Genomic DNA, 114,677 nt, shown 5'->3' with positions numbered 1-114,677 from the left:
CGTCACCACCGCCGGCACCGTCTCCAACACCGTCGTCGATGACAGCGACCCGACCACCGTCACGCTGAGCTCGGCCACCAACGGCGAGGCCATCACCGAGGGCGGCAGCATCGTCTACACCGTCACCGCCAGCAATCCGGTCACCGTCGCCCCGCTCGTGGTCACGCTCTCCAACGGCGTCGTCATCACCATCCCGGTCGGCGAGACCTCCGCCAGCTCCGATCCGGTCGCCGTACGTGCCGACGAAGCCTATGTGCAAGGCAGCGAGTCTCTGGCCGACGTCACCATCAGCGGCACCCCCACCGGCGGCAACTTCGAGGCCGTCACCACCGCCGGCACCGTCTCCAACACCGTCGTCGATGACAGCGACCCGACCACCGTCACGCTGAGCTCGGCCACCAACGGCGAGGCCATCACCGAGGGCGGCAGCATCATCTACACCGTCACCGCCAGCAATCCGGTCACCGTCGCCCCGCTCGTGGTCACGCTCTCCAACGGCGTCGTCATCACCATCCCGGTCGGCGAGACCTCCGCCAGCTCCGATCCGGTCGCCGTGCGCGCCGACGAGGCCTATGTGCAAGGCAGCGAGTCTCTGGCCGACGTCACCATCAGCGGCACCCCCACCGGCGGCAACTTCGAGGCCGTCACCACCGCCGGCACCGTCTCCAACACCGTCGTCGATGACAGCGACCCGACCACCGTCACGCTGAGCTCGGCCACCAACGGCGAGGCCATCACCGAGGGCGGCAGCATCGTCTACACCGTCACCGCCAGCAATCCGGTCACCGTCGCCCCGCTCGTGGTCACGCTCTCCAACGGCGTCGTCATCACCATCCCGGTCGGCGAGACCTCCGCCAGCTCCGATCCGGTCGCCGTACGTGCCGACGAAGCCTATGTGCAAGGCAGCGAGTCTCTGGCCGACGTCACCATCAGCGGCACCCCCACCGGCGGCAACTTCGAGGCCGTCACCACCGCCGGCACCGTCTCCAACACCGTCGTCGATGACAGCGACCCGACCACCGTCACGCTGAGCTCGGCCACCAACGGCGAGGCCATCACCGAGGGCGGCAGCATCATCTACACCGTCACCGCCAGCAATCCGGTCACCGTCGCCCCGCTCGTGGTCACGCTCTCCAACGGCGTCGTCATCACCATCCCGGTCGGCGAGACCTCCGCCAGCTCCGATCCGGTCGCCGTACGCGCCGACGAGGCCTATGTCCAGGGCACCCAGACCCTCGCCCCGGTCACCATCGACGGCACCCCCACCGGCGGCAACTTCGAGGCCGTCACCACCGCCGGCACCGTCTCCAACACCGTCGTCGATGACAGCGACCCGACCACCGTCACGCTGAGCTCGGCCACCAACGGCGAGGCCATCACCGAGGGCGGCAGCATCATCTACACCGTCACCGCCAGCAATCCGGTCACCGTCGCCCCGCTCGTGGTCACGCTCTCCAACGGCGTCGTCATCACCATCCCGGTCGGCGAGACCTCCGCGAATTCCGAGCCGGTCGCCGTACGCGCCGACGAGGCCTATGTCCAGGGCACCCAGACCCTCGCCCCGGTCACCATCGACGGCACCCCCACCGGCGGCAACTTCGAGGCCGTCACCACCGCCGGCACCGTCTCCAACACCGTCGTCGATGACAGCGACCCGACCACCGTCACGCTGAGCTCGGCCACCAACGGCGAGGCCATCACCGAGGGCGGCAGCATCATCTACACCGTCACCGCCAGCAATCCGGTCACCGTCGCCCCGCTCGTGGTCACGCTCTCCAACGGCGTCGTCATCACCATCCCGGTCGGCGAGACCTCCGCGAATTCCGAGCCGGTCGCCGTACGCGCCGACGAGGCCTATGTCCAGGGCACCCAGACCCTCGCCCCGGTCACCATCGACGGCACCCCCACCGGCGGCAACTTCGAGGCCGTCACCACCGCCGGCACCGTCTCCAACACCGTCGTCGATGACAGCGACCCGACAACGCTAACCCTGACCGGTAGCGCAACCGTTACGCCTGGGGGGACGATTACCTATGAGGCAACGCTGAACCACGAAGTGCGCCCCGGCGACGCTCCGGTCCTCGTCACGCTGTCCAACGGTCTGTCATTCCAGATCACCTCGGGCACAACCGGGTCCATCACAACGACAGCTCCGAATGATGGAACGACGCCATCCGTCGGCCCGGTTACCGCGACGGCAACCCAGACCGTCAGCGGATCTCAGGGCTCGTTCGAAGCAATTACTGCGGCCGGGTCCGTAACGACCGACATCAACTACACACCTTCGCTCACGACATCGAACCAGACGGTCGATGAAACCGGCGGACTGGACAGCGTTATCGGAACACTCACCGTCAACTACAGCGGAGACGGTGCTGGCACGCTGGAACTGGCCGCCACGGGCGCATCCTGGTCCTCAGCCGAGAAAACTCTGACCGCCAATGACGGCAGCTGGACGGTTGCAGTGAATGGCGACGGCACCTACACCTTCACCCAACTGAAGGCGATGGCGCACCCGGACGCGTCGAACCCGAACGACGCGATCCAGCTGACGATCACGGCGAATGTCGTGGATGGAGACGGGACGCCTGCGTCGAAGACCTTCACGGTTACCGTTCTGGATGACGGTCCGATTGCCTTCGTCCCCTCGACGACCGTGATGCTGAACACCGCAGCATCCACTTTCGCAGGCGCACTCGACCTCGACACCAATATCCTCAACAACTACGGAACAGACGGCGGCACGATTCAATTCGCGTCGAGCCTCGCCGGTAGCACCACGCTGACGTCCGGCGGCCTGCCGATCACCTATGCGATCTCGGCAAACGGCCAAGTCCTGACTGCATCAACCGCAGCCGGGACGGTATTCACCGTAACCCTCGACCCGACGAACGGCCAGTACCAAGTGCAGATGTACGGGACTGTTGATGGTGGGGCGACGTCGATCGACTTCAACACCGCTGGATACAAGTTTACAGGCGGGAACTCGGGATGGGCCGGGTTCAATACCGACGCCAACGACAACAGCCTCGATCTGCTCATCACGCCGATGGTGAAGAACGCCAGCGGGACCTACGTGAGCACCGGAACGGTCAACACAAGTGCGATTGCGGGTGGGGTCGGTGATGGGAACAGTGTCGGCGCCGGCGAAGCAATTCGAATCGACTTCGTCACCGACCTCTCGGGCGATCCGAAGAACCTCAAACCCTACACGTCGATCAACACGAGTCACGCGTTCGACGGCCACTACACGGCAAATGGTACGTCTGCACTCTTCACCGAGATTTCTGGAGGCGCCAAGAAGAGCGAAGTGTTGATCAAGGCCTTTGACGACTTCGATACCGATAACGTGGTCGGAGACGGAGCACAAGACTCGGTGATTGCGATCGGCATCACCTACAACGGAAAAACCCAAATCATTTCGGCTCAGGCGATCGGTACGACAGCAACTCTGTTCATGATCGGCGGAAACCAATTCACAGTGACGTTCGTCGATCTCGACCCGGGTGTCGGAACCAAGTACGAAGTGAAGGTTGCCGGTGTAGTGTCTGACACGCAGATCGCGACCTACACGGCCGACGGCTACAGCAGCATCGAGTACCAGCACTTCAGCGGCGAGGATTTCAAGATCGGCGACTTCGGCACCACCCACCTTACTCAGGGGCTACCGATCAACTTCGGCCTGCCGCTCGAGGTGATCGACGCGGATGGTGACAAGGTGACGGCCACCCTCGATGTCAATCTGGTTCCGAACCATCTGACAACGCAGAACTACACTGCCGCGGCGACGGGTGTCACTGCAAGTGCATCAACCGACGCGCCGCACATTCTCGGTTCGGATTACGACGACACTCTTACCGGCAATGCGGCCGACAACATCCTCTATGGTGGCAAGGGCGGCGATCAGTTGTCCGGGCTTGGCGGCAATGACCGGATAATCGGCGGGGACGGGAACGACACCATCTCTGGCGGCGCAGGTAACGACATCCTTACCGGCGGAATTGGCGCCGACACCTTCAAGTGGGCCCTTGCCGACGCCAACTCCGCGAGCGTGCCGACGGACACGATCAAGGACTTCAACACCGCGGACGTCATTGTCGGTGGCGACCGCCTTGATCTGAAGGATCTGCTGGAAGGAGGGGCGAACGCCACCGATCCGCTGACCGACTACCTGCACTTCAGTTACAACGCCGGCACCAAGGCAACCACGATCGAGGTGCACTCCGGCGGCACCGGAGCACCAGTTGATCAGGTCATCGTGCTCGAAAACGTCGATCTGACCAACGGCGGCACGCTGACCACGGACCAGGCGATCATCATCGACCTCATGAACAAGGGCAAACTCATCACCGACTGACGCCCTGACGATTCGCCCGGCGGCCTCACGGCCGCCGGGCTTTTTTTCGTCCGTACTCCTCGCTCACACCATCCCGCGCAGCTCCCTCAGCAGCACCGACAGCATCGACATCTCGATCGCCTGCGCCATTTTCACGTCGGCAAGCAGGTGGCGGTAGCGCTCGATCTGCGGCATGCGGCGCTCTTCCCACGCGGCAATGAGGTCGTCGGGTTGGCCCAGGTCGGGGGAGGCCTTCAGAATCTCCGCCGCCAGGCTGCGGGCGAGGGTCGACAGGTCCACGCGCAATGCGCCGCGTGCGAGATTCTGCCAGCGCGTGTCTGCCGGCAGCGCGGCGATTTGCGCGCCGAGCCAGTACAAGTCGAGGTGCCCGCCGAGGGTGAAATACACGGCGGCCACCGTTCCCTCGGGGCGGCCGGTATCGGCGACGATCTCGACGAGGTCGAGCGCCGAGTACAGCTCGTCGAGCAGGGCGATGCGCAGCGCGAGCTCTCCGGGCGCCCCCCGCTCGACATAGCGCGCGGTCACGACGTCGAGCTGCGCGCGGTAGTCGTCCGACACGAGGCGGTACAGGTGCTCGGACAGCGCTTTCACGCCGGGGCCGAAGCGGGCCAGCGTGGCCTGGAGGTCGGCGAGCCATTCGCGGTGGCGCAGGAACCAGGTCGTGCCGCGCTGCACGAGGCGGCCACAGTCGGTGATCATCGCCGTCTGGACGGCGTCGTCGACGCGATTGTCGAGTTCCTCGATCGCGCGCCAGATCGGCACCAGGCCGAAGATCTCGCGCGTGGCCATGTAGGCGCGCACGATCTCCGCGGGCGTCGCGCCCACTTCGCCCTGCAGGCGACTCACGAAGGTGGGGCCGACACGGTTGATCATGCTGTTGATGACATGCGTCGAGATGATCTCGCGGCGCAGCGGATGCTTAGCGATGTGCGCGGCGAAGCGTTCGCGCAGCGGTGCCGGGAAGTAGCGCGACAGCGCGCTGCCGATGTAGGGGTCTTCCGGCACGTCGGACGCGAGCACCTCGTCGTAGAGCTCGATCTTGCTGTACGCGAGCAGCACCGCGAGTTCGGGCGTGACGAGGCCGGTGCGTGCGGCAGCGCGTTCGGCGATCTCGTCGTCGAGCGGCAGGAACTCGAGCTTGCGGTTGAGTCGCCCGGCAAAACTCAGGCGGCGGATGAACTCGGCCTGCTCGTCCAGCAGCGCCACGCCGCGCGCGCGCGTCACCGACAGCACCTGCGTCTGCGCGTAGTTGTCCCGCAGCACCAGCGCCGCGACCTCGTCGGTCATCTCGGCGAGCAGGGCGTCGCGCTGCTTGCCCGTGAGTTCGCCCTCGGCGATCACGCTGTTGAGCAGGATCTTGATGTTGACCTCGTGGTCGGAGCAGTCCACGCCACCGGAGTTGTCGATCGCGTCGGTGTACAGCTTGCCCCCCTTCAGCGCGTACTCGATGCGCCCGAGCTGGGTCATGCCGAGGTTGCCGCCCTCGCCAATCACGCGGCAGCGCAGCTCGGCACCGTTCACGCGCACCGCGTCGTTGGCGCGGTCGCCGACCGAGGCGTCGGTCTCGTTCGTCGCCTTGACGTAGGTGCCGATACCGCCGTTGTAGAGCAGATCGACCGGCGCGCGCAGGATCGCGCGGATCAGTTCGGACGGCGTCAGCGACTCGGCCTCGACGCCCAGCACCGCCTGCATCTGCGGCGACAGCGCGATCGACTTGGCGCTGCGCGGCCACACGCCGCCGCCGGCTGAGATCTTCGTGCGGTCGTAGTCGTTCCAGGAGGAGCGCGGCAGCGCGAAGAGGCGTTCGCGCTCGACGAAGGAGGCTTCCGGGTCGGGATCGGGGTCGATGAAAACGTGCCGGTGATCGAAGGCCGCGACCAGGCGCGTCTTGCGCGAGCGCAGCATGCCGTTGCCGAACACGTCGCCCGACATGTCGCCGACACCGACTGCGGTGAAGGGCTGCTCCTGCGTGTCGATGCCGAGCTCGCGGAAGTGGCGCTTCACCGATTCCCAAGCGCCGCGCGCGGTGATCGCCATCTTCTTGTGGTCGTAGCCGGCCGAACCGCCGGACGCGAAGGCGTCGCCGAGCCAGAAACCGTACTCGGCCGCGACAGCGTTCGCGTAGTCGGAGAAGCTTGCCGTGCCCTTGTCGGCGGCGACGACGAGATAGGGATCGTCGCCGTCGTGGCGCACCACGTGGGGCGGCGGCACGACGCGCCCCTGAACGAGGTTGTCGGTCAGATCGAGCAGGCCGTGCAGGTACAGGCGGTAACACGCGATGCCTTCGGCGAGGACGGCTTCACGATCCCCCGCGGGGGGCGGATTCTTGACCACGAAGCCGCCCTTGGAGCCGACCGGCACGATCACGGCGTTCTTGACGATCTGCGCCTTCACCAGGCCCAGCACCTCGGTGCGGTAATCCTCCATGCGGTCCGACCAGCGCAGCCCGCCGCGCGCGACCTTGCCGCCGCGCAAATGCACACCCTCGAAGCGCGGCGCGTAGACGAAGATCTCGTACATCGGCATCGGCTGCGGCAGGTTGGGGATGCGCTTCGGGTCGAACTTGAACGAAAGGTAGGGCTTGAACGTGCCGTCCGCGCCCCGCTGGTAGTAATTCGTGCGCAACGTCGCGCGCACCATTGCGAGGAACTGGCGCAGGATGCGATCCTCGTCGAGGTTGGCAACGTCGTTGAGGGCGTCGTCGATGCCGGCCAGCACCGTCGCCTCGTGGCGGACACGCTCCTCGCTGCGGGCCGGGTCCAGGCGCAGCGCAAAGAGCTCGATCAGCTGACGCGCGAGCCGCGGATGGGCGGCGAGCGTCTGCTGCATGTAGGCCTGACTGAACGTGAAAGCAGCCTGCTTCATGTGTTTCGCATAGGCGCGCAGCACGCTGATCTCGCGCCAGGTGAGCCCCGCGAGCAGGGTCAGGCGGCTGAAGTCGTCGCTTTCGGTCTCGCCGCGCCAGGCACGCAGGAAGGCATCGTGGAAGAGCGGGCGCAGCGTGTCGATGTCCAGCTCCTCGGCCCCCGCATACGCGAGGCCGAAGTCGTGGATCCAGACCCATTCGCCATCCTGGCGCGCAATCTCCGAAGGCCGCTCGTCGATGACCTTCACGCCCATGCGCTCGAGCATCGGCAGGCTCTGCGACAACGGCACCGGCGCGCCCGCGCGGTAGATCTTGAAATTGAGCCGTCCCGCAGGCGCCTCCAGCGGAATGTAGAGGCTCATCGCCAGCCCGTCTGCGGCCACCGACTCCATCTGCTCGATGTCGAACACCGCCATGCGCGGCGAATACTCCTCGCGATAGCCGGCCGGGAAGGCGCTGCCGTAACGACGCAGCAGGGCCATGCCGCGCTCCTCGCCGCAGTGCTCGAGCAGCACGCGCTGCAACTCGTCCTCCCAGCGCCGCGTGGCGCGCACGATGCGCTGCTCGAGCTCGTGCACCTCGAAGGGCGGGATCACCGAATCGCGCGTGCGCACGATGATCAGCACGCGCGCGAGCGCCGACTCGAAGAACTGCACGTCGAAGTCCGAGCTCGCGCCGTTGAAGGCTTCCATCAGCACCGCCTGCATGCGCAGGCGCTGGTCGGTGTTGTAGTGCTCGCGCGGCACGTAGATGAGACACGCGACGAAGCGCGCGAAGGGGTCGCAGCGCACGAAGAGGCGCGTGCGCTGGCGCTCGCCCAGGTGCAGGATGCCCATCGCCTGGTGGTAGAGCTCTTCGGGGTCGATCTGGAACAACTCGTCGCGCGGGTAACGCTCGAGGATCGTGAGCAGCGCCTTCGCCGCGTGGCTCTTGGGCATCAGGCCGGCGCGCGCGATCACCGCATCGACCTTGCGGCGCAGGAAGGGGATGAGCTTGGGGCTGGCGCTGTAGGCGGTGGACGCCAGAAGGCCGATCACGCGGCGCTCTCCGCACACATGGCCGTCCGCGTCGAAGCGCTTGATGCTGAAGCGGTCGATGTAACCGACGCGATGCACGGTCGAGCGCGTGTTCGACTTGGTGACGGTGAGCAGCACCGGCAGATTGGGCAGCGTCGTCTTTAGCTCCGCAGGCAGCGCGCCGAACGACCGCGAGCGCTTATCGCCCTCCATCTCGCGCAGCAGGCCGAGCCCCGACCCGGCGACGATCGACAGTTCCGGTGTGCCGCCGTCGGCCGCAGCCAGCTCGTAGTCGCGGCAGCCCAGCAGCACGAGGTTGTCGTCCATCAGCCACCGCAGGAAGGCGACGCTCTCCTCGATTTCCTCCGCCGGAACCGGCGGCGGATTGTGCTCGATCTCGGCGCTGATGTCGGCGACGCGCTGCTGCATCGCGGGCCAGTCGGCCACCGCCACGCGGACGTCGGCGAGCACGCGCTCGAGGCCCGCACGCAGCGCTTCGAGGTCGCCCGCATCGGTGCGCCGGTCGACCTCGACGTGGATGATGGATTCGTAGCGCCCCGCACCCGCGTCGTCGGCGACGCCCTGATAGACACCCTCGACGTCGCGCACGATGCGCATCACGGGGTGGACGATCAGGTGCAGCGTGAGCCCCTGGCGATTGACCTCCATTGCGATCGAGTCGACGAGGAAGGGCATGTCGTCGTTGACGATCTCGATCACCGAGTGGGTCGATTCCCAGCCGTGCTCCTCGAGCTTCGGGTTATACACCCGCAGACGAGTGCCGCCGCGGTGCTTGCGCGCGAAGTGCCAGTGGCTGAGCACCGCACCGTAGAGGTCATCGACGGTGTAGTCGGCGATGTCCTCGGGGGCGACCTGGCCGAACCAGCAGCGCGCGAAGTCGCCGACAAGTGTCGCCTGGTCCGAGGGGAGCTTGAGTTGGATCTGCTCGAGGATCGCTTCGAAACTTGCGGCACCGCTTTCTGCGTGGCGTGTCTGCATCGCTGTCTCCCGCGTGACGGGGGCTGCGCCGCGACAGGCCGATCAGTCGGGCAGCTGCCCACCTTATCCGCATCACCATACCCGCATCGCGTGCGGCGGGGAAGGGGCGCAGTGCCGCCGCCTCAGCGGAGACCTACAGCGGCAACCCCCGCGGCTTGCGGCCGGCGCGGGCGAACAGGGCGTCGAACACCGGGTTCGGCAGCGCCCGCAGCACGCGCGCGACGACGCCCATCTGCCAGGGCACGACGGCATAGCCGCGGCCGGCGTCGATCAGCTTCGCCATGCGCCGCGCGGCCTCGTCGGCCTGCAGCATGAAGGGCATCGGATATTTATTCACGGCGGTCATCGGCGTCGCGATGTAGCCGGGCGCGAGCGTCACCACGCGCACGCCGCTGCCGCGCAGCTCGACGCGCAGGCTCTCCAGATAGGCGATCGCGGCGGCCTTCGACGCGCTGTACGCGCCCGCGCCCGGCAGGCCGCGGATGCCCGCAACGGACGCGATGCCGACGAGCCGCCCGGAGCCGCGCCGGCGCATCGCCTCGACGAAGGGCTGGAAGCTCGCGACCATGCCGTTCACGTTGGTGCGCATGACGCGCTCGAAGGCCGGGAGGTCCTCGGAGCATTCGGTGAGCGTGCCGACCGACACCCCCGCATTGGCGATGACGATGTCGGGCACGCCGAAACGCGTCAGGTAGGCTTCGGCCGCCCGCGCGAGGGCGTCGGTGTCGCCGACATCGGCCGGCAGGGGGAGATGTTCGCCCGGCAGCTCGGCTGCGAACGCCGCCAGCGCGTCGCCGCGTCGCGCAACGAGGCCGATGTTGGCGCCGCGACCGGCATAATGACGAGCGAAGGCCTGACCGAGGCCGCTGGAGGCGCCGGTCAGGAAAACGCGAAGTCCGGCCGGAGCCGGACTTGCATGGAAAACAGGGCGGGGATCGTGTTTCACGAAAACAGGAATCGAACGGCGCGCCAAAGTGCCGTGGCGGGAGCGCGGCGGCGCCCCGCTACGCGATCGATCAGCCCTTGCCCTTCTCCGAGCGCACGCGCGCAACCAGCTCATTGACGGTCTTGAGCATGCCCTCGTGGCTGCCGGCGGTCGAGGCCGACACCATGAAGCGGCCATCGACGGCCATCATCGGCACGCCACTGACACGGTAGGCCGCGGCGATCTGGTTCGAGCGCTGCACGCGCGACTGCACGCCGAAGGACTTCCACGTGTCGCTGAAACGCTTGGAATCCGTGACGCTGCCGGCCCATTCGAGCAGTACGTCTTCCCTCTGCAGCTGGCGCTTCTGCTCGTGGATCGCGGCGAACACGGCCGGCCCCAGCTTCGACGCTTCGCCCATCGCTTCGAGCGTGTAGTAGATGCGCGCGAGGTTGGTCCATTCGGCGCGGTTGAAGGTAATGGGCACCTTCACGAAATTCACGTCGGCCGGCAGCGTCTTCGTCCAGTTGTTGAGCAGGGGCTCGAAGTCGTGGCAGTGCGGACAGCCGTAGGAGAAGAACTCGATCACCTCGATCTTGCCCGGGACTTCGGTCGCCACCTTGGTCGCCAGGGTCTGGAACGGCTGGCCGGACTTCTGGGCCCATGCAGCGCCGCCAAGAACGGAAAGGGCGGACAGCGCGGACAGTTGCTTGAGGACGGCACGACGATTCATTCAATACTCCCGAGTGGATGACAGGGTCTCAGACGGCAGACCCTGCGAGTTGTTCCCGAAATTTTATAGGCATATCCGCCAGCAGCGGCTGGAGCGTCGCTCAGGGATTGCCCTTGACGACCGTCGCGGTGAAGCCGGCATCCGACAGGCGCGCGCGCACCGGATTCATATCCTCGGGCTTGGCGAAGGGGCCGATGCGCACCCGGTGCATCGTGCGGCCGTCGGCCAGCTGCGCGCGCTGCGCGCTCGCCTCGATGCCGCTCAGCGCAAGCTTGGCCTTCAGGTTGTCGGCTTCGGCGGGGTTCTCGAACGCGCCGATCTGCAGGTAGAGCTTCTCGGGCGCGGCCGGTGCTGCAGCGGCGGGCGCGGCGGGCTTCGCCTCGGTGGGCGCACCCTCGCCCTGCGGCAGGATCTTGTAGAACTCGAAGTCCGGCTTCGCGACCGGCCGGTCGCCCGGCTTGCCCGGCAGCGAGACCGGCGGCTGGTCTCCCGCGGGCGCACGCGCCGCCGCCGGGGCGGGCGCCGTCGGCGTCTGGAAGGGCGAATTGCGCGTGAAGTACCACGCGGCACCGGCCGCGAACAACGCGCCGAGCACCAGTCCGATAAAGATGCCGACGATCACGCCGCCGCGGCTCTTCGCCGGCCGGCTGGCTTTCCTGCTGGGCTTGCGGTCACGACTCACGAAACTCTCCGGCGGTTACATCGACTGCGGCGCCGACACGCCCAGCAGCGCAAGGCCGTTGGCGAGCACCTGGCGCACGGCGGCGGCGAGCGCGAGACGCGCGAGCTTGAGGCCCTCGTCCTCGACCAGCATGCGCTCGGCGTTGTACCAGCTGTGGAACTCGCCGGCGAGGTCCTTGAGGTAGAAGGCGATCTGGTGCGGCGCGTAGTCGGCGGCGGCGCTCTGGATCAGTTCGGCGAAGGCGCCCAGGCGCGCGCACAGCGCGAGCTCGCGTTCGTTCTCGAGGCGCGCGAGGTCGGCCGAGGCCAGTTCGCCGACTTCGCCGCCCCACTGCTGCAGCACCGAGCACACGCGCGCATGGGCGTACTGCACGTAGTAGACCGGGTTCTCGTTGCTCTGACTCTTCGCCAGGTCGAGGTCGAAGTCGAGGTGCTGGTCGCTCTTCCTCAGCACGTAGAAGAAGCGGCAGGCGTCGTTGCCGACCTCACGGCGCAGCTCGCGCAGCGTCACGAACTCGCCCGAGCGGGTCGACATCGCGGCCTTCTGGCCGTTGCGATACAGCACCGCGAACTGCACCAGCGCAACTTCGAGCTTCTCCGGCGGCAGGCCGAGCGCGGCGATTGCGCCCTTCACGCGCGGGATGTAGCCGTGGTGGTCGGCACCCCAGATGTCGATGACACGGTCGAAGCCGCGCTCGTACTTGTTCAGGTGGTAGGCGATGTCCGACGCGAAGTATGTATATAGGCCGTTGTCGCGCTGCACGACGCGGTCCTTCTCGTCGCCGAAGGCGGTGGAGCGGAACCACTTGGCGCCGTCCTGTACGTAAATGTGGCCGCGCTTCTCCAGCTCGGTCACCACGCGTTCGACCAGCCCGGTGTCGAACAGGCTTTTCTCCGAGAACCACTTGTCGAAATGCACGCCGAACTCGTGCAGGTCGTCGCGGCCGTCGCCGAGCTGCTCATTGAGCGCGAAGCCATGGACGAAGGGGTAGTCCTCGCCGAGCAGGCGCTTGGCGTTGGCGATCAGCACGTCGAGGTGCTCCTCGCGCTGGTTCTTGGCCTCGTCGTCCTTGCGCTCGGGCGCGGGCAGCCCCGGCGCGCCGTCAAGGATCTGCGCGGCGGTGAACTTGGCGAAGCGGTCCTTGTGGCCCTCGCGCAGCTCGCGCGCCATCTCGATGACGTAGTCGCCCTGGTAGGCGTTGGGCGGGAAGTCGATCTCGATGCCTTGGAAGGCGAGGTAGCGCAGCCAGGTCGACAGCGCCAGGATGTCCATCTGCCGGCCGGCGTCGTTGATGTAGTACTCGCGCGTGACGTCGTAGCCGGCGAAATCGAGCACCGCCGACAGCGACGCCCCGTAGGCAGCGCCGCGGCCGTGGCCGACGTGCAGCGGGCCGGTGGGATTGGCCGAGACGAACTCGACCTGCACCTTGGACCCGAGCCGCGCGCCGCGGCCGAACTCCGCACCGCGCGCGAGCACCTCGGCGACAACCGAGGTCTTCGCGCCGGAATTGAGCGTGAAGTTGATGAAGCCCGCGCCAGCCACCTCGGTTTTCAAGACTAGCGGCGATGGCGGCAGCTCGGCCAGCAGCATGTTCGCGAGGTCGCGCGGATTGCGGCGCAAGGGCTTGGCGAGCTGCAGCGCGAGGTTGGTGGCGAAGTCGCCATGACCGGCCTGCTTGGGGCGTTCCAGCTGGATCGCGGTGTCGGTGAGGTCGGGGGCGACGCTCTTCAGCGCGGCACGCAGCAGGTCGGCAAGTTGTACTTTCGGATCGGCGCTCATGGCACTCGGAAAAAGAAACTAAACGCGCGATTATAGCGGATCGGCCGGCGAGGCCCGACGCGCACGTGCGGGATAGCGCGCCGCCGCCCTTTCCTCGCGCGGCCCTTCCGGCTAAAGTCCCGCCTTTCTCCCGCCCGGCAATCCAAAGTGCGTCTCTTCCGTCTTGCCAAGATCATCACCGTCGGCCTGCGCTTCGGCCTCGACCAGATGGTGCTCGAAGCCGACCCGAGCGGACGCCTGAACAAGCTGTGGCACGTGGTGTTCTTCTGGCGCCACCCCAAGGCGCCACGCGGCGAACGCCTGCGCCGCGCGCTGGAGTCGCTGGGGCCGATCTTCGTCAAGTTCGGCCAGATGCTATCGACGCGCCGCGACCTGCTTCCGCCCGACCTCGCCGACGAGCTCGCGTTGCTGCAGGACCGCGTCCCGCCCTTCCCGACCGAACAGGCGCTGAAGGTGCTGGAGGACTTCTACGGCAAACCCGTCGACGAGGTGTTCGTCGACTTCGAGCGCACGCCGGTCGCTTCCGCGTCGGTCGCGCAGGTGCATTTCGCGCGCCTGCCCGCCGGCACCGAGGTCGCGGTGAAGATCCTGCGCCCGGGCATCGAGCCGGTGATCGAGCACGACCTCGCGCTGCTCGACACCGCCGCGGCCCTGCTGGAGAAGCTGTGGCCCGAAGCGCGGCGCCTCAAGCCGCGCGAAGTGGTCGCCGAGTTCAGCAAGTACCTGCACGACGAGCTCGACCTGATGCGCGAAGCGTCGAACTGCTCGCAGTTGCGGCGCAACTTCACCAACTCCAGGCTGCTGCAGGTCCCCGAGGTGTACTGGGACTGGTGCGGCAAGTCGGTGATGGTCATGGAGCGCATGCGTGGCGTGCCGATCTCGCAGCTCGATGCGCTGCGCGCGCAGGGTACGGACCTGAAGGCACTGTCTCGCGCAGGCGTCGAGATCTTCTTCACGCAGGTGTTCCGCGACGGCTTCTTCCACGCCGACATGCACCCCGGCAACATCTTCGTGCATGCCGACGGGCGCTACATCGCGCTCGATTTCGGCATCGTCGGCACGCTCAACGCCGAGGACAAGAGCTACCTCGCGCAGAACTTCCTCGGCTTCTTCAAGCGCGACTACAACCGCGTCGCGCGTGCCCACATCGAGGCCGGCTGGGTGCCGGCACACACGCGCGTCGACGAATTCGAGAGCGCGATCCGCGCCGTGTGCGAGCCGATTTTCGACCGCCCGCTGAAGGACATCTCCTTCGGCAAGACGCTGCTGCGCCTGTTCCAGACCGCGCGCCGCTTCGAGATGGAAGTTCAGCCCCAACTCGTGCTGCTGCAGAAAACGCTGCTCAACATCGAGGGCCTCGGCCGCCAGCTCGACCCCGACCTCGACCTGTGGAAAACCGCCAAGCCTTTCCTCGAGCGCTGGATGGACGAGCAGATGGGCTGGCGCGGGATGCTGCGCAACCTCAAGGACGAGGCGCCGTCCTGGGCCGGCACGCTGCCGCAGATCCCCCGCCTCGTCCATCGCGTGCTCGACTCGACTGCCCACCGCCACGAGGTGCAGAGCGGAGAGCTGGAGCGCATCGCGCGCGCGCAGCGCGTCCAGGGGCGCGTGCTGTGGCTCGTCGGCGCGCTGCTCGCGACGCTCGTCGGACTCGAGCTCTACCGCGTCTTCGGCTGAGTGCCACCCGCGGGCGCGCAATCCGTCACACGCCGGATCACGCGCCCCGACATCACCCTGAACGAATCCCCCCGGCCTGCGTCGAACGCATAAGCGCATCGACTATTCGCCCGCCCCCGCCGCGGGCAGGGAGGATGGCCATGACTCACTCCGCGCCGCTTCACGTCCCGCCGCATGCCGACCTGCGCGCCGTCGTGCAGGTCATCGGCGTCGCGTCCGCGCTGGGCGCCCCCGGACACGGACCGGCCGCAGGGCCGGCCGCCCTCGAACGCCACGGCCTGCTGCAGCGGCTGAAGGGCACCGGCATCGCCGCGAGCTGGCAGGAAACCCTCGTGCCGGCCGCGACGCCTGCGCCCGGCGCGTCGATGCGCGAGCGCCTGGACGCGGTGGGCACCCTCGCGCAGCGCGTCGCGGACCACCTCACGGCCCTCGCGCCCGAGGTATTCCCGCTCGTGATCGGCGGCGACCACGCGGTGGGCATCGGCACCTGGCGTGGGGTCGCCAGCCGCATCGCGCCACGCGGCGCGCTGGGTCTGATCTGGATCGACGCCCACCTCGACAGCCACACCGAGCGCAGCACCCATTCGGGCAACATCCACGGCATGCCGCTCGCCGCGCTGCTCGGCGAAGGCGACGCCGCGCTTACGGGCGTCGGCGGCCCGCAACTCGATCCGGCCAACGTCGTGATCATCGGCGCGCGCGCATGGGAGCACGAGGAACACGAACGCCTGACGCGCCTCGGCGTGCAGGTCTTCGACATGGCGGAAGTGCGCGAACGCGGCATCGCCGCCGTGTTTTGCGACGCGCTCAGCGTCGTGCGCGAGCGCACCGCGGGCTTCGGCGTCAGCATCGACCTCGACGCGCTCGACGCCGCCGCCTTCCCCGCGGTGACCTGCCCCGAGAACGGCGGCATCGCGCCCGACGAACTGTGCGCGGCGCTGCTCGCGCTGCGCGGCTGCGGCGATTTCGTCGCGATGGAGATCGTCGAGTACCTGCCCGAGCGCGACCCCGGCGGGATGTGCGCGGACTGGGTCGCGAACCTCGCCGGCGCGGCGCTGGGGCCCTCGACCTACCTACTGCGCGCGAAGGAACGCGAGTTCGGCGCGCACAACTATGCGCCGTTGCCGGTCGTGTTCCATCACGGCAAGGGCATCTGGCTGTGGGACGTGGAGGGGCGGCGCTACCTCGACATGATGAGCGCCTACTCGGCGGTGAGCTTCGGCCACGCCAATCCGCGCCTGCTGCGCGCGCTCAACGACCAAGCGCAGCGCCTCGCGCTGACCTCGCGCGCTTATTCCAACGACCGCCTGCCGCTGCTCATGGAGCGCCTGTGCGGCCTGCTCGGCTACGAGCGCGTGCTGCCAGTGAACACGGGACTGGAGGCGGTCGAGACCGCGCTCAAGACCGCACGCAAGTGGGGCTACAAGGTCAAGGGCATCGCCCCCGACCGCGCGGAGATCATCGCCTGCGAGGGCAACTTCCACGGCCGCTCGATCACCATCGTCGGCATGTCCTCGGAGGAGCAGTACCGCGACGGCTTCGGCCCCTTCCCGGCAGGCTTCAAACGTATCCCCTACGCCGACGCGGACGCGCTCGAGGCGGCGATCACGCCCGAGACCGCGGCCTTCCTCGTCGAGCCGGTGCAGGGCGAGGGCGGCATCATCGTGCCGCCGACGGGCTACCTCACGCGCTGCGCCGAGATCTGCCGGCGCCACAACGTGCTGCTGATCGCCGACGAAGTGCAGACCGGCCTCGGCCGCACCGGGCGCCTGCTCGGCTGCGACCACGAAGGCGTGCATCCGGACGGACTGATCCTCGGCAAGGCGCTGGGCGGCGGCCTGCTGCCGGTGTCGGCCTTCCTCGCCGACGCCGCGGTGATGGACGTGCTCCGGCCGGGCGACCACGGCTCGACCTTCGGCGGCAACCCGCTGGGCGCGGCGGTCGCGCTGGAGGTGCTCGCCATCCTCGAGGAAACACGCCCCTGGGAACATGCCGCTCGACTGGGCGAACGCCTCATGGCCCGCTTCCGCGACGCGCACCTGCCCTGCGTGCGCGAGGTGCGCGGGCGCGGCCTGCTGGTCGGCATCGAGCTCGACCCGGCCCGGCTGCGCGCGCCGCTCGCCGCGGAACTGTTGCTCGCGCGCGGCATCGCGACCAAGGACACCCACAACACGGTGATCCGCTTCGCGCCGCCGCTGGGAATCACCGAAGCGGAACTCGACCACGCTGCGAGCGTCGTCATCGACACGCTCGCGGCTGCCAGCGAGCATCGAGGGCAGGAGCCACTCAAGCCCTGAAGGAGGCCCCGCCCGCCGCACCAGAAAGGTGCATCAATGCCAAGCCGCACAAGGGATCGCGGTCCCCGCGCGGCCGCATTCGTTGCTAAACTTTGCGCCCGCTGTTTTTGTTCCACCTCCACCCATTCGCGCGCAAAGGTCCACGCATGCTGGTCGGCTTCGTCATCGCATATCTCCTGCTTTCGATCGGCGTCGGCCTGTACGCCGCCACGCACGTCAAGAACACGTCTGACTACGTCGCCGCCGGACGTCACCTGCCGCTGTACATCGTCACGGCCACGGTGTTCGCGACCTGGTTCGGCTCGGAAACCGTGCTCGGTATTTCGGCGACCTTCCTCGACGAAGGCCTGCGCGGCCTGTGGTCCGACCCCTTCGGCGCATCGCTGTGCCTGATCCTCGTCGGGCTGTTCTTCGCGCGGCCGCTGTACCGCCTGAACCTGCTCACGCTGGGCGACTACTACCGCATGCGCTACGGCCGCACGGTCGAGGTGCTGTGCTCGAGCGCCATCGTGATCTCCTACCTCGGCTGGGTCGCCGCGCAGATCACGGCCCTCGGACTGGTGTTCAACATCCTGTCTGACGGCTCGATCCCCAACGAGCTCGGCATGTTGATCGGCGCGGGTATCGTGCTCGTGTATACGCTGTTCGGCGGCATGTGGTCGGTCGCGCTCACCGACTTCATGCAGATGACCATCATCATCATCGGTCTGCTCTACATCGCGTGGCTGGTGGGCGACATGGCGGGCGGCGTGGGCACCATCATTTCCCACGCCAACGACGCGGGCAAGCTCAATTTCCTGCCCACGCTCGATGCCAGGGACATGATCGCGTTCCTCGCCGGCATCCTCACCATGGGCTTCGGCTCCATCCCGCAGCAGGACGTGTTCCAGCGAGTTAACTCGGCGCGCGACGAGAAGACCGCCGTGCGCGGCACGCTGCTCGGCGGGTCGGGCTACTTCGTGTTCGCCTTCGTGCCCCTCTTCATCGCCTACTCGGCGACGCTGATCGACCCCGCGCTGGTGGCGCACTACCAGGAAAGCGACAGCCAGCAGGTGCTGCCGCAGCTGATCCTGCAGCACACGCCGATCTTCGCGCAGGTGATGTTCTTCGGCGCGCTGCTGTCCGCAATCATGAGTACCGCCTCGGGCACCCTGCTCGCCCCCTCGGTGACCTTCTCCGAGAACATCCTGCGCGGCACCTTCCCGCGGATGAGCGACCACAAATTCCTGTGGCTCACCCGCGGCGTCGTCGTGGTGTTCGCGCTGCTGATCACCTGGTATGCGACCCATACCGACGAGAGCATCCACGGCATGGTCGAGAACGCCTACAAGGTCACGCTCGCGACCGCCTTCGTGCCGCTCGCCTTCGGCCTGTACTGGAAGCGCGCGACGACGCAGGGCGCGCTGGCGTCGATCTTCGTCGGCCTCGTGACCTGGGTGCTGCTCGAGATCGTCGCCCCGGAAGCGGACGTGCCGCCGCACTTCGCGGGCATGCTCGCGGGCATCGTCGCGATGATCGCCGGCTCGCTGCTGCCGCAGACGCTCGTCAAGCCGACCCACGGTCACGTCGCCGAGCACCTGCACACCGCGCATTCGACCACGCACACAGGACGCTGACGCGCTTCGGCGCTCAGAAACGGTTCGCACCTCGCCCCGCCAATGCCTATGCTTCGATCAGGGGCATTGGCGTTGCGGCGGCATCGTGGCATCGCTGCAACGCCTCCGACGTAGGTACCGGCGTATTACCCATGCGCCGCACCGCGATGGAATACTGCTCCGCACTCAGGGCACGCAGACCCCGATGCTACGAGGAGACGAACCATGCAAGCGATCCGGATCGCCACGGCGAGCGGCGGTGCAGCGTCGGCCGCAAGCCCCCTGCAGCAAGCGCCGCTGACACGGCGGGAATTCCTGAAAGGCACGGGCATGCTGCTCGGCACCCTGGCGATCGGCACGCCGATCGCCGCGCTGGCGCCCTCGCGGGCCTGGGCGCTCGAGCTCAAGGCGCTCGACACCGCCACCGGCGACACCCTGCTCAAGTTCGGCCGCGTGCTGTATCCGCACCCGCAGCTCCCCGATGCCGTCTACGCCCTGCTCGTCAAGGACCTCGACGCGATGGCCGCAGGCGACCCCAAGGTGGCGCAGCAGCTGCGCGACGGTGTCGCGGGCCTCGATCGCGCGACCGGTGGCGCGTTCGCCAAGGCCAAGCCCGCCGCACAACTGGCCGCCGTGAAGGCGATCGAAGGCAAGCCCTTCTTCGCAACCGTGCGCGGCAAGTGCGTGACCGCCCTGTACGACAACGAGATGGCGTGGACGGCCTTCGGCTACCCGGGCGAGTCGTTCAGCAAGGGCGGCTACATCCGGCGCGGCTTCCAGGACCTGAAGTGGCTGCCCGACCCGCCCGCGGACGCGAGCCCGCCGCCCCTCCTGGGCTGATCGACACCCCGCAACCCACGACATCCGGAGGCAGGACATGGCGAAGATCGCATTCGACGACGACTCCGCGGTCGTCATCATTGGTTCAGGCGCGGGCGGCGGCACATTGGCGAACGAGTTGTGCCAGAAAGGCATCAAGGTGGTCGTGCTCGAGGCGGGCGCGACGCAGTCCATCGCGAGCTTCATCAACGACGAGTGGAAATCTTTCTCGCAGCTGGCGTGGCTCGACGCGCGCACGACCTCTGGCAGCTGGCGTATCGCGAAGGACTTTCCGGGGCTGCCGGCATGGATCTGCAAGACCGTCGGCGGCACGACGACGCACTGGGCGGGCGCGTCGCTGCGCTTCCAGGAGCACGAATTCAAGGTCCGCACCCATTACGGCGCGATCAAGGGTGCGAACCTGATGGACTGGCCGCTGACGCTGAAGGACATGGAGCCCTGGTACGACAAGGCCGAGGACAAGATGGGCGTGACGCGCACCCACGGCATTCCGGGCCTGCCGGGCAACAACAACTTCAAGGTGATGCACGCCGGGGCGACCAAGCTCGGCTACAAGGAGGTGCACACCGGACGGATGGCGATCAACAGCCGGCCGCGCGACGGCCGCGGCAGCTGCCAGCAGATCGGCTTCTGCTTCCAGGGCTGCAAGAGCGGCGCGAAGTGGTCCACGCTGTACACCGAACTGCCAAAGGCCGAGGCGACCGGCAACCTCGATCTGCGCCCCGAGTCCCATGTCACGCGCATCGAGCATAACGCGGCGGGCAAGGTCAGCGGCGTCGTGTACATCGACAAGGCCGGACAGGAACAGCGGCAGAAGGCGCGCATCGTGTGCGTCGCCGGCAACTCGATCGAGACGCCGCGCCTGCTGCTGATGTCGGCGAGCGACAAGTTCCGCGACGGCCTCGCGAACTCCTCGGGCCAGGTCGGGCGCAACTACATGCGCCACATGACGGGCTCGGTGTACGCGGCCTTCAAGGAGCCGGTGCACATGTTCCGCGGCACGACGATGGCCGGCATCGTGCGCGACGAGGCCGGCAACAATCCCAAGCGCGGCTTCGTCGGCGGCTACGAGATGGAGACGCTGTCGCTGGGCGTGCCCTTCATGGCGGCCTTCCTCAACCCCGGCGGCTGGGGCGAGGAGTTCGCGTGGTGGATGGAGCACTACAGCCAGCTCGCCGGCATGTGGCTAGTCGGCGAGGACATGCCGCGCGAGACCAACCGCGTCACGCTCAATGCGAACATGAAAGACAAGTACGGCAACCCGGTGCCCAACGTGCACTTCGACGACCACCCGAACGACGTCGCGATGCGCAACCATGCCTACACGCAGGGCGAACGCGTCTACAAGGCCGCGGGCGCGATCCGCACCTTCCGCACGCCGCCCTACCCCTCGACGCACAACCTCGGCACCTGCCGCATGGGGGCGTCGGCGGCCGACAGCGTGTGCAACGCCTACGGGCAGACGCACGACATTCCGAACCTGTTCATCTCGGACGGCAGCCAGTTCACCACCGGTGGCGCCGAGAACCCGACGCTGACGATCGTCGCCCTCGCGATCCGCCAGGCCGATCACATCGCCACCCTGATGAGCCAGCGGGCACTCTGAGCCGGGCGAGGAGAGATCCATGTGCGAATACTTCATCAAGGCCGATCCGATCCAGTACGAGCAGCGCACGCGCACGATCCGCATCCACGGCGTGCTCACGAGCATCCGGCTGGAGAACATGGTGTGGGACATCCTCGCCGAGATGGCGGAGGAAGAGCACTGCACCACCAACCATCTCGTCGTGAGCTTCCATGACGAGATCCTCGCGCACCGGGGCGAAGTGCCGAACTTCGCCTCCTTCCTGCGCATCACCTGCATGCGCTACCTGCGGCGCAAGCTCACCGCGGCGGAGCGTGCCCTCCCAAACGAGCCGGCGCCGGCAGCGCAGGCCGCAGCCCCGCGGATCGTCGCGGTAGCTGGCAGGTCCTGAGCCTGGTCCGCCCCGCGGCAGCCGGCGCCGGAACCCACGCGCCCCCCCGATACACCGGAATTTCCATGGCAAAAATCATCCACAGCATGATCCGCGTGCTCGATCTCGACAAGGCGATGCGCTTCTACGCCGACGTCCTCGATCTGCGCGAAGCGCATCGCCTCGACTTCCCCGACTTCACGCTGGTCTATCTGCGCAACCCCGAGAACGACTTCGAGCTCGAGCTGACGCTCAACAAGGGGCGCGAGGAGCCCTACACCCACGGCACCGGCTACGGGCACATCGCCGTGGTCGTGCCGGACGTGAGCGCGCGCCACGCCGAGCTGCTCGCCAAGGGCTACGAGCCGGCACCGGTGAAGGAGTTCAAGCGCGGCGACGAACTGCTCGCGCGTTTCTTCTTCATCCAGGATCCGGACGGCTACAAGATCGAGGTGCTCGAGCGCTACGGCCATTACCGCTAAGCGCGCACGCCGCCAACGCCCCCCTTTCCGCCACAGGCCCGCGCCGACGCCATCGCGTGGACGCGGGCCTGTGCCGACACCGGCGCCTCTCCTGCACGGCCACCGCGACTGCACGCTTCACCCCCATACATTGCACTTCTTCTTCACGCGCCGCGACGACGGCAAACCCGGCGCCATGACCGGCGCCGGAGAATTGCACGCCACCCCACCGTCTCAACGCGCGCAAATCCGCAAAATCAATGCGTTATGATCCTTTTCGTGCATCGCGCGTATGCAGCGTCGTGCATATTTTCCTGCGCGCAAATCGGTGTTAGCATCGCTTCACGTTAAATTGTTTGATCTCAAACAATACATGCCAGCCGGTAACGAACGGCCGCGGCGAAGGAGGCGACATGAAGAAATTGCTGACACTGACGGTGAACGGCCGCCCGCACGAGGACGCGGTCGCTGAGAATGCACTGCTGATCGACTATCTGCGCGACGCGCTGAGCCTCACGGGCACCAAGCAGGGCTGCGACGGCGGCGAATGCGGCGCCTGCACGGTGCTGGTCGACGGCGAACCGCGGCTGGCGTGCAGCACGCTGGCGCATAGCGTCGCCGGGCGCAACATCGAGACCATCGAGGGCCTGAGCACCGCCGGCAACCTGTCGCGCCTGCAGCGCGCCTTCCACGAACACCTGGGCGCCCAGTGCGGTTTCTGCACGCCGGGCATGATCATGGCCGCCGAGGCGCTGCTGCGGCGCAATCCGCAGCCTTCGCGCGACGAAATCCGCGCGGCGCTCGCCGGCAACCTGTGTCGCTGCACCGGCTACGTGAAGATCCTCGATTCCGTCGAGGCAGCGGCGCGCTGCGGAGAAACCGCGGGGGTGGCGGCATGAACGCGCCTGAACGCACCCTGCCGCGCATCGGGCAGACCAGCGGCAAGCCGCAGGGCGTCGGCGCGCGGATGCCGCTGATCGACGGCGTCGACAAGGTCACCGGCAATGCCCGCTACACCGCCGACATCCCCGCGCAGGGGGCGCTCGTCGGGCGCCTCCTGCGCAGCCCGTGGGCGCACGCCGAGATCGTCTCCGTCGATATCGCCGCGGCACTCAAACTGCCGGGCGTGCGCGCGGTGATCACCGGCGAGGAATGCGACAAGCCCTACGGCGTGATCCCCATCGCGCAGAACGAATTTCCGCTCGCGCGCGGCCGCATCCGCTACATCGGCGAGCCCATCGCCGCGGTCGCGGCGGTCGACGAGGCGACCGCCGACGCGGCAATCGCGCTGATCCGCTTCGAGGTGTGCGAACTGCCCGCGTACTTCGAGGCCGCGGACGCGCGCAAGCCCGACGCCGTGCTGCTGCACGACAACAAGAAGGGCAACATCGAGCGCGAGGTGCATAACGAGTTCGGCGACACCGCCGCCGGCTTCGCCGCGGCCGACCTCATCCGCGAGGACGTCTTCGAGTGCGCCGAGATCCATCACGCGATGATGGAGCCCAACGCCTCAGTGGCGATGTGGGAACCGGAGCGCGGCCACTTGACCCTGTGGTCGGTAACCCAGGTGCCCTATTACGTGCATGAATCGCTCTCGCGCTGCATGAACCTCGACGCGGCCTACATCCGCGTGATCAAGCCCTTCGTCGGCGGCGGCTTCGGCCACCGCGTCGAGACGCTGAACTTCGAGATCATCTGTGCATTGCTCGCCCGCGCCGCGCGCGGCACCGTGCGCCTGCTGCAGACTCGCGAGGAGGCCTTCCTGACCCACCGCGGCCGGCCGCAGACCCATATCCGCATGAAGCTCGGCCTCACCCGAGACGGTCGCATGACCGCGTGCGAGGCCGAGGTCGTGCAGCGCGGCGGCGCCTACGGCGGCTACGGTCTGGTGACGATCCTGTATTCGGGTGCGCTGCTCAACGGCCTGTACGACCTGCCCGCGGTGAAGTACGACGGCTACCGCGTGTATACCAACACCCCGCCCTGCGGCGCGATGCGCGGCCACGGCACCGTCAATGTGCGCTTCGCGTTCGAGTCTCTGCTCGACACGATGGCCGCCGAGCTCGGCCTCGACGCCTTCGCGGTGCGCCGCCGCAACCTGCTCGTCGCACCCACCGAGACGATCAACGGTCTGAAGGTGATGAGCTACGGCCTGCCGGAATGCCTCGACTGGGTCGAAGAGGCGAGCGGCTGGCGCGAGCGCGTCGCGCAGCCGCGCGACGACGGCCCGATCCGCCGCGGCATCGGCATCGCCTGCTCGCACTTCGTCAGCGGCTCGGCCAAGCCCGTGCATTTCACCGGCCAGCCGCACGCGACGATCGCGCTGCGCGTGGACTTCGACGCCGCGATCACGATCCTGACCGGTGCGTCCGACATCGGCCAGGGCTCGTCGACGATCATCAGTCAGGTCGTCGCCGAAGTTCTGGGCGTCCACCAGCGCCGCCTGCGCCTCATCGCCACCGATTCCGCGCTCACGCCCAAGGACAACGGCTCGTATTCGTCGCGCGTGACCTTCATGGTCGGCAACGCCGCGGCCGATGCCGCGCGCAATCTAAAGCGCGTGCTCGTCGCAGCGGCGGCCAAGCGGCTCGGCGTGAGCGAGGGGGAAGTCGACTGGCTCGGCGAAGCGGCCGCGGTGGTCGGCGATCCCGCGCGCCAGATCGGCTTCCACGAGATCGTCGAGGAAGCGCTGGTCGACACCGGCATGCTCACCGTCAAGGGCACCTTCACCTGCCCGATCGAATTCCAGGGCGGCAAGCAGCGCGGCGGCGCAGTCGGCTCGACGATGGGCTTCTCCTATGCCGCGCAGGCGGTGCAGGTCGCGGTCGATACCGAACTCGGCACCGTCACCGTCGAGAAGGTCTGGGCGGCCATCGACTGCGGCTTCGCGATCAACCCGATGTCGGTCGAAGGCCAGGTGCAGGGCGCGGTGTGGATGGGCATGGGCCAGGCGCTGTCGGAGGAGACGGCGTACGAGAACGGCCGCCACAAGGCCGTCAGCCTGCTCGACTACCGCGTGCCGACGATGGCCGAATCGCCCGAGATCGACGTGCATATCGTCGAGAGCATGGATCCCAACGGCCCCTTCGGCGCCAAGGAAGCCAGCGAAGGCCCGCTCGCCGGGGTCATGCCGGCGATCGCCGCGGCGATCGAGGACGCCACCGGCCGCCGTATCCGCGAGCTCCCCTTCACCCCGGACCGCGTCTTCGACGCACTGAACCGCAAACCCCGCCCCGGCGCCGCAGTGCCGGCGGCCACCCAGCAAGGAGAGGCATGATGGGCGCCCTGTCCGAATTCCGTCTGATGCGTGCAGCGAGCACCGCCGACGCGGTGCGCCTGCGCGGCGAGTTTCCCGCGAGCCGCTTCATCGCCGGCGGCACCGACTTGCTGCCGAACATGCGCCGCGGGCTGGTCGGCGCCGAGGTCCTGATCGACCTCGGGGGCGTCGATGAGATCCGCGAACTGCGCAGCGACGGCGACCGGCTGCGCATCGGCGCCGGCGTCACGCTCGCGACGCTCGCGGCCGACCCGACCGTCGTTTCAGGCCTGCCCGCGCTCGCCCAGGCCGCGCTGGCCGTGGCCGGGCCGACGCACCGCAGCGCTGCAACGCTGGGCGGCAACCTGTGTCTCGACACGCGCTGCCAGTACTACAACCAGAGCCAGGACTGGCGTCGCGGCAACGACTTCTGCATGAAGCGCTCCGGCGACGTGTGCCGCGTCGCACCCAAATCCAGCCGCTGCTACGCGGCCTTCAGCGGCGACGTCGCACCCGCGCTGCTGGCGCTCGGCGCCGAAGTCGAACTCCTCGGCGCGCAGGGGCTGCGCCGCCTGCCGCTCGCGGAGTTCTACATCGATGACGGCATGAACTGGCTCGCGCTGGGCCCGGACGAGCTGCTCGTCGCGGTGACGGTGCCGCTCGTCGCGGGCCGTGCGAGTGCCTACGAAAAGATCCGCGTGCGCGGCGCGATCGACTTCCCCCTCGCGGGCGTCGCCGTGGCACTGCGCCGCGACGGCGAGCTGATCGGCGAACTGCGCGTCGCCTGCACCGGCGTATCCTCGCGCCCGGAGTTCATCGCCGGGCTCGACGAACTCGTCGGCAAGCCGCTCGACGACGCCGCACTGGCTACAATGGAACGTCACCTCAAGCGCGGCATCCAGCCGATGGAGACGACGCTCGTGAGCGTCCCGTACCGTCGCCGCGCCACGCCGCTGCTGGCGAAGCGGCTCGTGCGCCGGCTGTGGGACGAAGCCCGACAAGGAGCCTGACATGGACAGTGTCAACCTCGAAGTGCTGCGCCAGGCCGTCGCATGGAGCGAGGCCGGCGTGCCGGTCACGCTCGCCACCGTCGTGCGCACCTGGGGCTCGTCGCCGCGCCCCGAGGGCGCGCTGCTCGCGATCGCCGGCGACGGGCGGCTGGTCGGTTCCGTGTCCGGCGGCTGCATCGAGGACGACCTCCTCGACCGCCTGCGCACCGAACGCCCCGCGCGGCCCGAGCACGTCACCTACGGCATCACCGCCGAGCAGACGCGCCGCTTCGGCCTGCCCTGCGGCGGCAAGCTGGAGCTGGTGCTGGAGCCGGTCGCCGCCGGCAACCGCCTCGCCGACACGCTCGCCGCAATCGAACACGGCGAGATGGTCGCGCGCCGCCTCGACCTCGCGAGCGGCGCCGTCGACCTCCTCGGCGACGTGCCCGACAGCGCCGTCGTGTTCGACGGCCAGACCCTCGTGTCCGCCTTCGGCCCCCGCTGGCGCATGCTGATCATCGGCGCCGGCCAGCTCTCGCGCTATCTCGCCGAATTCGCGCTGGCACTCGACTACCAGGTGACGATCTGCGAGCCGCGCGAGGAATACCGCGACAGCTGGCACGTCGCCGGCGCTGCGCTCACGACCGAAATGCCCGACGACGCGGTGATGGCAATGCGCCCCGACCGCCGCACCGTGATCATCGGCGCCACCCACGACCCCAAGCTCGACGACCTCGCGCTGATCGACGCGCTCAATACCAACGCCTTCTACGTCGGCGCGATCGGCTCGCGCGCCAACAGCGAACGGCGACGCGAGCGGCTCAAGCTCTTCGACCTCACGGACGCCGACGTCGACCGCCTGCACGGCCCGGTCGGCCTGCCACTGGGCAGCCGCACCCCGCCCGAGATCGCGCTGGCGATCCTCGCCGACATCACCGCACGGCGCAACGGCGTCACCCTGGTCGCCGCCGACACGCGCCCCGCGTCGGTCGGCGACGCCTGCCCGGCGCTCTGAGCGCGCACTCGCGGACCCCGGACGCAGCCATGCGGCGCGGGCTCCCCCTTGCACGCGTCCTGCCGTATTGCCCAAAAAGCGTAACTCTCATCCGCGGGACGGTGACGTCTTGCGCGGATGAGATCAAAGTAGGCATTCGCCGGCGGCAGCGCGACCAAGGGGAGGGGCACATGGGCACGGAAATCGACGGGCGCGACGCGGCGCCATCCTTCCCCTACCTGCTTTACCGCTACCTGTGGCCCTTCCAGTACTTCCGCGACGTCACGCGCGGCGGCCGCATGGAGCGCCAGCAGAACTACCGCCACAACCGCGCGATGCGCCGCTACCTCCCCGGCTTCATCGCCAAATGGAGCTTCCTGACGGTGTTCGCGATGGCCGTCGGCGGTGCGCTGGAGCAGTTCGACCTCGCCGTGCCCGCGGCCGGCTGCTTCATCTTCGCCACCTGGACGCTGCTCGTCGCACTCGTGCTCGCCGTCGACTGGCTGTGGCTGGAGCGCTTTCCGGAACTCTACTGACTGCTACTTGTACCAGGGCAACGTGCGCCGCAGCGACACGATCTCGCCCGCGCCGGTCGCGTCGTAGCCCGGCTGCGCCTCCGCCAGACGGCGGAACGCGTCGCTGCGCAGGGCGTCGAGCACCGCACGCATGCCCGGCGACTCCAGCCCGTCCTTGAGGCACACGAGAAAATACTGTTCGTGCACCAGCGGCACGAAATCCAGGCCGAAGCGCTGCGCCGCGGCGCGCAGGCCGAAGCCGCAGTCCGCACTCCCGGCTGCAACATGCGCGGCGACCGACAGGTGCGTGTGCTCCTCGGTCGCATAGCCCGCGATCGCTGCCGGCGACATGCGCGCCCGCGCCAGCAACTCGTCGAACACCAGGCGCGTGCCCGAACCCTTCAGTCGGTTCACGAAAACGATGTCCGTCCGGGCGAGATCCGCGAGCACCGCCAGTCCGCGCGGGTTACCGGACGCGACGATCAGGCCCTGCTCGCGCCGCGCAAAACGGACGAGCTTGTGCACGCCCAGGCGCAGCTCGCGTCCGATCGCGGCATGGATCAGCGATCCGCGCCGGCACAGCCTTTCGTCATCGAGCGGCAGGTGGATGCCGGCGAGCGTGCATCCGCCCGCGTTGAGCCGCTGCAACGCCTGCGTGCTGCCGACGTACTCCACGTCCAGCAGGACCCGTGCATCGCGCAGCAAGGCGTCGCGCAGCCCGCCGAACAGCAGGTCATGGCTCGCGGCGGTCCGCAGCACATCGAGCCCGGGGTCCACCGCCAGCAGCAGCTCGCGGTCGAGCACCCCCGCGAGGCTTTCGGCCTGCGGCAGCAGGCGCGCCAGAGCGCGCTTCTCGGCCCACAGCAGCCTTTCCCCAAATTCCGACAGCCGCGCCGCGCGCCCCTGCCCGCCGGCGATCAGCGCCTGACCGAAGACCGCCTCGTGCCGCCGCAACTCGCCCCACAGGTGGCGATAGGACACCCCGAGCTGCTCCGCCGCCTTGGCGATCGAGCCCTGCAAGCGGATCGCGTCGAGCATCGCCGTCAGCGGATTGCCCAGCTGCAGGGGGCCGCCCGGCTGCGCATTCTCGCTGCCGGCGACGAAACGGTAATCGAGTGTCACGCCCATGCATCGAGCTTAACCGAAAATCGCGGCCCCCTCGCCTGCGGCCCTGCGCGCGCCCTTCCGGGCCGGCGCGCATGGACAAAAAGCAACACATGTTTCTGCCGCCGCGCTCGGCGCGCACAGCCCGATCCGCTGCGACTCCCGCGTCATGGAGATCGCCGCGCCGCGCAGCCGCGCTGCGTCACTTATGCACATCTATGCATATGTTGCCATGACATACCCGACACAGTCCGGGCGGCTCCACGCAGGTTTTGATACAACGAGCACGAACCAACACACCACGGAGACCCTTCATGGCCAGTCTGTTCCGCCCCCTGCTGCTCGCCTGCGCCTGTCTTCTGGGCATCGCCGGCGCCCACGCCGAGGACAAGTTCATCACCGTCGCGTCGACGACCTCCACCGAACAGTCCGGCCTCTTCGGCCACCTGCTGCCGCGCTTCGAGCAGCAGTCCGGCGTCCAGGTGCGCGTCGTCGCGCTGGGCACCGGCCAGGCACTCGACACCGCGCGCCGCGGCGACGCCGACGTGGTATTCGTGCATGACCGCGTCGCCGAGGAGAAATTCGTCGCCGACGGCTTCGGCGTCGAGCGCAAGGAAGTGATGTACAACGACTTCATCCTCGTCGGCCCCAAGGCCGATCCGGCCAAGGTCGCCGGCGGGCGCGACATCGTCGAGGCGCTGAAGAAGGTCGAGGCGACGAAGGCGCCCTTCGTGTCGCGCGGCGACAAGAGCGGCACCCACGCGGCCGAGCTGCGCCTGTGGAAGCTCGCGGGCATCGACCTCGAGCAGGCGAAGGGCCCGTGGTACCGCGACTCGGGCTCCGGCATGGGCCCCGCGCTCAACATGGCCGCCTCGCTCGGCGCCTACATCCTCGCCGACCGCGGCACGTGGCTGTCGTTCAAGAACCGCCAGGACCTGACGATCGCCGTCGAGGGCGACAAGCGCCTGTTCAACCAGTACGGCGTGATCCTCGTGAACCCGGCCAAGCATCCGCACGTGAAGCGCGAAATGGGCCAGCAGTTCATCGACTGGATCGTCTCGCCGGCCGGCCAGACGGCCATCGCCGACTACAAGATCGGCGGCGAACAGCTCTTCTTCCCCAACGCCGCGAAGTAAGCCCTTCGCGCGCTCGCCTAGTACCGTTCGGGCCGAGCCTGTCGAAGCCCTCCGAATTGCCCTTCGACAGGTTCAGCCCGAACGGCTGCAGGCAAACGGCAGCCGCGGCCATTTGTCGCGCCGACCGCACACCCCTTGATTCCCGTCAACGCGGGCCGCACGCTGCCGCACTATGGTTGCGGAGCTTTTTTCCCCAGCCCCCGCCATGACCTCCAATACGAAAATCGAACTCGTCTGCCCGGCAGGTAGCCTGCCGGCGCTGAAGACGGCCGTCGACCATGGAGCCGACTGCGTCTACCTCGGCTTCAAGGACGCGACCAACGCCCGCAACTTCACCGGCCTGAACTTCGACGCCAAGGCGATGACCGAGGGCGTGCGCTACGCCCACGACCGCAAGCGCAAGGTCCTCGTCGCCCTCAATACCTATCCGCAGGCCGGCAACTGGTCCGGCTGGACCGCCGCGGTGGACCGCGCCGCCGACCTCGGCATCGACGCGATCATCGTCGCCGACCCCGGCCTGATGGCCTACGCGCAGAAGAAGCATCCGCAGCTGCGCCTGCACCTGTCCGTGCAGGGCTCCGCCACCACCTACGAGGCGATCAACTTCTACGCCGAACGCTTCGGCATCCAGCGCGCGGTACTGCCGCGCGTGCTGTCGCTGCCGCAGGTCCAGCACGTCATCGCCAACACCCAGGTAGAGATCGAAGTATTCGGCTTCGGCGGCCTGTGCGTGATGGTGGAAGGCCGCTGCGCGCTGTCGGCCTACGCCACCGGCGAATCGCCCAACTGCAACGGCGCCTGTTCGCCGGGCAAGCACGTGCGCTGGGAGCAGACGCCCAAGGGCATGGAAACGCGGCTGAACGGCATCCTCATCGACCGCTTCGACGACGGCGAGCGCGCCGGCTACCCGACGCTGTGCAAGGGCCGCTTCGACGTGAACGGCGAGACCTACTACGCGATCGAGGAGCCGACCAGCCTCAACACGCTGGAACTGCTACCCGAGCTCGCCCGCGCCGGCGTGCGCGCGATCAAGATCGAAGGCCGCCAGCGCAGCCCCGCCTACGTCGCGCAGGTCACGCGCGTATGGCGCGAGGCGATCGACAAGGTCATGCGTGATGCGGACAGCTTCGCTGTGCAGCCGGCGTGGATCGCCGAGCTCGACAAGGTTTCCGAAGGCCGCAGCCATACGCTCGGCGCGTACTACCGGCCGTGGAAGTGAACACCACCATGAAAATCGCTCTGGGTCCCCTGCTCTACTACTGGTCGCGCCAGGAAACACTCGAATTCTACGCGCAGATCGCGCAAAGCCCTGCCGACATCGTGTATGTCGGCGAGACGGTGTGCTCGCGCCGCCACGAACTGCGCGCCGAAGACTGGCTCGAAGTCGCGACCATGCTCAAGGCTGCCGGCAAGGAAGCCGTGCTGTCCTCGCAGTCGCTGATCGAGTCCGAATCCGACCTCAAGGCCCTGCGCCGCATCGTCGCGCAGGACGAGTTCCGCGTCGAAGCCAACGACATGTCGGCCGTGCAGCTGCTGACCAAGGCCGGCCGCCGCGACTGGATCGCCGGCCCGACGCTCAACGTCTTCAATCCGCACACGCTGTCGATGATGGCCGAAGCGGGCGCGACGCGCTGGATGGCGCCACCCGAGATGTCGGGCGCCGTGCTCGCCGAACTGCTCGCCTCCGGCGCCCCCGCGATCGAGACCGAAGTCCTCGCGTGGGGTCGCCTGCCGCTCGCGCACTCGGCGCGCTGCTTCACCGCCCGCCACTTCAACCTGCAGAAGGACACCTGCGAGTTCAAATGCCTGGGCATGAAGGACGGCCTGGTGCTGCGCACCCGCGAAGGCGAGCCCTTCCTGACACTCAACGGCGTGCAGACGCAGTCGGCGCGGGTGCACAACCTGCTCGGCGACCTGCCCAAGCTGCGCGAGACGGCGCAGGTACTGCGTGTGAGCCCGCAAGGCGACGACACCGTGCGCGTGCTCGAACTCTTCCGCGACGCGATCGCCGGCAAGCTCTCGCCGCAGGGCGCCTTCGACCAGAGCAAGGCGCTGATGGTCGAAGCGCCGTGCAATGGCTTCTGGCACGGCCGGCCCGGCGTCGAACAGTACGTCTCCGCCTGATTTCGTTTTCCTGGAGTCACATCCGATGAGCAGCTTCCGCATCCCGGCCTTCACGCTTCCCGCGCCGCTGGCGCGCATCGCGTCGTACCTGCCGCAGCGCCCGCCGACCCTCGCGCTGACCACCGCGCTCAACCTCGCGCTCGGCCGCGTGCTGTCGCGCGAAGACCTCGAGCCGCTGACCGGCCGCCACCTGCGCATGCGCGTGCGCGACGCCGGCCTGACGCTCGACTTCACCCTCGGCCCGCGCGGCTTCGTGCCGCTGGCGAGCGGCGGCGAGCCCGACCTCACGCTGACCGCCAACGTACGCGACTACATCGCGCTGGCGCTGCGCGAGGAAGACCCCGACACGCTGTTCTTCGGCCGCCGCCTGCTGATGGAAGGCGCAACCGACCTCGGCCTGCTGGTGAAGAACACGCTCGACGCCGTCGACTGGGACGCGCTCCACGCGGAATACGCCCCCTCCAGCGTGCTGCGCCGCCTGAACCCGCTCACGCGCAACCGCTCGCAGCAATCGCTCGGCGTGCACTGAGCAGTCTGCACACACAATCCTGTGGGAGCGGCTTCAGCCGCTCCCACAAGGCTGCTTCCCGGCCGGGCTCATCCGCCCGACATCCGCGCTAGAATCGAGGCTCCTCGACTCCAGCCCCCAGTCCGCCGATGCCCCATGCGCGTGCCGTTTCATCCCTGCCGCGCCATATCGCCGTCGCCTACGGACTGCTGATCGTCTACGCCTGCCTGCATCCGCTGACCGGCTGGCGGCCGACCGGCCTGCCGCTACTGGACTTCCTCGCCGCCCCCTGGCCCAAGTACTACCGCAGCGCCGACATCGTCCTCAACGTGCTCGGCTTCCTCCCCTTCGGCTTCGTCCTCGCGCCGGCCCTGCCGCAACGACTCGGGCGCGGCGCGGGCGTCGCGATTTCGACGCTGGTCGCCGCGCTGCTGTCCTTCGCCATGGAAGTGACGCAGAACTTCCTCCCCACGCGCGTGCCGTCGAACGTCGATCTCGCCTGCAACATCACCGGCGCCCTCATCGGGGCACTGGCCGGCGCACGCTGGGGCCATCCGCTGTTCGACCAGAGCGGCTGGCTCCACCGCTGGCGCTCGGCATGCATCATTCCGGGGCACATCGGCGACTTCGGGCTGATCCTGCTGGGCCTGTGGCTGCTCGCGCAGTTCACTCCCGACCGCGTGCTCTTCGGTAGTGGCGACCTGCGCCAGCTGCTGGGCCTGCCCACGCCGCTCCGTTTCGAGCCGGAGCGTTACATCCTGCTCGAAACCGTGCAGGTCGCAGTCACGACCCTCGGCGTGGGCCTGTTCGCACGCTGCATGATGCGCAGCGCCTCGCCGTGGCCGATCGCGCTGCTCCTGCTGCTGGGCATCGGCGCCAAATCGGTCGCAACGGCATCCTTCTACCTCCCTGGCGAAGCACTGCTGTGGCTCACGCCGGGCACGCGCCAGGGCCTGCTGCTGGGCCTGCCCCTGCTCGCGGCGACGCTGCTGCTCGCGAGCGTGCTGCAGCATGCACTGGCCGGCGTCGCGCTGCTGGCAGCCACCAGCCTCACCAACCTGCTGCCCGAGAACCCGTACTTCGAGGTGGGCCACCGCATGCTCGGCCAGGGCAACTTCCTCAACTTCCACGGGCTCACCGAACTCAGCGCCAACCTGTGGCCCTTCCTCGCGCTCGCCTACCTGTCGGCGGTCGGCCTGTGGCGCGGGGAGCATCTCACGCGGCATTGAGCGGCCCGCGGCTATAATCGCTCGCATTGCGGAGCGGCCCGGCGCCGCCTTCGCCACCTCCCGGAGTCCCTGATGAGCTATTTCAAGCACCACGTGTTCTTCTGCTGCAACCAGCGAGAACCCGGCAACACCTGCTGCAATGACCACAAGGCGACGGCGATGCAGACCTACGCCAAGGACCGCATCGCCGAGCTGGGGCTCAAGGGCCGCGGCAAGATCCGCATCAATAAGGCCGGCTGCCTCGACCGCTGCGATGAGGGCCCGGTACTGGTCGTGTATCCGGACAACGTCTGGTACACCTACATCGACAAGGACGACGTCGACGAGATCATCAACGAGCATCTCGTGCACGGCCGCATCGTCGAGCGCCTGCGCCTTTCCGACAATCCATGACCCGCCCGCAGGCTCCCGAGAGCGTCCTGCTGCGCGGACGCGACGGCGCGATCGACGCGCTGATCGACACCCCCGACACGGTGCGCGGCATCGCGCTGGTGTGCCACCCGCATCCGCTTTTCGGCGGCACCAACACCAACAAGATCGTGCACACGCTCGCGCGCACGCTGCGCGAGCTGGGCTACGCGGTGGTGCGCCCGAACTTCCGCGGCGTCGGCAAGAGCGAGGGCGCGCACGACCACGGCAATGCCGAGACCGAGGACATGCTCTCGGTGATCGCGTGGATGCAGTCGCGCTGGGGCACGCTGCCGCTGGCGCTGGGCGGCTTCTCCTTCGGCGCCCACGTGCAGACGCGCGTCGCCGCGCGGCTCGCCGACGGCATGACGCCCGCCCACCGCATCGTGCTCGTCGGCACCGCCGCCGGCGACGTGAGCGGCGCGCGCAGCTACACCACCGGCCCGGTGCCGAAGGACACGCTAGTGATTCACGGCGAGGAGGACGACACCGTCCCGCTCGCCAACGTGCTTGACTGGGCCCGACCGCAGAACCTGCCCGTCGTCGTCGTGCCCGGCGCGGACCACTTCTTCCACGCCCGCCTCACCCTCATCCGCGACATCATCCTGCGCACCTGGGCGCCGCTGTGAGCGGCGCGCCAATACTCCGGAGAATGCCATGAAGCTCTTCGCCTCCCTGACCAGCCCCTACGCACGCAAGGTCCGCGTGATCCTTGCGGAAAAATCGCTGCCCTGTGAGCTGATCGTCGACTCGCCGTGGGAGGCGAACACGCGCGTGCCGAGCGTGAACCCGCTCGGCAAGGTGCCGGCGCTGGAGACCGACGCGGGCGAGATCTTCTTCGATTCGCCGGTGATCGCGGGCTACCTCGAGACGCTCGACGGCGCGCCGAAGCTGCTGCCGGCCGATCCGCTCGAGCGCGTGCGCGTGCGCCAGATCGAGGCGCTCGCCGACGGCGTGACCGACGCCGCCGTGACCGCGCTGCTGGAGTCGCGTCGCCCCGAAGGCCTGCGCAGCGAACCGGAAATCGACCGCCAGATCGACAAGGTCGACCGTGCGCTGGATGCGCTCGAAGCACGGGCAAGCGGACGCGACTGGATGTACGGCAACGCGATGAGCCTCGGCGACATCGCCGTCGCCGTCGCGCTCGGCTACCTCGACCTGCGCTTCCCGCAGCACGAATGGCGCCGCGAGCACCCCTCGCTCGCCGCACTCGCGCGACGCATGTTCGCGCGCCCGAGCTTCACCACGACGAAGCCGCCCGTCGGCTGAGCGCCTGTGATCCGCGACCTCGAGCTCGCGAGCCCGCTGGAGATCCGCGGCCTGCGCAAGCGCTACGGCGACAACGAGGTCGTCGCGGGCATCGACCTCCGCTTGCGCGCGGGCGAGTGCTTCACGCTGCTGGGCCCCAACGGCGCGGGCAAGACCACGACGCTGCGCTGCGCGCTGGGCCTCACCCGCCCCTCGAGCGGCGAGATCCTCCTCGCCGGCCTGCCTGTGCCCGAGCGCGCGCGCGAGGCGCGCATGCGCGTCGGCGTCGTGTCGCAGCAGGACAACCTCGACCCGGACTTCACCTGCGCCGAGAACCTGCTCGTCTATGGCCGCTACTTCGGCCTCGACGACGCGACGATCACCGCGCGCATCCCGGAGCTGCTCGCCTTCGCCGGCCTGGAAAGCAAGCGCGACGCACGCATCCAGTCGCTGTCGGGCGGCATGAAACGGCGCCTGACGCTCGCACGCGCGCTCGTGAACCGCCCCGATCTGCTGATCCTCGACGAGCCGACGACGGGCCTCGATCCGCAGGCCCGCCACCTGATCTGGGAGCGCCTCAAGCAGCTGATCCGCAACGGCACGACGGTGCTGCTGACGACGCACTTCATGGACGAGGCCGAGCGCCTCGCCGACCGCCTGGCGATCCTCGACGCCGGGCGCATCCTCACCGAAGGCAGCCCGCGTGACGTGATCGCAGCACAGATCGAGGCGCAAGTCGTCGAAGTGTATGGCGACTGGAACGGCGCCGCGCGCAACGGCACGAGCGGCGCGCAAGCCTGGGCCGAGACGCACGCGGGCGCATTCGCGCGCCGCTACGAGGTGAGCGGCGAGACCGCCTTTTGCTACCTTGATGATGCGGCGCCGCTGATGGCCCACCTCGCGGAACAGTCCGGCCTGCGCTACCTGCGCCGGCCGGCAAACCTCGAGGACGTGTTCCTCAAGCTCACCGGCCGCGACCTGCGCGACTGACAAGACCGCTCCGATGGCCACCAACCCGCTCCGCTCGACCTTCCGCACCCCGCGCCTGTCGCGCCGCTTCGTGCCGGTGTGGCAGCGCAACTTCCTCGTGTGGCGCAAGCTCGCGCTGCCCTCGGTGCTGGGCAACCTCGCCGACCCGATGATCTACCTCTTCGGCCTCGGCTTCGGCATCGGCATGCTGGTGCCCGAGATCGGCGGCGTGTCCTACATCAGCTTTCTCGCCGCCGGCATGGTGTGCTCGTCGACGATGAACAGCGCATCCTTCGAGGTGCTGTACTCGTCCTTCTCGCGCATGCACGTGCAGAGGACCTGGGACGCGATCATGAACGCGCCGGTGGAGCTCGACGACATCGTGTTCGCCGAGCTGGTGTGGGCGGCCTCCAAGGCGCTGCTGTCGGGCGTCGCGATCCTCGGCGTGATCGCGGTGTTCGGCCTCGTCGACAGCCGCTACGTGTTGTGGCTGCTGCCGCTGATCTTCCTCATCGGGCTGAGCTTCGGCGCGCTCGGTCTGGTGATGACGTCGGTCGCGCCGAGCTACGACTTCTTCATGTACTACTTCACCCTCTTCATCACGCCAATGACGCTGCTCTCGGGTGTGTTCTTCCCCGCCGACCAGCTCCCTGCGGCGGTGCAGTTCGCCGCCTCGCTGCTGCCGCTTGCGCATGCGGTCGAGCTCGCGCGCCCGCTGCTGCTGGGAAAACTGCCCGACGACATCCTGCTGCACCTGGCAGTGCTCATGGCCTACGGCGTCGCCGGCTTCTGGGTCGCGCTGGGACTCACGCGGCGGCGTCTGCTCGGCTGACGCGCCGGCCGCATCAGCGGCGCAGCAACGAGCCCAGCGTCACGACCAGCATGCCGAGTCGACGTCGCAGGTGCGCCTTTTCGGCTTCGTCGGCCCCATCGTCGCTCGCGAGCGCCTTGCGCAAGCTCGCGATCTCGCGCCGCAGCAGCACCTCCTGCGGCACGAAACCGGCGTTCTTCAGGATGCGGTTGGCCATGCGCTGCTCGGGTGACTGGAAGGGCTCGTCTTCGAACACGAGCGGCCTGCCCGCCCCCGGCAGGTAGTCGAACTCGCCGCGCTTGAGGGCGTCGGCGATGCGCTGCTCGGCGAGGATATCGAAGATCGAGGACACGGTGACCGCCCGGTTGTCGTGCCCGCCGCGCGGCGGGCGCTTCCTACGATCATAGCCGAACCGGGCGCAGGCTCAGGGCAGGATGAAGCTGCTCGGTTCCCGCACATTGCGCGCCGCGTCATGCGCCGCCGCGATGCGGAAGGTGATCGGCCGCACGCCCGAGAGCGGCGTATCGCCGGGCGCGGACAGGGTGAGCGACACCGGACGCACGCTGCCCGCCGCGACCGCGAAGGCGCGTTCGCCGACGACCTCGATGCCCGGCACGCCGCTGACGTCGACGACGAACTCGCGCGGCGCGTCGTCGAGGTTCTTCAGCTTCAAGGTGTAGGCGTTCTCGATCCGCCCGGCGGGGGTCTCGCGCAGCAAGGCGCCGCGGTCGCGCAGCACGTCGACCTGCAAAAGCGAGCGCTGGCCCAGCGCCCACGCGCCGAGCGCGACGACCGCCAGCAGCAGGCCCCCATACGCGGCGAGGCGTGGGCGTGCGCCGCGCGCGGCGGACGGAGTTCCTGCGAGTTCCCGTTCGGACGCGAAGCGGATCAGGCCGACGGGCTTGCCGACGCGCGTCATCACCGTGTCGCAGGCGTCGATGCACAGGCCGCAGTTGATGCAACCGAGCTGCAGGCCGTCGCGGATGTCGACGCCGGTCGGGCACACCTCCACGCAGATGCCGCAGTCGATGCAGTCTCCCCCGCCGAGCCCGCCGCGCGCCTGCCGCGGCTCGCCGCGCCGGAAGTCGTAGCTGACGGTTGCGGTGCTGCGGTCGAACATCACGCCCTGGAAGCGCGAGTAGGGGCACATGTGCTGGCACACGGCCTCGCGCGCGAAGCCTGCCTGCACGTAGGTGAACAGGCCGTAGAAGATGAGCCAGAAGCTCTCCCACGGGCCGGTGCCCGCAGTGGCGACGGCCGGCAGCAGCTCGCGGATGGGCGTGAAGTAGCCGACGAAGGTGATCGCCGTCCACGCCGCGATCAGCAGCCACAGGCCGTGCTTCGCGCCCTTGAGGATCAGCTTGCGCACGCTCATCGGCCCCTGGTCGAGCTTCAGGCGGTCGAGGTGGTCGCCCTCGACCTTCGCCTCGATCCACGTGAAGATCGACGTATACACCGTCTGCGGGCAGGCGAAGCCGCAGAACAGGCGCCCCGCGAGCGCGGTGACGAGGAACAGCGCGGACGCCGCGAGGATCAGCGCCAGGGCGAGCAACAGCGCGTCCTGCGGCCACAGCACGAGGCCGAAGAGGTGGAACTTCTCGTGCTCGATGTCGAAGAGCACCGCCTGTCGCGCGACGCCGCTGCCTTCCCACGTGAGCCAGCAGCCGCCGTAGAAGACGATCTGCGTGAGCCACACCATGGCCCAGCGCAAGGTGTTGAAGCGGCCCGCGACGGCCCGCGCATGGATCTTCCCCTTCTTGCGGTACAGCTCCAGCTTCGCCTCACGCACTTTGCTGACGGACTTGCCCATTCCTGCCTTCCTCCGGATGCGGCGCGGGGGAGACAATTCCCCTGATCGACGCCGGAGGCGAGTACATCACCGCGCGGTCGACAGGAACAGTTCCAGAAAATCAAAATTCCGACAGGAACAGATGCGGACTTGCGGCGAACAGCCGATCCGATCTGTGCCGATCGGAAATCCAATCGGCTGTGCCTGTGATCGGGAGGCGGATCGGGCAAGAATGATGACAGTTCATAATGGGCACAAAGCCATGACGACGATCGCAATCCCCGCCCCCCCGCCTCGGCAGGAGGCAGCACCGACGGGGCGGGTCCCCGGCAACAGCGGCATCTGGGTGGGCATCACCTGCGAATTCGTCGAGTTCGCGGTGCTCTTCATCGTCTATTTCGTCGCCCGCGCGCATTTTCCCGAAGCCTTCGAGCACGGTTCGGAACGCCTGTCGCGCATCTCCGGCACCGTGATCACGCTGCTGATGGTGACGAGCAGCTTCTTCATCGCCGCCTCGGTCGTGACGATGCGCGCGGGCCAGACCCGGCGCTCGCTGGGGTGGCTCGTCGCGGGGCTTGTCGTGGCGCTGGGCTATCCGGTCGCGAAATTCCTCGAGATCCGCTGGAACATCGCGCACGGCATCGACGGCGAATCGGGCATCTTCTTCACCGTCTATTACTACCTGACGATCAACCACCTGGTGCATGCGAGCTGGGGCATCCTCGGCATGTTGTGGGTGCTCGCGCGCCACGTCGCCGGCGCGTATTCGGCCGAGGAGCACAGCGGGCTGGAGGCGCTGGCGAGCTACTGGCACGCCACCGACATCATCTGGCTGGTCCTCTTCCCCTTCTTCTACGTGCTGGCATAACGATGAGCCCGAGCGAGCAAAAACCCGCCACCGCACTGGCCCCGCTGACCGCGGCCTGGCTGATCCTCGTCGCCCTGACGTTGCTGAGCCTCGGCCTGGGACAGTGGTTCCACGGCGCGGCGTGGCTACCGGTGGTGGTCGCCGCCATCGTGTGGGCGAAGGGCATGCTGGTTGCGCAGCGCTTCATCGAGGCCGAGCTCGCCCACCCCTTCATCCGCCGCGTGCTGAAGGGCTTCGTCGCCTTCGCGCCGCTCGCGCTGGTGCTGATCGCCTTCTTCGGCCGCGAGTTCGCGCGCTGGGCGACGCTATAACTGGCGCGCGAGGAGCTGGCCGAGCGTCGCCATCGCCGCCTGCTGGCGCTCCGAGTCCGGATGGCCGAAGTTGAGCCGCAGGCAGTGGCCGAATTCGCGCTTCGCGGAGAAGATCGGCCCCGGTGCGATGCTGATACCGTGCGCGAGGGCCTGCTGGTGCAGCAGCAGGGTGTCGACCTGGCGCGGCAGTTCCAGCCACACGAAATAGCCCCCCTGCGGCCGCGCGAGCCGAGTGCCGGCCGGGAAATGGCGCTCGATCGAGGCGATCAGCACGCTCTCCTGTTCCGCGAGCCGCCGCCGCAATTGTCGCAGGTGGTTCTCGTAGCCGCCCAGCTTCAGGTAGTCCGCCAGCGCGATCTGCACCGGCACCGTGGTCGCGAGGCTGGTGGCGAGCTTCAGGCGCTGGATGCGGTCGGCGTAGCGTCCCGCCGCGACCCAGCCGACACGGTAGCCGGGCGCGAGGCATTTCGAGAACGAGGACACGTGCATCACCAGGCCGTCCGCGTCCAGCGCCTTGGTGCATAGCGGCGCCTGCCGGCCGAAGTACAGCTCGGCATAGACGTCGTCCTCGACCAGCGGCACCTCGAAGCGACGCAGCAGCTCGACCAGCGCCTTGCGGCGCTCGTCCGGCACGAGGCTGCCGGTCGGGTTGGCGAAGTTCAGCATGAAGAGACAGGCCTTCACCGGATGGTGGCGCAGCGCGTCCTCCAGCGCCGGCAGGCTCACGCCCTCGCGCGGGTGGCTCGGGATCTCGATGACCTTCAGCCCCAGCCGCTCGCTCGCCTGCAGCCCGGCATAGAAGGTCGGCGACTCGATCGCGATGAGATCGCCCGGGCGAGTGACCGCCTGCAGGCACAGGTTGAGCGCCTCCATCGCGCCCGAGGTGATCACGATCTCCTGCGGCGACACTGGCGCGCCCTGAGCGAGGTAGCGCAACGCGAGCTGCCGGCGCAGCTCCTCGTTGCCCGGCGGCAGGTCGGTCACGGTCGCGAGCGGATCGAGGCGGCGCGCGGCGTTCGCGAGGAAGCGCCCGAGCTTGTCGAGCGGATACAGGTAGGCGCTGGGAAAGCTCGAGCCCAGCGGCACGATGCCCGGATCGCGCACGCTGTCGAGGATCTGGAAGATGAAGTCGCTCACCTCGAGCTGCGTCGAGCCGCCGAGCGGGCGCGTCATGTCCGGCTCGGGCAGGCCGCGGCCGAGGCGCGCGCGCACGAAGTAGCCGGACTTCGGTCGCGCCTCGATCAGGCCGCGCCCTTCCAGCAGGTAGTAGGCCTGCGTGACGGTGATCGGGCTGACCTTGTGCGTGCGGCAGGCCTGGCGCACCGAGGGCAGGCGATCGCCGGCGCGCAGCACGCCATCGGCGATGAGTCTTTCCGTCTGCTCGGCGAGATCCTGGTAGCGGCTCATGAGCGCGATGTTAGCAGGGCCAGGCGGCGCGGCAGGCGCCGAAAGCGGACCGAAAGGGCGCCGCCGTATCGTCCCTGGGGTCGCTCCGGCGACTGCCCCTGTCGCGCGATGCCGTTCTTGGCGACAATGGCCGCCTTCAGCCCCACCATCCGCGCTACCAAGAGGAGAACGAGCAGTGCTCGAAACCCTGACGACCGGCACCTTCTGGGTGTCGGTGCTGCAGATCATCGCGATCGACATCCTGCTCGGTGGCGACAACGCCGTCGTGATCGCGCTCGCGTGCCGCAGGCTGCCCGAGCACCAGCGCAACAAGGGCATCGCATGGGGTGTGCTCGGTGCGATCGCGCTGCGCATCGTGCTGATCTTCTTCGCGCTGCAGTTGCTGGCGCTGCCTTTCCTGAAGGTCGTCGGCGCGCTGCTGCTGTTGTGGATCGGCGTGAAGCTGATGCAGCCGGAAGAGGACGACGCCCACGGCAACATCGACGGTTCGACGCATTTGCTCGGTGCGATCAGGACCATCGTCGTCGCCGACGCCGTGATGAGCCTGGACAATGTGATCGCCGTCGCCGGCGCGGCAAAGGGCGATCTCACCCTCGTCATCTTCGGCATCGTCGTCAGCATCCCGATCATCGTGTGGGGCAGCAAGTTCGTGCTGAAGCTGATGGACCGCTTCCCGGTCGTGATCACGCTGGGGGCCGCGTTGCTCGGCTGGATCGCCGGTGGCATGCTGGTCGGCGACGTGGTCGTGAAACCCTATGTGGAAGGCTTGCCCGGCTGGCTGCACTACGTGACCTCGATCGCGGGCGCGCTGCTCGTCGTCGCCGTGGGCGCGTGGCTCGCGAAGCGCCAGGCGGGCGCAGCGGCACCGCTCGTTGAACTCGCCGTCGAAGAAACCGGCGACAACCGCGCCCGCCGCCACTGATCGTACTGACAAGGAGATCGTGATGCTCAAGGTGCTCGTCCCCCTCGACGGCTCGGAGAACGCCAACCGCGTGCTCGACCACCTGATGAAGCTGCGCGCGCTGAGCGGCGAACTGGATCTGCACTTGCTCAACGTGCAGGTTCCCATCGACGGCCACGCCCGCAGTTTCGTCAGCCACGACGACCTCGAGACCTGGCACCGCGAGGAAGGCCTCGCGGCGCTCGCGACCGCGCGGGCGGCGCTCGACGCAGCCGGAGTCCCCTACACGCACCACATTGCGGTCGGCCATGTCGCCGACACCATCGTCCGCTACGCGACCGAGCACCGCTTCGACAAGATCGTCATGGGCACGCACGGCCGCGGCGCGTTGATGCAGGCGCTGCTCGGCTCGGTCGCCCAAGCGGTGCTGGAACGTTCCACGGTGCCCGTCACCCTCGTGAAGCCCGCCCCTCCACGCTGAGCAGCCTGACCACTTCGCCCGCTGGGTGATCCGCTCAGAGGGTGCCGGGCGTGGGGTAACGGCTTCGATGCCGCCAACCCCTGCCGCCCGGATGTCACATTCGGAGGCCGAACATTAAGTCTTGTTAATCTCCGGCCCGCATCGTCCTGCATATAACTTATTGGCTAGCTGATATAGCCCTGCACGATGCTGCGGAGCGGTAAAATTCCGCCTTCACAATCCGGAACTGAAAGAGCGGACATGGCAGCATTCGTCACTGAAAAGATCGTCAGCGTGCACCACTGGAACGACACGCTGTTCTCCTTCACCACGACGCGCGACCGTGCGCTGCGCTACGAGAACGGCCAGTTCGTGATGATCGGTCTGGAAGTCGACGGCCGCCCGCTGATGCGCGCGTACTCGATCGCCAGCGCGAATTACGAGGAGAACCTCGAATTCTTCAGCATCAAGGTGCCCGACGGTCCGCTCACTTCGCGCCTGCAGAAGGTCCAGCCCGACGACGACATCCTCGTTTCGCGCAAGCCGACGGGCACCCTGGTGCTGCACGACCTGCTGCCCGGCAAGCACCTGTACCTGTTCTCGACTGGTACCGGCCTCGCGCCCTTCATGAGCGTGATCCGCGACCTCGACGTCTATGACCGCTTCGAAAAGGTCATCCTGATCCATGGTGTACGCTACGTCAGCGAGGTCGCCTACGAGCACTACATCATGCACGAACTGCCGCATCACGAATTCCTCGGCGAGGCGGTGAGCGAGAAGCTGATCTACTACCCGACCGTGACGCGCGAACCCTTCCGCAACCAGGGCCGCTTCACCGACCTGATCGAGAGCGGCAAGCTGTTCGAGGACATCGGCCTGCCCCCGCTCGACCCGACGGTGGATCGGGTGATGATCTGCGGCAGCGCGGCGATGCTCAAGAGCTCGCGCGAACTGCTGGATCGCCGCGGCTTCAAGATGTCCAAGCGCATCGGCGAGCCCGGCGACTACGTCATCGAGCACGCATTCGTCGAAAAATAAGGCTTCGACACCTGCAACACCGTCGAAAGGGCGCCGCGGCGCCCTTTTCCTTTTGCGCTGGCGCATCCCCCCGCACACAGCGCATGGGCGATCAATGTCACCCGCATCGGGTAATCGCGCGTTATATTCCTGCACGCAGGTGCATGACCGCAGTTCTCGACAAACCCCTCCGGACCACCTCGGCGGCAGGACACATGACGTGCCGCGCGGAACACCCGGATCACAAGGAGATACCCGCATGTCCCGCTTGATCACCGCCGTTCTCGCCAGCCTGTTCGTCGCCGGTACAGCCTTCGCGCAGGCTCCTGCCGCCGATTCGATGTGCGAATCGAAGGCCGTCGACAAGAACGGCAAACCGCTCGTCGGCGCCGCCAAGTCGTCCTTCATGAAAAAATGCCACGCCGATGCCGTGAATGCCGAATGTTCGGCGAAGGCCCTCGACAAGAACGGCAAGCCGCTCGCCGGCGCGGCGAAGAACTCCTTCATGAAGAAGTGCCAGGCCGACATGAAGGCCGCCAAGTAAGGAGGCACGCCCCCGCCCCCGGCGACAGCCGGCCCCAGGGCCGGCTTTTCCTTGGTGGCGCACCCGCACAGTGCCGGCAAGCTGGAACCGGCTGACGCCGGAATGCTTGTTTCGCCCTCCATAGCGACTATCCTGAAAAATCTGAGGAGGGCGAGCGCATGGACCAGATCGTATTGCTGATCGGAACGCGCAAGGGTGCGTTCCTCCTGCACAGCGACGCCGGGCGGCGCGAGTGGCGCCTCACCGGCCCGCATTTCCTCGGCTCGGCGGTGCACCACATGGTGCTCGACCCGCGCGACCACAGGACGCTGCTGCTGGGCACCCGCCCCGGGCATCTCGGCCCGACGGTGTTCCGTTCGACCGACCTCGGCGAACACTGGCAGGAGGCCGCCAAACCTCCCGCCTTCGCCCCGTCCGCCGACCCCAAGGCGGCGAGCGTGGACGTCGTCTTCTGGCTCGCCCCGGGCCACGCCTCCGAGCCGGGCGTGTGGTACGCCGGCACGGTGCCGCCGGGGCTGTTCCGCTCGGGGGACGGCGGCGAGACCTGGCAGGAAGTGCCAGGCTTCAATCACGAGCTCCTGCCCAACCTGCGCGAGGTCATCGGCCCGATTCCCGGCGGCCCGCCACTCCACTCGATCTGCATCGACCCGCGCGACGCGCGCCACATGTACGTGTCGCTGTCCTCCGGCGGCACTTTCGAGACCGCCGACGCCGGCGTGCACTGGCGGGCACTCAACCGCGGCATCGCCGCCGACTTCCTGCCCGATCCCGATGCCGACGTGGGCCACGACCCGCACCGCGTCGCGCTGCACCCGCTCAAGCCCGACCGCCTGTACCAGCAGAACCACTGCGGCATCTACCGGCTCGACCGTCCCGGCGACCGCTGGCAGCGCGTCGGCCGCGCGATGCCGGCGGAGGTCGGCGACATCGGCTTCCCCATCGTGCTGCACCCGCGCGACCCCGACACCCTGTGGGTGTTCCCGATGGACGGCAACGAGAACTGGCCGCGCACCTCGCCCGGCGGCAAGCCCGCCGTGTATCGCAGCCGCGACGGCGGCGAGAGCTGGGAGCGCCAGGACAACGGCCTGCCGCGCGGCCACGCATGGTGGACGGTGAAGCGCCAGGCCTTCTGCGCCGACACCGGCCACCCGCTCGGCCTGTATTTCGGCACCACCAGCGGCGAGCTGTGGGGCAGCCACGACGAGGGCGACACCTGGCTCCCCCTCGCCGAGCACCTGCCGGAGATCTTCTCCGTCGAGTTCGCCACGCCTGCGCCATGAGCGCCCCCGCACGGCCGCCCGAAGGGGGCGCGCTTCCTCCCTTGGGAAGGATGGAGCGCAGCGACAGGAGGGTCGTACAGTGACCGTCCGCGTCGTCGTCCCCGGTCAGCTCTACAGCTACACCGGTGGCCAGTCGCAGCTCGTCGCAAACGGGACGACGCTGGGCAAGGTGCTCGACGAGCTCGACCGCCGCCATCCCGGCCTGCGCTTTCGCGTCGTCGACGAACACGGCGCGATCCGTCCGCACGTGCGCTTCTTCATCAACCGCGAGCCCGCCCTCGCGCTGTCGTGCGCGCTCGCCGACGGCGACGAACTCGTCGTTGTCGGCGCACTCAGCGGCGGCTAGGCTGCATACTGTCGGGCACATCCCGGTCGCATCGGGCCGCCACCCCGACCGGAGCAGACGGGGGCGAAGCGATGGCGAATCCTGCGATCTTCATCAGCTACCGGCGCGACGACTGCAGCGGCGACGCCGGCCGCATCTTCGACCGTCTCGTCGAACACTTCGGCCGCGAGCGCGTGTTCCGTGACGTCGAGGCGATCCCCGCCGGCGAGGATTTCGTCGAGGCGATCCGCCACAGGATCGAGCAATCCGACGTGCTGCTGGTGCTGATCGGCAAGCAGTGGCTCACCGCGACCGACGACGCGGGGCACTGGCGCCTCGCCGACGACAAGGATTTCGTCCGCACCGAGATCGTCAGCGCACTCAAGCGCGGCCTGCGCGTGATTCCGGTGCTGCTGGAGGACGCCGAGATGCCGCGTGCGCAGGACCTGCCCGGCGGGCTGGCGCCGCTCGCACAGCGCAACGCCTTCGAGATCCGCAACACCAGCTTCGACCGCGACCTCACCGAGCTCATCCGCATTCTCGCGCCGGGCTGGCGCCACACCCTCTCTCGCCTGCTGCGCCAGCGGCCGCTGCAGGCGGCCGTCGCGCTCGTCGCGGCAGCGCTCTTCGGCCTGTGGGCCTATTCGCTGGTCGTCGACACCCCCGACAAGGTGCGCGTGCGCATCAGCCAGATGGGCCTCGCGTGGGATCCCGCCACCTTCGTCGAACTCGCCGGGAAGAACGACGCCGACGCGGTCGCCCTGTACCTGCGCGCCGGCATGCCGGTCGACAGCGTCGATGCGGGCGACGTCACCGCGCTGATGCGAGCCGCCGGCGAGGGCCACCTCGCGCTCGCGCAGCAGCTGGTGAAGGCCGGCGCGGACGTGGATCGCGCCCTGCCGTGGGCCGCCGGTGCCGGCCGCGCCGAGGTGCTGGAGCTGCTGCTCGCGCAAAAGCCCTCGCACACGGCGATCAACCGCGCGATGGTGGCCGCGGCCGACACCGATTTGGCGGTGATGAAGCGCCTGCTCGACCTGGGCGCCGAGGTCGATTTCAGCGAAGACGGCCGCGACACCGCACTGGGCCTTGCGGCAGGCGCGCTGCAACTCGACGCCGTGCGCGAACTGCTCGCGCGCGGCGCCAACCCCAATCCCGACAAGGCGGACGGCTGGCTGCCGCTGCACCGAACGGTGTATGCGAGCCGCCAGGAGGGCGAGGGTCTCGAGCGCCAGCTCGAACTCGTGCAGCTCCTGCTCGACAAGGGGGCGCAACTCGAAGCTCGCACGCGCTCGATGTCGGACTGGCAGCCCACGCCGCTGCTGCTCGCGCTGCACAAGCCCGCACCCGAGCTGGCCCTGTACCTGATCGAGCGGGGCGCTGATGTGAATGCCGCAAGCGGCGACCGCAGCGGCATCGAGGGCCAGACGGCGCTGATGCTTGCCGCCGCGGGCGGCCACGCGGCGCTCGTCGATGCCCTGCTCGCCAAGGGCGCCACCCTCGGCGCACGCAACGGACGCGGCGAAACCGCGCTGATGGCGGCGGCGGGCGGCCACGGCAGCACGCAGGCTGCGATCGCGCGGCGGCTGCTCGACGCCGGCGCGGCACTCGACGCACGCAGCGAGTCCGGCTCGACGCCATTGATTCGCGCCGCCGGCAGCCGGAACGACGTGCTGCCCCTGCTGCTGGAGCGCGGCGCCGACGTCAATGCGACGACGAGGAACGGCTGGACCGCGCTGATGGTCGCCGCGCAGGTCGGCAATGACGACTACGTGCGCGCGCTGCTCGCGCGGGGCGTCGATGCACGCGCCCTCAACGAGGACGGCGAAAGCGCTGCCAGCCTGGCCGCAAAAGGCGGCTACAACCGCGTGTTGCGCACCCTGGGCGCCCCGCCCGTGCGTGCCGCGGGCGATCAGTAAGCGACCGTGAAGCGCCGCCGCGCGTGCGCGGGGCGTTCCAGCTCGTCGATCATCACCACCGCGTAGTCCGCGAGCGAGATGCGGCTCGCCCCCTGCGCGTCGACGAGCAGCTGGTCGGAGCCCAGGCGGAAGCGGCCCGTGCGCTCGCCCGGCTCCAGATGGGCCGCGGGGCTCAGCATCGTCCACTCGAGCTCCGGCTCGGCGCGCAGCAGCTGCAGCGCATCGCGCGCGCCTTCGGCCGTGCCCTTCCACTGCGCCGGGAACTCGGGCGTATCGACGAGCTGCACGCCCGGCGCCACCTCGAGACTGCCCGCCCCGCCGACCACCAGCAGGCGAGGCACGCGCGCCTGCTTGGCCGCGGCGATGATCGCGCGCATGCCCTGCACGTAGTAGCCACGCACGTCCGCCTGCGCGTGGCCGCTGAAGGCGCTCACGACGGCGTCGTGGCCCTGCAGCCGGGATGCGAGCGCCGCGCCGTCGAGCACGTCGGCCTTCACCGTTTCGAGCCCGGCCTGCACCACCAGCTTCGCGGGATTGGAGACGATGGCCGTGACGCGGTGGCCGCGCGCGAGCGCTTCCTTCAGCAGGGCCGAGCCGACGTAACCGGATGCGCCGATGAGAGCGATGTTCATGGATGTCACCTGATTCAAGCAATATGGATGGATGGGTCGCTGTCTGCAGCGGCGCCATCTTCACACTGCGGATTGTTTTCAAAAACAGTCCAGTCCAGAATTCACTGTTTTCATTTAACCGACAAAGAAGACCTCCCATGGGCATCGCCGACCGCATCGACCTCAACGGATTGCTGATCTTCGCCGCCGTCGCCGAAGCCGGCGGCTTCACCGCCGCGGCCGATCGCCTGGGCATCGCCAAGGCCAAGGTCAGCATCGAGATCGGCCGCCTCGAGACGCAGCTCGGGATCAGCCTGCTCAGCCGCACCACGCGCCGCGTCGCGCTCACCGAGGCCGGCCACACCCTGTACGCCGAATGCGTGCCGCGACTGCGCGGCATCGAGGACGCCCTCGCGCAACTCGGCAGCCCGTCGGCGGAGCTGAACGGCACGCTGCGCATCGGCTGCACCGTCGATCACGCCGTGCAGGCGCTCGGCCGGGTCGTCGCCGAGTTCGCCGCCCGACATCCGCGACTGCACATCGAACTGCGCACCAGCGACCAGGTCGTCGATCTCGTCGAGGAAGGCCTCGACGTGAGCTTCCGCATGGGCTGGCTGCGCGACTCGTCGATGCGCGCGCTCAAGCTCTCGGATTTCGCCCAGTACATCGTCGCCTCGCCCGACTACCTGGCGCGCGCCGGACAGCCGCTCCATCCCGAAGAGCTTGCGCGGCACGAATGGATCGCGCTGAGCCTGCTGCCGACGCCGCTGACCTGGAGCTTCACGCATGTCGACGGGGAAAGCTGCAGCGTGCGCACCCGCGGCCACCTGCGCGCCGACTCGGCCGCCGCGCTGCGCGCCCTGCTCGAAGGCGGCGCGGGGATCTCGGCGCTCGACCAGTTCAGCGCCCGGCCGGCGATCGACAGCGGCCGCCTCGTACGGGTGCTGCCCGACTGGACGCCGCCCGGCGGCGGCCTGTACGCCGTCTATGCGCCGGGCCGGCACCAGCCCGCGCACGCGCGGCAGTTCGTGGACTTCTACCGCCACCGGCTGCAGCAGCGCATCGAGCAATGCTTCGGCACGCTTGCGCCGACGAAATCTGCTGCCACGCCCGGGTAGTCACACAACGTCCCGCGAGGTCGTGGCCAAGCCCGAGCGAAGTCGCGCTAGAATTGCGGCCGCCCGCCGTTTCAATGCGCTCGTCATCCGACTCGCGGCCGTACCGGGCAGCGATCAATGACCCCACCGACGCCTGCCCCTTCTCCCCTGCTGTCGCGCCCCCTGCTGCTGGGCATCGCGCTGTCCCTCGCGCTGCATCTCGCCGTGCTGATCGGCCCGCAGGTCGATCTGCAGCCCCTGCCCGAGCTGCAACGCCTCGACGTGACGCTGGTGCGCAGCGCACCGCAGATCGCGGTGAGCGAATCGCCGCCCCCCGCGCCGCCGCCGGTGAGAAAGAAGCCGCGCCCCCCCGGGGAACCGAAGACGGCGCAGGCGAGCATCGCCGACCTGCCCATCGACCAGCCCGCCCCCGTGGCGCCGCCTGCGCCGGAACCCGCCCCCGCGGCCGAACCGCCACCCGCTCCCGAGCCTGAGCCGCCCCCCGAGGCGCTGGTCGAAGCGGTCCCCGAAGCCGCGGCGGACACCGCGGAACAGCCCAGCGCCTCGCCCGCTGCCGAGGAGCTGGCGCTTCCGGCCGAAACCATAGCGGTCGCCGGCAGCGGCGGACAGGCCTTGCCGCGTGCCGGTCGCATCGCCTACCTGGCGCTGATGGGCGAGAAGCAGCTTCCCATGGGCAAGGCGACGCACCAGTGGGAAATTGCCGACGACGACAGCTACCGCATCTCCGAACTCGTGGAACCGACCGCCGTGGCGACGATCCCGTTGTTCCGCCCGGGACGCAAGCTGCGCGAAAGCACGGGCCGGATCACCGCGGCGGGCCTGCGCCCCGAACGCTTCACCGAACGCGAGGACGGGCGCCCCGGCGAAGTCCTTGCCGAACTCGACCGCAAGGCCAGCGAATTCCGCAGCGCCGGCGCCACGGACACCCTGCCCGACAACGCGCAGGACATCCTGTCGCTGCTCTACCAACTCGGCTACCCCGGCGCCACGGCCGGCGGCTCGCTGCCCGTGACCGCGGGCGGCGCGCTGCGCAACTTCCAGCTGGAAACGATCGGCGATGAGACCGTGCACCTGCCCTTCGGCCAGGGCTGGCGTGCACGCCACGTCCGTGCACGCTACGGCAGCGCACGCGAGATGACGGACGTATGGCTCGCAACCGAGCACTTCGGCCTGCCGATCCTGATCCGCACCATCGACGCGAAGGGCGTCGTCTACTACCTCGTCGCGACCGAGGTGATGGTCAGCCGCGAAGTCCTGCCGTCCTCAGCACGCTGATCGGCGGGCGGCCCGCGCCGCCTTGCTTTCGCATGATCCTCGCCTACCATCAATGCATGCCGGGCGAGGCTCCGCAGAATGCCTGAACCGGCATGCCACCCCGACGCGGAGGACATGCCATGCTGTTCATCACCAGCAGAATGCCGACCCACAACACCGAACCCGAGCTGAACCCGAATTTCGTCTTCGACCTCGGCAACAATGCCTCCAGCCGCGCCTTCTACTGCTGCCGGCGCAAGAAGAAGGACAGCTACGAGGAGATCGGCAGCAAGGCCCTGCTCAGCGCGATCAAGGAGTCGAAGTACCGCCAGGTGCTGCTCTACATCCACGGCTTCTCGAACCTCCCCGAGGCGGTGTTCAAGAACGTCGAGGAATTCCAGAGCCTGTGCAACAAGAAGAAGGCCGGCGAGGTGCTGGTCGTGCCGGTGATCTGGCCGTGCGACAACGACCTGGGCATTGTCAAGGACTACTGGGACGACCAGAAGGCCGCCGACCAGAGCGCCTTCGCGCTCGCGCGCATGTTCCAGAAATTCATGGAATGGCGCGCCTCCACCGAATACAACCCCGAGGACGACCCCTGCCTCAAGCGCATCAACGTCCTGGCGCACTCGATGGGCAACCGCGTGCTGCGCCAGACCCTCGCCAACTGGCGCCGCTACGACCAGCCGCAGGGCCTGCCGCTGCTGTTCCGCAACACTTTCCTGGTCGCCGCCGACATCGTCAATGAATCGCTGCACCGTGGCGAACCGGGCGAACTGATCTGCCACGCCTCGCGCAACGTCGTCGTGTATTACGCCTCCGACGACCTCGCGCTGCGCGCGAGCAAGGTCTCCAACCTGCGCAACGCCGAAGCCTCGCGCCGCCTCGGCCACACCGGCCCGGAAGACATGGACCGCACGCCGAAGAACGTTTTCGCGATCGACTGCGACGACGTGAACACCCGCTACGACCCGCCCAAGGGCCATTCCTACTTCCGCTCCGGCGACAAGAAGGGCGAACCGGGCGTGGTCTTCGACCACATCTTCAACACCATGCTGAGCGGACGGGTGTTCCCCAGCGACGAGTTCCGCAAGTCGAGCATCCTGACCCTGCCGAGCGGCTGAGCCCTAATCCACCGCCTCCGCGAGCGGCTCCAGCAGACGGGGCCGCCGTATCTCCCAGTCCTCGAACCACTCGGGCAACTCGTGCCCGGGCATCGGCGACGAAACGAACCAGCCCTGCGCAAAGTCGCAGCCGCACGAGCGCAGCAGCTCCCATTCGGCACGGGTTTCGACGCCTTCCGCGACCGTGCGCAAGCCGAGGCTGCGCGCCAGGCGCTGGTTTGCCTCGACGATCGCCCGCAAACCTTCGTCCTCGCACGCGCCATGGACGAAGCCGCGGTCGATCTTGAGTTCGTTGAAGGGAAGATCGCGCAGCTGGACGAGCGACGAGTGGCCGGTGCCGAAATCATCGATCGACAGCGTGATGCGCCGGAGCCGCAGGCGCGCGAGGATGTCGAGCACCACGACGGAATTCTGCATGAGTCGACTCTCGGTGACCTCCAGGACGAGGCGCTCCGGCGGCACGCCGGAGGCAGCGAGTTCCTCCATGACCATTTCGGGAAAATCGAGCGCGACGAGGTTGTCCATCGACACGTTCACCGCGATCTGCAGCGCGTATCCCGCGTCGAACCAGCGTCGCGCGTCGTCCAGTGCGGTGCGGAGAACGGCCTGCGTAAGCTCATCGATCAGTCCGCTCTGCTCGGCGAGCGGCACGAACTCGTCGGGATACACCAGCCCCCGCTCCGGATGGTTCCAGCGCACGAGGCTTTCGACGCCGACCACGGCACCGGTCGTGAGCGACACCGTCGGCTGGTAGTGATTCACGAGCGCCCCAGCCGCAATCGCCCGGCGCAATTCCTCGCTATAGAAGGTGCGGAACGACGCCTGCGACGCTGCCATCCCCGACACGTGCCGGTCGAGCACCGCACGCAGCCCTGCCGGGGTCGTGGGCTTGCTGAGCGAGCCGAGCACCCGCAACCCGTGCGCGCGCGCCAAGCGTTCGGCGGAATGCAGGATGCGGGGATCCTCGCCACTCATCAGGATGAGGCTGCCGCGGTAGCCGAAACGGGCGAGTTCGCGCACGAACTCGATGCCGTCGAGCTCAGGCATCCTCAGATCGGCGAAGATCAGCCCGACCTCCGCTTCACCGCGGGCAACCTGTACCAGCGCTTCGCGCCCCCGTACGTGACTGCGCACGTCGCCCACATCCAGCGCAGCCAACTGGCTCGCCAGGAGCCTGCACAAAATGGGATCGTCGTCGACGATCAGCGTTTTCACCCGCATTCACTCGCCCTCTTGTGCCGGCGTCCGCTCATTTGTTTGCAAGCCAGCGCTGCAAAGAATCCCGCAGCACGTCGAGCTGCAGCGGTTTGCCCAGATATGCGTCGATACCCGCGTCGCGGTACGGCTCAGCGCCCTCGGGCGCAGTGCCGCTCAGCGCGAGGATCGGCGCACGCGGCCGCCCGCCCTTCTGCTCCTCGGCACGAATCGTCTGCACCAACACGTAACCGTCCATGCGCGGCATGTGCAGATCCGTCAGCAGCATCGCGTAGCCGCCCGCGCGCCACAACTCCAGCGCGCGCTCGCCATCCTCCACGGCGTCGGCCTGATAGCCGAGCACCGAAAGTTGCTTCAGGATGATTTTCCGGTTCACCGGATCGTCTTCTGCGACCAGGATCGGGCCTTTGCGCGCGGCGGCCTGCGTGACGGCCGGCAGCGCGGCTCCAGCGGCCCCCGGCATGATCACCGCCAGTGGAGGATGGCGATCGAATGGCCAGTAATGGCGAAATGGGCGTTCGGCCCCCAGCAGCCACGCTTCGGCCGCATCAAGCACCCCCCGGACCTGGGTCGCCGAGAACGGCTTCAGCAGGTAACCGTGGGCACCGGCACGCAGCGCAGCATCGATGTCCGCAAGCGCACCGTGCGCGGAAATCACGATCACCAGCGAACGCCAGGCGTCCGCGCCGGACCGCAGCTCGGCACACAGCTCAAGCCCGTCACGGGGCCCGGACAGGGCGACATCGAGAAAGATCACCTGTGGCCGGAACGTGCCGATCACGGCACGCGCTTCCGTCACGTCGCGGGCGACACGAATCTGCGCGGGATGCTCGCGCAACATCCCGCGCATCAGCTCGCGCATGAACGGATCGTCATCGACGACCAGGATCCGCCCGACGCCCTCCACCTCGCGTGCGGCCTCCCCTCCCGCTTCATTTCCGGCCAAGCTGCCCTCCCCTCGCACCCAGTCCCGCTCGAACACGCACGGACACATGGACCCATCTGACGAAAGGTATAGTTTACCTCATAGAGGTAACTATTTGTGGCGCCGTACGGCTGCTTTCCGCAGCAAGCTCGCGTACCATCATTAATGGACAATCAGTCGGCATGCTCGGACGATGAAATCCCTTCACCACGTACTACTCATCGATGACGACCCCTTCTGCCGGACGCTGTACACCAGCAAGCTGAAGGAGCTCGGCAGTGACATCCGCATCCTGTCCTCGGAGAACGGCTATGCGGCCCTGCTCGCGCTGTCGGAACGCACGCCGGACCTGATCATCCTCGACCTGCGCATGCCAAAGTTCGACGGCGTCGCTTTCCTGGACGTCATCAAGTCCAAACCCGAATACGAATCGCTGCCCGTGCTCGTGATCAGCTCGGCTCCCGGCGACTTCGCCCGCATCCGCAGCACCTACAAGAACATCTTCATGTTCGCGAAGCCGGTCCGCGCAGAGCTCTTCGAGCGCGCCATACGCTGGGGGCTTCGCCTGGCAGAGCCGGCCAAGGCTGAGGACGCACCCCTCGAGCCGCGACATTCGCGCATCGACCTCGCCCACATCACGCTCTACATCGGCCCCGACCGGACGATCCAGCACGCCGTCGCGGAAGAGTTCTACAAGCTTGCTGCCGACCGCATCTCGAGCCTGGACCGGCTCGCCGCAAGCGACGACCTGCGCGGTGTGCTGGATTTCTGCCACGCAATGGAGGGCGGCGCCGAGACGATCGGCGCGCATGAAGTGCTCGGGACGCTGGAGTCGCTGCGGACGGCGGCCCGCGCAGGCGACGTCCAGGCCGTCCGCGGGCATGCACAAGATTTTGGCGAAGCCCTGCGGTGCTTTTGCGTCGATCTGGCCCGGGAGTTTTCGCTCGACGCCGATTGACGCCCCCCCTATGCAAAGGTAACATTTCCGAAAATGCAGGCCTAATAGGTAACAATTCCAGATGCCGGGCTGGAGCCCGTTCTGGTGACACCGAAAGTTGTCGGCCTGCACTCGCAAGTGCGCGCACCCTGTGCAGGACAACGGATCCTGCAGGCGACGGAGATAGATCGGCATGGAACACGACGCGCAGCCGCTGGCTCACTCGGCGGCACCCGCGGCCGTTCGGCACGAACGCAACGAGACGCGCCGCCGCAACCTGATCATGCTGACGGCGGCGCGCGGCGCAAAGATTGCGCTGACCCACGCAGCGAAGCTCACCAGTAGCCGGGTAAGCCTGATGACCTCGGGCCGCAAGCCGGTGTCGGATCCGTTTGCCCAGGCCATCGAGCAAGCCCTCGGACTTCCGCCAGGCTGGCTCGACGCGCCGCAGGCACGACAGTCCGTGCCGCAATCCGTATGGAGCGTACTGGGCACCTCGGCCAGCACCGCCCCCGATGCGAACGTGGATGCTGAGCCGCGAACCCCCGCAGGCGGACAGGCGGGAACCGACATCGCCGCGCTGCTTGCGCAGGCCGCTGCAGCGCCGACGGCGCTCTTCGACAAGCCGCGCGCCACGGTCGGCCCCATCGCCGAGGCGCTCGCCCGCACCATCCTCAACATGTCGCGCGCCGACAAGCTGTCCGAACGCAAGGCCTTCCAGCTCCTGGGTGCCCTGCTCAACGACGACACCTGAACGCGCCAGCCAATAGGCGTCCTCCAACAATGCTGCCTCATTTCCTGCGCGTGCTGTTTGGCGCACTCGCGGCAAGCGCGCTCGTCGCGCACGCCGCAGCCGAAGCTCCGCCCGTGCTGATCGGGCTCGATGCCGAATTCGGACACAAGACCAGCACGTCAGCCCAAGCGATCCAGCAAGGCATCGAAATCGCGATCGAGGAGATCAATGCCGCAGGCGGCGTGCTTGGCGGCCGCAGACTCGCCCTCGTCATGCGCGACAACCGCTCGATCCCGGCGATCGGCGTCGACAACCTGCGCGAGCTGGCCGCAATGCCCGATCTCGTCGGCGTGTTCGGCGGCAAGTTCAGCCCCGTCATCCTCGAATGGCTGCCCGTGGCGCAGGAACTGGGCGTGCTGATCCTCGATCCTTGGGGCTCGGCCGACCCCATCACCGAACACAAGTATGGCCCCAGCTACAGTTTCCGCCTGTCGTTGAAGGACTCCTGGGCGGCGCCGGTGATGCTGAACTTCGCCCGCCAGCAGCGCGGCGCCCGCCGGGTCGGCATCCTGCTGCCGAACACCGGCTGGGGACGCAGCAACCGCAATGCCCTCGCTGCCGCCGCCCCCGCCGCAGGCGTGGGCATCGCGGGCGAACGCTGGTACAACTGGGGCGACCAGTCGCTGCTCGAGCAATACCGTGAACTGCGCGCAGCCGGCGCACAGGCCATCGTCCTCGTCGCCAACGAGACGGAAGGGTCGCTGCTGGTGCGCGAGGTGGCGGCCTTGCCGCAGGGTGAGCGTGTGCCCATCATCAGCCACTGGGGCGTCACCGGCGGCGCCTTCGCCGAAATGTCGGGGGGGGCGCTCGACCAGGTCGACTTCGCCGTGGTGCAGACCTTCAGCTTCATCGGCCTCGACACCCCGATCGCGAAGCGCGTGCTCGCAGCGCTGAAGACGCGCTACGGCATTGCCGGCGCAGAGCAGGTGCGCGCGCCGGTCGGCGTTGCGCATGCCTACGACCTGACGCATCTCCTCGCGCGCGCGATCACGCGCGCCGGATCGACCGACCGTGCCAGGGTGCGCGACGCGCTGGAGCAGCTGCCCGCCTACAAGGGGCTCGTGCGCAACTACGACCGCCCGTTCGCGCCCAATCGGCACGACGCACTATCGCCGGAGCAGGTGTTCATGGCGCGCTACACGGCGCAGGACGTGCTGGTCCCGCTCATTCCCGCACGACCGGACAGACGCTGAACCGCGAGCGATGGCCAAGGCTTCGGGCCTCGCCGCCCGCATCCGTCAAAGCGCATTCCTCCTTGCCATGTCGGTGCTGGCCCTCACCGGCATCGGCGCGTTGTCCTTGCAGGCATACAACATTGCCGGCACGATCCGGCAGTCACAGACGACGACGCTGCAGGTGCTGGCCGGCACCTTCGGCGCCAGCCTCGCCAAAATCATCGACTCTGAGGAAGAGCTCAGCCGCAGTCCGCTGATCTGGACCGCGCTGACTGATACTGCCGGACGCGAGGCCTACCTGCGGCCCTTCCTGCGTCAGCACAACAGCGGCAAGGCCTCCCAGCTCGCCCTCCTCGACTACCGCGGGCGCTTCCTCGCCGGTGCTGCGAACCTCGTTGCAGAATCGAACGCCACGGTCGAAGAACTCGCTACACGGCTTCTCACGGCGCAAGGCCCCGATCGGCACCCGATCGCGGTCGACCAAGGCAAGCACATCCTGGCCGCCTACCCCGTGATCTTCCCGTACACGGACGACGTGATCGGCGTACTGATCAACCGCATCGACCTCGCGGTACTGATGACGGGAGCGAGCGGGACGCTGGACCAACACTTCAACCTCATCGTCAGACGCACCGACGCCCCGCCCATCGCGCTCCGGGACACGGCCGCGCACGGCCCGGGCACGCAGCCGGTGACCCAGCTCCTGCAACACTCGCGCCACCCGGATCTGTACCGGATCACGCTCGAGCTCTACCGCAGCGACAACCCCTGGTTCAAACCGCTGCGCGACATCGTACTGCTGCTCATTGCACTCGCGATTCCCCTGATGTGGCTCGTGTGGCGCTACTCCACCCGTCTCGCGAGCCGCCTCACGGTGCGTCTGGACCGGCTGGCCGGCGCGGTCTCCGCCGCGCCAGGGCAGGACGCGCCCGCGATCCCGGCCGACGACAATCCGGATGAAATCGGAGCCTTGTCGCGCGCGCTGCGCGGTGCTCTCGAGGCGCAACGCCAGTTCAGCGAAGACCTCGAACGCCAAGTCGTCCGGCGCACCCAGGAGCTGCAGGCAAGCCGTGACGCTCTCGCCGAGGCGCAGGCCGTGGGCCACATCGGCAGCTGGGCGCACGACCTGCGCGCCGACGCGATGAGCTGGTCCGACGAAACCCGCAGGATCTTCGGCCTGCCCAGCGATTCGGAGCCCCGTGCGCGGGACTTCTTCGACGCGCTGCACGCGGACGATCGGCCGCGCGTGGAGGCGGCATGGCGCTCGGCGCTCGACGGCGGCAACGAATTCCGCACGGAAAGCCGCATCCTCGCGGCGGGCGAATTGCGCTGGGTGAACATCGAGGCGAAGGTCCGACGCGACGCCGCGGGTGAGGCCATCGACGTCATCGGCATCGTGCAGGACATCACCGCCCTCAAGCACGCGAACGCCCGCCTCGAGCAGGCCGTCGACGCGGCGCAGGCCGCCAACCGCGCCAAGAGCCGGTTCCTCGCGACCATGAGCCACGAGATCCGCACGCCGATGAACGCCATCATCGGCATGACGCGACTGGCGCTCGACACCCCGCTCGACGCACAGCAGCGCGACTACCTCGAGAAGATCAGCGGCGCCGCGGACGGCCTGCTGCAGGTCATCAACGACGTACTCGACTTCTCCAAGATCGAAGCCGGCAGCATGGACTTGCGCGCAGCCCCGTTCAACCTGCGCGAGCTATTCGCGAAAGTGGTCAGCCAGCTCGAATTCCGCGCACGCGAGAAGGGGCTCGAACTGCGCGTGACGCTCGACGAGCAGGGGCCGATGGACTACGTCGGGGATGCCCTGCGCATCGGCCAGGTGCTGCTGAACCTCGCGGGTAACGCCGTCAAGTTTACGCACCAGGGCGAGGTGAGTCTCGAGCTGCGACGCCTGCCGGGCGGCTCGAGCGGCGACTTGCTCGAGTTCGTCGTGCGCGACTCCGGCATCGGCATGAGTGCATCCCAGCTCACCCGCCTCTTCCAGCCCTTTTCCCAGGTCGACGACGCCACCACGCGCCCCTTCGGCGGCACCGGACTGGGGCTGGCGATATCGAAGCAGCTGGTTGAACTGATGCACGGCTCGATCGGCGTCGAGAGCACCCCTGGAGCCGGGAGCCGCTTCCACTTCGCGCTGCGCCTCGCGCCCGCCGCCGAGGGCGCGGGTCGGGCCGCAGCTTCCTGCAACGCGGGCGACAGTGGCCCGCCGAGCCTGCGCGGCCGCCGCATCCTGCTCGCCGAAGACAATCCACTCAACCAGCAGGTCGCCGGCGAGTTCCTGCGCCGCATGGGCATGATCGTCGACATCGCAAACAACGGTACCGAAGCGGTCGCGCGCGCGCTCGAGCGTCGCTACGATCTCGTGCTGATGGATTTGCACATGCCGGTGATGGACGGCTACGAGGCGACACGACAGATCCGCCGCTACTTCAGCGACGCTGCCCTGCCCGTCCTCGCGATGACGGCCGACGCCTTCAGCGACGCCCGCGACCGCTGCCTGGAGGCCAGCATGAACGACCACGTCGCCAAACCCATCGATTTCCGCACCCTGCCTGACGTGCTGGCGCGCTGGCTCAAGCTCGCCGATGCCGTCGACCGTCCGTCTCCCTCACCGTCCGAAGGCGGGGCGCACCATCCGGCAGTCTCCGCCGGCCCCCTGGACCTTCTGCCGCAGGAGGAACTGGACGAAGCCCTGGCGCGCATCGGCGGCGATGTCGCGCTCTACCGGGAACTGGCCGCGCTGTTCATCGAACAGTACCGCGACGCTTCTGCACAATTGCAGCAACACCTTGAGGAAGGCAAGCTCGAACAACTGGGACTGATGGCGCACACGCTCAAGGGGGTGGCCGCCAGCCTCGGCCTGAGACCGCTGCGGGCACATGCCGTGCGGCTGGAGAAAATGATCCGGGCCGGCGAGACGGACCGGTTGCACGATGCAGTACACCAGCTCGCGGACACCCTCGCCGCGTCCATGCAAGGCCTGTCCGGGCATCTTGGCGCCAGCGAGAACTGGCCAGCGCCTCAGCTCTGATTGGAAACCTGGAAGGCAGCGAGCCGTTTCATTGGCGTACTCGACCTTGCCGTCAGGGGATGCGACAGGATCTCCGCCTCCGGCCCCGACAGAAAATCTCCCTTACGCATGAGGGTATCGATGGGCAGCGGCAGGTCAGTCAAAAGCATGGGTCATAATGCCTCGACGAGCCGGAAACCGACAGACCCCGTCGCCGCGGTCCGGCTCACTCGCGCGGCAGCAGGCGCGCGAGCAAGGCCTGCATCTTCACCCAATGGGTTCCCTCCCAGAACACTCGCCGGCACACGTCGCAGGTGCTGAAGCGCGAGTGGCGCTCGCGCACCCCCTCGGGCAACAGGTGCGCGACGCTCGCCTTGTCGATTGCATGGAGCGGTGCGTTGCACGACAGACACAGCGTGAACGGCCGCGCGCTGCGGGCGAGATCCAGGCGCGCGAGGACCTCCGCGAACTGCAGCTCCGGCTTCAGCGCATGCACGTAGCAGCCGTGCGTGATCGTACGTCGCTTGAGCAGCTCGCGGTCGCGCGTGAGCACGATGCGTCCGTCGTGGGCCGCGATCGCCTCGATGTCCTCGTCGGCGAAGTTGTTGTCGTACAGCGTGTCGAAGCCCGTCATGCGCAGCAGGCGCGCGAGCCCGCCCATATGGGCGTCGGCGACGAAGCGCGTCGTGCGCAGCGGATGCTCGCGCACACGCAGCAGCGGCGTGATGTCGAAGGTTTCGAAACGCGGATAGACCGACACGCGGTCGCCCTCGCGCAGCAGGCGCTCGAATCCCACCGACTCGCCATTAACCAGCACCAACTCGACCTCGGTGTGCGGCACCCCCAGCGCCTCGATCATGTGCTTGACCGTCGCCGCCCGCGCACACGGCACCGTGACGTCGCGGTAACGGTTTGTCGGGGCGAGGAAATCGTTGAGTTCCTCGTAGAAGCGGAAACTCGCCGACACCATCGCCGCGCTCCCGCTCAGGGCGCAGGGCGCGCACGGAAACCGAAGCGCGCCGGCACCGCCGCACGTTCGACCGCCTGCAGCGGCAGGTTCCGCCACCTCACCTGGCACCTCACCTGGCAGGTCACCTGCCCCCCCTCGCCCGAACCGCCCGTCATCACCGCGAGCAGCGCCTCGTCGTCGGCCACCCTGCCGTCCGCCAAGCGGCATTCGGCAAGGAAGGCCGCGAGATCGCGGTCGTCGAGCAGGCCGGCGCCGAGGTCCGTGTCCAGCACCACGCTCCCCTCCTCATCGAGGCAGGCCGCCGCCACGGCGGCAACCTCGGTCCCGGCATGCGTCGTCAGGCTGCCGTCCGGATGCAGGCGCAGCACCCAGGGCGTGTAATCCAGCGACACGTACACCCGCTGCGGTCCGTTGCGCACGAGCCAGTTGCCCGACTCGTCGCAGCCGTAGTTGGCGTTGAGGAAGCCCGCCAGTCCCGCATGCTCGACCGCCTCGCCGCGCAGCCGCCAAGTGCCGCGGCGGTCTAGCGACAGCCAGTCGTAGCAGGCGGGAACGTCGGGCCAGCGGGCGGACGCGGCAACATCGGGGCAAGAGGTCATCGGGGGATGAAGTTGCGGAAAAGTCCCAGCATAGCGCGCCGCGCCCGCAGGCAGAACCCTGCGGCGCATGCGCGCAGCGCCCGAGTCTGGGACAATCCCGCGTTTGCCCATGCGGAGAAACGCGCGATGACCGAAGCACTCGTCGTCCTCACCAACTGCCCCGACGCGGCCTGCGCCGACGCCCTCGCCACGCTGCTGATCGAGCGTCGCCTGGCCGCGTGCGTGAACGTCCTCGCGCCCTGCCGCTCGGTGTATCGCTGGCAGGACAAGCTCGAGATCGCAGCGGAAGTCCCGCTTCTGATCAAGACCACACCCGTGCGCTACGCGGAACTCGAGGCGGCGATCCGCGAGAACCATCCCTACGAACTTCCGGAAATCGTCGCGGTCCCTGTCATGCGCGGCCTGCCGGGCTACCTCGACTGGGTCGCTGCGGAAACCGCCCCGCTACCGGACGACGAGAGCGCAGCCCCGACCGCTTCCTGAGCAGGCGCAAGTCGCAGGTCTTGATCCATATCGAAGACCTGCCGCCCCTGCCACCCTACAATCGCGCCACCGCGCAACGCCGACGAACCCATGCACCGCCTCCTGTCCCTGATTGCCCTGCTCGCGAGCCTCCTCGCGCTGTCCGTCCCCGCCCACGCCGCAGGCGCGGTCAGCGGCTCGCCGATGCGCCCCGAGGAGGCCTTCGTGCTCTCCGCGCAGGCGCTCGACCCGCAGACAGTCGAGGTCACCGTCAAGATCGCGGGCGACTACTACCTCTACGCCGACAAGTTCCGCTTCCGCGCCGATCCCGACACTGTCAGCTTCGGCACGCCACAGCGCCCGGCGGGCAAGGTCACGAAGGACGACTTCTTCGGCCAGGTCGAGACCTACCGCAAGGAAGTGAAGATCCTGCTGCCGGTCAATGCGCCCGAAGGCACGACGAAATTCCGCCTGCTCGGCAGCGTGCAGGGCTGCTGGGACGGCGGCATCTGCTACCCGCCCAACGAGCAGACCGCCGACATCGACCTCCTCGCCAAGCCGATGAAGACCGGCGGCAACTTCCTCGACGGCCTGCTCGGGCGCGACGACAAGCCCGTGCAGGCGGCCGCCGCGACCGGCGGCAGCGGCGTATCCGACGACGAGAGCGGACGCATCGCCGGCCTGCTGCGCGACGCCAGCGGCCCTCTGGTGCTGCTGAGCTTCTTCGGTTTCGGCCTGCTGCTCGCCTTCACCCCCTGCATGTTCCCGATGATCCCCATCCTGTCGGGCATCATCGTCGGCCACGGCCACGACATCTCGCGCGGACGTGCCTTCGTGCTGTCGCTCGTGTACGTGCTGGGCATGGCCATCACCTACGCCGCCGCCGGCGTCGCCGCAGGCCTCTCGGGCACCATGCTGGCCGCCGCACTGCAGAACGCCTGGGTGCTGGGCGCCTTCGCGCTGGTGTTCGTGCTGTTGTCGCTGTCGATGTTCGGCTTCTACGAGCTGCAGCTGCCGACGGCGCTGCAGAGCCGCCTGTCCTCCACCGCCAGTCACCAGCAGGGCGGCAGCCTCGGCGGCGTCGCGGTGATGGGGGTGCTGTCGGCGCTGATCGTCGGCCCCTGCGTCGCCGCCCCGCTCGCCGGCGCGCTGCTCTACATCGCGCAGACCGGCAACGCCGCACTCGGCGGCGCGGCCCTGTTCGCGATGGCGCTGGGCATGGGGGCGCCACTCCTCGCCGTCGGCGTCGCCGCCCGCTCGGTCCTGCCCAGGGCCGGCGCGTGGATGGAAGGCGTCAAGAAGGCCTTCGGCGTGATGCTGCTGGCCGTCGCGGTGTGGCTGCTCACCCCCGTCGTGCCGCCGCTGCTGCCCATGCTCGCGTGGGCGGCGTTGCTGGTGTTCTCGGGCATCTTCCTGCATGCGATCGACCCGCTGCCGCCGCACGCGAAAGGCTGGCAGCGCTTCTGGAAGGGTGTCGGCGTGGTGCTGCTGATCGGCGGTGCGGCAATGCTCATCGGCGCACTGGCCGGCTCGCGCGACCCGCTGCAGCCGCTCGCGGTGCTGCGCGCGCAGGCCGCCACCGCCAACGCGGCCGAGCTGCCGCGCTTCGAGAAGGTCGCCTCGATCGCCGAGCTCGATGCGCGGCTTGCGTCCACCGATCGTCCGGTGATGCTCGACTTCTATGCCGACTGGTGCGTGTCGTGCAAGGAGATGGAACGCTTCACCTTCACCGACCCGAATGTCGCCGCGCGCATGGGCCGCATGCTGCTGCTGAAGGCCGACGTCACCGCCAACAACGATGACGACAAGGCCTTGCTCAAGCGCTTCAACCTGTTCGGGCCGCCGGGCACGATCTTCTTCGACCCGGCGGGCAAGGAGCGCGACGGCCTGCGCGTCGTCGGCTTCATGAAGGCGGACGCCTTCAGCGAAGTGCTCGATCGCGCGCTGCGCTGAGGTCTGCAAGCCGGGGAACGGCGCCGAAGCGATCGCGGCGGGCTTCCGATCGCTTTTGGTTGCATTTCGCCTACAATTGGCGTTCCCTCAATCGCCCGCCTCCCAAAACATGTTCTCCGGAATCGTGGCCGCCTGCGGCCGAATCGAACGCATCGATCCCCTGCAGGACGGCGTCCGCCTGACGGTCAACGTGGCCGATCTCGATCTCTCCGACGTGCAGCTCGGTGACAGCATCGCCAACAGCGGCGTGTGCCTTACCGTCATCGCGATGGACGGCCCGCGCGTGCAGTTCGACGTCTCGCGCGAGACCCTCAACTGCACGGCCGGCCTCGACCAGGCCGGCAACGAAGTCAACCTCGAGAAGGCGCTACGCCTCGCCGACCGCCTCGGCGGCCACCTCGTCACCGGCCACGTCGACGGCGTCGGCGAAGTCGTCCGCTTCGTCCCGGTGGGCGAGAGTCACGACCTCGTGATCCGCGCCCCCGCCGCGCTTGCAGGCTACATTGCGCGCAAGGGCTCGATCACCGTGAACGGCGTGAGCCTCACCGTGAACCGCGTCGAGGGCACCGAATTTTCGATCAACCTGATCCCGCACACCGTCGCGGTCACCAATCTCAAGCACCTCGCGGCCGGCAGCCGCGTGAATCTCGAGATCGACTTGATCGCCCGTTACTGCGAACGCCTGCTCGCCTGGCGCGAGGAATCCGCACAATGACCGCACTGTCCCCCATCACCGAAATCGTCGAGGAAATCCGCGCCGGCCGCATGGTCGTGCTGGTCGACGAGGAAGACCGCGAGAACGAGGGCGACCTCGTCCTCGCCGCCGAGCACGTCACGCCCGAGGCGATCAACTTCATGGCCAAGTTCGGCCGCGGCCTGATCTGCCTGACGCTGACCGAGGCGCGCTGCCGCCAGCTCGACCTGCACCTGATGGTGCGCGACAACCGCTCGCCGCACGGCACCGCCTTCACGACCTCGATCGAGGCCGCCGAAGGCGTCACCACAGGCATCTCCGCGCACGACCGCTCGCGCACGGTGGAAGCCGCCGTCGCACGCAACGCCAAGCCCACCGACATCGTCCAGCCCGGCCACATCTTCCCGCTGATGGCGCAGAACGGCGGCGTGCTCATCCGCGCTGGCCACACCGAGGCCGGCTGCGACCTCGCCGCGCTCGCCGGGCTCGAACCGGCGGCGGTGATCTGCGAGATCCTCAAGGACGACGGCACGATGGCGCGCCTGCCCGACCTCGTCGAGTTCGCCAAGGAACACAGCCTCAAGATCGGCGCGATCCGCGACCTGATCCAGTATCGTTCGTCGAACGAGCACCTGATCAAGCGCGTCGCCGAGAAGGACGTCGACACCCCGCACGGCCGTTTCCGCCTGTTCGCATTCGAGGACAAGACCACCGGCGAAGTGCATTTCGCGATGACGAAGGGCGATATCCGCCCCGAGCGCGAGACCCTCGTGCGCGTGCATGAGCCGATCTCGGTCGTCGACTTCCTCGACTCCGAAAGCGCCCGCCACACCTTCCCGGTGAACCTCTCGCTCGCCCGCCTCGCGCAGGCCGAACAGGGCGTGATCGTGCTGCTGTACCGCCCGCAGTCGGGCAGCGAACTGCTCGCGAGCCTGACCGGCGACGGTTATCAGCCGCCGAAATGGGACGCCCGCCTGTTCGGCGTCGGCGCGCAGATCCTGCGCGACCTCAAGGTCGGCAAGATGCGGCTGCTCTCCAGCCCGCGCAAGATTCCGAGCATGGCCGGCTTCGGCCTGGAGATCACGGGCTTCGTCGATCCGGTCTGAGGTGGTACCCTCGACGTTTTACCGCGCCGGAAGTCCTGCGGATTTCCGGCTTTTCCGTTTCCGAAAGAACCGAACATGGCCCGTTACGACAACATCCCCGAATTCGAGCCCGATCTGAACGGCCACGGCCTGCGCATCGGCATCGTCATGAGCCGCTTCAACCAGGACGTGTGCGAAGGCCTGCTGTCGGCCTGCACCGCCGAGCTGCAGCGCCTCGGCGTCGCGCCCGACCTGATCCGCATCGCGACCGTCCCCGGAGCGCTGGAGATCCCGCTCACGCTGCAGGCGATGGCGCGCAGCGGCCGCTACGACGCGCTGGTCGCGCTCGGTGCAGTGATCCGCGGCGAGACTTACCACTTCGAGCTGGTGTCGAACGAGATGGGTGCGGGAATCAACCGCATCGGCCTCGACACCGGCATGCCGATCGCCAACGGCGTGCTCACCACCGAGGACGACGACCAGGCGCTCGCGCGGATGCAGGAAAAAGGCAGCGACTGCGCACGCACCGCGGTCGAGATGGCCCGCCTGCTGCGGATGCTCAAATGAGCGGCAAGGCAGCACGGCGCCGCGCGCGCGAATTTGCCCTGCAGGGCATCTACCAGTGGCTGCTGTCGGGCAACTCCGTCCCCGTGATCGAGGACCACGTCTCCCAGGTCACCGGCTTCGACAAGGCCGACCGCGAACTCTTCGTCAGCCTCTTGCGCGGCACGCTCGCCAACGTCGAGTCGCTGCAGGAGGAGTTCGTGCCCTTCATCCACCGTTCGGTCGACGAGCTTTCGCCCGTGGAGCGCGCGATCCTGCTGCTCGCCACGCAGGAATTGAAGAACGGCCTCGACACCCCCTACCGCGTCATCATCAACGAGGCGATCGAGCTCGCGAAGAGCTACGGCGGCACCGAAGGCCACCGCTTCGTGAACGGCGTGCTCGACAAGCTCGCGGCCAAGCTGCGCGCAGTCGAGGTGAGCGCCGCGAAGGACGCCGGCAAGTCTTGAGCCCCTCATCGCACCGCAAGTAACGAACAACGGGCCCGCGCGGCCCGTTTTTCATTGTGCGCCGCGACCCGCGAGGCGCGGCTTAACGCGTTGTCATTGCATCAAGCTCCGTAGCCCCCCGACGCCGATCGGACGGAATTTTTTCGCAGACACGCGGGCGCGTTCCGTTCACCATAGGCGCGACGGCAAATACCGCTCGCGTCGGGCCTGTCGAAGCCTTGGCGATGCCTTCCCGCACCCCCACGATCCACGGGCTCTTCTGATTGCCATTTTGATATCATTTGGGAGTATGCCAAAGACCTTGGCATGCCACCGGACGGAGGAAGGGGGCGATGAAGCTGCGGGCATACCTCGCACGCATGATCTGGGTAAGCGTCGCGCCGCTGCTCGTGTTCGCCGGGCTCATCGCCTACCACGACCTGCAGCAGATCGAACGCCAGCGCGCCACCGAGGCCGAAAGCTTCGCACGTCACTTCGCCGACTCCATCGACCGGACGATTCGCGCCCGCATCCGCGCCCTCGAGATGCTCGCCGCCGCCGACCGCTTCGGCCCCCCTGCCGACTGGTCGGCACTTTACAAGGACGCACGGGCATTCCAGGCCGCCTTCGGCCAGCACGTGATCCTCGCCGACAGTGCGGGCCGGATGATCTTCAACACGGCGCGCCCGTTGGGTGCGGAGTTGCCGCAGCTGAAGACGACCGGCAGCAATTACAACGCCTTCGCGTCGCTCGCGACCGGCAAACCCGCCGTGGGCGACCAGTTCCTCGGTCCGGTCCTCAAAGAGCGACTGCTGGCGGTGGCCGTTCCGGTGCTGCGCACGAGCCAGACGCCCTACGTGCTGATTGCGCTGATGCCGGCCGAACTCTTCCGGCAGCGGATCCGCGAACTTCCCCTGCCCCCGACCTGGAGCATCACGCTGCGCGACGGCACGAACGGGATCGTCGCGCACAGCAATTCCGGGGCCGCCACGGAACGCCAAGCCACCGAGCAGTTCTCGACCGCGTCGACCCTTTCGCAATGGTCGACGACCGTATCCATCCCGGGCGGCATCGCCGGGCTCTGGTCACTGCACGAAACTTTCATGTTGCTGGGCCTGCTCCTCGCCACGATGATCCTGCTCGCCTTCGCGGGCGGGCGCCTCGCGGCACGGCGCCTGACGCGCGCGATGCTGGCGCTGGTCTCGGACACCGCGCAGGCGCGGGCCGCGAGCGGGCCACTGCACCAGCGCATCGACGAGATCGCGAGCGTCCGCAGCCGCCTCGACGATCTGGCGAAGGCGCAGAGCGTCAGCCGCGAAGCGCTCCAGGCCAGCGAGGAACGCCTGCGCCTGTTCATCGAGCATGCACCCGCGGCCCTCGCCATGTTCGACCACGACATGCACTACCTCGCCGCGAGCCGGCGTTGGCGCGACGACTATGGCCTCGGCGGGGAGGACATCATCGGCCGCAGTCACTACGCGATCTTTCCGGAGATTCCGTCGCACTGGCGGGAGATCCATCGACGCGCCCTCGCCGGCGAAGTGCTGCGCAATGAGGAGGACCGCTTCGAACGCGCCGACCACAGCGTGCAGTGGGTGCGCTGGGAGGTCCGGCCATGGCGCACTGCGAAGGGTGCCGTCGGGGGCATCCTGGTCTTTTCCGAGAACATCACCGAGCGCCGGCAGGCCGAGGACGAGGTGCGCAAACTCTCGATGGCGATGGAGCAGAGCCCGTCCCTCATCATGATCACGGATCTGCAGGATCGTATCGAGTACGTGAACCAGGCCTTCGTCGACCAGACCGGGTACGCTCGCGACGAGGCGATCGGACGCACTCCCGCGCTGCTGAATTCGGACAAGACACCCCCTGCGACCCTTGAAGAGCAGAAACAGGCAGGCGCGCGCGGGCAGGTATGGCGCAGTGAACTCTTCAATCGACGCAAGGACGGCAGCCTGTTCGCGAGCAACGCCGTCGTCCGCCCCTTGCGGCAGCCGGATGGAACGGTCAGCCATTTCGTCTGGGTCCAGGAGGACATCACCGAAAGGAAACGGCTCAACCGGGAAGTGGAGCGCCACCGCCTCCATCTGCAGGAACTCGTCGCCAGCCGCACCGCCGAACTCGAGGAATCCCGCGCCGCGGCGGAACAGGCGAGCCTGTCGAAGTCGGCCTTCCTGGCGAACATGAGCCACGAGATTCGCACGCCGATGATCGCCATCCTCGGTTTCGCCCGAATGCTCAAGCGCAGCCCGCTGACCGACGAGCAACGCGAACGCCTCGACAAGCTCGGCGCCGCCGGCGAACACCTGCTCGTGCTCATCAACGACATCCTGGACCTGTCGAAGATCGAGTCGGGCAAGCTCGTGCTCGAGCACGTCGACTTCTCCCTCGACGGACTGCTCGACGGCGTGCGCTCGCTGCTCGGCGAGCAGGCCACGGCGAAGGGCCTGACGATCGAGCTCGACCGCGACCACGTCCCGATCTGGCTGCGCGGCGACCCGACGCGAGTGCGTCAGGCGATGCTCAACTACGCCAGCAATGCGGTGAAATTCACCGACACCGGCAAGATTTCGCTGCGAACGATCCTGCTCGAGGACGACGGATCGCACTTGCTCGTGCGCTTCGAAGTGCAGGACTCGGGCATCGGCATCCCCGCGGAACAGCAAGCGGAGCTGTTCCAGATGTTCCAGCAGGTGGACGCCTCAACGACACGCAAGTATGGCGGAACGGGGCTCGGCCTGGCGATCACCCGCCGCCTGGCGAACCTCATGGGCGGCGAGACCGGCATGGAAAGCGCCCCCGGCGAAGGCAGCCGCTTCTGGTTCACCGCCCGGCTCGAACGCGGCCAGCGCCCCAACGGCCCCGGCGGCCTCCCCGCCCCGACCGTCGCAGACCCCGTGCGACAGCTGCGCGAGCGCTTTGCCGACGCGCCGATCCTGCTCGTCGAGGACGATGTGGTGAACCAGGAAGTCGCGCTCGCTATGTTGGGCGACACGGGCCTCATGGTCGACATCGCGTCGAACGGGTCGGAGGCCGTCGAGCTGGCCGCGCAGCGTCCGTACCGGCTCATCCTGATGGACCTGCAGATGCCGGTCATGGACGGGCTTGCTGCGACCCGTGCCATTCGCGCTGCGGGCATCGGCGATTCGGTGGCCATCGTCGCGATGACCGCGAACGCTTTCGAAGAGGACCGCCGACGTTGCGAAGAAGCCGGCATGAACGATTTCGTCGCCAAGCCGGTGGCTCCCGAAGTGCTGTATGCCACGCTCCTGAAGTGGCTGACACGCGAGGCGAGCATTGGCGCCCCCCCGGCCGCAGCCCCGGCCGCAGGCCCGGCCGTCGCCGCGGACGTCGCCGCGCAACCGCCCGTCGACATCGACGCCGCGGTGAATCTGCTCGGCATGGAGCCGGATAAGTTTTACGCTTTAATAGGAAAATTCCTCGCCTCTGCGCGCACGGAACTGCCCAGGCTCGACGCAGCCATTGCGCAGGGCGACGGGAAGACACTGTCGTCCGTCAGCCACCGCCTGAAGTCTCCGGCGCGCACACTGGGCGCATCCGGCCTTGGCGATCTTTTCGAAACCCTTGAACGCAGCCACCCGGACATGGCCAAGGCGGCCACGACTCTGCAGCAGATCCGCACGGCGTTGAATCAGTTTGCCCGCCTGCTCGACGACCGAATGTCGCAGCGCGGGCGCTCGGAAGGCTAGCGAATGGACTCTGCCCGCTCAATCAAGAATTTCCGCGCCCTCGTGCTTGATGACGACGAGGTCATGCGCGAGGTCGCAGAGGATCTGCTGCACCGCCTCGGCATCGAGCAGGTGCTGACCGCAGAGGACGGCAACGCGGGCCTCAGCCTGCTGCAGTCGGCCGATCCCGAACCCAATCTGCTGCTGTGCGACCTGAACATGCCCGGCATGGACGGAATCGAGTTGCTCCGCACGATCGCCGCCCGCGGCTTCATGGGCGACGTCGTCGTGCTGTCGGGGGCGGGCGCCCCGGTGCTGAAGGCCGCCGAACGTCTCGCAATCGAGTACGGCCTCGGGTTCCTGGGCGTACTCGCGAAGCCTGTCTCCGAGCGACAGCTCGCGGAAGTCCTGCAACGCAGCCGGCGGCCGACGGCCGACCGCGCGCCGCACGACATCCTCGATCCGCTGACACCCGACGAGATCCGGTCCGGCCTCGACACGGGTCGGCTCGCGCTGGTGTTCCAACCCAAGGTATCGGCGAAGGATTATCGTGTCTCCGGATTCGAGTGCCTGGCACGCTGGCGACACCCCGCACGTGGTCTATTGTCTCCCGGTGCCTTCATCCCGGTGATCGAGCAGCACGGCCTGATCGATCGCTTCACGCACGAGGTGTTCCGCTTGGCGGTGGCGCATCAACGCGAATGGCGCGTCGCCGGCCACACGATCAGGCTGAACGTCAACGTCTCGATGGACAACCTTCTTCGCCTCGACCTGCCCGAGACCCTGGAAGGACTCGTCGATTCGGCCGGGGGCTCTCCCCGGGACATCATCCTCGAGCTCACCGAGACTCGCCTGCTGCAGAACCGGCGGGACGGCCTCGACGTGTTGTTGCGCATGTGCCTGAAGGGTTTCGGCGTGTCGATCGACGATTTCGGCACCGGCACCTCGACGATGGAGCGGCTGCAGCACCTGCCCATCACCGAACTGAAGATCGACCGCGCCTTCGTGCATGGCGCCGCGAAGGACCCGACTGCACGCGCGATCCTCGAATCGAGCGCCACGCTCGGCAGGACGCTGGGACTCGGCGTCGTTGCCGAGGGGGTAGAAACCGAGGAGGATCTCGCGACCGTGCGCGCGGCCGGCTGCGACGAAGTGCAGGGCTACCTGGTGGCGAAACCGATGGGCGCCGAGGAAGTGCTCTTGTGGATCGAGCGCTGGGAAGCGCGCCGTGGCGAGATGACGAGCACGCGCCACGCTCCGACCCTGCTCGTCGTCGATGGCGATGAGATCGCGCGCGCCCAGCTGAGTTCGGCGCTCGGCGATCACTACCGGGTCCGCACGGCCGCGAGCGGAGAAGAGGCGCTCGTGCAAGTTGCGCAGGAGCGCCCCGACCTTGTGCTCCTCGACGTCAGGTTTCCCGGCGGCATGGACGGCTACGAAACCTGCCGTCGGCTCACGTCGACAGTCGGCACTACGCCCGTCCCGGTCATCTTCCTGTCCACCTGCGGCGCGATCGAGGAACGCCTGAAAGGCTACGACGCCGGCGCCGACGACTACCTCGTGAAGCCGGTCGATCCGCGGGAACTCCGTGCCAAGCTGGTGCGCCTCCTGGAACGCACGACCGGCCGGAGCGGCATGCCGAGGACGCCGTCCGACCGTTTCCCCCCCACGACGACCGCTTCCGAGCCCTCCCCAACCGCAAGCCCTACCGCGCACCAGCAGAAACCATGAAACACTTCGACCCCCTGGTCCGAAACAACGTGCACATTTGCGGCAATGCCGATGCCGACCGGACGATCGTGTTCGTACACGGTTTCGGCACCGAGCAGTCGGTCTGGCGCGGCGTCGTGCCCCATTTTGCGCGCGACTGGCGTGTCGTGCTGCTGGACAACGTCGGCGCCGGGGCCTCGCTGCCGGAGGCCTTCGTCCAGTCACGCTACCTGGGCCTGCAAGGCTATGCCGACGATCTGCTCGAAGTGTGCGATGCACTCCAACTGAAGGACGCGGTCCTCGTCGGCCATTCCGTCGGCGCGATGGCCGCCGTCCTCGCGGCCAACCGGAAGCCGGAGGATTTCGCCAAGCTCGTGCTGATCTGCGCGTCGCCGCGCTACCTCAACACGGAGGACTACCACGGCGGCTTCACCGCGGACGACCTGAACCAGATCTACTCGGCGATCGAGGAGCAGTTCGACGAGTGGGCAGCCGCGTTCGCCCCCATGGCCATGGGAAACTCGGATCGCCCGCAGCTCGCACGCTATTTTTCCGATCAGATCCGCAGCATCCCGCCGGACCGCGTGCTGACCGTGCTGTGCTCGACCTTCCAGTCCGACCACCGGCAGGACGTATGCCGGATCGCCCAACCGACCCTGCTGCTGCAATCGCAGGATGACGTCGCCGTGCCAGCGGCGGTCGCTCACTACCTGCAGCAGCACATTCCCGACAGCCGGCTCGTGATGCTGAAGGCGGGCGGCCACCTTCCGCACTTTGCGGCACCCGATGAGGTCGCCGACGCCATTCGCGGCTTCATCTAGGGATCGTCCGGATCGCCGCGCACGCCTGGCGCGCCGGGCGGCGCCCGCCCGCCTCAGCGCGGGTCGGGTAGGCGGTGTTCGCGGCAGATCTGGCCGCTGTCGAATTCGCTGAGCACCTCGCCGGTGAGGCCGCAGCGGAACGCCGCCGCCCCCTCGATGCGAAAATGCGCGCAGCTGCGGCACACGCCGAAGGTCGCACCGCCGCGGGCGCCCTGCCACTGACGCAACAGATTCGTCAGCACCCGCGTCGCATCGGCCGTCTCGCCCGCATCGAGCGCGCCGAGCGCCGCCGTCCAGGCGCCGTCGGTCTCGATCTCGGCAATCAGCCGGCGCCCCGCATCGGTCAACGACAGGCGCGTGACACGCCGATCCCTGGCGTCCACGTCGCGCCGCACGAGCCCCTTGCGCTCCAGCAGCTGCACCGTCTGCGACACCGTTCCCTTGGTCTGTCCGAGATATTCGGCAAGCACCTGCAGCGTGTTGCTGTAACGGTTCGCCGCGCGCAGGAAACCCAGCACCTGGCCATGCACGGGGAGCAGACCACGCTCCACGGCACGCTGGCGCACCTCGCCCTGCAGCGCGCGCGCCAGGCAATGCAGCAGATCGAACAGTGCGGCCGAACCGGGGCCGGACTCGGGATCACCAGAAGGAGGGAGATGGGGGCCTGAGCGCATGGCTGGATAGTATCGTCACGAAACAATCGTTGACAAGCAGACCGCTGCCGGCCATATTGGTTTCGTATCGATACCTTTCAGCCATCCACGCAGGCGTCGCCGGCGCCGCGGCGCAAGACCCGCCTGCACGACCAACCACTTCCTGCCGGAGACCGAGATGAAAAGGACCCTGCTTGCCTGCCTCCTCCTCACCGCCGCCTGGGGCGCCGCCGCTGACAGCCATGTCGCCTTCCCGACCACGTACCGCGGGGATTTCCACGTCAAGTCGATGGTGATCCAGCAGGGCCACCCGCTCTTCGAAGCGGTCGGCGGCATGCATCACCTCTATGCCAACAAGAAGGCGCTGGCGGGCTACAAGGCGGGCGGTAAGTTCGCCGACGGCGCGGTGATCACCTTCGATCTCTTCGAAGCGGTCGCCCAGGACAATGCGATCGCGGAGGGGGCGCACAAGGCGGTGCTCGTGATGGCACGCGACAGCAGGAAATTCAAGGCGACCGACGGCTGGGGCTATCAGGTGTTCGACCCGAAGACGCGCAAGGCCTCGCTCGACGCCAAGGCCGCCGCCGAATGCCACGCTTGCCACTTGCAGCAGAAGGACAAGGGCTTCGTGTTCAGCGCCCTGCGCGACTGAGGCGGGAAGACGCAAGGCCCGGGCGCGCATTGCTGCGCGGCCCGGGCCTTGCCGGTCGTAGCCCCCCCCGCTCGCGCGGGGGTTGGCATCACTCAGTACGTTCAGTCACGGAAAGCCGGACGCGGACGGCGGGCGCCTTCCGGACGGTCGCCACCGAAACGGGCGCCGTCGCGCGAACCTTCGCGGCGCGGACCACGGTCATCGCGCGGGAAGGCGCTGCGGTCGCCGAAGCTGCGCGGTTCGCTGCGACCGAAGCCGGGACGCTCCTCGCGCGGGGCGCTGCTGCGCTCGTCACGGCCGAAGCCGCCACGGTTGCCGTCCCGCCCTTCCGACGACCAGCCCTTGCCGGTGCCCGGACGGGAATCGCGCGAATCGCGGCTCCACGACGAACCGCCGGACGGACGGCCGCTGCCGTAGCCCGGCTTGCTGCCACCCGGACGACGCGGCGAAGTCGGACGCGCCGTCGGCTCGAGGCCTTCGATGACGTGCACGTCCATGCGCTTGCCGGTGAAACGCTCGATGGCGCGGATGATGCCCATCTCGCGCGGGCCCGACATCGTGATCGCGATGCCGTCACGGCCGGCACGGCCGGTGCGGCCGATGCGGTGCACGTAGTCCTCGACCTGGCGCGGCGGGTCGAAGTTGATGACATGGCTGATGCCCGCGACGTCGATGCCGCGCGCCGCGACGTCGGTCGCGACGAGCACGCCGATACGGCCCTGGCGCAGCTTGTCCAGCGTGCGGTTGCGCGCGGTCTGGTGCATGTCGCCGTGCAGCGCAGCGGCGGCGAAGCCCTTTTCCTGCAGCGACAGCGACACTTCCTCGGCGCTCTTCTTGGTCGCGGTGAACACCACGGCCTGCTGCAGCCCGTCCGTTCCCAGCACGGATTCGAGCAGACGCGTCTTGTGCACCATGTTGTCGGCCATCATCAGGCGCTGCTCGATGTTGCCGCGGTTCTCGACCGTCGGGGCGATCTCGATGCGCTGCGGGTTGCGCTGCAGCTTGCTCGCGAGGTTGCCGACCACGCCGTCCAGCGTCGCGGAGAACAGCAGGGTCTGGCGGCTCGCCGGGGTCGCGGCGACGATGGTCTCGATGTCCTCGACGAAGCCCATGTCGAGCATGCGGTCCGCTTCGTCCAGCACCAGGGTCTCGACATCCGACAGCTTGATCTTGCGGCGCGTGAGGTGGTCAATGAGGCGGCCCGGAGTTGCGACGACGACGTCGACGGGGCGCGACAGCTGCTTGACCTGGGCGAAGAAGGGTGCGCCGCCGACCAGGCAGGCGGTGTTGAGCCAGCGCAGGTGGCGGCCGTAGGTCTTGACGGCCTTCTCGACCTGCAGCGCGAGTTCGCGCGTCGGGGTCAGCACGAGCACGCGCGGGCCGGCGCCGGGCGCGGGCTTGCGCTCGACCAGGCGGGACAGGCTGGGCAGGGTGAAGGCGGCCGTCTTGCCGCTGCCGGTGTGCGACGACACCATCAGGTCGGCACCGGAGATCGCGGCGGGAATCGCCTTGACCTGCACTTCGGTGGGGACGGTGTAGCCGGTGGTCTCGATGGCCTTGAGCAGCAGTTCGTTGAGGCCGAGTTCGTTGAACGTCATGAGTTCTTCCTGTGTTTCCGCGGCAACGGGTGGTCGCACGGGGATCTGGCCCGGTTTTCCGGGCCATTGAAAAGGCATCGCACCGTCCACGGGGGACGCGGTGGCGGCAAGCGCGCGATGGGCTTGGGCCGGTCGGATTCCGTCGCAAAAAACGACGGATGCGACCGCGCATCGGCACCAACCGGCATTCGCGATGCCTATCGATCAGAAGAACGAGAGGAGTTCGACGGGAGGGTCGGGGGCGATGGGGCTGTGGATACAGTCCCTCGGCTGGGTCCGCGGAATCCTGTTCCGCGAGTTAAGACCTGAAAATAAACCGACTGCTGCATTGCACAACGAATGCAATGGTAGCCGATTTTGCGGTTTCGGGAAAGCGGAAAATCAAAAGGCCCGACGCCTTGCGGCGTCGGGCCTCATGTCACTGGCGTGCAGGACGAACGGATCAGCCGTTGACGGCGCCCTTCAGGGTCGCGCCGGCCGAGAACTTCGGCACGCGCGAAGCGGCGATCTTGATCGAGGCGCCGGTCTGCGGGTTGCGGCCGGTACGCTCGGCGCGCTCGGACACCTCGAAGGAGCCGAAACCCGTGAACGACACTTTCTCACCGGCGGCCATGCGCTCGGCGATGATGTCCAGCACGGCGGACAGGGCACGGTCGGCCTGCGCGCGCGAGACATCCAGACGGTCAGCCAGGGCTTCGACGAATTCACCTTTGTTCATGCTTTACCTCGATTGGTGTGTGAGTTGTTCGGTGCTGCACATCTAACGGCCGGATTCTAGCATTGTCGCGGCTTGCAGGGCATTCGTCCGCGTCAACGATACAAATTCCCAAGCATGTTTCGATGCCATGGACACATTGTGCGATGCCGTGCGGCAAGTCGGGAATCAGGGCAAACACCAAAGCGGGCGCCAGTCATCGGCAGGCCATTTCCGCGTGATCCGGATTTCACCGCGATAATCCGCGGAAAACCCACTCCGCGGAGCCGATTTCAGGCGCCCGACGGCACTGCGGGGGCGTGCAGCGCGACAAGAATCTCCATGAAGCGCCGCGCGAGGCGCCCCGGAGGGGGTGTGCGCGCGATCGAAGCCTGCCATTCGCACGCATAGCGCAGGGTTTCGGACGGAATGCGCAGGATTTCGCCGCGCGCCTCGAAGGCCTGCGCGTAATGATCCGGCAGGAAGCCGACGTAGCGCCCGGAACGGATCAGCAGCACGCTCGCCTCCTGCTCGAAGGCGCGCGCCGCGGGCGCGAGGCCCAGGCGCCAGAAGTGCTCCATGTTCGGGGAGTGGTAGCCCAGGCCGACGAAGGCGGCGCGGCGCAGTTCGTCTTCGGACGGCACGCGCCCGCCAGCGACGAGGGGGTGGTGGGGCGCGGCGTAGAGCGGCAGGTTCTCGTCGAAGAGATGCACCGAGGTGAAACTGTCGCTCGCGCGGTGGAAGGGATGGACGGCGACGTGGAAGCGGCCTTCGAGGAGCCCTTTCTCGATCTCGCTGCTACCGGCGACGAAGACGTTGAGCGACACCGCGGGGGCCTCAGCGCCGAATTGCGCGATCGCCTCGGCGAGGCGGCAGCCGGGATTCGACACGGTCTTGTCGAACATCACGAGGTTGAGCTCGCCACGCATGCCAGCGTGCAGCTCGGCGACCTCGCCACGGAATGCCTCGATCTGCGTCAGCAGGCGCCGCGCCGCCTCCAGGACGACCTCGCCCTCCTCGGTCAGCGCGAAACCGGCGCGGCCACGCTCGCACAGACGCACACCGAGGCGCAGTTCGAGATCCTTGAGATGGCGGCTGATCACCGAGCGGCTGATGTTCAGGCGCAGCTCGGCCGCCGCGAGACCGCCGGATTCGGCGATCGCGATGAACACGCGCAGCAGGCGCAGGTCGGCTTCGGCAAGGCTGGCAAGGAGGGCGCGCGGTTTCATGCAGTCATTGTTTCACCAACTCGAAACCTTGCGTACGCATCTTGTCGTTTTATGCACGCAAAAGCGCCCGTACTATGGCTCCCGACCCCACAAGGAGCTTCGCATGTCCCACGACCAGGCCTTCTGGCTGCCCTTCACCGCGAATCGCGCGTTCTGGAAATCGCCTCGCGTGATCAACGGCGCACGCGGCCACTATTACACGACCGACGACGGCCGCCAGCTGCTCGACGGTTTCTCGGGACTGTGGACCTCGGGGCTCGGCCACTGCCATCCGAACATCGTCGCGGCAGTGCAGGAGCAGGTCGCCACGCTCGACTACGCGATGGGCTTCCAGGTCACCAACGACAAGGCGATCGCCCTGGCGCGCGAGGTCGCGGCCCTGGCACCGGACGGGATGAACAAGGTGTTCTTCACCAACTCCGGGTCGGAGTCGGTCGACACGGCGCTGAAGATCGCCCTCGCCTACCACCGCGCCCGCGGCGAAGGCCAACGCACGCGGCTGATCGGGCGCGAGCGCGGCTACCACGGCGTGAACTTCGGCGGCCTGTCGGTGGGCGGCATCCCCGGCAACCGCAAGGTGTTCAGCGCGGCGCTGCTGCCCGGCGTCGATCACATCCGCCATACGCACAGCCTCGGCGACATGGCGTTCTCGAAGGGCCAGCCGGCCTGGGGCGCGCACCTCGCCGACGACCTCGAGCGCCTCGCCGCGCTGCACGACGCCTCCAACATCGCGGCGGTCATCGTCGAGCCGGTCGCGGGCTCGACGGGCATCCTCGTGCCGCCGCTCGGCTACCTCGCCCGCCTGCGAGAGATCTGCGACAAGTACGGCATCCTGCTGATCTTCGACGAGGTAATCACCGCCTTCGGCCGCGTCGGCGCGCCCTTCGCCGCCGAGCGTTTCGGCGTGACGCCGGACATCATCACGACCGCGAAGGGACTCACCAACGGCGTCGTGCCGATGGGCGCGGTGATCGTGCGCGACACGATCTACGAGGCGCTGATGCAGGGGCCGGAACACGTGGTCGAGCTCTTCCACGGCTACACCTATTCCGGCCATCCGCTCGCGGCGGCCGCGGGACTGGCGACCCTCGCCACCTACCGCGAGGAGGACAGCTTCGCGCGCGCCCGCGTCACGGAACTGGTGTTCGAGGAAATGATCCATGCGCTGCGCGATGCGCCGAACGTGGTCGACATCCGCAACTGCGGGCTCATGGGCGGCGTCGAGCTCGCACCGCGCGCCGGGGCGGTCGGTGCGCGCGGCTTCGAGGTGTTCCTGAAGTGCTTCGAGGCGGGCGTCGTGATTCGCAACGGCGGTGACGTGCTGCAGTTCTCGCCCTTCCTCGATTCGACGCCGGACGAACTGGGCCGCATCTTCGACACCGTGCGCCAGGCGCTGCGCTCGGTCGCCTGACAGGACTTCAAAGAGAGAGACATCACGAAATGGAAACCCTGGGACACTACATCGGCGGCGCCCGCGTCAATGACGACAACCGCGCGCAGCCCATCTTCAACCCCGCCCTCGGCCACGCCGTGCGCCAGGTCGCGATGGCGTCGCAGGCCACCGTCGAGCAGGCGATCGCCGCCGCGGCCGCGGCCTTCCCGGCGTGGCGCAAGACGCCACCGCTCAAGCGTGCGCGCGTGCTGTTCAAGTTCAAGGAACTGCTGGAGCGCAACGCCGACCGCATCGTCGCGGCGATCGTCGAGGAGCACGGCAAGGTGTGGGAGGACGCGCACGGCGAGCTCGCGCGCGGCATCGAGGTGGTCGAATACGCCTGCGGCGCGCCCGAGTTCCTGAAGGGCGAGCACAGCCGCGACGTCGGCCCGGACATCGACTCGTGGTCCGAATTCCCGCCGCTGGGCGTGGTCGCCGGCATCACGCCGTTCAACTTCCCGTCCATGGTGCCGATGTGGATGTTCCCGATGGCGATCGCCTGCGGCAACACCTTCGTGCTGAAACCCTCGGAGAAGGATCCGTCAGCGTCGATGCTGATGGCCGAGCTGCTCACGGAGGCGGGCCTGCCGGCAGGTGTGTTCAACGTCGTCAATGGCGACAAGGAAGCGGTCGACACGCTCTTGACCGATCCGCGCGTGCAGGCGGTGAGCTTTGTCGGCTCGACGCCGATCGCCGAGTACATCTATGCGACCGGCACCGCGCACGGCAAGCGCGTGCAGGCGTTGGGCGGGGCGAAGAACCACGCCGTGGTGATGCCCGACGCGGATCTCGACAACGCCGTCAACGCGATCATGGGCGCAGCCTACGGCTCCTGCGGCGAGCGTTGCATGGCGATCTCGGTGGTGGTCGCGGTGGGCGATGCGGTCGGCGACGAACTGGTCGCGCGCCTGAAGCCCAAAGTCGAGGCGCTGCGCATCGGCAACGGCAGGGAACGCGGGCTGGACATGGGGCCGCTGGTGACGGGAGTGCATCGCGACAAGGTCAGGAGCTACATCGACCTCGGTGCGGAGGAAGGCGCGCAGCTGGTGGTCGATGGGCGCGCGCTGAAGGTGCCGGGGCACGAGAAGGGCTTCTTCCTCGGCGGCACGCTGTTCGACCATGTGCTGCCGTCGATGCGCGTGTATCGCGAGGAAATCTTCGGGCCGGTACTGGCGATCGTGCGCGTGCGGAGCCTCGAGGAGGCGATCCGCCTCATCGACGCGCACGAGTTCGGCAACGGCACTTGCGTGTTCACGCGCGACGGGGCGGTCGCGCGCTATTTCACCGACACGGTGCAGGTCGGCATGGTGGGCGTAAACGTGCCGCTGCCGGTGCCGGTGGCGTGCCAGAGCTTCGGCGGCTGGAAGCGCTCGCTGTTCGGCGATCTCTACGCCTACGGGCCGGATGCGGTGCGCTTCTATACGCGGCGCAAGACGATGACGCAGCGCTGGGCCGTGGCCGGCATCGAGAAGGCGCAGTTCGCCTTCCCGAGCAATGGCTGACGCGCCACACGAGCACGGGCGGCACCGGAATCGTTGCCGGCGCCGCCCGTGCTCATCGAAGCCGTGCCGCGCGTCAGGGCCGCTTGTAGCCGGTGACCATTGCGCGCACGAGGTTCTCGCGGTGGCGCACGCTTTCGAAGATGGCCGCCGCGACATGCACGACGACCGCGAGCAAGGTGGCGTTCACCGCGCCCTCGTGCAGTTCCTCGAGCAGCTCGCTGCCCCAGCCCCAGTCGGTGGTCATCAGCCAGCCGGTCGCGCCGATCAGCGCGACCATCGCCATCAGGAACAGGATCATCACCGCCGCGGCCGGGTTATGGCCGAGGTGGCGCGGCTCGCGGCCCCGCAGCAACTTGCCGACATAGGCGCGCAGCTCCGCGGCGCGCGGCACGAAGTCGGCGAAGCGCGCGTGGCGGCTGCCGACGAAACCCCACACGACACGGAAGGCGATCAGGCCCAGCGCGACGTAGCCCGCCCAGCGGTGCGGCGCCTCGGCGTCGTCGGATGTGAGCCAGGCGGTGGCGAACATCGCCACCAGCCCCCAGTGGAACGCGCGCACGGGCAAATCCCAGACGCGCACCCTTTCGCCGCTCATGACTGCCTCCCGCACGCCCGCGTCAGCCCTGCTTGGCCTTGACGACGCTGCCGTCGACGGGGTTGAAGTACACCTCGGCCTTCTTCCCTTCCTTGTCCTTGCCGTAGATCTCGTAGCAGTTGCCGGACGTGACCTTGAACTTGTCGACGCTGTAACCGTCGGCGGCGATCTTCTGCTTCATCGCGTCTTCGGTGAGCCACGACGACTTGGGCGCCTCGGTGCATTGCGGGCCGGCGAAGGCGGCGGTACCGATGCAGAGGGTGGTGGCTGCGGTGACGAGGTGACGAACTTTCATACTTGAGCTCCGAATATTTGCTTTGCATGTCGATATGACATGGCAGGCATTTTCGGGGTCGGCATGTGAACGTTCCGTGAACAAGCGCTCAAGATTCCGTACTCAAGTGTTACAGCTCGCTTCGCAGTGCCATCTTGCGTCCACGGCGACCATTCCGCCTTGCAGCCAATGCCGGGAGGAAGCTAGGCTTGATTGATTACCGCCCAGTCGGAATGACAGGAGACCGCCCATGACCGCCACGCTTCGTGCACTCCAGGCCGACATCACGACGTTGCCCGTCGATGCGATCGTCAACGCCGCGAATTCCTCGCTGCTGGGCGGGGGTGGCGTGGATGGGGCGATCCACCGCGCGGCGGGCCCCGAGCTGCTGAACGAATGCCGCGGCCTGGGCGGTTGTCCGGCCGGGGAAGCGAAGCTCACGCGCGGCTATCGCCTGCCGGCGCGCTTCGTGATCCACACCGTGGGGCCGGTGTGGCATGGCGGCACGCGCGGGGAGGCCGCGCTGCTGGCGTCGTGCTACCGGCGCTCGCTGGAAGTGGCGGCGGCGCACGGGGCGGCAACGGTGGCCTTCCCCGGCATCAGCACGGGCGTGTATGGCTACCCGAAGGACGAGGCGGCGCGCATCGCGGTCGCGACCGTGTGCGAGAGCGTCGCCGCCCTGCCGGCGATCGCCGAGGTGATCTTCTGCTGCTTCTCGGCGGGCGACCTCGCGCTGTACGAGGCGCTGCTCGGCGAGACCCCCGCCTGAGGCACGGGCGCCTACAGGAGGGACTTCAGCTCGCCATGGCCGCCCGGCCGCCCTTTGTCGCCGCCGCGGCGCCCCTGCCTGCCGCCACGTCGCTCGACCGCGTCCTTGAGCAGGCTGACGAAGGCGATCACGAAGGGCAGCGCCAGCAGGAAGGCGAAGCTCGCGGGCAGGGTCTCGAACCACTGCATGATTTCGTCGAACGTGCTCATGGCGGTCTTCCTCACAGGACCTGGAAGGCGATGATCGCGACCAGGGTGGGCGGCAGCGCGGACAGCAGCAGGCCGACCGGGTGGATCGCGTCATCGGTGAAATGCCCGCGCAGGATCGCGAAGCCTGCCGGGTTGGGCGCGTTGGCGATGATCGTGAGGCCGCCGCCGGTCACCGCACCGGCCACCAGCGCGTACTGGAATTCCGGCGACAGGCCCTGCACCAGCGAGCCGAGGTAGGTGAGCGCGGCGTTGTCGGTGACCGCGGTGAGGGCGGTCGCGCCGAAATACACGGTCGTCGCATCCATGCCGGTGAGCACCGGCTGCAGCCACCACTGTTGCTGCCCGCCGAGCACGACCAGGCCGGCGAGGAAGAAGGCGACGAGCAGGCCTTCACGCAGGATCAGGCGGTCCTGATAGCGCTTGTAGGCGGTCGTGAAGCCGAGGAAGAACAGCAGCAGGCCCATGAACACCGCCGGGTGATGGGCGAAGGCGACGACGCCGGCGAGGAACAGCAGGTGGATCACGACGATGGGCATGGGCATGCGCTCGCCGCTCTTGGCGCTGCCGGTGTCGAGCGCGGTGAGTTCCGGGCGGAACACCATGGTCACGACCAAGCCGTTGAAGGAAACCGCGAGGGCCGCCTTCCAGCCGAAGTTCGCGATCATGAACCAGACGTCCCAGCCCCAGGTCCCGGCCACCATCAGCACCGGCGGCGCGGCGAAGGGCGTGAGGGTGCCGCCGATCGAGATGTTCACGAACAGCGTGCCGATCGTCGCGTACTTGAGTCGGTTGGAGATGCCGTGCGTGAAGAACTTGTCGCGCAGGATCAGCGCCGCGAGCGTCATCGCCGCCGGCTCGGTGATGAAGGAGCCGAGCAGCGGCACCATCGCCATCGTGATGAAGTAGAACGCGACGTTCTGGTGCAGCGGCAGGAAGTTCGCCGCCATGCGCACGAGCGCGAGCGCGAAGCGCAGGATCGGACGGCTGCCGGCGATCACCATGATCGCGAACACGAACATCGGCTCGGTGAAGTTGCGGCTGTCGAGGTAGGCAATCGCCTCGGTCCGGCCGGCGAGGAATCCCATCGCGACGATCAGCACCATCGCCCAGAAGCCGAACACGACCTCGACCTCGCCGAGCAGGTGGAACACGCCCGCATGCGCCGGGTGGCGGTGCGCGAGCTGCTCGAAGAACTTGGTCGAAAAGGTGTGGATGATGGCCAGCGCGAACAGGCCGGCCGCCAGGACCTGTACGGTCGTCGCCTCGGTCATTGCCCTTGTGCTCCTCTTTCTTGTAGTCCCCGTGACGGGTGTGTTCTCAGGTAATGCTGCAACCCGCGCCGCGTGCGCCGGACGAAAAAGGGGCCGGCGAGCACGGCGAGCAGCGGCACGGCAAGGAGGAAATTGGCGAGGAAGGCCTCGATCCGGTGGGTTAGGCCGTCGAACACCACATAGCGCGTCGCACCCGCGGTGAGCGCGAGGCCGAGCGCGATCGCGGCCAGCTCGAGGCCGTCGAACGGCGTCTCGCGCGCACTGCCCAGGGCAGCATCGCGTTCGCGCGGCGGAATGCGGTGGAGCTCCGGATAGATCAGGAGCGAGATCTTCGCCATCGGGAAAACTCTCCTTGTGCCATCAGCTTAGCGACGGCGGGAGCCCCCGAAAATTGGACAGGACGCGTACGCGGATTGGCGTATGCGCCCGCGGCGCGGGCGGGCCTCAGGCCGCGCGGCAGGCGGCGATCAGGGCGGCAAGCGACTCGGCTTCCATCTTCTGCATCACGCGGCCGCGATGCACCTGTGCAGTGCGATGGCTGATGCCCAGGCGCGCGGCGATCTCGTGGTTCGACAGGCCCTGCACCATCAGGTCGCAGACTTCGCGCTCGCGCTCGGTGAGCGAGGCCAGCCGCCCGCTGACCGTGCGTTCCCGGTTCGTCGAAGCCAGCCGCTCGCGTTCGCGCACGAAGGCCTGCTCGATCGCGGCGAAGAGGTCGGCATCGTCGAAAGGCTTCTCGAGGAAGTCGATTGCGGCCTGGCGGAAGGCCTGGCGCGCGGCGGCGGCGTCGCCGTGCGCGCTCATCACGACGAAGGGCAGCGGCATGCCACGTTCGGCGGCGACCCGCTGCAGATCGAGGCCGGACAGGCCGGGCATGCGGATGTCGGTGAGCACGCAGCCGGCCCAGCCTTCGCCGCCATCGCCCGCTGCGTGCAGGAAGGCGTCGGCGCTGTCGAACACGCGCGTCGCGTAGCCACGGACACCCAGCAGCAGCGACAGCGAGTCGCGCACCGCGGCATCGTCGTCGATGAGGAAGACGCACAGGCGTTGGTCGTTGTCCATGCTCAGTCCTTCAGTCGCGGCAGCGTGAAGTGGATGCGGCCGCCGGGTCCGGGTTCCGCGACGAGCTGGCCGCCATGCGACTCGACGATCGCGCGGCTGATCGGCAGGCCCACGCCCATGCCGTGGGCCTTGTCGCTGCCGAAGGGTTCGAACACCGTCAGCACGCGGTCGGGCGGGATGCCGGGCCCGGTGTCCTCGACCTCGATGCGCAGCCGCTCCTCGTCCGCACCGACGCGCACGACCACGGTCCCGCCGGGCATTGCCGCGAGCGCATCGACCGCATTTTGCAGCAGATTGCGCAGTACGAGCTCGACCTGCACGCGGTCGGCCTGCGCCAAAGCTCGCACCGCGGGCAGCTCCAGCCGGAAGTGGAGGCTGCCTGCGTGACGCCGGAAGGCGTCGACCATCGCCGCGGCGACTGCGCCGACATCGACCGGTTCGCGCCCCTCGACACCGCCCTTGAAGAGATCGCGCAGGCGGCGGATCACGTCACCTGCGCGACGCGCCTCGACCGAAATGCGTTCCAGCGTCGCGGGCAGGGCGTCGCGCGCGGCGGGTGAATCGGACTCGAGGATCAGACTGCAGGCACGCGCATAGTTGTTCAGCGCGGTCAGCGGCTGATTGAGTTCGTGCGTGATCGCCGCGGCCATCTCGCCCGCGGCCGCAAGCTTCAGGGTGCGGCGCAGGTCGTCGGAGACGCGCTGGCGCTCGTCGACCGTCACCGCGACGAAGAAGCCGGTCATCGCCAGAGCGAGCAGCAGCGCCTGCAGCTCGAACACGCTCAATGAGCTGATGCCCGAGGCCTCCATGCCGATGATGACGCCCACCTGCAACAGGATCATCGCCGGCGCGGTGCCCGCCATTCCATGGCGCGCCGCGGTCCATACCAGCGGCAGGAAGAGCACGTAGAAGTAGTTGAAGCGCTGAGCAGCGGGCAGCGCGAACACGACCCAAAGGCTTGCGAGAATCGCGCCGAACTGCAGCAGCACCTCAGGATTGCGCAGCAGCATCGCCACCTGGGCGCGGCGCGCGGCGTCGAGCATCATGAGGATGAGCGGCAGGGATACGACGATACCCACCGTGTCGCCGATCCAGAAGCGCAGCCACGCCGTGCCGATGCCGGCCGCGCTGCCGTTGAACAGTGCGACTGCGGCGACGTAGGCCGCACCGATCAGCAGGCTGCCCCCCGCGACGACGGCGAACAGGCGCAACACGTCGCCGCGCTGGCGCAGGGCCACGGCCACATGCAGCCGCCCCTGCAGCCGTCCCTTCAGCACCGCCGCGATCGCCGCGTAGCCGAGCGACAGCACCAGCGCGATCAGGCAGGCCGCGACGGGGGAGGCGACGTCGCGGATCGTCATCTCCGCGACCGCCACTGTCACGAGCACGACCCACAGCCAGGGTCCGCCCTGCGTCATCAGGAAGGCAATCGCGAGGCTGGGCTGCGGGTTCCACGGCGTGACCTTGAAGTCCGGCATCGGGTACAGGTAGCTCGCACGGTCGAGCAAGAGGTAGGCAATGCCGAAGGCCAGCGCCAGCAGCCACGGGTGGCGCAGCGTGCCGAGAGGCGGCGCGGACGCGGGCGCACCGCCGAAGAGGGTCGCCATCTCAGCCGCGCCCGATCAGCTCGGCCAGCGCACGCACCGTCGGTCCCGGCGTACCGCTGCGGTGGATCAGCACCGTGCGTGCGAGCGCGAACTCGGGCGGCAGCGCGTGGATGGACACGCTGTCCTCGACCGGCAGTTTCGCGAGCAGGCTGCGCGGCACCAGCGCGACGCCCATCCCGGACGCCACGCAGCCGATCATGGCGTGATAGGAGGAGAGCTCGACGACGCGCTCGGGCACGACCTCGCCCGACGCAAGCCAGGCCTGCAGCCGCTGGCGATAGGCGCAGCCGGGTTCGAAGGTGAGCAGCGTGCGGGCGCACAGGTCGCGCGGTGAGGCAATCGGCGGGTGGCCGGCGGGCGCGACGAGCACGAGCTCCTCGTCGAAGGCCGGCACGCTCGCAACGCGCGCATCCTTGACCGGCCCGCTCACGAGCGCACATTCGAGCCGACCGTCGATGACCTCGGCGATTAGCGGCCCGGTCGGCCCCGTGCGCAGCTCGAGCTGCACCTCAGGGTACTGTGCATGGAAACGCGCGAGCAGCGCCGGCAACCGTGCCGCCGCGGTGCTCTCCATCGAGCCGAAGCGCAGGCGCCCGCGCGGCGTGCCGTCGCTGACCGCGGCGCGCGCCTCGTCGGCGAGGGCGAGCAGACGGTCGGCGTAGTCGAGCAGCACGCGCCCCGAAGGCGACACGATCAGGCGTCGCCCCTCGCGGATGAAAAGCTCCACGCCCAGCTTGTCCTCGAGCTGACGGATGCGCGTCGTGACGTTGGATTGCACGCGGTGCAGCTTCTCGGCCGCACGCGTGATGCCGCCCTCGCGCACGACGGTACGGAAGATGGTCAGGTCGTCGAGATCCATCATTCTCTCTCAGGAATGCATCGAATCAGAATTATTCATTTTACGCGAACATTGTCCAGTCGTATCGTTGCAGCCGTACCAACAGCATTCGGGAACAACCATGAGCACCGGACGGGACCAGACCATCGGCTACCTCGCTGCCGCCGGCACCGTGGCGATCTGGACGGGCTTCATCCTCGTCTCGCGCCTCGGCGGCAAGAGCGCATTGACGGGCCACGACATCCTCGCGCTGCGACTGGGCGTCGCTGCCCTCCTGCTGCTGCCCTTCGCCGGCAGCCTGCCGCGCGGCTCGTGGCGCGATGCGCGCCTGTGGACGCTGGGCATGGTCGGAGGCCTGCTGTACGGCGTGCTGGTTTATGCGGGCTTCAAGCTGGTGCCGGCCGCGCACGGCGGCATCCTGCTGCCGGGCATGCAGCCCTTCCTCGTCGCCGCCGTGGCGTGGCTGCTGACGCGCCAGCGCATGCCGCGCGAACGCGCCTTCGGGCTGGCCTTCATCGCACTGGGGGTCGGTTTTGCGGCCCAATCCTACATGGGCGGCAGCGCGTGGTCGCCCTCGATGCTCGCAGGCGATGCCCTGATCCTGTCATCCGCCCTGATGTGGGCGTTCTACAGCGTGCTCGCGAAACGCTGGGGTTTCCATCCGTGGTTGCTCACGCGCTTCGTCGCCTTCAGCTCGGCGCTGATCTACCTGCCGGTGTACCTGCTGTGGCTGCCCAAGCAGATGGACGCGGTGCCGATGTCGACGCTGGTGCTGCAGGGCCTGTACCAGGGCGTCGGGGCGACCATCGTCGCGATGCTGCTGTTCTTGAAGGCCGTCGAGAAGCTCGGCGCCGAACGGGTCGGTGCGCTGATCGCGCTGGTGCCGGTGCTCGCCGGCGTGGCCGCGGCGCCGCTGCTCGACGAGGCACTGACCGGCTGGCTGCTCGCGGGGCTGGTGTGCGTGTCGCTGGGCGCCTTCATCGCGGCGCGGCCGATCGCGCGACTGGTCCCGGCCGCCTGCCCCGCGGCGCGCTGAAACCGTCGGCGCGCAGTGCGCCGACGTGCCCCGCCTGAGCTCAGGTCGACAGCATGGCCTGGTGCTTTCCGCCCAGCCCCAGATAGGACTCGATCACGCGCGGATCGTCGGCGAGCTGCTTCGCCGGCCCTTCCATCGAGATCTCGCCCGTCTCCAACACGTAAGCGTAGTCGGCCACCTGCAGCGCCGCGCGCGCGTTCTGCTCGACGAGCAGGATGGACACGCCGCGCCGGCGCAGCTCGCCGATGATGCGGAAGATCTCGCGCACGATCAGCGGCGCGAGGCCCAGGCTGGGTTCGTCGAGCATCAGGAGCTTGGGCTTGGCCATCAGCGCGCGCCCCACCGCCAGCATCTGGCGCTCGCCGCCCGAGAGCGTGCCGGCGAGCTGCGCCTTGCGTTCCTCGAGGCGGGGGAAGAGGTGGTACACCTCCTTCATCGTCTCGGCATGGTCGCGCTTGCCCATGCGGTAGCGCTGGAAGGCGCCCAGGAGCAGGTTGTCCTCGACGCTCATTTCGGCGAAGAGCTCGCGCTTTTCCGGCACGAGGTTCATGCCGCGCGCGACCATGCGCTCCACCCGCGGCACGTATTCGGCCTCGCCGTCGAACGTGACCTGCCCACGCGACTCCAGCAGGCCCATGATCGCCGACAGCATCGTCGTCTTGCCCGCGCCGTTGGGGCCGATCACGGTGACGATCTGCCCTTCGCCGACGCGGATGTTGGCGTTCGACAGGGCTTCGACCTTACCGTAGGACACGCACAGGTCGCGCACTTCGAGCACCGTGCGCGGCGCGGCCGGCGCCGCGTCGATCGTCTGGCTGATCACGTTGATCTCCACGCTCATGCCGTTCATTCCACACCTCCGAGATAGGCTTCGAGCACCGCGGGGTTCTGCTGCACTTCCTCGGGCAGGCCTTCGGCGATCTTCTGGCCGAACTCCATCACGACGACGCGATCGACCAGCCCCATGACGAAGTCCATGTCGTGTTCGACGAGGAGAATGCCCATGCCTTCGCCCCTGAGCTTCTTGAGGAGTTCCCCGAGCGCCTGCTTCTCCTTGAAGCGCAAACCCGCGGCCGGCTCGTCCAGCAGCAGCAGGCAGGGGTCGGCGGCCAGCGCGCGGGCGATTTCGAGGATGCGCTGCTGGCCCAGAGCAAGGCTGCCGGCGGCGTCGAACATATGTTCGGCAAGGCCCACGCGCTCGATCTGGCGCGCAGCCTCGTTCAGGAGGCGCGCCTCCTCGGCGCGGTCGAGGCGCCATGCGGCCGGGAACACGCCCTTGTCGCCACGCATGTGGGCGCCGATGGCGACGTTCTCGAGCACGCTCATGGTGGGAAGCAGCTTCACGTGCTGGAAGGTGCGGCTCATGCCCATGCGCGCGATCTCGCGCGAGCCGCGGCCCGCGACGGGCTTGCCGAGGAACAGCACTTCACCCGAAGTCGGGGTGTCGACGCCCGAGATCTGGTTGAACATCGTGCTCTTGCCCGCGCCGTTGGGGCCGATCAGGGCGAGGATCTCGCCCGCCTTGACGGTGAGGCTCATGGCGTTGTTGGCGACCAGCCCACCGAACTTCCTCGTGACCTCCTTTGCTTCGAGGATCACCTCGCCGCGCGCCGGCAGCGGTTTCTTCGGCAAGGGTTCGGCCGCGGCGTCGAGGGTGCGCTGGGTCACCTTCACCGGCACGAAGCGGGCGAAGATCGGCCACAAGCCTTCGCGCGCGCGCTGCAGGATGACGACCATCATGAGGCCGAAGACGATCACCTCGAAGTTGCCGCTCTGGCCGAAGAGCTGCGGCAGGATGTCCTGCAGCCACTGCTTGACGATGGTGATGACGCCCGCGCCGAGCAGCGCCCCCCAAACCTGGCCCGCGCCGCCCACGACCGCCATGAAGAGGTACTCGATTCCGATGTGCAGCCCGAAGGGGGTGGGGTTCACGAAGCGTTGCAGGTGGGCGTAGAGCCAGCCCGAAGCACAGGCGTGCAGCGCGGCGATGACGAAGATGACCATGCGCGAGCGCGCGGTATCCACGCCCATCGCCTCGGCCATCACCATGCCGCCCTTGAGCGCGCGGATGGCGCGCCCCTCGCGCGAGTCGAGCAGGTTCTGGGTGGTGAACACCGCCGCGAGCAGGAAGACCCAGATGAGGTAGAAGATGTGCTTGCCTTCGGTGAGCTCGAAGCCGAAGAGCGAGATGGGCGGGATGCCGGTCAGGCCCGTATGGCCGCCCAGGGTCTCGAGCGTGCCGAAGAGGAAGTACAGGCTGATGCCCCACGCGATGGTGCCCAGCGGCAGATAGTGGCCGGAGAGCTTGAGGGTGAGCAAGCCGAGGACGTACGCGACGGTCGCGGTGAAGAGCAGCCCCACCCCGAGCGCGAGCCAGGGCGAACCGCCCGCCCAAGCGAGCCAGGCGGGCAACTCCGTGGCGGTAGTGAGCACCGCCGTGGTGTAGGCCCCGAGGCCTACGAAGGCGGCCTGGCCGAAGCTGGTGAGGCCGCCCACGCCGGTGAGCAGCACGAGGCCCAGGGCGACCATCGCATACAGGCCGATGTAGTTCAGCAGCGTGACGTAAAAGGGCGGCATCACCAGCGGCGCGACCAGCAGCAGCGCGAGGAAGATGCCCAGGACAGTTCGGGCGGACAGTGCGAGCTTCATTCCTCTTCCTCCACGTGGTGGCTCGTGAGCGAACGCCACAGGAGCACCGGGATGATGAGCGTGAACACGATGACTTCCTTGTAGGCACTGGCCCAGAAGGAGCTGAAGGCTTCGAGCAGGCCGACGAGCACGGCGCCGGCGGCGGCGATCGGGTAGCTGGCGAGTCCGCCGACGATGGCGGCGACGAAGCCCTTGAGGCCGATGAGGAAGCCGGTGTCGTAGTAGATGGTGGTGATCGGGGCGATCAGCACGCCGGACAGCGCGCCGATGAGGGCCGCAAGCAGGAATGTGAGGCGTCCGGCGAGCGCGGGCGAGATGCCCATCAGGCGCGCACCGTTGCGGTTCATCGCGGTCGCGCGCAGCGCCTTGCCGTAAATCGTGCGGCCGAAGAACTGGTACAGGGCGATGATGAGCACGATGGAGGCGACGACGACCCAGATCGTCTGGCCAGTGACCATCATCGGGCCGAGGTCGAAGCGCGCCTCGGAGAAGGCCGGGGTGCGCGAGCCTTCGGCGCCGAAGAAGAGGAGCCCCATGCCCACCATGCCCACGTGCACGGCGACCGAGATGATCAAGAGGATCAGCACCGGGGCGGCGGCGATGGGCTGGTAGATCAGGCGGTACATCAGCGGCCCCATCGGCACGATCACGAGCAGCGCCAGCAGCACCTGCACGGCGAGCGGCAGCGTCGCCAGCGGCAGGAGGTAGAGCAGCGCCGCGAGCCCCAGCGGGTAGCCGGCGTTCCACGCCAGCACGCCCACGAGTCGCCCCTTCTGGCCGCTATGCAGCGCTCCGCGCGCATCGACCACGGCGGCAAGCACCCCGGCACCGACGAGCAGCCACAGCGTCGCCGGCACCGTGCCGGCCTGGATCATGACCAGGGTCAGCGCGCCATAGGCGACGAACTCCCCCTGCGGAATGAAGATCACCCGCGTCACGGCAAACACCAGCACCAGCGCGAGCGCGAGCAGCGCATAGATCGCACCGTTGGTGATGCCGTCCTGTGCGAGCAACAGCGCTATCTGGAAATCCATGGACGAACCCCGCTATCGGGAGCGGCGCGTGCCGCTCCCGATTCTTTCAGCAACGAATGAAAGCCCCGCACGGCGCGGGGCGAAGCCCGGCCGTCACGGTTTCAACTCAGGAACCTGCCGGACGACTTACTTGACAAGTTTCCATGCGCCGTTCTGGATCTGCACCATCACGCGCGCGCGCTGGTCCAGCCCGAGGTGGTCGTTGGGGCTCATGGTGAAGATGCCGTGCGCGGCGGGCACTTCCTTCAGGCCTTCCAGCGCATCGCGCAGCGCGGCACGGAACTCCTTGGTACCGGGCTTGGCCTTCTTCAGCGCAGTCGGCGCGGCGGCGGCGAGCAACACGCCGCTGTCCCAGCCGTGCGCGCCGAAAGTCGACACGCTGCCCTTGCCATGCGCCGCCTCGTACTTGGTGATGTACTCGACCGCGCTCTTCTTCACCGGGTTGCCGTCAGGCAGCTGGTCGGCGACGAGCACCGGGCCGGCTGGCAGGAAGGTACCCTCACAGTCCTTGCCGCACACGCGCAGGAAGTCGTTGTTGGCCACCCCGTGGGTCTGGTAGATCTTGCCGGTGAAGCCGCGCTCCTTGAACGCCTTCTGCGGCAACGCGGCCGGCGTGCCGGAACCCGCGATCAGCACCGCATCCGGCTTCGCCGCCATGATTTTCAGCACCTGGCCGGTCACCGAGGTGTCGGTGCGGGAGAAACGCTCGTTGGCGACCATCTTCAACTTGCGTGCATCGGCGACGGACGCGAACTGCTCGTACCAACCTTCGCCGTAGGCGTCGGAGAAACCGATGAAGGCGACCGTCTTCACGCCGTTGTTGGTCATGTGTTCGATGATCGCGGTCGACATCTGCGCGTCGTTCTGCGGCGTCTTGAACACCCAGCGTTTCTTGTCATCGACCGGATCGACGATGCGCGCCGAGGCGGCCATCGAGATCATCGGCGTCGCGGCCTCGGCCACCACGTCGATCATCGCCAACGAGTTCGGCGTGATGGTGGAACCGAGGATCACGTCGACCTTGTCCTCGGAGATCAGCTTGCGAACGTTCTTCACCGCCGAAGTGGTGTCCGAGGCGTCGTCAAGGACGATGTAATTGACCTTCTCGCCCCCGATCGTCGTCGGCAGCAGCGCGATCGTGTTCTTTTCCGGGATGCCCAGCGAAGCGGCGGGCCCGGTCGCCGACACGGTCACGCCGACGTTGATGTCGGCTTGTGCGGCAGTCGCGGCAAAGGCAAGACCGATGGCGGCCATCAGGGAAGTGCGCAGTTTCATGGTGTGTCTCCTCCTCGTAGTTTGTTGGCGACCGAGCCTGAGGGAAGCCGCAGTCGCGTCGGGCGATTATTGCTTACGATACAAATTATTGCCAGTCCAACTATTGATCTGAATCACATCTTCGCCACGCCGGCGCAAAGTTGCGTGAGAAATTCCGCCTGTGCGGCATGCCGAGCATAGTACCGGTCCCTTGCGTCCGGCTGACGCATCAGGCATCCGCCGCCGCCCCCGACACCGCGACACCCGCGCCTTCACCACGCATCAGCCCGCGCACGCCATTGAGAAAGATCCCGGTAACGATGGGCGCCATGTCATGAAAGGTGAGCGGGCCGTCGGCGCGCAGCCACGTGAAGGTCCAGTTGATCATGCCGAACAGGATCATCGTGACCGCCTTGTCGAGCTTGCGGCCCTTGAGGCCGGGCTCGACCCGCGCCAGCGCGTCGGCGAAGGCCGCCACCACGCGCCGCTGCTTGGCGGCGACGCTTTCCGCCTGCACCTCCTTGAGGAATTTCACGTCCTGCACCAGAACCATGTGATGGTCCTGCGCGTGCTCGTATTCCTCCATGAAGCGCGTCACGAGCTCGGAGAAATGGGCCTCGGGACCGAGCTTGCGCGCCTCCACGGACGCGACGATCGCGAGCAGCTCGTCGATGTAGCTGTCGGCGATGTCGAACAGCAGGTGCTCCTTGTCGCGGTAATAGTGGTACAGCAGCGGCTTGGACACGCCGCAGGCCTGCGCGATGGCCGACATCGAGGCGTTGTGGAAGCCCTTTTCGGCGAACAGCCCCGCCGCCGCGCGCAACATCGCCGCGCGCTGGAGCTCGAAAGTGGGTGCCTTGCCTCGTGCCATCCGGAATTCCGCGTCGTCGTGCCGCCGCCCCTCAGCGCTCGTCGAAACTGATGACGACGCGATCGGTGAGGGGGTGCGCCTGGCAGGTGAGAATGTAGCCGGCATCGACGTCCGGCTGTTCGAGGGTGAAATTCTTGTCCATGCGCACCTTGCCCTCAAGCAGTTTCGCACGGCAGGTGCAGCACACGCCGCCCTTGCACGAGTAGGGCAGGTCCATGCCGGCGCGCAGCGCGACGTCGAGGATGGACGGATCCTCGGCACGGAATTCCATCTCGCGCTTCAAGCCGTCGGCGATCACGGTGACTTTCGCCTGTGTCGCATCGCCCGGTTCCACGTGGTGCTCGGGCGCGCTCGCGGGCACGCCGAAGCGCTCGAGGTGGATGTGCTGGTCCGTCAAGCCCGCGGCCTGCAGCGCGGCCTCGACCTCGTCGATCATCGCGCCGGGGCCGCAGATGAAGGCCTCGTCGATGGTGTCCACGGGGATCAGCGTGTCGAGGAACATGCGCACACGCTCGCCGTCGAGGCGGCCATTGAACAGCGGCACTTCCTGCTCCTCGCGCGAGAACAGGTTGTACAGCGTGAAGCGCGACATGTAGCGGTTCTTCAAGTCTTCCAGCGCCTCGGCGAACATCACGCTCGCCTGACGGCGGTTGCCGTACACCAGCGTGAAACGGCTCTTCGGCTCGGCGGCGAGCGTGGTCTTTACCAGCGACAGGATCGGCGTGATGCCGCTGCCGGCGGCGAAGGCCACATAGTGCTTGGCGTGGGCAGGGTCGAGCGGGGTGTGGAAGCGCCCTTCCGGCGTCATGATCTCGAGCACGTCGCCAGCCTTGATGCCGCCGTCGTTGGCCCAGGTGGAGAACGCCCCACCGTTGATCTTTTTGATCGCGACGCGCAGTTCGCCGTCATCGACGCCGGAGCAGATCGAGTAGGAGCGGCGCAGCTCCTCGCCATTGACCTTGACCTTGAGGTTGAGGTGCTGGCCCTGCTCGAAGCGGTAGTCCTCGGCCAGCTCCGCCGGGATCTCGAAGCGCAGGCTCACCGCCTCGGGCGTCTCGCGCCGCACCTCGGCGACTCTCAGGGGGTGGAACTTCGGCGTTCTGTGCGTCGTCATGTTTCGTCTCCTCGATCGCTTCTCGTGGCGATTCGATGCTTTTCTCAGATCGGTTTGAAGTACTCGAACGGTTCCAGGCAGCTCTGGCAGCGGTACAGCGCCTTGCAGGCGGTCGAGCCGAACTGCGACAGGCGCGTGGTGTCGGTCGAACCGCAACGCGGGCAGGCGAGTTTTCGGGGCACGAAGCGGATCGGCTGCGCGCCGCCCACTGGGGCATCGCCGCCCGGCGGCGCGATGCCGTAGGCACGGAGCTTTTCCTTCGCCGGCTCGGTGATCCAGTCGGTGGTCCAGGCGGGCGCGAGGCGCGTCTCGACTTCGACTTCACCGGCCCCGGCGGCGACCAGCGCATCGTGGATGCTCTGCGCGATCACCTCCGTCGCCGGGCAGCCCGAATAGGTGGGCGTGACGACCACATGCAGGCCGCCATCGCGCACGTGGACCTCGCGCACGATGCCGAGCTCGGTCACCGAGATCACCGGGATCTCGGGGTCGGGCACGGCCTGGAGGACGTCCCAGGCCTGCGCTTCGCTCAGCATCGCCGCCGCTCCGCTCACCACTGGGCTCCAGGGTAGGTGCGCTGCAGGTACTGCATCTCGGACAGCAGGTGGCCCAGGTGCTCGCTGTGGCGGCCGAACTTGCCGTAGGACTTGAAGGGCGTGCGCGCCGGCACGGTCAGCGTCGCCTCGTTCAGCACCGGCACGACCACCGCCTCCCACGCGGCTTCGAGCTCGCTCCACGCCGGGCCGATGCCGGCCGCGGCAACGGCCTCGTCGGTCGGCGTCGCGACGAAAAACTCGGACGTGTAGGGCCACAGGTAGTCGAGCGCGGCCTGCGCGCGTGCGTGCGATTCGGCGGTGCCGTCACCCAGGCGCACAACCCAGTCGCCGGCGTGTTGGGCGTGATAGCGGGCTTCCTTGATGCTCTTCGCGGCGATTGCAGCAAGTTCGGCGTCGCTCGAGCCGAGCAGGCGCTCCCACAGCAGCACCTGGAAGCTCGCGAAGAGGAAGTTGCGCACCATGGTGCGGCCGAAGTCCGCGTTCGGCAGCTCGCACAGCGTGAGGTTGCGGTAGTGCATCTCGGTGCGCAGGAAGGCGAGCTGGTCCTCGTCGCGGCCCTTGCCTTCGAGCTTGCCGGCATGCGCAAGCAGCATGCGCGCCTGGCCGATGAGGTCGAGCGACATGTTGGCGAGCGCCATATCCTCTTCGAGTACCGGCGCATGGCCGCACCATTCGGACATGCGCTGGCCGAGGATCAGCGCGTTGTCGCCGATGCGGGTAACGTATTCGATGTGATCCGTGTTGGGGGTGGTCGTCATCTTGGCAGCCCTCTCACATGTGGTTCACTTTGTCGGGCAGCTGGTAGAAGGTCGGATGCCGGTAGATCTTGTCCTCGGCGGGGTCGAACAGCTCGGGCTTGGCGTCCGGGTCCGAGGCGACGATGTTGCTGGCCTCGACGACCCAGATGCTCACGCCTTCCTGGCGACGGGTATAGACGTCGCGCGCGACCTGCAGCGCGAGCTTGGCGTCAGGCGCATGCACGCTGCCGCAGTGCTTGTGATCGAGGCCGTTCCTGCTGCGCACGAAGACTTCCCACAGCGGCCATTCCTTGCGTTCCATGTCTCTTCTCCTCTGCTGAGGGCTGGCCGCGGCCGCCCTTTCTGTCGGTGTGTCGTGAATGTCCTGCTCAGGCCGCCTGGTGCTCGCGCGCGACGCGCTTGCGCTCGTGCTCGAGCGCGGCCTCGCGCACCCAGGCGCCGTCTTCCCACGCCTTGACGCGCGCGGCCAGGCGATCGACGTTGCCCTGGCCGTGGCCGTTCACCACGCTCCAGAATTCGTCCCAGTCGATCGCGCCGTAGTCGTGGTGGCCGCGTTCGGCGTTCCACTTCAGCTCCGGGTCGGGCATCGTCACGCCCAGCACCTTCGCCTGTTCGACGGTCGCGTCGATGAACTTCTGGCGCAGGTCGTCGTTGGAGATGCGCTTGATGCCCCAGCGCGAGCTTTGCGCCGAGTTGGGGGAATCCTTGTCGTGCGGGCCGAACATCATGATCGACGGCCACCACCAGCGGTTTACCGCGTCCTGCACCATCGCACGCTGCTCGTCGGTGCCCTTCATCATCGTCAGCAGCAGGTCGTAGCCCTGGCGCTGGTGAAAGGACTCCTCCTTGCAGATGCGCACCATGGCGCGCGCATAGGGGCCGTAGCTGCACTTGCACAGCGGGATCTGGTTCATGATCGCCGCGCCATCGACCAGCCAGCCGATCACGCCGATGTCCGCCCAGGTGAGCGTCGGGTAGTTGAAGATCGAGCTGTACTTGGCCTTGCCGGTGTGCAGCGCGTCGAGCAGTTCGTCGCGCGACACGCCCAGCGTCTCGGCCGCGGCGTAGAGGTAGAGGCCGTGGCCGCCCTCGTCCTGCACCTTGGCGAGCAGGATCGCCTTGCGCTTCAGGGTCGGCGCGCGCGTGATCCAGTTGCCCTCGGGCAGCATGCCGACGATCTCGGAATGCGCGTGCTGGCTGATCTGGCGGACCAGCGTCTTGCGGTAGGCCTCGGGCATCCAATCCTTGGCCTCGATGTAGCCGCCGGCGTCGATCTTCGCATCGAACTCGGCCTGGTACTCGGGATTCTCGACCGCGCGCGGGCCTTTGTCGGCGTTCTGCTGCGGGATGTCCAGTGCTTGGGTGTACATGCTCTTGTCTCCTCCTTCCTTGTCTCGTGCGGCGCGCAGCCACGGGGCTGCGCCCCTGGCGCGCTTATTCCTTGGGCCTGCGATCGACCACCCGTTTCGCCTTGCCGATCGTCACGCGTTCGATCGCGAAGGGCTCGCACACATGCACCTTCGCCGAGACACCGATGAAGGTCTTGATGTCGTGCTGCAGCTGCTTTGCGATCGCCTCCTTCTGCTCGGGGTGGCGGCCGACATCGGCTTCGGGGTTGATCTCGACCTTCACGGTGAGCGTGTCCATGTGGCCGTCCTTGTCGACCTCCAGCAGGTACTGCGGCGCGAGCTTGGGGTTCTTGCAGATCAATTCCTCGACCTGGGTCGGGAAGAGGTTCACACCGCGGATGATCAGCATGTCGTCGCTGCGACCGGTGATCTTCGCCATGCGACGCATGCTGCGCGCGGTGGGCGGCAGCAGGCGCGTGAGGTCGCGGGTGCGGTAGCGGATCACCGGCATCGCTTCCTTGGTCAGCGTGGTGAACACCAACTCGCCTTCCGAGCCGTCCGGCAGCACCTCGCCGGTGTGCGGGTCGATGATCTCAGGGTAGAAGTGGTCCTCCCAGATCACCGGGCCGTCCTTGGCCTCGACGCACTCGTTCGCCACACCCGGCCCCATCACCTCCGACAGGCCGTAGATGTCGACCGCGTCGAGGCCGGCACGCGCCTCCATCGCCTCGCGCATCGCCTGCGTCCATGGCTCGGCGCCGAAGATGCCGATCTTGAGCGAGGTCTGGTGCGGGTCGATGCCCATGCGCTCCATCTCGTCGAGCACGGTGAGCATGTAGCTGGGCGTCACCATGATGATGTCGGGGCGGAAATCCTGGATCAGCTGGATCTGCTTCTCGGTCTGGCCGCCGGACATCGGCACGACGGTGCAGCCGAGCCGCTCGGCACCGTAGTGCGCGCCCAGCCCGCCCGTGAACAGGCCGTAGCCGTAGGCCACATGCACCATGTCGCCGGCGCGGCCGCCGGCCGCGCGGATCGAGCGCGCGACGAGGTTGGCCCAAGTGTCGATGTCCTTCAGCGTGTAGCCCACCACCGTCGGCTTGCCCGTCGTGCCCGAGGATGCATGCACGCGCGCGATCTTCTCGCGCGGCACCGCAAACATGCCGAAGGGGTAGTTGTCACGCAGGTCGTTCTTCGCCGTGAAGGGAAATTTGGCGAGGTCCGCGAGCGTTTTCAGGTCGTCCGGGTGCACACCCTGGGCGTCGAAGGCCTTGCGATAGTGCGGCACGTTCTCGTATGCGTGGCGCACGCTCCACTTCAGGCGCTCCAGCTGCAGTGCGCGCAGTTCATCCTGGCTGGCCTTTTCGATCGCTTCCAGGTCGCCGGGCGACGGAATCTTGACGGGCATTGCTCTCTCTCCTCGTGGTTTCTTCGGTTTGCGCGGATTTCATATGAGGTTGGGATTATTCCCCAAACTTAGGGAATCCCGGGTGACCCGCGTCAAACCTCATTCACAATTCCACTCGTGCATCCACTCACAACTCGACGACCGCTCTCCCCTTCAGCCGATAGGACTTGCCGCGCATTACCGCGATCAGCTCGCCCTTCGGGTTGGTGACGCTGATGTCGTACACGCCGGTGCGCCCCGCAGCGAACACTTCCTTCGCCTCCGCGCACAACACCTCGCCGGGACGGCCAGGCGCCATGAAGTCGAGGCTGATGCCGGACGCGACGGTCTGCTCATTGCCGCTGTTGCACGCGTAGGCGAAGGCGGTGTCGGCGAGCAGCGTGATGAAGCCGCCGTGGCAGATGTCGAAGCCGTTGAGCATGTCCTCGCGCACCGTCATCGTCACCTTCGCGTAGCCGGGCCCGACAGCTTCGAAGCGGAGGCCGTTGGCGTGAAGCACGCGGTCGTTCTCCGACATGCCGTCGCGCACGCGCTCGGCAACCAACTGGGGATCGAGCCCGTTCGTGAGATCGCGGTAGCCGGCCTCAGTCATACATCGCCTCCCTGTTGCAGGCCTTGCGGCGCAGCAGCGGCGACACGCGGTAGCGCTCCTCGCCGTAGTGGTCCTTGAGGTTCGCGAGCACTTCGACGACGAAATCGGCGCCGAGCTGGTCGGCCCACGCAAGCGGGCCGCCCTTGGGGTAGTTGGTGCCATGGCGCATCGCGGTATCCACGTCGCGCGCGCTCGCCACCCGCTGCAGCACGGCGTCGGCCGCCTCGTTGGCGAGCATCGCCACCGTGCGCAGCGCGATCAGCCCGGCGACGTCGTCGATCACGCTGACCTTGAAGCCCGCCTTCTGGAAGGTGCCGGTGACCACGCGCAGCGCGCCCAAACCGCACTGGTCGGCGCGCGTGAGCGCGATGCGGGTGCTGGTCGAGTAGTCGAGGCACAGGTCGAACAGCACGAGGTTCGGCACCTGCTCCTCGTCCGAGCGAATGGTTGCGGTGCGTCCGTCGGTCAGCGCCACACGCGCCGCGCCGATCTGCATCCAGCCACGTCTGCCGTGCATGCCGGCCTCGCGCCGGACTTCGATCCCGGCCGCCTCCAGGCGCGCCAGCAGCGGCGCGGCGGCGCCGATGTCGCCGACCACGGTGACGCGCGGTTCGCCGTCCTGCGGCGCTTCGTCCTGCGGCAGCGCCTTGGCGGCGAGCTCGCCGTATTCATAGATCCCGCGCCCGGTCTTGCGGCCGAGCCGGCCGGCGGCGACCAACTCCTGCTGGAGCGGGCTCGGGGCGAAACGACGGTCGCAGAAGTAAGCCTCGAACACCGATTTCGTGACCGCGAAGTTCACGTCGTGGCCGATCAGGTCCATCAGCTCGAAGGGGCCCATCGCGAAGCCGCAGCCCTCGCGCAGGATGGCGTCCAGCGTCGCCGGGCTGGCCTCGTGCTCGGCGAGCACGCGCAGCGCCTCGGCGTAGTATGGGCGCGCGACGCGGTTCACGATGAAGCCGGGGGTCGAGGCCGCATGCACGGGCACCTTGCCCCAGGCACGCGCCGTCGCGTACAGGCACTCGGCAACCTCGCGATCGGTCGCCAGCCCCGACACCACCTCCACCAGCGCCATGCGCGGCGCGGGGTTGAAGAAGTGCAGACCCACCAACCGCCCCGGACGGGCGAGGCCCGCCGCCATCGCATTGATCGACAGCGACGAGGTGTTGCTGGCGATGATCGCGTCCGCGCCGAGCATGCTTTCGAGTTCGGCGAAGAGCTTGCGCTTCACATCGAGGTTCTCGACGATCGCCTCGATCGCGAGACCGGCATCCGCCGCCTCGGCCAGTGTCGCGACGGGGACGACGCGCTCCAGCGTCGCCGCCGCCTCGCCCTGGTCGAGGCGGTTCTTCGACACGAGGAACTTCAGATCCTTCTCGATCGCCGCGCGCCCGGCGGCGATCGCCTCGGCGCGGCCGTCGAACAAATACACGGTATGGCCCGCGCGCGCCGCGACCTGGGCGATGCCGCTGCCCATCGCGCCGGCGCCGATCACGACGACTTTCACATCCTGGGTGAGTGCGCTCATTCAGTCACCCTTGAAATTCGGATTGCGCTTTTCCATGAATGCAGCGACGCCTTCGCGGTAGTCGTTCGAGTTGCCGCACACGGTCATCAGGTCGCGCTCGAGGTTGAGCTGGGTCTCGAAGTCGTTGGTCGAGCTCGCCCAGATCGCCTGCTTGGTCTTCGCATAGCCGAAGGTCGGCCCCTTCGCGAGAGCGGCGGCCACTTGCTGCACGGTCGGCATCAGCGCCTCGTCATCGACGCACTTCCAGATCAGTCCCCACGCCTCGGCCTGCTCGGCCGCCAGCTTGTCGCCGAGCAGCGCCATGCCCATCGCGCGCGCCGGCCCCACCAGACGCGGCAGGATCCAGCTGCCGCCGGTGTCGGGCACCACGCCGAGCTTGCTGAAGGACTGGATGAAGCTCGCCGAGCGCGCGGCGAACACCAGATCGCAGGCGAGCGCGATGCTCGCGCCGGCACCGGCCGCAACTCCATTGACGGCAGCGATCACCGGCAACTCGAGGCTGCGCAGCGCGAGCACGAGCGGCTTGTAGTTTTTCTCGACCGATTCGCCCAGGTCGACCGGCGCAGCGCCCGGCGCCACGGCGCGGTCCGACAGGTCCTGCCCGGCGCAAAAACCGCGCCCTGCACCCGTCAGCACCAGCACGCGCACCACACCTGCCGCGCGCCCTTCCCTGACCTTCGCCAAGGCCGCACGCACCTCCTCGTGCATCCGGCTGGTGAACGAATTCAGGCGGTCCGGGCGGTTCAAGGTCAGTGTCGCCACGCCTTCGACCACGTCGAGGCGAATCGTCTCGCCCTGCATGCTCCAATCAGTGCTGCCCATGTCTCCTCCTGTCATCCCTCTGCACAAGCGCCGGCGCGCGACGCTTGTGCAGAGTCTCCTTCTTCGGATCGCCCAGTTGGCTTCGAGGCCTCCTGTCGGCGGGGGTCTGCGCCCGGTATTCCGAGCTTTCTTTGTAGTCCGGCCTTTGTTTGACCGACCGGTCAATCAATAGTAAGCTTGATCCAGATCAAAAGACAACAGTTTTTTGCTTGACAAGTTTCGCCGCAGCGCAGCAACGCACCAGCCGCTATAACAAGGTCAGCACCGTCGATCCGCAGGGGCCACAGAAGCCCCGCCCCGCCACCAGAGGAGACCCTCGATGTCCAACGTCACGTCCAACACCACGCCCGCCCAGCTGTTCGACAAGCATCACGCGACCCTCGAAACCGCCGTCCAGGCGATCCACACCCGCGGCTACTGGACGCCCTACCCCGAAATGCCCAGCCCCAAGGTGTATGGGGAGTCGGCGCAGGAAGACGGGCGCCGCGCCGTCGAGGCCTGCTTCGGCCAGGATTTCGACCTCGACCAGCCCGGCCGTAGCGGCTGGATGGCGAGCGAGCGCTCGCCTTATGGCGTCGAGCTGGGTGTGCGCTACCCGGTGTGCGACGGCCAGGCGCTCATCGACGCGGCGCACGCGGCGCTGCCCGCCTGGCAGCGCATCGGCGCGCAGGGCCGCGCCGGGGTGTGCCTGGAGATCCTCGAACGCATCAACAAGCGCAGCTTCGAGATCGCGCACGCGGTGATGCTGACCACCGGCCAGGGCTGGATGATGGCCTTCCAGGCTGGCGGCCCGCATGCACAGGACCGCGGCCTCGAGGCCGTCGCCTACGCCTATCGCGAGATGAAGTTCATCCCCCACGAGACGGTGTGGGAGAAGCCGCAGGGCAAGAACCCGCCGCTGAAGATGAAGAAGCACTTCGAGATCGTCGGCCGCGGCGTCGCGCTGGTGATCGGCTGCGGCACGTTCCCGACCTGGAACACCTATCCCGGCCTCTTCGCCGCGCTCGCGACCGGCAATCCGGTGATCGTCAAACCGCACCAGAACGCCATCCTGCCCGCCGCAATCAGCGTGCGCATCGCGCGTGAAGTGCTCGCCGAGGCCGGCCTCGACCCCAACCTGGTCACGCTCGCCGCCTTCGACAAGCGCGAGGCCACGCAGGCGCTGGCGACGCACCCGGCCGTGAAGTCGATCGACTTCACCGGCGGCAATACCTTCGGCCAGTGGCTCATCAACAACGCGAAGCAGGCGCAGGTGTATGCCGAGCTCGCCGGTGTGAACAACGTCGTCATCGAATCGACCGACCAGTACAAGGCGATGTTGCGCAACCTCGCCTTCACGCTGTGCCTGTACTCGGGCCAGATGTGCACGACCACGCAGGCGATCCTCGTCCCGGCCGACGGCATTGACACCGACCAGGGCCGCAAGAGCTACGACGAGGTGTGCGCGGATCTCGCCAGCTCCGTCGACAAATTCCTCGCCGACCCGGCGGTCGCCACCGCAGTGCTGGGCGCGATCCAGTCGCCTGACACCCTCGCGCGCATCGCGGAAGCGCCCGAACATGGCCGCGTCGTGCGCGCCTCGACGAAGATGGAGCACGCCGAGTTCCCCGGCGCCGAAGTGCGCAGCCCGGTGCTGCTCGCGTGCGACGCCGCGGACGAGAAGAGCTACATGGAAGAGCGCTTCGGCCCGATCGCCTTCGTCGTCAAGGTCGCCGACGGCGCCGCGGCGGTTGCCTTGTCGGAACGCATCGTGCGCGAGCACGGCGCGCTCACGGTGGGCCTCTACTCGACCAAGCCGGAAGTGGTCGACGCGATGACCGAAGCGACCTGGCGCGCCGGCGTCGCGCTGTCGATCAACCTCACCGGCGGCGTGTTCGTGAACCAGTCGGCGGGCTTCTCCGACTACCACGGCGTCGGCATGAACCCGGCCGCGAACGCGAGCCTGTCGGACAGCGCCTTCGTCGCCAACCGCTTCCGCGTCGTGCAACGGCGCTACCACGTCGAATAAGCCGCGCGACACTCCACCATAAGAACAAGGGGCGCCGCGGCGCCCCGTTTTGTCTGCGGAACCCCAACCATGCCCTGCTACGAGATCGACGGCCAGCGCCCGGTCGTCCACCCGAGCGCCTACGTACACCCCGACGCTGTGCTGGTCGGCAACGTGCACATCGGCCCGCGTTGCTACGTCGCCCCGCTCGCGAGCCTGCGCGGCGACTTCGGCCCCATCATCCTGCGCGAAGGCGCCAACGTGCAGGACTGCTGCGTGATGCACGGCTTCCCCGGCATCGACACGCTCGTCGAGGAGAACGGCCACATCGGCCACGGCGCGATCCTGCATAGCTGCCACGTCGGCCGCAACGCGCTGGTCGGCATGAACGCCGTGGTGATGGACCGCGCGGTGGTCGGGGAATCGTCGATCGTCGCCGCCTGCACCTTCGTCAAGGCCGGCATGGAGATTCCGCCGCAGGTGCTGGTCGCCGGCGTGCCGGCCAAGGTCGTGCGCGCGCTGACGCGGCAGGAGATGGACTGGAAGGTCGAAGGCACGCGCTGCTACCACGACCTCGCCGTGCGCAGCCTCGCGACGCTCAAGCCCTGCGAACCCCTCGCCGAGGCCGAGCCCGACCGACCCGCCATGGTTCTGCCCGAGGTCGTGCCGCTGTTCGAGTTGAAGCGGCGCAGCTGACGCAGGCTGGGCTCGCGGATGCCGCGCGTCATGACACGCCTTCGGGACCGCCTCCGCCACGCGATCGTTCCGGGACATGCGCTGCGCCACCGAGCGGCAGCAGGATCGGTGGCGGTGCATCCTCGGCATCGGGCCTGGCCATGCCCGCGATGCTCCCGCGCTCACGCTGCTGTCGCGACCATCTCCAGCTCGAAGCGCTCGAACGCGTCGCGCACCGCCTCCAGCAGCTCGCGGTCGTCCCACGGCTTGTGCAGGAAGCGGAAGACCGCACCGCGGTTGATCGCGCCGGTGATCATCTCGACATCGGCATAGCCGGACAGGATCATGCGCACGATCTGCGGGTGCAGGCCACGCACCTGGTCGAGGAACTGCACGCCATCCATGCCGGGCATGCGGAAGTCCGAGATCACGACGCCGACCGCATGGCGCGACATCTGATCGAGCGCCTCCGCGGCGCTGCCCGCGAACAGCAGGGTATAGCCCTCCCGCCGCAAGATGCGGCGCAGGGCCGACCGGATCGACGGCTCGTCATCGACGAGCAGCAGGGTGCGCTCGGGCAGGTCCTTCTTCACCGGCAGCGACATGCCCCGCCCCTCGGCCAGCATGTCCGCAAAAGCCTCGGGCGCGATCGGCGGTGAGAAATGGTAGCCCTGCATCTCGTCGCAACCGCGGCCGCGCAGGTACAGCATCTGCCCTTCGGTCTCGACCCCCTCGGCGATCACGCGCAGGTTGAGGCTGCGGGCGATCGCGATGATGGACACCGCGATCGCTGCATCGCTCGCATTGGTCGTCAGATCGGTAATGAAGGCGCGATCGATCTTCAGGTAATCGAGCGGAAAACGCTTGAGCATGCCGAGCGAGGAATAGCCGGTGCCGAAATCGTCGATCGCGAGCCGGACGCCGATGGCCTTCAGGCTTCGCATCGTCCTGATCGCCCGTTCCGGCTCGCGCATCAGTGTGCTTTCGGTGATCTCCAGCATCAGCGTTCCCGCGTCCAGGCGGTAGCGCGACAGCAGGGCCGACACGTCCGCGACCAGATCGTCGCGCAGGAACTGCAGCGCCGACACATTCACCGCCACGCTCGGGCACGCCACCCCGGCATCGAGCCAGTCGCGCATCCTTGCACAGGCGGATTCGAGCACCCAGTGCCCGATCGGCAGGATCAGGCCGCTTTCCTCGGCCACGGGGATGAATTCGCCCGGCGACACCATGCCGAGTTCCGCATGCTGCCAGCGACACAGCGCTTCGCAGCCGACCACCTCGCCCGTCAGCAGATCGACCTTGGGCTGGTACACCAGATACAACTCGTCCCGCTCGACGGCCCGCCGCAACTCGAGTTCGAGACGCAGCCGCGGCGCGGCCCGGGCATTCATGTTCGCATCGTAGAAGCAGAAGGTGTCGCGCCCCGTCTCCTTGGCCCGATTCATCGCCACGCAGGCGTTGCGCAGCAGCGCGTCCGCATCCTGCCCGGCATCGCCGCACTCGGCCACCCCGATGCTGGCGCTCAGGCGCAGCTCCTCTCCGCCGGCCATGAGCGGCCGCCGCATTGCCTCCAGCAGCCGATTGGCCAGCGACACTACGGCCTGCCGGCCCGGCAGCTGATCGGCGATGAGCACGAACTCGTCGTTCGTCAGGCGCGCGACGGTCGAGCACTCCTGCGCAGCGCCGGCCAGGCGGCGCGCGATGTCGCCGAGCGTCGCGTCCGCGACCGCACGGCCCAAACTGTCATGCACCACCTTGAAGCGGTCCACGTTCACCCACAGCACGAAGCAGGCGCCATTGCGCGCCGCATGGGAGAGCCCCTGCTGCAGGCGGTCGAGGAGCAGGTTTCGGTTGGGCAGGCCGGTCAGCGCATCATGGCTCGCCTGATGGGCGAGCTGCTCCTCGTAGCGGTGCCGCTCGGTGACGTCGCGGAACTCGATCACCGCGTGGTCGCCCCCTCGCTCCTCGCCGGGAACCATGTTGACGACCGCCTCGATCCAGGCGAGATTGCCGTCGCGGGCTGACAGGCGCAGTGTGACCTCGCCCTCGCGCCGCGCCGCGATGAGGGCGGCCAGTTGCTCGCAGCCCTCGCGCTCGAAACCGCGCTGCACCAGTTCGACCGGTTGGCTGATGGCGGCAAGCTCCGCCGGGGTCACCGCGAGAAGCGCGTGGAGCGCCGGATTCGCGCTGGCGACGCCCGGTGGTGTCGCGTAGCGGTAGATCATCAGGCCGTTGCGGCTGGCGTCGATGGCGCGGTTGCGCAGGCGGATTTCCTCCGCGGCGTTTCGCAGTTGCGCCATCGACGCCTCGACGTGCGCCGCCATGTCGTCCAGCGTGCGCGCGAGCTCCCCCAACTCACCACCATCCGGCGGTAGCGCACAACGGGCCTGCAGTTCCCCCGCACCGATGCGCCGCGCCGTGTCCGCAAGATCACGCACCCGGCGCAACACCAGCCGCTGCGCCGCGACCCAGCCGAGTGCCAACACCAGCGCAGTCAAAGCGAGGACCAGCAGCAGATTGCGCCGCAACACCTGTGCGGCCTGCGCTTGAGCCAGCGCGGTCGGAATACCCACGCGCACGTACAGGTCGCCGTGGATGCTGAGCACCGGCACGATCGCCGTTGCGCGCAGGACCTGGTCCAGCCAGACCGACTCGAAGAGCGCTTCGCGGGCATCCACAATGGCGGCCTTGAACTCGGCCAGCCCCGGGATCGTGCGCCCCGCCAGCGCGTCCGGATCGGGCAGACGGGCGAGGATCGCGCCCTCGCTGTCGACGATCGTCACCACCGAGCCGTCCGGCAGCCACTGGTCGCGCAGCAGCGATTCGAATTTCGGCGGCTCCGCCGCGAGCGCCACGATCCCGGAGATTTCGTCGTGCTCGTCGAAAACCGGATGGGCGAACAGCACCATCGGCCTCCCCGTGAGGCGGTTGACGATGAATTCGCCGATCGCGAAGTCGCGCCGCTCGACGGCGCGGCGGAAGTAGGCGCGATCGGCGACGTTGACGCGCCCGGTGAGCGGCTTGGCGCTGCAGAGCATTTCCCCGCCGCGGTCGAAGACGAAGAGATCTGAGTAGAGTTCGCCGAGCGAGGCCACGCGCGAAAGCCAGCGATTGCAGTCGCGCGTCGAATGCAGCGCCCGTATTTCCGGCGCATCCGCCAGCCCCTGCAGTGCCGCGTGCGCATAGGAAATCATGTCGCGCTGGCGTGTCGCCACTTGGCGTGCCACGGTCAGTGCGAGCCTTTCCGAACTGGCCCGCGCCTCGCGCCGTTGTTCGAGCCCCGTGTCGACGATGATCGCGATCGACGGCAGGACCGCAGCAAGAACCAGCAGCAGCAGGCGGACATGCATCCGGGCAAGCGGTCTGGGAATCATCGCGGATCCGTTCTCGTTGTGTCCGCGTACGTCGCGGACATGGCATGGGCGTGGCGCCACCGCCCGATGATCCGCGTTCACTGCTGCGGGCGGGGAGATCCCGGGCGATGATCGCATTTGGTTACAATCACGCCGCATCATAAAACAGCCTGCCCGAATCGACACTACCGCCCACAACGTATTCGATTAAGCGGAAAAGTGACGACCGCGCGATGAGTTGTTGCGACGCAACGTCGCGCCCCCCGGCGGCAGCCGCTCCTGCTCAGTTGACCGCGGGATCGTCCGCGGCATCGAGCGCCAGGGCGATATCGCTCGGCGAACGGAGAAAGCGCACGCGGCACAGCCTGCGCGTCCCGCACATCACGGCTTCGGCAAGTTCTTGCACGAAATCCATGTCGTGCGATTCGGTAAATAACGGAATCGAAATCGTTTTCCCCTCGAGCTGCGCGGGTTCCCGCAGGATGGTGCGAGCGATCTGGGGCAAGGGACGCTTGCCCTGCGACAGCAAGGCGCCGACGTCCGGCTCCGCGGACGGCGGATTGGCAACCGCAGGCGCGAGCGCGTCCTGCGCCTCCAGCCGACAGGAGACGGTCGTCCCTTTCCCGTACCAGCAAATCCAGCCGACAGGGGCTCCCGCGGGCGCCCCCGCATGCGCGGCGGCAGCCGGCAGCGCCAGCAGCAGTGTGCCGGCGAACCGCCAGCGGCGGGCGGCGGAGACGATCGCCGCGGCCCGCCAGTTCGTCATGGCGAATGGCGCATGATCTGAATATTGCATATGCCGATCAATCATTTTTCGATCGCAAAAGCATAGATTCAGGCGCCAGCCGAGGGAATTCGCGAGACTGCGCGCCCGTCTACGTGTAAGCACGTAGACGGGCGTGAAGCCCCCACACAAGGCAATGAGGCGCGGCGCCGGATCGGCAATCGTGTCGACTGCCGGCGCGAATGCTGCGAAGAGCCCGATTCGACGGTATCGTACGGGGGCAGTCATCACAGAGACCCCTTCGGCCCGAACCCTGCGCCTCCAACATTGCGACAGCGGGGGCAAGGGTGCCGACATGAACACGCCGACATGCGAAGCGCAGTCCACCCCATGCCCGACCACGGAAACGTGCTCAACGACTTGCCGCCATCCGGCGGCGACGAACGCTTCGACACCCTGTTCACGCGCGCCGACACGCGCGTCGAGCGCATCGTCTCGCACTGCCACGCCAGCCCGCCCGGCTTCTGGTACGACCAGGCTCAGGCCGAATGGGTGATGGTCGTGCAGGGCGAGGCGGTGATCGCGTTCGCGGACGGCGAGCGGCGCGCGATGCGCGCGGGCGACTGGCTCACGATCCCCCCGCATCGCCGCCACCGCGTCGAATCGACCGGCGAAGGCACCGTGTGGCTGGCCGTGCATGTAGACTGATGACATAACGATCACCGTCGGCGCCCCATGTCTCCCGATTCCCCGCAATACTGGACTCCCAACCACCGCTTCCACGACGGCAACGCGGCGGGCGAACGCGGCACGCGCCTGGTACTGCTGATCACGGCGATCACGATGGTGGTCGAGATCGCCGCCGGCTGGTGGTTCAACTCGATGGCGCTGCTCGCCGACGGCTGGCACATGAGTTCGCACGCGCTCGCGATCGGCCTCTCGGCCTTGGCCTACGCCGCCGCACGACGCTACGCCGACGACCCGCGCTTCGCCTTCGGCACCTGGAAGATCGAGATCCTCGCCGGCTTCGCGAGCGCCATCTTCCTCGTCGGCGTCGCGATCGCGATGGTCATCGGCTCGGTCGAGCGCCTGCTCGCGCCGCTGGATATCCGCTTCCCGGAGGCGATCACGGTCGCGGTGGTCGGTCTGGTGGTGAACGTCGTGTGCGCGCTGATCCTCAATCACGCCGGCGAGCATTCGCACGGCGGGCATGGTCACGCGCATCACGATCACGACCACGGCGGGCACCACCACGTCCATGACGGGCACGGGCACCACCATCACGACCTGAACCTGCGCGCCGCCTACCTGCATGTCGTCGTGGACGCCGCGACCTCGGTGCTGGCGATCGTCGCCCTGCTCGGCGGCATGCTGTACGGCTGGAACTGGCTCGATCCGGCAATGGGCATCGTCGGCGCGGTGCTGGTCGCACGCTGGTCGCACGGGCTGCTGCGCGACACCGGCCGCGTGCTGCTCGATCGCGAGATGGACCACCCGGTGGTCGCGGAGATCCGCCACGCGCTCGCCAGCCACCCGCACTGGCCCGAGGCCCCGCGCCTCGTGGACCTGCACGTGTGGCGCGTCGGGCGCAATCGCTTCGCCGCGATCGTCAGCGTGCTCACGGGCGACCCCGCAATCACGCCCACCGCGATCAAGCGCGCACTCGCCCCGCACGAGGAGCTGATCCACATCTCGGTCGAGGTGAATCGCCCGCAGGACGCCGCCTGAGGCGGCGCAGCTTCGTCAGGACTTCCGTTCGGGCGGGCCTGTCGCAGCCCCGCCCTCACCCTTCGACAAACCTGTCCTGAGCGGCCTCGAAGGGCTCAGGGCGAACGGATGTATCCGTCCGCCGGATCGACCGCTCAGCGGTCGTGCACGATGTCGCGCTGCACGGTCGTGCGCGCGGGCGGACGGGGCGGCACCGGCACCGGCGTCACCACCACATCGGCGGTCCCGGCGCCGGTGGCGGCGGGTTCGATCACCGGCAGGTCCCACAGCGCGCGGTAGGTCGCGCTGTAGTTCATCAGCTGCTCGGTCATCTTCGCGATGCGGTCGGGCGGGCGCGACACGTTGGCCGGGCCGATCGCCGCGTAGCCGAGGCCGGCGCGCTCGCCCTCGACCTCGAAGCCGAGCATCCTCAGCATCGTCGGCAGCATGTCGAAGTGCGTGACCTCGTCGGTGTTCTTCACGAGTTTCTTGTCCGCGCCGATCATCAGGTTGTACACGCGCCGGCTGGGATTCTTCACCAGTTTGTCGTACGAGGTGTTGCCCATCGCGAGATGGTCGCCCTGCACCACGACGGCGATGCGGTCGGACCAGCCTTTCTTGTTGATGTACTCGATGAAGTCCGCAACCTGTCCCGCGGTGCATTCGACGATGCCCTCGAAGTCCTGGTACCCCTGGCGCTCGCAGGTCGACGACAGGTGGCCATAGGGATGGTGCGTGTCGATCGTGAGGACCGTGAGGTTAAAGGGCTTGCGCGACTTCATCAGTCGATCGAGCTCGCCGCGCGCATGGCGGAAGAGATCGTCGTCGTACAGGCCCCAGCCGCTCATCAGCTCGGGCCTTTCGCCCTCGCTCACCCATTCCTCGCGCCCCATCACCTTGCTGTAGTGATGGTCCTTGAAGAACTTGCCCACGCCGGCGAAGGCGAGGCTGGAACCGTTGAGAAAGACGTTGGTGTAGCCGTTGCTTGCGAGGATGTCGCCGAGGCAGCGCGCACGCGGCAGGAAGCTCTCGACCTGTTCGCCCTGGGCGTTGCCGCCGAACAGCGCCACCGACTTCAGCGGCAACCCGCACTGCGTCGCGACGATGCCGGCGATCGTGAAGTGCGCGCCCATCATCTCGCGGTAGTCGTCGAAGGACACCACGCGCGGCTTGCCCTTGTAGGCGTTGAGCCGGTGCAGCAGGTCGCGCCCGAACAGGTTGGTGTCGGAATACGTGGACTCCAGGCTCTCGACGTAGATCAGCACCAGGTTCTTCGGCTGCTCCTTGCCGCGCTTGACGGACACGCGGCTCGGGTCGACGTAGGAGCCGGCGAAATAGTCCTCGCCGAAGTAGGCCCGCACGTAGCGCGCCAGCGAGAAGCTGTCGATGAAGAAGGCGACGCCCGCGCCGAGCACGACCAGCGGGATCGCCCGCGGCACGCCGTGGCGCATGAAACGCAGCAACGCGCGAGAGAAACGGCGCATCCCGACACGCAACCAGTACCAGCCGCGGCGCAGCCACGGCACCGGCCACTTCTCCGGATGCGCGCGCAGGTGCTCGAACCATTCGTCCAGCCCCCACAGCACCATCGCCAGCGCCACCGGCAGCGCCAGGGCACGCCACAGGAAGCGGCGGGTCAGCTCCGGGTCGCTGGTCATCAGGCCTTCGGTGCCGAAACGCAGGTGGTAGAGCACCTGGTCGATGGTTACCGAGCCGAACTCGTCGGTCAGCCAGTCCGGCACGGCATAAAGCAGGCAGCCGACGAGAATCGCCAGAGGTTTGAGCAGTTTTCGGACACGCATTTACGGGACGACTCTCCGGCGGGCGGACTTCCGTGCGGCGGCGCCGCGTGCTCCGGAAGGTGCGCAATATTACCGCAACGCCCCTGACGTAGACTGGCGCGGCCAGCGCAAGTTTGCGCGACCGCTCACGACGCTCCGATCTGCTGGCGCCGCCCCTCGAGCAGGGCCGCGAAGGCCTCCGCAGGCACCGGCGAACCGAACAGATAGCCCTGGCATTCCGGGCAACCCGCATCGCGCAGGAAGTCGCGCTGATCGGTCGTCTCCACCCCTTCCGCGATCACTTCCAGCCCGAGGCTGCGCGCAAGCGCGATCGTCGCCTGCACGATCGCGGCGCAGCTGCGGTCGTGCGGCAACTCGCTGACGAAGGAGCGGTCGATCTTCAGGCGGTGAATCGGGAAGCGTTTCAGGTAATACAGCGAGGAATAGCCGGTGCCGAAGTCGTCCAGCGCGAGCTGCACGCCCTGCGCGGAGAGCCTGTCCATCAGCCCGATCGCGCGTTCGGTGTCTTCCATCAGCATGCTCTCCGTGAGTTCGAGCTCGATGCGCGCCGGGTCGGCGCCGGTCGCCGCGAGCGCGTCACGCATGGCCTCGTCGATGTCGCCCTGCAACTGCCGCATCGAGAGGTTCACCCCAAGGCGGAAACCCGCCGGCAGGCGTTCGCCCCACTCGACCACCTTGCGGCAGGCCTGCTCCAGCACCCAGGCGCCGATGTCGACGATCAGTCCGGTCTCCTCGGCGATCGGGATGAATTCCGCCGGCGGCACCAGGCCGCGTGAGGGCCGACGCCAGCGCAGCAGCACCTCGGCACCGGTCATGTTGCCGCTGGTGGTATCGACCTTGAGCTGGAAGTGCAGCTCGAACTCGCCGCGCTCCAGCGCATGACGCAGGTCCTCCTCCATCCCCAGGCGCTCCAGCGCGCCCTCGTTCATCGACGGCAGGAAGAAGCGGTAGCGGTTGCGCCCGGCGCGCTTCGCCTGATACATCGCGACGTCGGCATGCTTGGTGAGCACTTCGGGCGTGCTGCCATCTTCCGGGTAGAAGCTGATGCCGATGCTGGCCCCGGTCGCAATTTCGCGTCCTTCGATGAGGAAGGGCGTGGACAGCGCGTCGAGGATGCGCTGCGCGACCGCGGCGGTGACCTGCCGCCGATCTACCGAGTCACCCGCGAGCAGCACCCCGAATTCATCGCCCCCCAGGCGCGCCGTGGTGTCGCAGTCGCGCACGATTCCGCTCAGGCGCGCGGCCACCTGCTTGAGCAGCGCGTCGCCGGCCTTGTGGCCGAGGCTGTCATTCACCGGCTTGAAACGGTCGAGGTCGATGAACAGCACCGCGAGGCTGGAATTCTGCCGCCGCGCGAGCAGCACGGCGTTCTCCAGCCGGTCCTCGAACAGGCGTCGGTTGGCGAGCCCGGTCAACGCATCGTAGTAGGCCAGGCGGGCGATGCGCTCCTCGCTCAGGCGCTTCTCGGTGATGTCGTAGAACATCCCGATGTAGCACACGAGCTCCTGCCGGTCGTTGTAGTCGGCGCACAGGGTCAGCCACTGGCGGTAGATCTCGCCGCTCTTGCGTCGGTTGGTGACTTCGCCCTGCCAGTACCCGCGCTCGTTCACCGCTTTCCACATCTCGTGATAGAAA

101 protein-coding genes (2 of these 101 only partly in view) are annotated in these 114,677 nt (G+C 67.9%); 57 read left to right on the top strand and 44 right to left on the bottom strand.

The annotated features are described in order from the left end of the window. Positions 1-4,357, top strand: partial view of a retention module-containing protein gene (locus ToN1_RS14510; RefSeq protein ID WP_210147821.1) — the 3' portion only. The gene continues 2,702 nt to the left of window position 1, outside the view; 4,357 of the gene's 7,059 nt are visible here — the last part of the coding sequence; the start codon falls outside the window, past its left edge; it ends in the stop codon at positions 4,355-4,357. Between the two features lie 63 nt (positions 4,358-4,420). Here ToN1_RS14510 and ToN1_RS14505 read toward each other — a convergent pair whose 3' ends face one another. The 5 genes from ToN1_RS14505 to argS all read right to left on the bottom strand — a co-directional run bounded on the left by ToN1_RS14505 (position 4,421) and on the right by argS (position 13,357). Then, positions 4,421-9,238 carry an NAD-glutamate dehydrogenase gene (locus ToN1_RS14505; RefSeq protein WP_169207639.1) on the bottom strand — a complete coding sequence of 1,606 codons (4,818 nt, stop codon included), beginning with the start codon at positions 9,236-9,238 and terminating at the stop codon, positions 4,421-4,423. Between the two features lie 133 nt (positions 9,239-9,371). Beyond that, positions 9,372-10,184, bottom strand: a complete 813-nt coding sequence (locus tag ToN1_RS14500) for an SDR family oxidoreductase (RefSeq protein ID WP_210147820.1) — start codon at positions 10,182-10,184, stop codon at positions 9,372-9,374. A gap of 70 nt (positions 10,185-10,254) precedes the next feature. Continuing rightward, complete coding sequence (locus ToN1_RS14495) at positions 10,255-10,896, bottom strand: thiol:disulfide interchange protein DsbA/DsbL (protein ID WP_169207640.1); 642 nt, start codon at positions 10,894-10,896, stop codon at positions 10,255-10,257. A 100-nt stretch (positions 10,897-10,996) separates the two neighbouring features. Beyond that, positions 10,997-11,578, bottom strand: a complete 582-nt coding sequence (locus tag ToN1_RS14490) for an SPOR domain-containing protein (RefSeq protein WP_169207641.1) — start codon at positions 11,576-11,578, stop codon at positions 10,997-10,999. 15 nt (positions 11,579-11,593) lie between these two features. Then, positions 11,594-13,357: an arginine--tRNA ligase gene (gene argS / locus ToN1_RS14485; RefSeq protein WP_169207642.1), complete on the bottom strand. Its 1,764-nt coding sequence runs from the start codon at positions 13,355-13,357 to the stop codon at positions 11,594-11,596. Positions 13,358-13,504: 147 nt separating this feature from the next. Between argS and ubiB the strand changes: the two genes are divergently transcribed. The 12 genes from ubiB to ToN1_RS14425 all read left to right on the top strand — a co-directional run bounded on the left by ubiB (position 13,505) and on the right by ToN1_RS14425 (position 27,957). After that, on the top strand, positions 13,505-15,034 hold the full coding sequence (gene ubiB / locus ToN1_RS14480; RefSeq protein ID WP_169207643.1) for a ubiquinone biosynthesis regulatory protein kinase UbiB: 1,530 nt from the start codon (positions 13,505-13,507) through the stop codon (positions 15,032-15,034). A 140-nt stretch (positions 15,035-15,174) separates the two neighbouring features. Continuing rightward, complete coding sequence (gene rocD, locus ToN1_RS24910) at positions 15,175-17,331, top strand: ornithine--oxo-acid transaminase (RefSeq protein WP_169207644.1); 2,157 nt, start codon at positions 15,175-15,177, stop codon at positions 17,329-17,331. A 146-nt stretch (positions 17,332-17,477) separates the two neighbouring features. Further along, positions 17,478-18,947: a high affinity choline transporter 1 gene (locus ToN1_RS14470; protein ID WP_169207645.1), complete on the top strand. Its 1,470-nt coding sequence runs from the start codon at positions 17,478-17,480 to the stop codon at positions 18,945-18,947. Between the two features lie 204 nt (positions 18,948-19,151). Then, entirely contained in the window at positions 19,152-19,766 is a 615-nt protein-coding gene (locus ToN1_RS14465) for a twin-arginine translocation signal domain-containing protein (RefSeq protein WP_169207646.1), read from the top strand. Between the two features lie 37 nt (positions 19,767-19,803). Further along, positions 19,804-21,372 (top strand): GMC family oxidoreductase, encoded by a 1,569-nt coding sequence (locus tag ToN1_RS14460; protein ID WP_169207647.1) that lies wholly within the window; start codon positions 19,804-19,806, stop codon positions 21,370-21,372. A 19-nt stretch (positions 21,373-21,391) separates the two neighbouring features. Then, positions 21,392-21,742 carry a ribbon-helix-helix domain-containing protein gene (locus ToN1_RS14455; protein ID WP_169207648.1) on the top strand — a complete coding sequence of 117 codons (351 nt, stop codon included), beginning with the start codon at positions 21,392-21,394 and terminating at the stop codon, positions 21,740-21,742. Positions 21,743-21,807: 65 nt separating this feature from the next. Further along, positions 21,808-22,203 carry a VOC family protein gene (locus ToN1_RS14450; RefSeq protein WP_169207649.1) on the top strand — a complete coding sequence of 132 codons (396 nt, stop codon included), beginning with the start codon at positions 21,808-21,810 and terminating at the stop codon, positions 22,201-22,203. Between the two features lie 392 nt (positions 22,204-22,595). Then, positions 22,596-23,081 carry a 4-hydroxybenzoyl-CoA reductase subunit gamma gene (gene hcrC, locus ToN1_RS14445; protein WP_169207650.1) on the top strand — a complete coding sequence of 162 codons (486 nt, stop codon included), beginning with the start codon at positions 22,596-22,598 and terminating at the stop codon, positions 23,079-23,081. After that, positions 23,078-25,459: a 4-hydroxybenzoyl-CoA reductase subunit alpha gene (gene hcrA, locus ToN1_RS14440; RefSeq protein ID WP_210147819.1), complete on the top strand. Its 2,382-nt coding sequence runs from the start codon at positions 23,078-23,080 to the stop codon at positions 25,457-25,459. Before hcrC ends, hcrA begins: the two co-directional genes overlap by 4 nt. Next, positions 25,456-26,448, top strand: a complete 993-nt coding sequence (gene hcrB, locus ToN1_RS14435; RefSeq protein ID WP_244860786.1) for a 4-hydroxybenzoyl-CoA reductase subunit beta — start codon at positions 25,456-25,458, stop codon at positions 26,446-26,448. The genes hcrA and hcrB overlap by 4 nt, the downstream gene beginning before the upstream one ends. A gap of 1 nt (position 26,449) precedes the next feature. After that, a complete protein-coding gene (locus ToN1_RS14430; RefSeq protein WP_169207652.1) occupies positions 26,450-27,442 on the top strand; it encodes an XdhC family protein in 993 nt (330 codons plus the stop codon). Between the two features lie 170 nt (positions 27,443-27,612). Next, entirely contained in the window at positions 27,613-27,957 is a 345-nt protein-coding gene (locus ToN1_RS14425; protein ID WP_169207653.1) for a hypothetical protein, read from the top strand. Positions 27,958-27,960: 3 nt separating this feature from the next. Here ToN1_RS14425 and ToN1_RS14420 read toward each other — a convergent pair whose 3' ends face one another. Next, positions 27,961-29,064, bottom strand: coding sequence for a substrate-binding domain-containing protein (locus tag ToN1_RS14420; protein ID WP_210147818.1), 1,104 nt, complete (start codon positions 29,062-29,064; stop codon positions 27,961-27,963). A gap of 290 nt (positions 29,065-29,354) precedes the next feature. Between ToN1_RS14420 and ToN1_RS14415 the strand changes: the two genes are divergently transcribed. From ToN1_RS14415 to ToN1_RS14370, 10 genes are all read left to right on the top strand, one after another. After that, a complete protein-coding gene (locus ToN1_RS14415; protein ID WP_169207654.1) occupies positions 29,355-30,176 on the top strand; it encodes an ABC transporter substrate-binding protein in 822 nt (273 codons plus the stop codon). A gap of 205 nt (positions 30,177-30,381) precedes the next feature. Next, positions 30,382-31,395 carry a ubiquinone anaerobic biosynthesis protein UbiU gene (gene ubiU, locus ToN1_RS14410; RefSeq protein WP_210147817.1) on the top strand — a complete coding sequence of 338 codons (1,014 nt, stop codon included), beginning with the start codon at positions 30,382-30,384 and terminating at the stop codon, positions 31,393-31,395. An 8-nt stretch (positions 31,396-31,403) separates the two neighbouring features. Next, positions 31,404-32,300: a U32 family peptidase gene (locus ToN1_RS14405; RefSeq protein WP_169207656.1), complete on the top strand. Its 897-nt coding sequence runs from the start codon at positions 31,404-31,406 to the stop codon at positions 32,298-32,300. 25 nt (positions 32,301-32,325) lie between these two features. Beyond that, the gene (ubiT, locus tag ToN1_RS14400) at positions 32,326-32,829 is read left to right on the top strand and encodes a ubiquinone anaerobic biosynthesis accessory factor UbiT (protein WP_169207657.1); all 504 of its coding nucleotides are present in this window, start codon (positions 32,326-32,328) and stop codon (positions 32,827-32,829) included. Between the two features lie 128 nt (positions 32,830-32,957). Then, entirely contained in the window at positions 32,958-34,037 is a 1,080-nt protein-coding gene (locus ToN1_RS14395; protein ID WP_169207658.1) for a VanZ family protein, read from the top strand. Positions 34,038-34,109: 72 nt separating this feature from the next. Next, positions 34,110-34,430 carry a (2Fe-2S) ferredoxin domain-containing protein gene (locus tag ToN1_RS14390; protein WP_169207659.1) on the top strand — a complete coding sequence of 107 codons (321 nt, stop codon included), beginning with the start codon at positions 34,110-34,112 and terminating at the stop codon, positions 34,428-34,430. Next, the gene (locus ToN1_RS14385; RefSeq protein WP_169207660.1) at positions 34,427-35,074 is read left to right on the top strand and encodes an alpha/beta hydrolase; all 648 of its coding nucleotides are present in this window, start codon (positions 34,427-34,429) and stop codon (positions 35,072-35,074) included. The genes ToN1_RS14390 and ToN1_RS14385 overlap by 4 nt, the downstream gene beginning before the upstream one ends. A gap of 28 nt (positions 35,075-35,102) precedes the next feature. Then, positions 35,103-35,714 (top strand): glutathione S-transferase, encoded by a 612-nt coding sequence (locus ToN1_RS14380; RefSeq protein WP_169207661.1) that lies wholly within the window; start codon positions 35,103-35,105, stop codon positions 35,712-35,714. 6 nt (positions 35,715-35,720) lie between these two features. Beyond that, entirely contained in the window at positions 35,721-36,683 is a 963-nt protein-coding gene (locus ToN1_RS14375; protein ID WP_210147816.1) for an ATP-binding cassette domain-containing protein, read from the top strand. A 13-nt stretch (positions 36,684-36,696) separates the two neighbouring features. Continuing rightward, positions 36,697-37,494 (top strand): ABC transporter permease, encoded by a 798-nt coding sequence (locus tag ToN1_RS14370; RefSeq protein ID WP_169207662.1) that lies wholly within the window; start codon positions 36,697-36,699, stop codon positions 37,492-37,494. A gap of 13 nt (positions 37,495-37,507) precedes the next feature. On the opposite strand, the gene ToN1_RS14365 is transcribed toward ToN1_RS14370, so the two are convergent. After that, on the bottom strand, positions 37,508-37,825 hold the full coding sequence (locus tag ToN1_RS14365) for a DnaJ family domain-containing protein (protein WP_169207663.1): 318 nt from the start codon (positions 37,823-37,825) through the stop codon (positions 37,508-37,510). A 72-nt stretch (positions 37,826-37,897) separates the two neighbouring features. Beyond that, positions 37,898-39,283: a cytochrome c oxidase accessory protein CcoG gene (gene ccoG / locus ToN1_RS14360; protein WP_169207664.1), complete on the bottom strand. Its 1,386-nt coding sequence runs from the start codon at positions 39,281-39,283 to the stop codon at positions 37,898-37,900. A gap of 241 nt (positions 39,284-39,524) precedes the next feature. On the opposite strand from ccoG, the gene ToN1_RS14355 reads away from it, so the two are divergent. Beyond that, entirely contained in the window at positions 39,525-40,130 is a 606-nt protein-coding gene (locus tag ToN1_RS14355; RefSeq protein WP_169207665.1) for a cytochrome c oxidase subunit 3 family protein, read from the top strand. Positions 40,131-40,132: 2 nt separating this feature from the next. Next, positions 40,133-40,441 (top strand): hypothetical protein, encoded by a 309-nt coding sequence (locus ToN1_RS14350; protein ID WP_169207666.1) that lies wholly within the window; start codon positions 40,133-40,135, stop codon positions 40,439-40,441. Here ToN1_RS14350 and ToN1_RS14345 read toward each other — a convergent pair. Further along, the gene (locus tag ToN1_RS14345; protein ID WP_169207667.1) at positions 40,436-41,848 is read right to left on the bottom strand and encodes an aminotransferase-like domain-containing protein; all 1,413 of its coding nucleotides are present in this window, start codon (positions 41,846-41,848) and stop codon (positions 40,436-40,438) included. The two genes, ToN1_RS14350 and ToN1_RS14345, sit on opposite strands and share 6 nt — an antisense overlap. 175 nt (positions 41,849-42,023) lie before the next feature. Between ToN1_RS14345 and ToN1_RS14340 the strand changes: the two genes are divergently transcribed. From ToN1_RS14340 to ToN1_RS14310, 7 genes are all read left to right on the top strand, one after another. Then, positions 42,024-42,770: a TerC family protein gene (locus tag ToN1_RS14340; protein ID WP_169207668.1), complete on the top strand. Its 747-nt coding sequence runs from the start codon at positions 42,024-42,026 to the stop codon at positions 42,768-42,770. Between the two features lie 22 nt (positions 42,771-42,792). Beyond that, positions 42,793-43,230 (top strand): universal stress protein, encoded by a 438-nt coding sequence (locus ToN1_RS14335; protein WP_169207669.1) that lies wholly within the window; start codon positions 42,793-42,795, stop codon positions 43,228-43,230. Positions 43,231-43,470: 240 nt separating this feature from the next. Further along, the gene (locus tag ToN1_RS14330) at positions 43,471-44,247 is read left to right on the top strand and encodes a ferredoxin--NADP reductase (RefSeq protein ID WP_169207670.1); all 777 of its coding nucleotides are present in this window, start codon (positions 43,471-43,473) and stop codon (positions 44,245-44,247) included. A gap of 238 nt (positions 44,248-44,485) precedes the next feature. Further along, entirely contained in the window at positions 44,486-44,770 is a 285-nt protein-coding gene (locus ToN1_RS14325; protein WP_169207671.1) for a hypothetical protein, read from the top strand. A gap of 158 nt (positions 44,771-44,928) precedes the next feature. Further along, entirely contained in the window at positions 44,929-46,050 is a 1,122-nt protein-coding gene (locus ToN1_RS14320) for a beta propeller repeat protein (protein WP_169207672.1), read from the top strand. A gap of 79 nt (positions 46,051-46,129) precedes the next feature. Continuing rightward, entirely contained in the window at positions 46,130-46,396 is a 267-nt protein-coding gene (locus tag ToN1_RS14315) for a MoaD/ThiS family protein (protein WP_169207673.1), read from the top strand. A gap of 71 nt (positions 46,397-46,467) precedes the next feature. Then, the gene (locus ToN1_RS14310) at positions 46,468-48,291 is read left to right on the top strand and encodes an ankyrin repeat domain-containing protein (protein WP_169207674.1); all 1,824 of its coding nucleotides are present in this window, start codon (positions 46,468-46,470) and stop codon (positions 48,289-48,291) included. Here ToN1_RS14310 and ToN1_RS14305 read toward each other — a convergent pair. Further along, on the bottom strand, positions 48,285-48,923 hold the full coding sequence (locus tag ToN1_RS14305) for an NAD(P)-dependent oxidoreductase (protein ID WP_169207675.1): 639 nt from the start codon (positions 48,921-48,923) through the stop codon (positions 48,285-48,287). The genes ToN1_RS14310 and ToN1_RS14305 overlap by 7 nt on opposite strands. 137 nt (positions 48,924-49,060) lie before the next feature. Here ToN1_RS14305 and ToN1_RS14300 point away from each other — a divergent pair, with 137 nt between their 5' ends. The 3 genes from ToN1_RS14300 (at position 49,061) to ToN1_RS14290 (ending at position 52,398) form a co-directional block, all read left to right on the top strand. Beyond that, positions 49,061-50,020 (top strand): LysR family transcriptional regulator, encoded by a 960-nt coding sequence (locus ToN1_RS14300; RefSeq protein ID WP_169207676.1) that lies wholly within the window; start codon positions 49,061-49,063, stop codon positions 50,018-50,020. 117 nt (positions 50,021-50,137) lie between these two features. Further along, on the top strand, positions 50,138-51,295 hold the full coding sequence (locus tag ToN1_RS24905) for a DUF3108 domain-containing protein (protein WP_210147815.1): 1,158 nt from the start codon (positions 50,138-50,140) through the stop codon (positions 51,293-51,295). Positions 51,296-51,414: 119 nt separating this feature from the next. Then, entirely contained in the window at positions 51,415-52,398 is a 984-nt protein-coding gene (locus tag ToN1_RS14290; protein WP_169208586.1) for an alpha/beta hydrolase, read from the top strand. A 3-nt stretch (positions 52,399-52,401) separates the two neighbouring features. On the opposite strand, the gene ToN1_RS14285 is transcribed toward ToN1_RS14290, so the two are convergent. Then, positions 52,402-53,619 (bottom strand): EAL domain-containing response regulator, encoded by a 1,218-nt coding sequence (locus tag ToN1_RS14285; RefSeq protein ID WP_211162271.1) that lies wholly within the window; start codon positions 53,617-53,619, stop codon positions 52,402-52,404. A gap of 28 nt (positions 53,620-53,647) precedes the next feature. After that, positions 53,648-54,559 (bottom strand): response regulator, encoded by a 912-nt coding sequence (locus ToN1_RS14280; protein ID WP_169208587.1) that lies wholly within the window; start codon positions 54,557-54,559, stop codon positions 53,648-53,650. A gap of 172 nt (positions 54,560-54,731) precedes the next feature. Here ToN1_RS14280 and ToN1_RS14275 point away from each other — a divergent pair, with 172 nt between their 5' ends. The 4 genes from ToN1_RS14275 (at position 54,732) to ToN1_RS14260 (ending at position 60,486) form a co-directional block, all read left to right on the top strand. Beyond that, positions 54,732-55,496, top strand: coding sequence for a response regulator (locus ToN1_RS14275; RefSeq protein WP_169208588.1), 765 nt, complete (start codon positions 54,732-54,734; stop codon positions 55,494-55,496). Positions 55,497-55,668: 172 nt separating this feature from the next. After that, positions 55,669-56,229, top strand: a complete 561-nt coding sequence (locus tag ToN1_RS14270; protein ID WP_169208589.1) for a hypothetical protein — start codon at positions 55,669-55,671, stop codon at positions 56,227-56,229. Between the two features lie 29 nt (positions 56,230-56,258). Beyond that, positions 56,259-57,461: an ABC transporter substrate-binding protein gene (locus ToN1_RS14265; protein ID WP_210147814.1), complete on the top strand. Its 1,203-nt coding sequence runs from the start codon at positions 56,259-56,261 to the stop codon at positions 57,459-57,461. Between the two features lie 10 nt (positions 57,462-57,471). Next, positions 57,472-60,486 carry a PAS domain-containing hybrid sensor histidine kinase/response regulator gene (locus ToN1_RS14260; protein ID WP_169208590.1) on the top strand — a complete coding sequence of 1,005 codons (3,015 nt, stop codon included), beginning with the start codon at positions 57,472-57,474 and terminating at the stop codon, positions 60,484-60,486. 205 nt (positions 60,487-60,691) lie between these two features. Here the strand turns inward: ToN1_RS14260 and ToN1_RS14255 are convergent, their stop codons facing one another. Both ToN1_RS14255 and ToN1_RS14250 read right to left on the bottom strand, forming a co-directional pair. Continuing rightward, positions 60,692-61,435: a Mut7-C RNAse domain-containing protein gene (locus tag ToN1_RS14255; RefSeq protein WP_169208591.1), complete on the bottom strand. Its 744-nt coding sequence runs from the start codon at positions 61,433-61,435 to the stop codon at positions 60,692-60,694. A gap of 14 nt (positions 61,436-61,449) precedes the next feature. Beyond that, on the bottom strand, positions 61,450-62,034 hold the full coding sequence (locus ToN1_RS14250) for a DUF2946 family protein (RefSeq protein ID WP_169208592.1): 585 nt from the start codon (positions 62,032-62,034) through the stop codon (positions 61,450-61,452). Between the two features lie 126 nt (positions 62,035-62,160). Here ToN1_RS14250 and cutA point away from each other — a divergent pair, with 126 nt between their 5' ends. From cutA to ToN1_RS14205, 9 genes are all read left to right on the top strand, one after another. Continuing rightward, positions 62,161-62,517, top strand: coding sequence for a divalent-cation tolerance protein CutA (gene cutA, locus ToN1_RS14245; protein ID WP_169208593.1), 357 nt, complete (start codon positions 62,161-62,163; stop codon positions 62,515-62,517). Between the two features lie 90 nt (positions 62,518-62,607). After that, positions 62,608-64,449 (top strand): protein-disulfide reductase DsbD, encoded by a 1,842-nt coding sequence (dsbD, locus tag ToN1_RS14240; protein WP_169208594.1) that lies wholly within the window; start codon positions 62,608-62,610, stop codon positions 64,447-64,449. A gap of 109 nt (positions 64,450-64,558) precedes the next feature. Continuing rightward, entirely contained in the window at positions 64,559-65,164 is a 606-nt protein-coding gene (locus tag ToN1_RS14235) for a riboflavin synthase (protein ID WP_169208595.1), read from the top strand. Next, positions 65,161-66,249, top strand: a complete 1,089-nt coding sequence (gene ribBA, locus ToN1_RS14230) for a bifunctional 3,4-dihydroxy-2-butanone-4-phosphate synthase/GTP cyclohydrolase II (protein WP_169208596.1) — start codon at positions 65,161-65,163, stop codon at positions 66,247-66,249. Before ToN1_RS14235 ends, ribBA begins: the two co-directional genes overlap by 4 nt. 75 nt (positions 66,250-66,324) lie before the next feature. After that, entirely contained in the window at positions 66,325-66,795 is a 471-nt protein-coding gene (gene ribH / locus ToN1_RS14225) for a 6,7-dimethyl-8-ribityllumazine synthase (protein WP_169208597.1), read from the top strand. Continuing rightward, positions 66,792-67,241 (top strand): transcription antitermination factor NusB, encoded by a 450-nt coding sequence (nusB, locus tag ToN1_RS14220; protein ID WP_169208598.1) that lies wholly within the window; start codon positions 66,792-66,794, stop codon positions 67,239-67,241. The genes ribH and nusB overlap by 4 nt, the downstream gene beginning before the upstream one ends. 332 nt (positions 67,242-67,573) lie before the next feature. Beyond that, positions 67,574-70,927 carry a PAS domain S-box protein gene (locus ToN1_RS14215; RefSeq protein ID WP_210147813.1) on the top strand — a complete coding sequence of 1,118 codons (3,354 nt, stop codon included), beginning with the start codon at positions 67,574-67,576 and terminating at the stop codon, positions 70,925-70,927. A gap of 3 nt (positions 70,928-70,930) precedes the next feature. Next, on the top strand, positions 70,931-72,637 hold the full coding sequence (locus ToN1_RS14210; RefSeq protein WP_169208898.1) for an EAL domain-containing protein: 1,707 nt from the start codon (positions 70,931-70,933) through the stop codon (positions 72,635-72,637). After that, positions 72,634-73,437: an alpha/beta fold hydrolase gene (locus ToN1_RS14205; RefSeq protein WP_169208899.1), complete on the top strand. Its 804-nt coding sequence runs from the start codon at positions 72,634-72,636 to the stop codon at positions 73,435-73,437. The genes ToN1_RS14210 and ToN1_RS14205 overlap by 4 nt, the downstream gene beginning before the upstream one ends. Before the next feature lie 53 nt (positions 73,438-73,490). Here the strand turns inward: ToN1_RS14205 and ToN1_RS14200 are convergent, their stop codons facing one another. Continuing rightward, positions 73,491-74,111 carry a MarR family winged helix-turn-helix transcriptional regulator gene (locus ToN1_RS14200; protein WP_169208900.1) on the bottom strand — a complete coding sequence of 207 codons (621 nt, stop codon included), beginning with the start codon at positions 74,109-74,111 and terminating at the stop codon, positions 73,491-73,493. Between the two features lie 157 nt (positions 74,112-74,268). On the opposite strand from ToN1_RS14200, the gene ToN1_RS14195 reads away from it, so the two are divergent. Further along, positions 74,269-74,742: a cytochrome P460 family protein gene (locus ToN1_RS14195; RefSeq protein ID WP_169208901.1), complete on the top strand. Its 474-nt coding sequence runs from the start codon at positions 74,269-74,271 to the stop codon at positions 74,740-74,742. Between the two features lie 101 nt (positions 74,743-74,843). Here ToN1_RS14195 and ToN1_RS14190 read toward each other — a convergent pair whose 3' ends face one another. The 3 genes from ToN1_RS14190 to ToN1_RS14180 form a co-directional block, all read right to left on the bottom strand. After that, positions 74,844-76,340, bottom strand: coding sequence for a DEAD/DEAH box helicase (locus tag ToN1_RS14190; RefSeq protein WP_169208902.1), 1,497 nt, complete (start codon positions 76,338-76,340; stop codon positions 74,844-74,846). A gap of 442 nt (positions 76,341-76,782) precedes the next feature. Next, on the bottom strand, positions 76,783-77,058 hold the full coding sequence (locus ToN1_RS14185) for an HU family DNA-binding protein (protein WP_050414315.1): 276 nt from the start codon (positions 77,056-77,058) through the stop codon (positions 76,783-76,785). 269 nt (positions 77,059-77,327) lie between these two features. Then, positions 77,328-78,263, bottom strand: coding sequence for a LysR family transcriptional regulator (locus ToN1_RS14180; RefSeq protein ID WP_169207229.1), 936 nt, complete (start codon positions 78,261-78,263; stop codon positions 77,328-77,330). Positions 78,264-78,366: 103 nt separating this feature from the next. On the opposite strand from ToN1_RS14180, the gene aptA reads away from it, so the two are divergent. Then, on the top strand, positions 78,367-79,674 hold the full coding sequence (gene aptA / locus ToN1_RS14175) for an omega-aminotransferase AptA (RefSeq protein WP_169207228.1): 1,308 nt from the start codon (positions 78,367-78,369) through the stop codon (positions 79,672-79,674). 29 nt (positions 79,675-79,703) lie between these two features. Continuing rightward, positions 79,704-81,197, top strand: coding sequence for a CoA-acylating methylmalonate-semialdehyde dehydrogenase (locus ToN1_RS14170; RefSeq protein WP_169207227.1), 1,494 nt, complete (start codon positions 79,704-79,706; stop codon positions 81,195-81,197). 73 nt (positions 81,198-81,270) lie between these two features. On the opposite strand, the gene ToN1_RS14165 is transcribed toward ToN1_RS14170, so the two are convergent. Together ToN1_RS14165 and ToN1_RS14160 are read right to left on the bottom strand one after the other, a co-directional pair. Then, positions 81,271-81,792 carry a cytochrome b/b6 domain-containing protein gene (locus ToN1_RS14165; RefSeq protein WP_169207226.1) on the bottom strand — a complete coding sequence of 174 codons (522 nt, stop codon included), beginning with the start codon at positions 81,790-81,792 and terminating at the stop codon, positions 81,271-81,273. Positions 81,793-81,814: 22 nt separating this feature from the next. Next, entirely contained in the window at positions 81,815-82,087 is a 273-nt protein-coding gene (locus ToN1_RS14160; RefSeq protein WP_169207225.1) for a PepSY domain-containing protein, read from the bottom strand. Positions 82,088-82,316: 229 nt separating this feature from the next. On the opposite strand from ToN1_RS14160, the gene ToN1_RS14155 reads away from it, so the two are divergent. Beyond that, positions 82,317-82,835 carry an O-acetyl-ADP-ribose deacetylase gene (locus ToN1_RS14155; protein ID WP_169207224.1) on the top strand — a complete coding sequence of 173 codons (519 nt, stop codon included), beginning with the start codon at positions 82,317-82,319 and terminating at the stop codon, positions 82,833-82,835. Positions 82,836-82,846: 11 nt separating this feature from the next. Here ToN1_RS14155 and ToN1_RS14150 read toward each other — a convergent pair whose 3' ends face one another. The 6 genes from ToN1_RS14150 to ToN1_RS14125 form a co-directional block, all read right to left on the bottom strand. Further along, positions 82,847-83,044 carry a hypothetical protein gene (locus ToN1_RS14150; RefSeq protein ID WP_169207223.1) on the bottom strand — a complete coding sequence of 66 codons (198 nt, stop codon included), beginning with the start codon at positions 83,042-83,044 and terminating at the stop codon, positions 82,847-82,849. 11 nt (positions 83,045-83,055) lie between these two features. Further along, positions 83,056-84,315, bottom strand: coding sequence for a putative Na+/H+ antiporter (locus ToN1_RS14145; protein WP_169207222.1), 1,260 nt, complete (start codon positions 84,313-84,315; stop codon positions 83,056-83,058). Beyond that, complete coding sequence (locus ToN1_RS14140; RefSeq protein WP_169132350.1) at positions 84,312-84,653, bottom strand: hypothetical protein; 342 nt, start codon at positions 84,651-84,653, stop codon at positions 84,312-84,314. The genes ToN1_RS14145 and ToN1_RS14140 overlap by 4 nt, the downstream gene beginning before the upstream one ends. Before the next feature lie 106 nt (positions 84,654-84,759). Then, positions 84,760-85,377, bottom strand: a complete 618-nt coding sequence (locus tag ToN1_RS14135) for a response regulator transcription factor (protein WP_169207221.1) — start codon at positions 85,375-85,377, stop codon at positions 84,760-84,762. Positions 85,378-85,379: 2 nt separating this feature from the next. Beyond that, positions 85,380-86,984, bottom strand: a complete 1,605-nt coding sequence (locus tag ToN1_RS14130) for a sensor histidine kinase (RefSeq protein ID WP_169207220.1) — start codon at positions 86,982-86,984, stop codon at positions 85,380-85,382. 1 nt (position 86,985) lies between these two features. After that, positions 86,986-87,846, bottom strand: a complete 861-nt coding sequence (locus ToN1_RS14125; RefSeq protein WP_244860785.1) for a LysR family transcriptional regulator — start codon at positions 87,844-87,846, stop codon at positions 86,986-86,988. 97 nt (positions 87,847-87,943) lie between these two features. Here ToN1_RS14125 and ToN1_RS14120 point away from each other — a divergent pair, with 97 nt between their 5' ends. Next, positions 87,944-88,858, top strand: a complete 915-nt coding sequence (locus ToN1_RS14120; protein ID WP_169207219.1) for a DMT family transporter — start codon at positions 87,944-87,946, stop codon at positions 88,856-88,858. A gap of 40 nt (positions 88,859-88,898) precedes the next feature. On the opposite strand, the gene ToN1_RS14115 is transcribed toward ToN1_RS14120, so the two are convergent. The 14 genes from ToN1_RS14115 to paaG all read right to left on the bottom strand — a co-directional run bounded on the left by ToN1_RS14115 (position 88,899) and on the right by paaG (position 102,770). Next, on the bottom strand, positions 88,899-89,699 hold the full coding sequence (locus tag ToN1_RS14115; protein ID WP_425305836.1) for an ABC transporter ATP-binding protein: 801 nt from the start codon (positions 89,697-89,699) through the stop codon (positions 88,899-88,901). Between the two features lie 5 nt (positions 89,700-89,704). Further along, on the bottom strand, positions 89,705-91,507 hold the full coding sequence (locus ToN1_RS14110; protein WP_169207218.1) for a branched-chain amino acid ABC transporter ATP-binding protein/permease: 1,803 nt from the start codon (positions 91,505-91,507) through the stop codon (positions 89,705-89,707). Continuing rightward, entirely contained in the window at positions 91,504-92,541 is a 1,038-nt protein-coding gene (locus ToN1_RS14105) for a branched-chain amino acid ABC transporter permease (protein ID WP_169207217.1), read from the bottom strand. Before ToN1_RS14105 ends, ToN1_RS14110 begins: the two co-directional genes overlap by 4 nt. A gap of 126 nt (positions 92,542-92,667) precedes the next feature. Beyond that, a complete protein-coding gene (locus tag ToN1_RS14100) occupies positions 92,668-93,816 on the bottom strand; it encodes an ABC transporter substrate-binding protein (protein ID WP_169207216.1) in 1,149 nt (382 codons plus the stop codon). A 208-nt stretch (positions 93,817-94,024) separates the two neighbouring features. Beyond that, complete coding sequence (locus ToN1_RS14095; protein WP_169207215.1) at positions 94,025-94,666, bottom strand: TetR/AcrR family transcriptional regulator; 642 nt, start codon at positions 94,664-94,666, stop codon at positions 94,025-94,027. 31 nt (positions 94,667-94,697) lie between these two features. Beyond that, a complete protein-coding gene (gene paaE / locus ToN1_RS14090) occupies positions 94,698-95,780 on the bottom strand; it encodes a 1,2-phenylacetyl-CoA epoxidase subunit PaaE (protein WP_169207214.1) in 1,083 nt (360 codons plus the stop codon). Between the two features lie 44 nt (positions 95,781-95,824). Beyond that, the gene (gene paaD / locus ToN1_RS14085; protein WP_169207213.1) at positions 95,825-96,316 is read right to left on the bottom strand and encodes a 1,2-phenylacetyl-CoA epoxidase subunit PaaD; all 492 of its coding nucleotides are present in this window, start codon (positions 96,314-96,316) and stop codon (positions 95,825-95,827) included. 14 nt (positions 96,317-96,330) lie between these two features. After that, entirely contained in the window at positions 96,331-97,095 is a 765-nt protein-coding gene (gene paaC / locus ToN1_RS14080) for a 1,2-phenylacetyl-CoA epoxidase subunit PaaC (protein WP_169207212.1), read from the bottom strand. Between the two features lie 13 nt (positions 97,096-97,108). Next, positions 97,109-97,396 (bottom strand): 1,2-phenylacetyl-CoA epoxidase subunit PaaB, encoded by a 288-nt coding sequence (gene paaB, locus ToN1_RS14075; protein ID WP_169207211.1) that lies wholly within the window; start codon positions 97,394-97,396, stop codon positions 97,109-97,111. A gap of 67 nt (positions 97,397-97,463) precedes the next feature. Next, the gene (gene paaA / locus ToN1_RS14070; RefSeq protein ID WP_169207210.1) at positions 97,464-98,465 is read right to left on the bottom strand and encodes a 1,2-phenylacetyl-CoA epoxidase subunit PaaA; all 1,002 of its coding nucleotides are present in this window, start codon (positions 98,463-98,465) and stop codon (positions 97,464-97,466) included. Positions 98,466-98,529: 64 nt separating this feature from the next. Then, a complete protein-coding gene (paaK, locus tag ToN1_RS14065) occupies positions 98,530-99,852 on the bottom strand; it encodes a phenylacetate--CoA ligase PaaK (protein ID WP_169207209.1) in 1,323 nt (440 codons plus the stop codon). A 127-nt stretch (positions 99,853-99,979) separates the two neighbouring features. After that, complete coding sequence (paaI, locus tag ToN1_RS14060) at positions 99,980-100,444, bottom strand: hydroxyphenylacetyl-CoA thioesterase PaaI (RefSeq protein WP_169207208.1); 465 nt, start codon at positions 100,442-100,444, stop codon at positions 99,980-99,982. Beyond that, positions 100,437-101,969, bottom strand: coding sequence for a 3-hydroxyacyl-CoA dehydrogenase PaaH (gene paaH / locus ToN1_RS14055; protein WP_169207207.1), 1,533 nt, complete (start codon positions 101,967-101,969; stop codon positions 100,437-100,439). Before paaH ends, paaI begins: the two co-directional genes overlap by 8 nt. Continuing rightward, positions 101,970-102,770, bottom strand: coding sequence for a 2-(1,2-epoxy-1,2-dihydrophenyl)acetyl-CoA isomerase PaaG (gene paaG / locus ToN1_RS14050; protein WP_169207232.1), 801 nt, complete (start codon positions 102,768-102,770; stop codon positions 101,970-101,972). It abuts the gene before it with no gap. A 340-nt stretch (positions 102,771-103,110) separates the two neighbouring features. Between paaG and paaN the strand changes: the two genes are divergently transcribed. Beyond that, positions 103,111-104,799, top strand: a complete 1,689-nt coding sequence (paaN, locus tag ToN1_RS14045) for a phenylacetic acid degradation protein PaaN (protein WP_169207206.1) — start codon at positions 103,111-103,113, stop codon at positions 104,797-104,799. 69 nt (positions 104,800-104,868) lie between these two features. Beyond that, positions 104,869-105,474 carry a phenylacetic acid degradation protein PaaY gene (gene paaY / locus ToN1_RS14040; RefSeq protein ID WP_169207205.1) on the top strand — a complete coding sequence of 202 codons (606 nt, stop codon included), beginning with the start codon at positions 104,869-104,871 and terminating at the stop codon, positions 105,472-105,474. Positions 105,475-105,635: 161 nt separating this feature from the next. Here the strand turns inward: paaY and ToN1_RS14035 are convergent, their stop codons facing one another. Both ToN1_RS14035 and ToN1_RS14030 read right to left on the bottom strand, forming a co-directional pair. Further along, complete coding sequence (locus ToN1_RS14035) at positions 105,636-108,830, bottom strand: EAL domain-containing protein (RefSeq protein ID WP_169207204.1); 3,195 nt, start codon at positions 108,828-108,830, stop codon at positions 105,636-105,638. A gap of 262 nt (positions 108,831-109,092) precedes the next feature. Then, the gene (locus tag ToN1_RS14030) at positions 109,093-109,821 is read right to left on the bottom strand and encodes a hypothetical protein (RefSeq protein WP_169207203.1); all 729 of its coding nucleotides are present in this window, start codon (positions 109,819-109,821) and stop codon (positions 109,093-109,095) included. 102 nt (positions 109,822-109,923) lie between these two features. On the opposite strand from ToN1_RS14030, the gene ToN1_RS14025 reads away from it, so the two are divergent. Both ToN1_RS14025 and dmeF read left to right on the top strand, forming a co-directional pair. Beyond that, positions 109,924-110,241, top strand: a complete 318-nt coding sequence (locus ToN1_RS14025; protein WP_169207202.1) for a cupin domain-containing protein — start codon at positions 109,924-109,926, stop codon at positions 110,239-110,241. Between the two features lie 27 nt (positions 110,242-110,268). After that, a complete protein-coding gene (gene dmeF / locus ToN1_RS14020; protein WP_169207201.1) occupies positions 110,269-111,261 on the top strand; it encodes a CDF family Co(II)/Ni(II) efflux transporter DmeF in 993 nt (330 codons plus the stop codon). A 134-nt stretch (positions 111,262-111,395) separates the two neighbouring features. Here the strand turns inward: dmeF and ToN1_RS14015 are convergent, their stop codons facing one another. Then, the gene (locus tag ToN1_RS14015) at positions 111,396-113,042 is read right to left on the bottom strand and encodes a sulfatase-like hydrolase/transferase (RefSeq protein WP_169207200.1); all 1,647 of its coding nucleotides are present in this window, start codon (positions 113,040-113,042) and stop codon (positions 111,396-111,398) included. A gap of 125 nt (positions 113,043-113,167) precedes the next feature. Then, positions 113,168-114,677: the 3' portion of a putative bifunctional diguanylate cyclase/phosphodiesterase gene (locus ToN1_RS14010; RefSeq protein WP_169207199.1), read on the bottom strand. It continues 917 nt past the right edge of the window; the window shows 1,510 of its 2,427 coding nt (coding positions 918-2,427); the start codon falls outside the window, past its right edge; its stop codon occupies positions 113,168-113,170.

Origin of the sequence: Aromatoleum petrolei, from assembly GCF_017894385.1 — a bacterium.
Classification (GTDB): Bacteria; Pseudomonadota; Gammaproteobacteria; order Burkholderiales; family Rhodocyclaceae; genus Aromatoleum; species Aromatoleum petrolei.
Note: the sequence above shows the minus strand (reverse complement) of the source record. Positions and strands in the feature narration are given on the sequence as shown.

Bases quoted from the DNA above. Each gene is read 5' to 3' on its own strand.
- ToN1_RS14505 (WP_169207639.1), bottom strand. From the start codon at position 9,238: ATGCAGACACGCCACGCAGAAAGCGGTGCCGCAAGTTTCGAAGCGATC.
- ToN1_RS14495 (WP_169207640.1), bottom strand. From the start codon at position 10,896: ATGAATCGTCGTGCCGTCCTCAAGCAACTGTCCGCGCTGTCCGCCCTT.
- argS (WP_169207642.1), bottom strand. From the start codon at position 13,357: ATGAGCGCCGATCCGAAAGTACAACTTGCCGACCTGCTGCGTGCCGCG.
- rocD (WP_169207644.1), top strand. From the start codon at position 15,175: ATGACTCACTCCGCGCCGCTTCACGTCCCGCCGCATGCCGACCTGCGC.
- ToN1_RS14470 (WP_169207645.1), top strand. From the start codon at position 17,478: ATGCTGGTCGGCTTCGTCATCGCATATCTCCTGCTTTCGATCGGCGTC.
- ToN1_RS14465 (WP_169207646.1), top strand. From the start codon at position 19,152: ATGCAAGCGATCCGGATCGCCACGGCGAGCGGCGGTGCAGCGTCGGCC.
- ToN1_RS14460 (WP_169207647.1), top strand. From the start codon at position 19,804: ATGGCGAAGATCGCATTCGACGACGACTCCGCGGTCGTCATCATTGGT.
- ToN1_RS14455 (WP_169207648.1), top strand. From the start codon at position 21,392: ATGTGCGAATACTTCATCAAGGCCGATCCGATCCAGTACGAGCAGCGC.
- ToN1_RS14450 (WP_169207649.1), top strand. From the start codon at position 21,808: ATGGCAAAAATCATCCACAGCATGATCCGCGTGCTCGATCTCGACAAG.
- hcrC (WP_169207650.1), top strand. From the start codon at position 22,596: ATGAAGAAATTGCTGACACTGACGGTGAACGGCCGCCCGCACGAGGAC.
- hcrA (WP_210147819.1), top strand. From the start codon at position 23,078: ATGAACGCGCCTGAACGCACCCTGCCGCGCATCGGGCAGACCAGCGGC.
- hcrB (WP_244860786.1), top strand. From the start codon at position 25,456: ATGATGGGCGCCCTGTCCGAATTCCGTCTGATGCGTGCAGCGAGCACC.
- ToN1_RS14430 (WP_169207652.1), top strand. From the start codon at position 26,450: ATGGACAGTGTCAACCTCGAAGTGCTGCGCCAGGCCGTCGCATGGAGC.
- ToN1_RS14425 (WP_169207653.1), top strand. From the start codon at position 27,613: ATGGGCACGGAAATCGACGGGCGCGACGCGGCGCCATCCTTCCCCTAC.
- ToN1_RS14420 (WP_210147818.1), bottom strand. From the start codon at position 29,064: ATGGGCGTGACACTCGATTACCGTTTCGTCGCCGGCAGCGAGAATGCG.
- ToN1_RS14415 (WP_169207654.1), top strand. From the start codon at position 29,355: ATGGCCAGTCTGTTCCGCCCCCTGCTGCTCGCCTGCGCCTGTCTTCTG.
- ubiU (WP_210147817.1), top strand. From the start codon at position 30,382: ATGACCTCCAATACGAAAATCGAACTCGTCTGCCCGGCAGGTAGCCTG.
- ToN1_RS14405 (WP_169207656.1), top strand. From the start codon at position 31,404: ATGAAAATCGCTCTGGGTCCCCTGCTCTACTACTGGTCGCGCCAGGAA.
- ubiT (WP_169207657.1), top strand. From the start codon at position 32,326: ATGAGCAGCTTCCGCATCCCGGCCTTCACGCTTCCCGCGCCGCTGGCG.
- ToN1_RS14395 (WP_169207658.1), top strand. From the start codon at position 32,958: ATGCCCCATGCGCGTGCCGTTTCATCCCTGCCGCGCCATATCGCCGTC.
- ToN1_RS14390 (WP_169207659.1), top strand. From the start codon at position 34,110: ATGAGCTATTTCAAGCACCACGTGTTCTTCTGCTGCAACCAGCGAGAA.
- ToN1_RS14385 (WP_169207660.1), top strand. From the start codon at position 34,427: ATGACCCGCCCGCAGGCTCCCGAGAGCGTCCTGCTGCGCGGACGCGAC.
- ToN1_RS14380 (WP_169207661.1), top strand. From the start codon at position 35,103: ATGAAGCTCTTCGCCTCCCTGACCAGCCCCTACGCACGCAAGGTCCGC.
- ToN1_RS14370 (WP_169207662.1), top strand. From the start codon at position 36,697: ATGGCCACCAACCCGCTCCGCTCGACCTTCCGCACCCCGCGCCTGTCG.
- ccoG (WP_169207664.1), bottom strand. From the start codon at position 39,283: ATGGGCAAGTCCGTCAGCAAAGTGCGTGAGGCGAAGCTGGAGCTGTAC.
- ToN1_RS14355 (WP_169207665.1), top strand. From the start codon at position 39,525: ATGACGACGATCGCAATCCCCGCCCCCCCGCCTCGGCAGGAGGCAGCA.
- ToN1_RS14350 (WP_169207666.1), top strand. From the start codon at position 40,133: ATGAGCCCGAGCGAGCAAAAACCCGCCACCGCACTGGCCCCGCTGACC.
- ToN1_RS14345 (WP_169207667.1), bottom strand. From the start codon at position 41,848: ATGAGCCGCTACCAGGATCTCGCCGAGCAGACGGAAAGACTCATCGCC.
- ToN1_RS14335 (WP_169207669.1), top strand. From the start codon at position 42,793: ATGCTCAAGGTGCTCGTCCCCCTCGACGGCTCGGAGAACGCCAACCGC.
- ToN1_RS14330 (WP_169207670.1), top strand. From the start codon at position 43,471: ATGGCAGCATTCGTCACTGAAAAGATCGTCAGCGTGCACCACTGGAAC.
- ToN1_RS14325 (WP_169207671.1), top strand. From the start codon at position 44,486: ATGTCCCGCTTGATCACCGCCGTTCTCGCCAGCCTGTTCGTCGCCGGT.
- ToN1_RS14320 (WP_169207672.1), top strand. From the start codon at position 44,929: ATGGACCAGATCGTATTGCTGATCGGAACGCGCAAGGGTGCGTTCCTC.
- ToN1_RS14310 (WP_169207674.1), top strand. From the start codon at position 46,468: ATGGCGAATCCTGCGATCTTCATCAGCTACCGGCGCGACGACTGCAGC.
- ToN1_RS14305 (WP_169207675.1), bottom strand. From the start codon at position 48,923: ATGAACATCGCTCTCATCGGCGCATCCGGTTACGTCGGCTCGGCCCTG.
- ToN1_RS14300 (WP_169207676.1), top strand. From the start codon at position 49,061: ATGGGCATCGCCGACCGCATCGACCTCAACGGATTGCTGATCTTCGCC.
- ToN1_RS24905 (WP_210147815.1), top strand. From the start codon at position 50,138: ATGACCCCACCGACGCCTGCCCCTTCTCCCCTGCTGTCGCGCCCCCTG.
- ToN1_RS14290 (WP_169208586.1), top strand. From the start codon at position 51,415: ATGCTGTTCATCACCAGCAGAATGCCGACCCACAACACCGAACCCGAG.
- ToN1_RS14285 (WP_211162271.1), bottom strand. From the start codon at position 53,619: ATGCGGGTGAAAACGCTGATCGTCGACGACGATCCCATTTTGTGCAGG.
- ToN1_RS14275 (WP_169208588.1), top strand. From the start codon at position 54,732: ATGAAATCCCTTCACCACGTACTACTCATCGATGACGACCCCTTCTGC.
- ToN1_RS14270 (WP_169208589.1), top strand. From the start codon at position 55,669: ATGGAACACGACGCGCAGCCGCTGGCTCACTCGGCGGCACCCGCGGCC.
- ToN1_RS14265 (WP_210147814.1), top strand. From the start codon at position 56,259: ATGCTGCCTCATTTCCTGCGCGTGCTGTTTGGCGCACTCGCGGCAAGC.
- ToN1_RS14260 (WP_169208590.1), top strand. From the start codon at position 57,472: ATGGCCAAGGCTTCGGGCCTCGCCGCCCGCATCCGTCAAAGCGCATTC.
- ToN1_RS14255 (WP_169208591.1), bottom strand. From the start codon at position 61,435: ATGGTGTCGGCGAGTTTCCGCTTCTACGAGGAACTCAACGATTTCCTC.
- ToN1_RS14250 (WP_169208592.1), bottom strand. From the start codon at position 62,034: ATGACCTCTTGCCCCGATGTTGCCGCGTCCGCCCGCTGGCCCGACGTT.
- cutA (WP_169208593.1), top strand. From the start codon at position 62,161: ATGACCGAAGCACTCGTCGTCCTCACCAACTGCCCCGACGCGGCCTGC.
- dsbD (WP_169208594.1), top strand. From the start codon at position 62,608: ATGCACCGCCTCCTGTCCCTGATTGCCCTGCTCGCGAGCCTCCTCGCG.
- ToN1_RS14235 (WP_169208595.1), top strand. From the start codon at position 64,559: ATGTTCTCCGGAATCGTGGCCGCCTGCGGCCGAATCGAACGCATCGAT.
- ribBA (WP_169208596.1), top strand. From the start codon at position 65,161: ATGACCGCACTGTCCCCCATCACCGAAATCGTCGAGGAAATCCGCGCC.
- ribH (WP_169208597.1), top strand. From the start codon at position 66,325: ATGGCCCGTTACGACAACATCCCCGAATTCGAGCCCGATCTGAACGGC.
- nusB (WP_169208598.1), top strand. From the start codon at position 66,792: ATGAGCGGCAAGGCAGCACGGCGCCGCGCGCGCGAATTTGCCCTGCAG.
- ToN1_RS14215 (WP_210147813.1), top strand. From the start codon at position 67,574: ATGAAGCTGCGGGCATACCTCGCACGCATGATCTGGGTAAGCGTCGCG.
- ToN1_RS14210 (WP_169208898.1), top strand. From the start codon at position 70,931: ATGGACTCTGCCCGCTCAATCAAGAATTTCCGCGCCCTCGTGCTTGAT.
- ToN1_RS14205 (WP_169208899.1), top strand. From the start codon at position 72,634: ATGAAACACTTCGACCCCCTGGTCCGAAACAACGTGCACATTTGCGGC.
- ToN1_RS14200 (WP_169208900.1), bottom strand. From the start codon at position 74,111: ATGCGCTCAGGCCCCCATCTCCCTCCTTCTGGTGATCCCGAGTCCGGC.
- ToN1_RS14195 (WP_169208901.1), top strand. From the start codon at position 74,269: ATGAAAAGGACCCTGCTTGCCTGCCTCCTCCTCACCGCCGCCTGGGGC.
- ToN1_RS14190 (WP_169208902.1), bottom strand. From the start codon at position 76,340: ATGACGTTCAACGAACTCGGCCTCAACGAACTGCTGCTCAAGGCCATC.
- ToN1_RS14185 (WP_050414315.1), bottom strand. From the start codon at position 77,058: ATGAACAAAGGTGAATTCGTCGAAGCCCTGGCTGACCGTCTGGATGTC.
- ToN1_RS14180 (WP_169207229.1), bottom strand. From the start codon at position 78,263: ATGAAACCGCGCGCCCTCCTTGCCAGCCTTGCCGAAGCCGACCTGCGC.
- aptA (WP_169207228.1), top strand. From the start codon at position 78,367: ATGTCCCACGACCAGGCCTTCTGGCTGCCCTTCACCGCGAATCGCGCG.
- ToN1_RS14170 (WP_169207227.1), top strand. From the start codon at position 79,704: ATGGAAACCCTGGGACACTACATCGGCGGCGCCCGCGTCAATGACGAC.
- ToN1_RS14165 (WP_169207226.1), bottom strand. From the start codon at position 81,792: ATGAGCGGCGAAAGGGTGCGCGTCTGGGATTTGCCCGTGCGCGCGTTC.
- ToN1_RS14160 (WP_169207225.1), bottom strand. From the start codon at position 82,087: ATGAAAGTTCGTCACCTCGTCACCGCAGCCACCACCCTCTGCATCGGT.
- ToN1_RS14155 (WP_169207224.1), top strand. From the start codon at position 82,317: ATGACCGCCACGCTTCGTGCACTCCAGGCCGACATCACGACGTTGCCC.
- ToN1_RS14150 (WP_169207223.1), bottom strand. From the start codon at position 83,044: ATGAGCACGTTCGACGAAATCATGCAGTGGTTCGAGACCCTGCCCGCG.
- ToN1_RS14145 (WP_169207222.1), bottom strand. From the start codon at position 84,315: ATGACCGAGGCGACGACCGTACAGGTCCTGGCGGCCGGCCTGTTCGCG.
- ToN1_RS14140 (WP_169132350.1), bottom strand. From the start codon at position 84,653: ATGGCGAAGATCTCGCTCCTGATCTATCCGGAGCTCCACCGCATTCCG.
- ToN1_RS14135 (WP_169207221.1), bottom strand. From the start codon at position 85,377: ATGGACAACGACCAACGCCTGTGCGTCTTCCTCATCGACGACGATGCC.
- ToN1_RS14130 (WP_169207220.1), bottom strand. From the start codon at position 86,984: ATGGCGACCCTCTTCGGCGGTGCGCCCGCGTCCGCGCCGCCTCTCGGC.
- ToN1_RS14125 (WP_244860785.1), bottom strand. From the start codon at position 87,846: ATGATGGATCTCGACGACCTGACCATCTTCCGTACCGTCGTGCGCGAG.
- ToN1_RS14120 (WP_169207219.1), top strand. From the start codon at position 87,944: ATGAGCACCGGACGGGACCAGACCATCGGCTACCTCGCTGCCGCCGGC.
- ToN1_RS14115 (WP_425305836.1), bottom strand. From the start codon at position 89,699: ATGAGCGTGGAGATCAACGTGATCAGCCAGACGATCGACGCGGCGCCG.
- ToN1_RS14110 (WP_169207218.1), bottom strand. From the start codon at position 91,507: ATGAAGCTCGCACTGTCCGCCCGAACTGTCCTGGGCATCTTCCTCGCG.
- ToN1_RS14105 (WP_169207217.1), bottom strand. From the start codon at position 92,541: ATGGATTTCCAGATAGCGCTGTTGCTCGCACAGGACGGCATCACCAAC.
- ToN1_RS14100 (WP_169207216.1), bottom strand. From the start codon at position 93,816: ATGAAACTGCGCACTTCCCTGATGGCCGCCATCGGTCTTGCCTTTGCC.
- ToN1_RS14095 (WP_169207215.1), bottom strand. From the start codon at position 94,666: ATGGCACGAGGCAAGGCACCCACTTTCGAGCTCCAGCGCGCGGCGATG.
- paaE (WP_169207214.1), bottom strand. From the start codon at position 95,780: ATGACGACGCACAGAACGCCGAAGTTCCACCCCCTGAGAGTCGCCGAG.
- paaD (WP_169207213.1), bottom strand. From the start codon at position 96,316: ATGCTGAGCGAAGCGCAGGCCTGGGACGTCCTCCAGGCCGTGCCCGAC.
- paaC (WP_169207212.1), bottom strand. From the start codon at position 97,095: ATGACGACCACCCCCAACACGGATCACATCGAATACGTTACCCGCATC.
- paaB (WP_169207211.1), bottom strand. From the start codon at position 97,396: ATGGAACGCAAGGAATGGCCGCTGTGGGAAGTCTTCGTGCGCAGCAGG.
- paaA (WP_169207210.1), bottom strand. From the start codon at position 98,465: ATGTACACCCAAGCACTGGACATCCCGCAGCAGAACGCCGACAAAGGC.
- paaK (WP_169207209.1), bottom strand. From the start codon at position 99,852: ATGCCCGTCAAGATTCCGTCGCCCGGCGACCTGGAAGCGATCGAAAAG.
- paaI (WP_169207208.1), bottom strand. From the start codon at position 100,444: ATGACTGAGGCCGGCTACCGCGATCTCACGAACGGGCTCGATCCCCAG.
- paaH (WP_169207207.1), bottom strand. From the start codon at position 101,969: ATGAGCGCACTCACCCAGGATGTGAAAGTCGTCGTGATCGGCGCCGGC.
- paaG (WP_169207232.1), bottom strand. From the start codon at position 102,770: ATGCAGGGCGAGACGATTCGCCTCGACGTGGTCGAAGGCGTGGCGACA.
- paaN (WP_169207206.1), top strand. From the start codon at position 103,111: ATGTCCAACGTCACGTCCAACACCACGCCCGCCCAGCTGTTCGACAAG.
- paaY (WP_169207205.1), top strand. From the start codon at position 104,869: ATGCCCTGCTACGAGATCGACGGCCAGCGCCCGGTCGTCCACCCGAGC.
- ToN1_RS14035 (WP_169207204.1), bottom strand. From the start codon at position 108,830: ATGATTCCCAGACCGCTTGCCCGGATGCATGTCCGCCTGCTGCTGCTG.
- ToN1_RS14030 (WP_169207203.1), bottom strand. From the start codon at position 109,821: ATGACTGCCCCCGTACGATACCGTCGAATCGGGCTCTTCGCAGCATTC.
- ToN1_RS14025 (WP_169207202.1), top strand. From the start codon at position 109,924: ATGCCCGACCACGGAAACGTGCTCAACGACTTGCCGCCATCCGGCGGC.
- dmeF (WP_169207201.1), top strand. From the start codon at position 110,269: ATGTCTCCCGATTCCCCGCAATACTGGACTCCCAACCACCGCTTCCAC.
- ToN1_RS14015 (WP_169207200.1), bottom strand. From the start codon at position 113,042: ATGCGTGTCCGAAAACTGCTCAAACCTCTGGCGATTCTCGTCGGCTGC.